This is a genomic window from Bradyrhizobium sp. USDA 4504, from assembly GCF_054063995.1.
This window is the reverse complement of record NZ_JBSSGV010000001.1, coordinates 2,895,855-3,007,121: the sequence shown is the minus strand read 5'-3', so window position 1 is coordinate 3,007,121 and position 111,267 is coordinate 2,895,855. Positions and strand designations below refer to the sequence as shown.

The window sequence follows — 111,267 nt, the reverse complement described above, 5'->3', positions numbered from 1 at the left end:
CGCCCGCTATCCGCAGGCCCGCCGCTCTGGCGGGCCTGGTTGCGCCTTAGCGCTTCTTCTTGCCGCGCTCCTTGCGTGCCGCGTAGCGGGCATCGCGCTTGGCCTTCTGCTCGGCGAGCAGCGCCTCCTCGCGGGCGGCTTCCTCTTCCTTCTCGCGCGCAATGCGGGCGGCCTCGGCGGCGGCGGCCTCTTCCTCGCGGCGCTTCTGCTCGGCCTTTTCGGCCTCGCGGGCTTCCTTGGCCTTGGTGCGGCGTTCGGCAATCGCCGCGCGCTCCTCGGCACGTGCCTTCACAGCGGGATCGTCAGCTCCCGGCTGGGCGCGAAACTTGTTGAGGAGGTTTTGCCGCGCCTGCAGGGCCGCTTTCTGGCGGTCGGCAAAACCCGGTTCCTTGAAGCCACTCATAGAGGAAGCCTTGCTGCTTTCTGTTCGGGTGATGGATGGGGTTGGTTCGGCGTTTCAATAAGTGAGTGGCGACGAAATTGCCAGTGGTGAACGGAGGGCTGTGGAGCAAGGGAGATATGAGCCAGCGTCAAGCGGCCATCGTTCGCCCCGCGGACGCGTGGTGAGTGGCTGGTCACCAAGGGCTGTTGAACAAGGGCTGTTGAAAAGTTCAGCCGCGCTGGAGGTGCTCGCGTCGTCCGTTACCCAGGACTTTGGCGACCGTCTCGGCGGTCATCGCGCTCCGGTCCGAGGCGCGCTGGGCTTCCAGCCTGTCGCGCGCCCTTTCGACGATCAGTAGGCTGATCAGCCGCTGCCTGCTGCTCTCATCGACAGCCTCCGAGAGCAACTGCCTGTAACGCTGATAGTCGTACGTCGTCGCTTCTTGTTCGCTCATCGGCACGCCCCGCACACGCGCTCCACTTCAGCGAGTAGTCTTTCGCGAGTCGCCCCTGGCGCGCAACGGAATTGCGGTGCCGACGGCCGCGGCCGTGCATTTCGTTGTGCGACTGTTGCAGAATTGATCCCACGCAACCATGCAAAGGGTCATGATGCAGACCATGGCAACCGGGAACCGAAGCGGGCATGAGCGAATCCGACGACGGAGGCAGCAGAAGGGGCGCGCTGATCGGACTGCTGGTCGCGGCGGTCATGCTCGCGGTCGGCCTCTGGCTCGCGCATGACCTGACGGCGGCGAGCAAGATGCAGGACTGCCTGATGTCGGGCCGGACCAACTGTAATGTGATCGAGCCGGCGCGCTGACCCCGTCTTGCGGCAGTGCAATATCGATCCCACATCAACCCCAAAGACTCGGGCTGAACTGTTTGATCCCGGTTGTGATTCCGATCGCACGCGGACAGGCGGGCTGCCTCGACTCCTGGAGATCGGCGGGAACCAAGGCCATGATGTCCAAGCTGTGGTCCGGAAAGGGCGCGGCGCTGGCTGCCGCAGGCGCGGCGGGTGCCGTTTTGGTGGCGTATCTATCCCTGACACTGGCGTCGCCCGAGCCGGTGTCCAATGCGGCGCTCGGGCCGGAATGGCAATGCAGCCGGGTTGCTTTCGTGCTGACCACCTGCACCAGGGGGACCGAGGCTGAGGCTGAGGCTGAGGCCAAGCCGCAGGGCGAGGTCAGAGCGATCCCGGTGCGGGCGAAGGACGATTGTCCGCCAGAACTCTAGCGGCCGTATTTCAAGTCATTTCTTGGTGGTACTGCGCGGCTTGATCGACAGGCCGAGGCGCATCGCCATCTTCTTGATCCGCTCCGGCGAGCGGCCGGTCGCCTTGACGACCTCCTCCAGGGACTTCGAGGAGCGTGCCAGTTCCATCAGTCGTCGGTCCTCCTTGAACGACCACCGCGGCTTTCGGGCCATCTTGTTGGTTTCCTTGTGCATTGCTGGGCAACAAAGCCGCCAGGCGGGGTCGCCTGACGGCCTTGCCGGTGTGGGCCCGGACCTTGGGGAAATGTCCGGTGGATAAGCAATACTGCTTCCGAATAAGGCCGCAATTGAAACCGGAATTTAACCTAACCCATCAAGGTTACTTGCAACATTACTCGGATACGGCGTGGCAGGAGGCCTTATGCGCAAGGTCGCCATTTTGAGTGCCGCAGCATTTTTACTGTCCGGTTGCTGGTCCGACCCGGAGGTTACGGGATCGACCAACAGCTGTGCGGCCAATCTTTACAGTCAGTACAATCCCAAGGTCATGGATCAGTGCGTCAACGCCTGCATCAAATGTGATCGCGGCAACGTTACGACCTGCACGACCTCCTGCACGCTGAAGGGCGCGCGGTAATCGATCCGCGCGTCCGATGCCAGCGAGGCCTCGTGGCGTCACGCCACCGAGCCGCCTTGCGTGGCGTGATGATCGCCTTTATCGCGTCTGGCAGCGGCGCCGTCGGCGCGCGGGACACTGAGAGCGTGGAACAGGGCGCGATGAGCGGGCTTTCCTATGTCGCGGTCGACTGGGGCACCAGCAGCTTCCGGCTCTGGCTGACGGGCGCCGGTGGCAAGGTGCTCGGTGAGCGCCGCAGCGATGAAGGCATGACCGCGGCAGCCAGGACCGGCTTTGCGGCCGTGCTGCAATCGCATCTCGATGCGCTGGGTGTGCCGGCCGACCTGCCGGTCGTGATCTGCGGCATGGCGGGCGCGCGGCAGGGCTGGGTCGAGGCCGGCTATATCGCTACGCCGGCGCATCTGTCGGACATCCTCAAGGGCGCTGTCGTGGTCAGCGGGCAGACGCGCGAGATCCGTATCCTGCCTGGAATTGCGCAGCGTGATGCCGCCGCGCCGGACGTCATGCGCGGCGAGGAGACCCAGCTGCTGGGGGCGCTCGGCTTGAATGCGCCGGGCGAGGCGCTCGTCTGCATGCCGGGAACGCATTCCAAATGGGTGAGGGTCCGCGGCGGAACGGTCGAACGCTTTGCGACCTTCATGACCGGAGAGCTGTTCAGCGCGGTCGCGCGCGACACCATCCTGTCGCACGCCGTCGCCGGCGCCGAGGAAGCTGTTGACGGCGATGCGTTCCGCGCGGCGGTCGCGGCGGCATTCGCGGCGCCGGCGCTAGCGGCCAATCTGCTGTTTCGCGTGCGATCGCGGCAGCTGCTGTTCGGCGGCAACGCACAGGCCGCGCGCGAGACGATCTCGGGCACGTTGATCGGCGTCGAACTCGCGGCGGGCCTTGCGGAGCGGGAGCAGGGAGCGCCGGTTACGCTGATTGCCTCGGGCCGGTTGCAGCGGCTCTATCAGATGGCGCTCGAATGCCTTTCGATTCCGCTCAATGTTATGGATGCGGAGGAGGCGGTTCGCCGTGGCCTCGCCGGCGCAGCGGCGGCGATCTGGAAGAAGTGAGGGATCAACGCATGAGTATTCCGTTTCCGCCGATGAAGCGGCCGCTGGTCGCGATCCTGCGCGGCGTCAAGCCGGACGAGGTGCTGGGCATCGTCGGCGCGTTGCTCGACGCCGGCATGACCGCGATCGAGATTCCGCTGAACTCGCCAGAGCCGTTCCGCTCGATCGAGATCGCGGCGAAGCGCGCGCCGGCCGATGTTCTGATCGGCGCGGGCACGGTGCTGACTGCAGCCGACGTCGATCGCCTGCACGACGTCGGCGGCCGCCTCATGGTGTCGCCGAATGTCGATGTCGAGGTGCTGGCGCGTGCAAGGGACCACGCGATGATCACGATGCCCGGCGTGTTCTCGCCGACGGAAGCGCTGCTCGCCGCGCGCGCGGGGGCATCGAGCCTGAAATTCTTTCCGGCCAGCGTGCTCGGCGCCGCCGGCATCACCGCGATCCGCGCCGTGCTGCCGCCGGACGTGATGATCGCCGCGGTCGGCGGCGTCTCGGACCAGAATTTCGCCGAGTATGTGAAGGCAGGCATTCGCGCCTTCGGTCTCGGCAGCAGCCTTTACAAGCCGGGCATGACGGGCGCGGATATTGCGGTCAGGGCAAGGCTGACGATCGAGGCCTATGACAAGGCCGTGCAGGGTACCGGCTAGGCTCGGCGCAAGCGCGCTAATCGTCCCGCCTGCCGCCGTCGATCACCCTGAACAGCGGGGCCGCCTCGCGGGGATTCTCAAGCAGCTCTTCGACCATGGCGATCGCGGCCGCGACGTATTTCCCGGTCGCGGCGTCCAGCGGCCGTTCGGCTTCGTCTGACAGCGCGAGCCTTGCGCCTTCGAGCAGCTTGCGGGTGCGGACGGCGGACTCGTCGCCGGCGGTGAGGGCGGCGCGCGCGATCGATCGCAGCACGAACAATTCGCCCTCCAGCCGCAGCAGGCGGTCGTTCAGCTTGCTCAGGACGGTATTGAGGTTCCGCATGACGCGCTCTCCGGGCATTGGACTCGTCTTCCATACACGGTCATTCCTGACGAAATTCTTGTGGCGACCACGCACCATCTGGTTGGTCGAATGGCATCTCGGATCTCCTCATGTTCCCGGCGGCCCGGGCATTGCCATTTGACGAAGGCGTCGATGGCCCTAATAGAATGGCCGCGGTCCGGCGCCGCCCGGGAGGCGCGTCAGCTTCACCCATCGCTACGAGGGAATAGATATGAGGATTGCCGTCGAAATGACCGTTGCCGCGCCGATCGCGGATGTCTGGCGCGCCTATACGACGCCCGACGACATCAAGCAGTGGAACGCGGCTTCCGACGATTGGCACACGACCGCCGCGACCGTCGACCTGCGCACCGGCGGCGCCTTCTCGTCACGGATGGAAGCCAAGGACGGCAGCATGGGGTTCGATTTCGCCGGCACCTACACCAGGGTCGAGGAGCCCCGGCTGCTCGAATATTCGTTCGGCGATCGCAGCGCGCAGGTCGCATTCACGCCGGAGACCGGCGGCGTCAAGGTGCAGGTCAGCTTCGACAGCGAGGATACTCATTCGGTCGAGCAGCAACGCGGCGGTTGGCAGGCGATCCTGGATAACTTCAAACGTTACGTCGAAGCCAAGCGGCGGTCCTGATCCGGCGATCGGAGGGCGGCGTGACGTTGAAGCGACCGCGCGCGGCGATGCCGGCGAGCATTCGCCGCGAGCTCGATGCGACTGGACCGATGCAGGCGTTCAAGGCGCGCCCGCCGTATCAGCGCAACGACTATCTGCACTTGATCGGCCGCAGCGTGCGAACTGCAACACAGCGCAAGCGGATCGACCAGATGCTGGCGGAATTGAAGGCCGGTGGGGTGTATATGGGAATGGCGCATCGGCCGAGCAAACCAAAGTGAGACTCTCGCGGCGTGACCGAGCGCGCTGTGCGTTCGCATCGCTCGCGTGATGTTTTGGTCGTGCAAATCCTCATCGAACAAAAAGGACGATCTGGGAATCGTCCATCGCGGTCCTGAAAAATATCGACGACCGATGCGCGCACTCACAATCCTCTAGAGAAACATTCTTGGATTAAGAAATTGCGAAGCGCGCTGCCGGAGCTCACGGCAAGTGGAACCTGCAATCGCACGAACGGAAAGCGATCAGTCCCTCAATCGCCGCCGGAACTTTGTTCACGCACGGAGAACTACGGAATCGTTTCGTGCGCTGAATGATAAAGACGCGAGTGATTTCACGGCACACGGCGAACATCGAAAAAGAAAGGCCTCAGCGCGTGGGCCACGCTGAGGCCAAGTAGACACTTTGGTCGTGAGGCACCGTCGCCGGCGCCTCGATGCCTAACCTATCTTTGTTTCTGTGTTTCCAAATGGCCCATTTGGGCCATGCCGCGTGATAGCCAATTTGGGACATGCGCCGCTGGCACAAAGTGTGCAGACTTGGAGCTGTCAGGATTTTGCATCACCTTCCTGGGGCTAGGGCCAGCGCCGTCCGCATCTATTTCAAGCGGACGGCGTTGTGCATTCCGGCGGCCGCGCCGGCCATCGCCTAGCTGCGCTCAGGGTCAGCGGTCCACCGGCCGAATCTCGAGGTTCTCGATTTTCAGGGGCGGCGTTGAGGGGACGTTCCGCTCGTTCAACGGATGCAGCGTGATCGGCGTATTCGTGCCGCCGGCGAGAACGTTGACGCCGGCGCCGTCGGCATGGGCGTAGCCGCCGGCGAGATCGTCGCTTCCAAGCCACGGCACGGGCGCCATCACCTTCCAGGTCATGGCGACTTCTTGATCTCCGATCAAAACGCCGAGGTTGCGGATGGCCGCGACATAACGCCTGTCCGGCGTGCTATCGACGTGCAGCACGCAATTGAGGTTGGTCACCGGACCCACCACGAACCCGGTATCGGGTCCGCCACGACACTCAAGCGTTCCGGCCTGCACCTGCTGCGCATTGGCGGCTGCGAGCGGCGCAGCGAGAACCGCCGCACCACACAGAGCAGAGGCGATCGGACGGCTTGTCACACGCATGGTGCTGGACAACGCGGATCGGCGCGCAATCGGCCCATGACCCCGCGTGCGGCCTTCGCTTGTGGTTAAGAGAGCCTTAGAGATTGGTTTGATTGCTGCCGACGGTCGACGTTCGCGAGCGACCGGCCAGGAGGACGACGATCAACCAGCGGCGATCCTTTTCATCGCCGTGCCGGCTGACACCTCGATGGTGGAGCTATCGACGTCGAACGAGCGTGCTTGATTTCCAGGCAGGAGAGGCCGCGGGCGAAGCAAGGGAATGGTCCCGGCACTGACGCCGGACCGTTCGGATCATGGCGGTGAGCCCGTCCCGAAAAATTACGCCGCCGGGCTCGAAATGCATTGTCCCGGCGGCGCCTGTTCCAATCTGGGCCCGCAATCCCAGTCATGTTTGTGTCTGCAAAACCGGCGCCAAGGTTCGAGCGCCCCCGTAATCATACGGGGACTGGGCGTCCCGCGATGGATTGGTGTTGGCTGCTTGTGCGCTGGCAAAGGTCCGATTGTCTGGGGTGATCCAAGCCGCGGCGCGAGAACGGCTGATCGCCACCGATGCTCCGCCCGGTCAGATATGATGCTCGAGCTTGCGCATCTCCTGCAGGCGAGCCAGGCAGAAATCCCGATACAATTCGTTGATGAAATCCCACATGACCGAAGCCCCTTGGTCCAATCCCAGGGACACTACGCCGGGTTTGTTTCCGGCCGGCTTCGCGGCTTGCGAAAAATGGTTTCATTGAGGGGGAGTAGGGTGGCGATCCCGGCAGGATTCGAACCTGCAACCCGCGGAGTAGAAATCCGCTACTCTATCCAGTTGAGCTACGGGACCGTGGCGGCCTTGTAGCACCGCCAATATGAAAAATCCGCCTTTCCGCCAAGTCCGTCCGAACCGATTTTTGTGGTCGAACGACAAAGGCGAGCAGGGCGCCCGCCCTGCGTTGGCCTGTCCAGCCTGCCGAGCCGCACGACGCTGCCGCCGGGGTGGTCAAAGGAATGTCGGCAATGCGATCTGCGACGTTTTCGTCCGTTCATGTCCGCGCCTTCACTCCGTCACCTTTTCGCGCACTTTTGGCCCCAACGCGGCGTTCGACCGCGGGGCGTTCAGGAGCTCCATCATGATCGGATTGGTTCGTGCCGCCACGATATGCGCCACGCTGCTGCTCGCCCTGGTGGGCGCCCAGGCCGCGGACAAGGCCTTCAAGCGCGACGATCTCGCCGATTCCGCGATCAAGTTGGAAGCCCAGATCAAGAACGAGGCCGGCGCGGTCAACAAGTCGGGCGCGACCCTGCGCACCGACGCCGACGCCGCCTTCAAGCGCAATGATTTCCGCGGCGGGCTGCAGATCCTCGGCCAGATCGCGGCGACCACGCCAGAGGACGGCGCCAACTGGCTGCGCCTCGCCAGGACGATCTTCCAGATCCGGTCGGCGAGCTCAAGCGAACAGACGTTCCTGATGGAGCGCGCTTCCACTGCCGCCTACATCGCCTATCAGCGCGCCGGCAATGCGGGCGAGGAGGCTGACGCGCTGGCCGTGCTCGGCAAAGCGCTTGCCGAACGCAAGCTGTGGCGCCCCGCGCTGGACAGCTTGCGGCTGTCGCTCGACATGCGCGAGGTCGCCGATGTCCGCGGCCAGTACGAGAAGATGCGCGACGAGCACGGTTTCCGGCTGCTCGATTATACCGTCGATTCCGACGCCGCCTCGCCGCGGGCCTGCTTCCAGTTCTCGGAGGAACTCGCCAAGCGCGTCGACTTCGCGCCGTATCTCGCGCTCGCCGGCACCGACAAGCCGGCCTTGTCGGCGGAGGGCCAGCAGCTCTGCGTCGACGGGCTCAAGCATGGCGAGCGCTACAACATCAATCTGCGCGCCGGCCTGCCGTCGACTGTCAAGGAGACCCTGCCGAAATCGGCCGAGTTCAACATCTATGTCCGCGACCGCAAGCCGTTCGTGCGGTTCACCGGGCGGGCCTATGTGCTGCCGCGGACCGGACAGCGCGGTATCCCGGTGGTCAGCGTCAACACGCCGGCGGTCAAGGTCGACGTCTTCCGGATCGGCGACCGCAACCTGATCAACACGGTGATCGACAGCGACTTCCAGAGCACGCTGAGCCGCTATCAGCTCTCCGATCTCGGCGACCAGCGCGGCGTCAAGGTGTGGTCCGGCGAGCTTGCGACAGCGACTACGCTGAACCAGGACGTCGTCACGGCGTTTCCGGTCGACCAGGCGCTCGGCGACCTGCAACCCGGTGTCTATGTCATGACCGCCGCGGCCAAGGGGCCGGGCACCGACGACGACGGCACGCTGGCGACGCAATGGTTCATCGTCTCGGACATGGGCCTGTCGGCCTTTTCCGGCAATGACGGTATCCACGTCTTCGTCAACTCGCTGGCTTCGACCGAACCGGTCGCCAACGCCGACGTGAAGCTGGTCGCCCGCAACAATGAGATCCTGGCCACGCGCAAGACCGATGCCGCAGGCCACGTGCTGTTCGAGCAAGGCCTGGCCCGCGGCGAGGGCGGGTTGTCGCCGGCGCTGCTGACGGTCATGGGCGAGAAGGCCGACTACGCCTTCCTGAGCCTGAAAACCAATGCGTTCGACCTCACCGACCGCGGCGTCGCGGGCCGGGCGATCCCGGCCGGCGCGGACGCCTTCGTCTACGCCGAACGTGGCGTCTACCGCTCCAACGAGACCGTCTATCTGACCGCCCTGCTGCGCGACGGGCAGGGCAACGCCCTGACCGGGACGCCGCTGACCATGGTGATCGAGCGCCCCGACGGCGTCGAATTCCGCCGCGCCGTGCTGCCCGACCAGGGCGCCGGCGGCCGGATGCTGGCGGTGGCGCTCAATTCGGCGGTGTCGACCGGCACCTGGCGCGCCCGTGTCTTTACCGACCCGAAGGGCTCGTCGGTCGGCGAGACCACCTTCATGGTCGAGGATTACATTCCCGAACGGGTCGAATTCGATCTGACCAGCAAGGAGAAGGTGATCAAAGCTGAAGTTCCAGTGGAGCTTCAGGTCTCCGGCCATTTCCTCTACGGCGCGCCGGCCTCGGGCCTGCAGCTCGAGGGCGACATGCTGGTAGCGCCCGCGGCGAACGGCCGGCCCGGTTATGCCGGCTATCAGTTCGGCGTCGACGACGAGCAGACCGCGAGCAACGAGCGGACCCCGATCGAGGACCTGCCGGAGGCCGATGCCAACGGCGCGGCGACCTTTCCGGTGAAGCTCGAGAAGGTGCCGACCTCGACGCGGCCACAGGAGGCCCAGATCTACATCCGCATGGCGGAGACCGGCGGCCGCTCGGTGGAACGCAAGATCGTGCTGCCGGTGGCGCCTAGCGCCTCGCTGATCGGCGTCAAGCCGCTGTTCGGCGACAAGAGCGTTACCGAGGGCGACAAGGCCGAGTTCGACGTCGTGTTCGTCGCGCCCGACGGCAAGCAGCTGCCGCGCAACGGGCTGCGCTACGAGCTGTTGAAGCTGGAGTCGCGTTACCAGTGGTACCGGCAGAATTCGTCCTGGCAGTATGAGCCGGTCAAGTCGACCCGCCGCGTCGCCGATGGCGACGTCAACCTCGCGGCCGACAAGCCGATGCGCCTGGCCTTCCAGCCGCAGCCCGGCCGCTACCGGCTCGACGTGAAATCGACCGACGCCGATGGCCCCGTCACCTCGGTGCAGTTCGACGTCGGCTGGTATTCCGACGGCAGCGCCGACACGCCCGATCTATTGGAAACCTCGATCGACAAGCCGGAATATGCCTCGGGCGACACGATGACCGTGTCAGTCAATGCGCGCACGTCAGGCAAGCTGACGGTCTATGTGCTTGGCGACCGCCTGCTGACCACCCAAAGCGTCGACGTCACGGAGGGCACCCGGCAGGTCAAGCTCCCCGTCGGCAAGGACTGGGGCACCGGCGCGTATGTCATGACGACGTTGCGCCGTCCGCTCGATGCCGCCGCCGGGCGCATGCCCGGCCGCGCGATCGGACTGAAATGGTTCGGCATCGACAAGAAAGCGCGCACGCTTGCCGTCGAACTGTCGCCGCCCGCGTTGGTGCGGCCGGGCTCGACACTGAAGATCCCGGTCAAGCTCGGCGGGCTCAATCCCGGCGAGGATGCCAAGGTGGTGCTCGCCGCGGTCGATGTCGGCATTCTCAATTTGACCAATTACAAGCCGCCGGCGCCGGACGACTACTACCTTGGCCAGCGCCGTCTGACCGCCGAGATCCGCGACCTCTACGGCCAGCTGATCGACGGCATGCAAGGTACCCGCGGCCAGATCCGCAGCGGCGGCGACTCTGCCGGCGCCGAGCTGCAGGGCTCGCCGCCAACGCAGAAGCCGTTCGCGCTCTATTCCGGCATCCTCACGGTCGGGCCTGACGGGACGGCCGAGGTGAGCTTTGATATCCCGGAATTTGCCGGCACCGCGCGGGTGATGGCGGTGGCGTGGAGCGCAACCAAGGTCGGCCGCGCCAATGTCGACGTGATCGTGCGCGATCCCGTGGTGGTGACCGCGACCTTGCCGCGCTTCGTGCTGACCGGTGACAAGGGCACCATCAGCATGGATATCGACAATGTCGAAGGTGCCGCCGGCAACTATGCCATCAGCGTCAAGGCGAGCGGCCCGATTAAAGCTTCCGGCAATTCGACCACGACGGTGAAGCTCGCCGCCAAGCAGCGCTCCTCGCTGTCGCTGGGCCTCGAGGCCGGCGGCGCCGGACGTGCCGAGTTCGACGTCGACATCTCCGGGCCGAACGGGCTGACGCTGGCGCGGCATTATGCGCTCGACGTCAAGCCGGCGACCCAGGTTCTGGCGCGCCGTTCGATCCGCACGCTGGCGAAGGGCGAAAGCCTGACGCTGACCTCGGACATGTTCTCCGATCTTGTGCCGGGTACCGGCAGCGTTTCGGTCTCGGCGAGCCTGTCGACCGCGCTCGATGCCGCGAGCATTCTGAAGGCGCTCGACCGCTACCCGTATGGCTGCTCCGAGCAGATCACGAGCCGCGCGTTGCCGTTGCTCTATGTCAATGATCTCGCCGCCGGTGCCCATCTTGCGATGGACACCGCGGTCGACCAGCGCATCCGCGACGCGATCGAGCGGCTCCTCGCTCGACAGGGGTCCAACGGCTCGTTTGGCCTGTGGTCGGCGGGCGGCGACGACGCCTGGCTCGATGCCTACGTCACAGACTTCCTGACCCGGGCCCGCGAAAAGGGCTTTGCGGTGCCGGACGTGCTGTTCAAGAACGCGCTCGACCGCGTCAGGAACTCGGTGGTCAATGCCAACGAGCCGGAGAAGGACGGCGGCCGCGATCTGGCCTACGGCCTCTATGTGCTCGCGCGCAACGGCGCGGCGCCGATCGGTGATCTGCGCTATCTCGCCGACACCAAGCTGAACAATCTGGCGACCCCGATCTCCAAGGCCCAGCTTGCGGCGGCGCTGGCGCTGGTCGGCGACAAGGCGAGGGCCGAGCGGGTCTATGGTGCCGCGCTCGATGCGCTGAACCCGAAACCCGTGATCGAGTTCGGCCGGGTCGACTACGGCTCGGCGCTGCGCGATGCTGCTGCGCTGGTCTCGCTCGCTGGCGAAGGCAATGCACCGCGCACCACGCTGACCCAAGCCGTGCTGCGGGTCGAGGCGGCGCGGGGACTGTCGCCCTACACCTCGACGCAGGAAAATGCGTGGATGGTGCTGGCGGCGCGGGCGCTCGCCAAGGAGACGCTGGCGCTCGACATCAACGGCCAGCCGGTCAAGACCGCGGTCTATCGCAGCTACAAGGCCGAGGAGATGACCGGCCAGCCGCTCAGGATCACCAATACCGGCGATGCGCCGGTGCAGGCGGTGATCTCGGTGTCGGGCTCGCCGGTCACGCCGGAGCCGGCGGCCTCCAACGGCTTCAAGATCGAGCGCAGCTATTTCACGCTCGACGGCAAGCCGGCCGATGTCACCAAGGCGAAACAGAATGACCGCTTCGCGGTTGTCCTGAAGGTGACGGAAGCCAAACCGGAGTTCGGTCACATCATGGTGGCCGACTATCTGCCGGCCGGGCTCGAGATCGACAACCCGAACTTGGTGTCATCGGGGGATTCCGGCACGCTCGCGTGGATCGAGGACGGCGTCGAGCCGAAGAACACCGAGTTCCGCGATGACCGCTTCACGGCGGCGATCGATCGGGGCGCCAACGACAAAGCGGTGTTTACGGTCGCCTATGTCGTGCGCGCGGTGTCGCCGGGCAAATATGTGCTGCCGCAGGCCTATGTCGAGGACATGTACAATCCCTCGCGCTATGGCCGCAGCGGAACCGGTGCGGTTGAGGTGAAGCCGGCGAAATGAACAAGGACGCGCGGCGCAAACTCTTCTCGTCATGGCCGGGCTTGACCCGGCCATTCATAGGCGCGTCCATGCGAACGAAGGATGTGGATGCCCGGGTCAAGCCCGGGCATGACAAGCGCAGCGGGCGGCTGGCGCTCCGCGTCGCGGCCGCAATGGCCGTCGTCCTTATTGCGATCACCGGCGCCTTCGCCGCCTGGATCGTTTCGCTCGGGCCGTTGCCGCTCGACAAGGCGCAGCAGGTCTCGACCACGGTGATCGATCGCAACGGCAAGCTGCTCCGCGCCTATGCGATGACGGACGGGCGCTGGCGGCTGCCGGTCGATGCGAAGACGTCAGTCGATCCCACCTATCTGAAGCTCTTGTTCGCCTATGAGGACAAGCGCTTCTATGAGCATCACGGCATCGATCCGCTGGCGCTGTCGCGCGCCGCATTCCAGCTTCTCACCAGCGGTCATATCGTCTCGGGCGGTTCGACGATCACGATGCAGCTGGCGCGGCTGATCGAGCCGCGCCACCAGCGCTCGGTCTACGCAAAGCTGCGGCAGATGGTGCGGGCGGTCGAACTGGAGCGGCAGCTCTCGAAGGACCAGATCCTCGATCTCTATCTTGCGCTGGCGCCGTTCGGCGGCAATCTCGAGGGCATCCGTGCCGCCTCGATTGCCTATTTCGGCAAGGAGCCGAAGCGGCTGTCGCTCGCCGAAGCCGCGCTGCTGGTGGCGCTGCCGCAATCGCCGGAGCGGCGGCGGCTCGATCGTTACCCGGACGCCGCCCACGCCGCCCGCGACCGCGTGCTCGAGCGCATGGTCGAGGATGGCGTGGTGTCCAAGGACGATGCCGCGCAGGCCACTGCGACGGCGGTGCCGAAGATGCGCAAGCAGATTCCGATCCTGGCGCCGCATTCGTCCGATCAGGCGATCGCGACGATGAAGGATGCGCCCGTCATCAAGCTGACGCTCGACGCCGCGCTACAACGGAACCTGGAGGCGCTGGCGCGCGACCGCGCCATCGCGCAGGGGCCTGACGTCTCGGTTGCGATCGTCGTGGTCGACAATGAGACGGGCGACGTGCTCGCGCGCGTCGGCTCGGCGGATTATTTCGATGAGCGGCGGGCCGGGCAGGTCGACATGACGCGCGCGGTGCGCTCGCCGGGCTCGACCTTGAAGCCGTTCATCTATGGCCTTGCCTTCGAGGATGGCTTTGTCCATCCCGACAGCCTGATCGAGGACCGGCCGATCCGCTTCGGCACCTACGCGCCGGAAAATTTCGACATGACGTTCCAGGGCACGGTGCCGATCCGCAAGGCGCTGCAATTGTCGCTCAACGTGCCGGCGATCGCGCTGCTCGACCGGGTCGGTGCCAGCCGGCTGTCGTCGCGGCTGAAGCAGGCCGGCACCAGTCTCGTGCTGCCGAAGGACGAGGCGCCGGGCCTTGCGATGGGTCTTGGCGGTGTCGGCATCACGTTGCAGGATCTCGCTCAGCTCTATTCCGGCCTGGCACGGCTCGGCGCGACTAAACCGTTGCGCGAGATCATGCAGGAGAATGACAGCCGCGACACGATGCGGCTGATGGATCAGGCTGCGGCCTGGCAGGTCGGCAACGTCCTGCTCGGCACGCCGCCGCCGGAGAACGGCGTGCACAACCGGATCGCGTTCAAGACCGGCACCAGCTATGGCTATCGCGATGCCTGGTCGGTCGGCTTCGACGGCCGCGTCACGATCGGCGTCTGGGTCGGCCGTCCCGACGGCGCGCCGGTGCCGGGTCTGGTGGGCCGCACCGCCGCGGCGCCGATCCTGTTCGACGCCTTTGCACGCACCGGCAAAATCCCGGCGGCATTGCCGAAGCCGCCACGCGGCGTGCTGGTCGCATCCAACGCGAAACTGCCGCCGCCGCTGCGCCGCTTCCGGCCGCTCGGCGAACTGGTCCGTAGCGGCAACGACCAGGCTCCGCACATCCAGTTTCCGCTGAACGGCTCGCGCATCGATGTCGATCAATCCGAGGGCGGCCGCAATGCCGCGCTGCCGGTCAAGGTTGCCGGCGGGGTGCTGCCGCTGACGGTGCTCGTGAATGGTGTCTCAGCCGGGGACATCGACAGCCGGCGCCAGCGCCTGATCGAGCCGCCCGGGCCGGGCTTTGCGCGGCTCACCGTGATCGACGCCACGGGGGCCGCGGATACCGTTGTGATCCGCGTGCAATGATCGCACGGGAAAGCGGAGCGGCACGGCCGGAAAGCGGAACAGCACGGTTGTTTGCGCTGCGGTTTCATCGTATGCGAAACCCATGGTGGATGGCCTCCAACCCCGGCGCTTCGGAGCAGGGCAACAGTTTGTAAAACCTGCGCATTCGAGCCGCAGGCTGTTCATGGCGTTCGAGTTCGCAACGGCCAGCCAATGGCGTTCGATCCTGTTCCTGACGCTGACCTGCCTCGTGCTGTTCCTGCCGGGCTTCTTCACCATCCCGCCGATCGACCGTGACGAGGTCCGCTTTGCCCAGGCGACCAAGCAGATGGTCGAGAGTGGCGATTTCGTCGACATCCGCTTCCAGGACGACGTCCGTTACAAGAAACCGGTTGGCATCTACTGGATGCAGGCGGCTGCGCTGAAGACCGTCTCCGCGCTCGGGGTGCCGCGCGCCCAGGTCCGCATCTGGGTGTACCGCCTGCCGTCCCTGATCGGCGCCATCGGCGCCGTTTTGCTGACCTATTGGACGGCGCTGGCCTTCGTGACGCGGCAGGGGGCGTTGCTGGCCGCCCTGATGATGGCAAGCTGCGTGCTGCTCGGGGTCGAAGCGCGGCTCGCCAAGACCGACGCGATGCTGCTGCTGACCGTCACCGCGGCGATGGGCGCGATGGCGCGAGTCTATCTGTCGTGGCAGCGCGGCGAGGATCCCGCACACCCTTCATGGGGTCCGCCCGCGGTCTTCTGGACGGCACTGGCGGTCGGCATCCTGCTCAAGGGGCCGCTGATCCTGATGTTCGTCGGCCTTGCGATGGCGGGGCTTGCGATTCTCGATCGATCGGCGGCCTGGTTCTGGCGCATGCGCCCGGTCTGGGGGCTGATGTGGACCCTCGTGCTGGTGCTGCCGTGGTTCGTGCTGATCTTCCTGCGCGCCGGCGAGACCTTCTTTGCCGACTCGGTCGGCGGCGACATGCTGAGCAAGCTCGGTGCGCAGGAATCCCATGGCGCGCCGCCTGGACTCTATCTGCTGCTGTTCTGGATCACGTTCTGGCCCGGTGCGCCGCTCGCCGGCATGGCGGCGCCTGCGGTTTGGCGGGCGCGGCGCGAGCCCGGTGCGCAGTTCCTGCTGGCCTGGCTGATCCCGTCCTGGATCGTGTTCGAGGCCGTGCTGACCAAGCTGCCGCATTACGTGCTGCCGCTCTATCCGGCGATCGCGATCCTGACCGTCGGCGCGCTGGAGCGGCGCGTGCTGTCGCGCTCGCCGTGGCTCTTGCGGGGCGCCGCCTGGTGGTTCGCGATCCCCGCCTTCGGCGCGGTGCTGGTGATCGTCGGCGCCATCAAGGCGATCCATCAACCGGTGTTTCCGGCCTGGCCGTTGTTCGCCGTCGCGATGGTGTTCGGCCTGATCGCGTGGTGGTTGTTCGAGGACAGCCGCGCCGAGCGCTCGCTGCTCAATGCGGTGATTGCCGCGGCGCTGATGGCAGCCGGCACCTATGGTGTGGTGCTGCCGCGGCTTACCACCGTATTTCCGAGCCAGGAGGTCGCACGCGCCTTGCGCAACGTGACCTGCGTCGGCCCGAAGGCGGCAGCCGCCGGCTTCCACGAGCCGAGCCTCGTGTTCATGACCGATACCTCGACGCTGCTCACCGACGGATCGGGCGCCGCGGATTTCCTCGGGCAGGGCTCCTGCCGCTTCGCGCTGGTCGAACAGCGCTCGGAGCGCGCCTTCGTGCAGCGCGCCGAGGCGATTGGCCTGCGCTACAACGCGCCGGTGCGCGTCGAGGGCTACAACATCTCGCAGGGCAAGGCGGTCTCGATCGCGATCTTCCGTTCCGAAGGGACGGAATGACATGCCGGCGCCGCCAGCCATCCCGGATTCTGCCAATTATTTCGGACGATTGCTGACGCTGGTTTGGCTGTCCTTTGCCCAGCTCGTGCGGGCGCCGTCGCATTCGCGCCGCGCCGAGGCGGCGCGCCGCTCCGCGCGCCACGGACTTTTGCTCGTCGTCATCGTCGGCGCCGTGATCATCACGCTGATGTATGCGTTCGATGTCACCGAGATCGGTCTGATGCCGCCACGCGGCACGCCGGGTCTCTGGTGGGTGAAGACGCTCACCGATTTCGGCAAGGACGAGTATGTGCTGTGCGCGCTTGGCCTGCTGCTGATCGCGGTCGCGCTGGCGGCGCCTGCGCTGCGCGGCGTGCCGCGCGCCACCTTGCTTGGCTTCGGGACAAGGCTGCAATACCTGTTTCTGTCGGTCGTGCTCTCGGTCGCTGTCGGCGAATTGATCAAGTGGATCGTCGGCCGCGGGCGGCCCTTTGTCGGCGGCAAGGCCAATGCCTTCAACTTCCAGCATTTCGCCGGTACCGAGGCCTATTCGAGCTTTCCGTCGGGACATTCGATCACGGCGTTCGCGCTTGCCTTTGCGGTGTCCGCGGTGTGGCCGGGCGCGCGGTTCGCGATGCTGGTCTACGCGCTGGTCATCGCCGCGACCCGGCTCGTGCTGCTGGCGCATCATCCGAGCGACGTGGTGGCCGGCGCGCTGGTCGGGGTGATCGGCGCAATGGTCGTGCGCTACTGGTTCGCCGCCCGCCGCCTTGGTTTTGCCATTCATCGCGACGGCACTGTGGTGGCGCTGTCAGGACCGTCGGACGGGCGTCTCAAAAGGGTTGCGAGGAGCGCCTTCGCCCCATAAAAGCGGTCGCCCGACGGCCGGATCGGGCTGGTTCCATCGCCGACAACACCAACCACGAGTGCCGATTTGCCTGCTCCCGACCAGATGCCGGTCGCCGTTTCCATCGTCGTGCCCGTGCGCAACGAGGCGGACAATATCGCGCCGTTGATCGCCGAGATCGCGGCCGCGCTCGACGGACGCTGGGCCTACGAGATCGTCTACGTCAATGACGGCTCGACCGATGCCACCGGCGAGCGGCTGAGCGCGGTCATGGCCGGGCGGCGCAATCTCCGGCAGCTCCGCCACGCAACCTCGTCGGGCCAGTCGGCGGCCGTGCGCAGCGGCGTGCGCGCCGCGCGCGGCGCGATCGTGGCGACGCTCGACGGTGACGGGCAGAACAATCCCGCCTTCCTGCCGGACCTGATCGCGGCGGTCGAAAGCGGCAACGGTCGCGTCGGCCTCGCCGCGGGCCAGCGCGTCGGGCGCAAGGACACCGGCTTCAAGAAGCTGCAATCGCGCATCGCCAACACGGTGCGCGGCATCATCCTGCGCGACGGCACCCGCGACACCGGATGCGGCCTGAAGGCGTTTCCGCGCGAGGTGTTTCTGGCGATGCCTTACTTCGACGGGCTGCATCGTTTTCTTCCGGCACTGGTCCGCCGCGAGGGGCTGGCGATTGCCTATGTCGACGTCGTCGATCGGCCGCGCCATTCCGGCGTGTCGAACTATGGATTTTTCGACCGGCTATGGATCGGGATCATGGATCTCGCCGGCGTGTGGTGGCTGATCCGCCGCAAGAAGCCGACGCCGGTCGTCACTGAAGTGGTCGCTGAAGTGCCCGGTGTCACTGGTGTGCCGGGCGTGACCGAGGTGAAGTGATGCTGATTCAGTACGGTCAGGCGCTGAGCGCCTATCTCTACGACGTGTTCATCGCCAAGTTCGACTTCTGGCTGGCGTTCGGACTGATCGCGCAACTGTTCTTCACCGCGCGCTTCCTCGTGCAGTGGATTTCCAGCGAGCGCGCCGGCCAGAGCGTGGTACCGATGGCGTTCTGGTTCTTTTCGATGGGCGGCGGCCTGATGACGCTGATCTACGGGCTTGCCAAGCGTGAGCCCGTCATCATCATCGGGCAGGGGCTGGCCACGCTGATCTACATCCGCAACATCATGCTGATCGTGAAGAACCGCGGCCGCGGGTCGAAGACGCTCGATAGCTGATTGCCGTCATCGTCGGAGCGGCGAGCGGTAGGCCTTGTTCGGGAATCTCGATAGATTCCAGCATCGGGCTCAGCCCGGCATCAATTGCGACCGAATCTGAACCAAGGTCAAACATTCGCCCCAAGCCGCATGGCATCTACGGCTTGCCGTGGGCGTGGTGGCATCTCGAGACCGTGCCCCAGGGGATGAGGGGCGTTGATGACCAGCCGTGACGAAGCGACGAAAGGGGGTGGTTATCTATCGAGCGTCCGCGATATTCCGTCGCTTGACGAGCCACCGCTGACCGGCGAGCGCAAATTGCCTGACCGGCGCGCCGTCAGCCTCCGCTGGATGGCGGGGACGATTCTGATCGGATCCGCCGCCGTCGCTCTTCTTGCCGGCGCGCTTCGCGGGGCGTTTGGCGATCACGCGCGATTCGCAGCCGCGCCGGTCGTGTCACTTCCGCGCTTCGCAGGGCAGGTAGTTGACGAGGCGCGACGCGGCGATCGTCTCGACCGGAGGCTCGGCCCGCAGGGCAATTCCGCTGCGCTCAAGATTGAGCAGCTGAGCGATGCCGGCGCGGTCCGTCGATTTACCCGCGTGTCAGCGCGGCTCGCGGAGATCGATCTCGAGCCACACCAGGAAGCGCGGGGAGACGAAAAGGACGACGCGCGAGCGGGCTCGCAACACGACCTGCTGTCGGAGCTGCCAGCCATCATACGGACAGGTCCAGCGCGGCGCCCACTGCCGGGCGGCACCAGCGCCTATGCTGACGGTGAAGACGTGCCGCGTCCGCCGGCTCCGATCGGCGAGGCTGTCAACGTCACCAACCTTCCGAAGTCGCCTACGTCGTCGCGTCACCGCCGACATGTCATTATCGCGAGAAGCGGCGACACGCTGGCCGCCATTCTGCGGGCGCTGGCGGCGGCCGCGGAGGACGCGCCGGCGATCCTGGCCGCTTTCCCGTCGCCTGGCGCTCTGGAGACGCTGTCCGGTGGCGAGAAAATCACGGTCATCGAACAAGGCGAAGACGCCGGTTCGCCGCGCGGCCATGTCGCGAAGGTGTCGATCGAACGCGCCGGCTCCGATGTGTCCGCCGTCGGTCGCACCGATGGCGGCCAATACCAGCCGATCGCGCCCGAACAGCCCGACATCGCCGCGCGCAGCGAGAGCCCGCTGCGTGAGTCGATCGATACGCATTCCGTTCCGGGCGAAACACTGCGTGACGGCCTTGACGCGCTTGCGCGCTCCAACCACGTCGACCAGGGGATCGTTGCTGAACTGATGCGGCTCTGTGGCCGCGATTTCGATCTCGACGAGCCGCTCGGCGACGCCGATGTGGCCGAGATCATCTACGCGCCGAACGACATCGGTCAGCCGGAGTTGGTCTTCATCGATTTGACGGCGGGCGGACAGTCCCGCCGGTACTATCGCTTCACGGCGCCGGACGATGGCAGCTCCGATTTCTATGATGAGACCGGCCAGTCCATCACCAAATTCCTGTTGCGCAAGCCGGTCGTGACCGGCCGCCTTGGCGACGGCTTTGGTTGGCGGATTCATCCGATCCTTGGCGACCGCCGTTTCCATGAGGGCGTCGATTATGCGGCGCCCTATGGGTCGCCCATCGCGGCCGCGGGCGCCGGCGTCGTCGAGACCGAAGGGTACGAACGCGGGTACGGGAAATATATCCGCGTGCGGCACGACCGCGGTTATGAGACGACCTATGCCCACGTCGCAAGCTTCCCGCCCGCGCTGAAGATCGGAGACCGCGTTCGTCAGGGCGAGACGATCGCCTTTGTCGGATCGACCGGGCTCTCGACCGGACCGCACCTCTATTACGAGGTACGGATCAACGGCCGCAACGTCGATCCGCTTCGGATGAAGCTGTCGGGCGGCCGGCTGCTGCAAGGCGATCTGCTCGGGGCTTTCGATCGCCAGCGTGACAGCATCGACCAACTCGCTGCCATCTCCGCGCTTCTGCCGCGGCGTTTCGGCTCCGAACATCGGCCGCCGACATAGCGAGCGCAGATCGCATCACGCCATGCCGGCGCGGCGGGCCTTGCCGGGCTCAGGAGCCCGGAGAGCTCGAAGGCACGGGCGCCGCAACGTCGGTCGCTTCCATGGTGGTGCTCTCGCGATCGGCGGCGGTCTCGCCGGCGGCGTCGAGCACGGGATAGGCGACCGAGCAGATGTGCGAATGGATGCGGCGAAGGTCGCGCAGCACGTCGAGATGCAGCGAAGTGGTCTCGATGGTTTCGGGCCGGCCTTCGCGCAGGCGCTCCAGATGGCGCTCGACGGCGGCCAATTCGGCCGCGCGCAGCGCCGCCTTCTCGGTGAGCAGCTTGCGCGCCTCGTTGGCATCGCCCGACATGAACACGCCGAACGCGATCCGCAGCGAGTCGATCGTGCGCTTGTGGAACGCCGACAATTCCTCCGCGCCTTCGGTGGAGAATTGCAGGCGATGCTTGATCTTCTTGGTCGCGAGCTCGCTCAGGTTCTTGTCGATGATGTCGCCGATATGCTCGAGATTGATCGCGAACGCGACGATCTCCATCGCGCGCTGGCCCTCGCGCTCGTCCAGGCTGCCGCGGGTGAGTTTCGTGACGTAAAGCTTGATCGCCTCGTTCAGCCGGTCGACGGTGTTGTCCATCTTCGACACCTGGTCAACCAGGGCGCGATCGTTGGTCAGCATCGCCGCCATCACCTTGCGCAGCATGGCCTCGGTGTGATCGCCCATATGCAGCACCTCGCGCGCCGCATCGGCCAGCGCCAGTGAAGGCGTCTCCAGCGCACTCTCGTCGAGATAGCGCGGCCGTGATGGATCGGTCTCCTGCGCTCGCTTCGGCAGCAGACGCTCGAGCAGCCGCGCCATGTGGTCGAGCACGCCGATGAACAGCAGCGCGGTCGCAACGTTGAAGGCGATGTGGAACAGCGCAGTCGCCTTGGCGAGATCGGGTTGCCAGGCGTAGATGATCTCGGTGATCGGGCGCAGGAACGGCGCCACCAGCAGGATGCCGACGACGCGGTTGACGAGATTGCCGACCGGCAGCCGGTAGCTCGCCGGATTGTCGCGGCGCGCGCCCTCCAGTAGCGGATTGATGGCACTGCCGAGGTTGGCGCCGAGCACCAGCGCAAATGCGGCATAGGGCGAGATGAACTGGGAAAAGGCCAGCGACATCACCAGCAGCACGCTGGCGACACTGGAATGGACCAGCCAGGTGACGACGGCGCCGATCAGGATGCAGAGCACGGGATCGCCGGTGATCGCGCCCAGGAACACGCGCACGCCCGGAGCATTCTCGGCGGGCGCCATCGTATCGAGCAGGATGTGCAGCGCCAGAAGCATCAGGCCGAGGCCGATCGAGACGCGGCCGAGATCCTTGATCCGGGAGCGCGGCCCGCTGCGGAACGCAACGAGGCCGACGATGAACAGGACCGGCGCGATGGCGGCGACGTTGAACGACAGCACCTGCACGATCAGCGTGGTGCCGATATTGGCGCCGAGCATGATCGCGAGCGCCGGCACCAGGCTGACGATCTCTTCGGCGGCGAAGGAACTGGTGATCAGGGCAGTCGCGGTCGAACTCTGGAGCAGGGCGGTCAGGCCGAGGCCGGCGCCAAGGGCGGTAAAGCGATTGCGCAGCGCCCGGGCGAGCAGCAGCCGCAAATCCGGTCCGAAGGCGCGCAGAATCCCGCTATGGACCATGTGCAGGCCCCACAGCAGGAGCGCCACGCCCCCCATCAGATCGAGCAGAACAATGCTTCCCATGCTTCCTGGCATCCCGGCGAATTCGAGTCGAATGAACATAGGTATCGTCTATCGACTGGCGATCAACCCCTTTTTGTTCTCATGCGACCACGGCGGGAGCGACGCACGCTATCGAGTGAGGCGGCCTATCGGGTAGACGTCATTCGACCTGCAGCACATATCATTCAACTATTCAATCTTTGATTGATCAAAGCTCGTGTCTCCCGGCGAGGGCGCCCCCCGGTAAACGAATCCCGAACGCGACCGCTCAATTGCGATGGGTTCCGCTAGGCAGTTTCCAATCTTTCCCCGCTATGACGATAGGCCAGGAAGTTGCCCAGAAAGGCTTGGGGATCAGAATGTTTATGAATCGCCGCAAGAGCGAACGCCGCCCGTGCCGGAGCGTCGCCAAAATTCAGCTGGGCACAGGGTCGCTGCCACGCGACTGCATGATCACCGATATTTCGGCCGGCGGCGTCAAGGTGATCGCCGAATATCTGGAGATCCCGCCGGAATTCACCATCATCCTGTCGAGCGGCAGTCCGCGTCAGTGCCGGCTGGCCTGGCAAATCGGGCACGAGTTCGGCGCTCAGTTCGTCGATTGAATCTGCCATTTGGCTGCTGTCTCGCCAGGCGTCCGGCACCGCATCTGGGCCGGATGACGGCGACATGATGGCATCCTTAACCGGACCTTAGGGTTAAGCTGTGAGCATCCCGGAACCTTCGCCGTTCCGAGTCTCGCTTTATGTTTGAGAAATTCCCCCGACCCTCAGGCCGCGCGCGCTGTCTCGCGGGCACGGTATCTGCCACGATCCTGCTGATCGGGTTGTCTGCCTGTCAAACCTCCGGCCCGTCTGACATCACCGGCTCATTGGGCGACACGGCGGAGGCCACGCCGGCCCCGGCCGATCCGCGGCGCGACATCGCGACCTACCACGAGCGCGTCCGCGCCAACCCGAAAGACACCGACGCCGCGCTGAAATACGCCCGGGCGCTGCGCGCCACCGGCCAGCGGGCCCAGGCGGTCGCCGTCATGGAGCAGGCGGTGCTGGCGCAGCCCAGCAACAAGGCGCTGCTCGCGGGTTACGGACGGGCGCTCGCCGACAACGGCAATTTCCAGCAGGCATTCGACGTGCTCGGGCGCGCGCATACCCCGGAAGATCCGGACTGGCGCATCCTGTCGGCGCAGGGCGCCGTGCTCGACCAACTCGATCGCCACGACGAGGCGCGGCAGTATTATGCGAGTGCGCTGAAGATCGTGCCTGACGATCCGTCAGTGCTCTCCAATATCGGGCTGTCCTATCTGCTGTCGAAGGACCTGCCGAAGGCCGAGGAGACGCTGCGCCGCGCGCGGGAGCGCGCCCCCGGCGACATGCGGGTGCGAACCAATCTCGCCGTCGTTGTTGGCTTGCAGGGCCGCCAGTCCGAGGCGGAAACCATCATGAAGGCCGATTTGCCGGCGGAGCAGGGCTCAGCCAACGTCGCCGCGCTGAAGCGACTGTTGGCGCGCAGGGATGCGAGCCGCGCCGACGCCGAGAAGATCCCGGTCGCAGCCAGTCGCCGCGACTAGAGCGCTAGCGGGACGCTAGCCGGCGGCCCGGCGCCCGTCATTTCGGCGCGACTGCAGCTTCCTGAGGATGGGCGACAGGAACGACTCGCGGGCTTCGGCGAGATCGGGACGGCCGGTGAGGCGTTGCGCAATCTGCAGGAAAGTCCTTGTGGTGCGGTGACGCGCGGAGACTTCCGCGATCATCTGGCCGTTGTTGGCGGCTTCACCGAACAGCCTGCAGTCGAACGGGATCGCCGCGATCGGCTGGCTCTCGATGGTCTTGGCGAAATCCTTGACCTCGATCTCGGGGCGCTTCGACATGCCGACCTGGTTCAGGCAGTAGAGCGGCGGACGGTCGTTCGGACGCGCGGTCCTCAACAGGTTCATCATGTTCTTGGTGTTGCGCATGTTGGCGAGGTCGGGCTCGGCCACGATCAGGATATCGTCGGCACCGACCAGCACGCGTTTGGTCCAGGCGGTCCATTGATGCGGCACGTCGAGCACGATGCAGGACGTCGTCATGCGCATCGTATCGAAGATGGCATCGAACGCCTCGGCGCCGAAATCGTAGACCTGGTCGAGGGTGGCCGGCGCCGCCAGCAGGCTGAGATGATCGCCGCACTTTGCGAGCAGGCGTTCCATGAAGGCAGAGTCCGGACGCTCGGGCGAGAACACGGCGTTGGCGATGCCCTGCACCGGGTCCTGATTGTAGTCCAGGCCGGCCGTACCGAAGGCGAGGTCGAGATCGACGACGACCGAATCCAGCCCGAGGTCGCGTGCGATGGTCCAGGCGACATTGTGGGCAATGGTCGAGGCGCCGACGCCGCCCTTGGCGCCCGCGACCGCGATCAGGCGGCCGACCGAGACCGCTTCGGAGGCCGAGAACAGGCTGCAGATCGAGCGCACGATGTCGAGCACCTTGACCGGCCCGATGACGTAGTCGTTGACGCCGCGCCGGACCAATTCGCGATACGGCGCAGTCTCGCCGGCCGTGCCGAGCACCACGACGCGGGTGCCGGGATCGCAGACCGTGGCGAGCTCGTCGAGACCGGCGAGGAAATCATGATCCGGCTCGGTCTCGAGCATGATGACGTTGGGCGTCGGCGCCTTGTGGTAGGCGTCGATCGCCGCGGCGATGCCGCCCATATGGACCGAGAGATGAGCCTTGGCGAGCCGGCGGTCGTCGGCAGCCGCGCGTGCGTTCGCGGCGGTCGCGACGCTTGCGCAGAACGCCTGCACGGAAATCCGCGGCGCCGGCGCGATGTAATCGTTGGCGTGCTGCGGCTCGTCTTGTTGTTCGGTCATTTCGCGGCGTCGCTCAGCTTGGCTTTCTCGGCTTCGGGGTAGGCGGTCGCGGTCGACTCACCCTTGCGGTATTTATCGAACGCGATCGTACGGCGCGGCGTATAGGCTGCGGTCTCGGTTCGCGGCTGTTCGAGGTCGGACGGATTGGCGACCATCGCGGCAAGGTTACGCTGCGTGGCGCAGCCGAAATTGTCGTACTGCTTGTTCTGGTTGTAGTTCGGATTGTAGATCGAGGGACCGAGGTCGCTCGGCCACACTCCGCAGGGACCGGCGACGGCGGCCATCTTCGGATAGCTCAGCCGAATGGTCGGAAGCGCGCGCGGATCATCGAGATGGTAGGAGCGCTTGGTGATGGCATGGGCGGGTACGCCCATCGACGCCAGCAGGCCGCGGATCTCCTGATACACCGCCTGTGCCGAGCGCGAGTTCGAGCTGTCGGCCGGCACGTCGATCGCAATCGCGCCGGTGCCTTCGCGCCGCCAGGTGCGCGCCAGCCCCATGACGTCGTCGCGCTGCGCTTCGGTGAGGTTGCCGCGGGCGCGGCCGACGAAGACGACGATCGACTGTTCGCCCTCGGTCACCGCGATCGGATGCCGCTGCCGGTAGTCGTCGCCCACGGTGCCGGTGGCAAGATTGTCGCCCGTCAGATTGCAGCCGCCGAGCGCGATCGCGCTGACGACGACGGCGCCCAACAGCGACAGCGTCCTGGCACGACCGGCTTGTGTGTTGCGTGTCATCATAGGATCCCCCAACCCCTTCAGGTCCGCGCCTCAGTCGATGATGAAGCCGAAATTGACCGGCGTGGCGCCGATCGGCTCGCTGCGGGCGGCGACGCCGTAGATGCGATTGACGCGCGCCAGCAGTGCCGACTGCGCGTCGGAAGCAGGGGCAAATCCGTCGTCGGGACGGGACAGCTCCTTCTGCGCAACGGCGCGCACCACGTAGGGCGTCACGATGACCATGAGCTCGGTCTCGTTGTTGACGAAGTCCTGGCTCCGGAAGAGCTGGCCGAGGATCGGGATCTGATCGACGCCGGGCATGCCGTTGATGGCCTGCTTGGTCTGCTCCTGGATCAAACCGGCCATCGCGATCGAGCCGCCGGAGGGCACCTCCAGCGTGGTGTCGGCGCGGCGGGTCTTGATCGAGGGAATGGTCGTGCCGTTCTGGCCGCCGGTCAGGGCGTTCTCCATCGAGACTTCGGAGACCTCGGTCATCACCTTCAGGCTGATCCGTCCCTCGGTCAGCACCACCGGCGTGAAGTTGAGCGAGATGCCGAACTTCTTGAAGCTGACGGTCTGCACGCAATTGCCGATCGTGCCCGACGTCGTCGTCTGGCAGGTGACGCCGGTCGGAATCGGAAACTCGCCGCCCGAGATGAAGGTCGCCGACTCGCCGGAGATCGCGGTGAGGTTGGGCTCGGCCAGCGTCTTGACCACGCCCGCGCTCTCCATCGCGCGCAGCGTCGCCGTGACGGTCGGCACGCCGAGCTTGTTCAGGGCTGCGCCCGTCAGCCCGTTGTTGGGGGCGAGCGCACCGTTATTGGCGGTGAAGGCGTTGGCGTTGTTGAAGACCACCGCGGCGGTGCCGTAGTTCATGTTGGCGCTGAGGTCGACGCCGAGCTGCTTGACGACGTCCCGGCGGACTTCGGCGACGGTGACTTTCAGCATCACCTGGTCGCGGCCGCGGACCACGATGGAATTGACGACCTTGTCGGCGCTGCCGACCAGTTTGGCGGCGATGTCGCCGGCCTGCTGGGCCTCGACCGGGCTTGCCACCGTGCCGGTCAGGACGACGCTGTCGCCGACGCCCTCGATCTGGACGCCGGGCAGCATCTGCTTCAGCGCGGCGCGCATTCCGTTAAGGTCGCGCTTGATCGCGATGTCGTAGGAGGCGACCTGGTTGCCGTCGGCGTCGAAGAACACCACGTTGGTCTGGCCGACTGCCGCGCCGATGATATAGGCGCGCTGCGCCGAGCGGATCACGGCGTTGGCGATCTTGGGATCGGCGACCAGAACGTCCTTGGCCTCGCGCGGCAGATCGACCACGACCGACTTGCCAACGCCGAGCGAGACGGAGCGCGTCTTGGCGGCGATGCTGCTCGTCACCGCGACATCCGCGTTCTTGTCGGGATCGGTCGCGCTGGCAAGGGCAGGGATCAGCATCAGCGCGGTGATCGCCGACAATGACAGCGCGCGGACCAGCTTGGTCGACGTCGCCATTTGTTTCGCACCCGTCGTCATATCGAAGCCCCCATCACTTCTGTGTCGTCAGAGAGCTCGGGATGCCGAAGCGCACCACCTTGATGCTCTCGCCCCGCTTCGGGGCATGGTCTCTGGTCTCGTCGGTCTGCTCGTTGACGTCGGCGATGCTGCGCAGCGCCAGCGCCAGCGTTCCGCTCTGCCGGGCGCGCGCCAGCGTCTCGGCCTGTTCGGGCTTGAGCTCGAGGGTCACGGTCTTGCCGACGAGGGAGTTGTTGCCGTCCTTCTCCTTCGGCGCCTGGTCGATCGCCAGCACGCGGACGTTGGACAGCAGGATTTCAGTGGTGACGATATCGCGGCCGCCTTGCTGATCGGGATTCTTGTCGCGACGCGACAGGATCACATCGACGCGGTCGTTCGGCAGAATGAAGCCGCCGGCGCCCGTCTCCGGCGAGATTTCGGTGGAAATCGCGCGCATGCCGGAGGGCAGGATCGCGGCCATGAAGCCGCTTCCGTTGGCCTTGACCAGCTTTTGCTCGCGGATCGGTTCGCCGACGATGAAGGGCGCGCGTGCGATCGAACCGATGATGTCGTTCATGGCATTGGCGTTGGCGTCGTGACGGATGAACGCGCTGCTTGCAGTTTCGGCCGGCCAGCGCTGCCACTGGATGTCTTCGGCCTTGACCGATTGACCGAGCCCGATGTCGGACTTAGCGACCAGCACTTCGACGGTCGGCAGTTGCGCGACGGGCGGCGCGACCGGCGCCGGTTTGCGATCGCCAACGCTCGCGAGATACATGGCCGCGAGGCCTGCGACGCCGGCGATGCCGAGGACCACGATGCGTGCCGTTTTCATGCGATTGTCTGAATGCCCTTCACACAGGGCAATCGCGTCCTTGCGGCACTGACAGCCCTTCCCGAGGCATCACTACGGCCGCAAAAGTATAAGGGAACTTGATGGAAGGTCCGGACAATTAAGGGATTGGTGGGGATGGTGAACGGCGAGTTATCGGCGCTGTTGCATCTCCGCAGAATCCCGGAGATCGCGCGTGCTTAAGGCGTACGACGTTGGTCGCAACGCGGCGTCAGCGCCGGTGGAGCGTGGTTAATGTCGTCTAACGTGGCAGGGCGCGAGGATCAGAGCGCGGCCTTCAACGCCGCAAATCCACGGTCGAGATCGGCCTTGAGGTCGTCGAGATTCTCGAGCCCGATATGCAGCCGCAGCGTCGGCCCGCCCGGCGACCATTTGGTCGCGGTGCGATAGTCGCTGCAGTCGAACGGGATGGCGAGGCTTTCGAAGCCGCCCCAGGAAAAGCCCATGCCGAACAAAGTGAGCGCGTTCAGCATTGCATCGACCGCGGTCTGTGGCACCGGCTTCAGCACGATGCTGAACAGCCCGGAGGCGCCGGTGAAGTCGCGTTTCCAGATCGCGTGCCCGGGATCGGTGTCGAGGGCAGGGTGCAGCACGCGATCGACCTCGGGCCGCGCGCCGAGCCAGCGCGCGATCTCGAGTCCGGAGCGGTGGTGCTGCGCAAGCCGCACCGATAGCGTGCGAACCCCGCGCAGCGCGAGATAGACGTCGTCGGGGCCGGCGCAGACGCCGAGCAGGCGGATCGCCTCCTGGATCAGCGGCCAGGCTTTCGCATTGGCTGCGATGGTGCCGAACATGATGTCGGAGTGGCCGCCGATATATTTGGTGCCGGCCTGCATGCTGATGTCGACGCCCTGTTCGAGCGAGCGGTGATAGAGCGGCGTCGCCCAGGTGTTGTCGTCGATCATGAGCGCGCCGCGGGCGTGCGCCACGGCCGATATCGCCCGCACGTCCGGCATCTCGAACGTCTGCGAGCCGGGCGCTTCGATCAGCACCGCGCGGGTGTTCGGCTTGAACAGCGTCTCGATGCCGGCGCCGATCAGCGGATCGAAATAGCTGGTCTCGATGCCGTAGCGCTTGAGCATGTTGTCGCAGAAATTGCGGGTCGGCCGATAGGCATTGTCGCACACCAGGAGATGATCGCCGGTTTTGAGTACGGCGAGCAGCGTGGTGCTGATCGCCGCCAGTCCCGACGGGGCAAGGCCGACGCCGGCGCATTGCGGGCCTTCCAGCGCCATCAGCACGTCCTGCAGCGCCCGCGTGGTCGGGCTGCCATGGCGGCCGTAGGTAAATTCGGCGCGATGGGCGTAGAGGTCCTCCGCGGTCGGATAGAGCACGGTCGAGCCGTGAAACACCGGCGGATTGACAAAGCCCTTCTGGGCCTTGGTGTCGCGGCCGGCCGTGACCAGGCGGGTGGCGGCCTGTTGCGGGTGGGAGGGCGTGGAGCCGTCGGAAGAGGTCATGGAGCGCTGCCGTTAGACTTTAGACTTTTTGCCGCAGCCGTACCGCGTCGGGAAGACGGGGCCGGGCCGGGAGGTGTTACTAACAAGAGGTAGAAGACATGCGTCAACCCCTTGACCCGGCTCGTCAGTCGCTATGTGATGCGGCGCAACTACCAGTCGCCGCACGTTGAGGGGCCTGCCGCGACCTACGATCCGTTGCCTGACCGGTTTGCAGGTCAAACTGCCGGTCAAATCGGCATTTTTGCTGCAAGGGATCATTGGGATGGCCCGTGAACGCGAGGCGATCACAATGCAAACGTCCACCGGACGACCCTGAAAGGCCCCGCCCATGAAACGCGTATCCCTGGCTGTCACCCTCGCCGCTGCCGCCGCCCTGTCGGTCCAGGCCGCCTCGGCGCAAACCCTCAAGACGGTCAAGGACCGAGGCCAGCTGTCCTGCGGCGTCAGCGGCGGCCTGCCGGGCTTCTCGTCGCCGGACGACAAGGGGAACTGGACCGGCATCGACGTCGACATCTGCCGTGGCATCGCGGCGGCGATCTTCGACGATCCGTCCAAGGTCAAGTTCGTGCCGCTGTCGGCCAAGGACCGCTTCACCGCGCTGCAGTCGGGCGAGATCGACGTGCTGTCGCGCAACACCACCTGGACGCTGTCGCGCGATACCTCGCTCGGCGCCAACTTCACCGGCGTGACCTATTATGACGGGCAGGGCTTTCTGGTGAAGAAGTCGCTGAAGGTGAACTCGGCGCTGGAGCTGAACAGCGCGTCGGTCTGCGTGCAGACCGGCACCACGACCGAGCAGAACCTCGCCGACTACTTCAAGGGCAACAACATGAAGTACGAGGTGATCGCGTTCGCCGGTGCCGACGAGACCGTGAAGGCCTACGAGACCGGCCGCTGCGACGTGTTCACCTCCGACGTGTCCCAGCTCTATGCGCAGCGACTGAAGCTCGCCAACCCGGCCGATCACGTCGTGCTTCCCGAGATCATCTCCAAGGAGCCGCTCGGCCCGATGGTTCGCCATGGCGACGACCAGTGGTTCGACATCGTGAAGTGGGCGCTGTTCGCCCAGATCAATGCCGAGGAACTCGGTGTCACCCAGAAGAACGTCGACGAGATGGCCAAGTCGGACAAGCCCGACCTCAAGCGCGCCTTCGGCACCGACGGCAATCTCGGTGAGCAGCTCGGCCTGACCAAGGACTGGTTCTCCCGCATCATCAAGGCCGTCGGCAATTACGGCGAGATGTACGATCGCAACGTCGGCGTCGGATCGAAGCTGCAGATCGCACGCGGGCTCAACAATCTCTGGAACAAGGGCGGCATCCAGTACGCGCCTCCGATCCGCTGATCGGCGACGAGGCGGCTGCGGCGATGACGACCGAGCCCCGAAAACCACCGCTGCAGTTCATCTTCCGCCTGAAGCGCGCGCTCGGCGGCCAGTCCGGCTGGACTGGCCTTGCCGTGCAGATCGTGTTCGCGGCGGTGTTGGCCTGGGTCGCCTATGAGATCGTGGCCAATGCCCGCGCCAACCTGGAGACGCAGCGCATTGCCTCCGGGTTCGGGTTTCTCAAAAACAATGCGGGCTTTGATGTCAGCCTGAACCTGATCCCGTATTCGGGGTCGGACACCTATACGCGGGTGTTCTTCGTCGGCCTGCTCAACACGCTGCTGGTTGCGGGCATTGGCATCGTCTTCGCCACCATCATCGGCTTCATCATTGCGCTGTGCCGGCTGTCGCCGAACTGGCTGTTGGCGCGGCTCGGCGAGATCTATGTCGAGATCGTCCGCAATCTGCCGCTGCTGTTCCAGCTGTTATTCTGGTACCTCGCGGTGCTGGCGGCGCTGCCGGGGCCGCGCCAGAGCATCTCGCTGTTCAACGCCTTCTTCCTCTCCAATCGCGGGCTGGTGATCCCGCGGCCGATCGGCGAGCCCGGGCTCGATCCGCTTCTGATCGCGCTCGCGATTGGCGTCGCAGGCGCGCTGGCGCTGCGCGGCTATGCGAGGCGGGCGCTGTTTCAACGCGGGCAGGCGATCCGGATCTGGCCCTATGTACTCGGCCTGCTGGCTGGCTTGCCACTGGTGACGATGCTGGTGTTCGGGCTGCCGGTGACCTTCGAGCTGCCGCAACTCAAGGGCTTCAACTTCGCCGGCGGCGCGCGGGTGATTCCGGAGCTGGTTGCGCTGGCGGTTGCGCTGTCGACCTATACGGCGGCGTTCATCGCCGAGATCGTTCGCGCCGGTATTCTGTCGGTCCATAGGGGACAGATGGAAGCCGGCTCGTCGCTCGGCCTGTCGCGCGGCACAACCTTGCGGCTGATCGTCGTGCCGCAGGCGATGCGCGTCATCGTTCCGCCGCTGACCAACCAGTACCTCAACCTGACCAAGAATTCGTCGCTGGCGGTCGCGATCGGCTATCCCGACCTGGTCTCGGTATTTGCCGGAACGACGCTGAGCCAGACCGGCCAGGCGATCGAGATCATCGCCATCACCATGGGCGTGTACCTGCTGATCTCGCTGGTCACCAGCGCGATCATGAGCGTCTATGGCTGGCGCATCAACCGGAGCCTTGGGGCATGACCGACGCCACCGCGTCATCCTTCGTCCGGCAGGATCTGGTGCCCGAACGCCGGGCGCCGGTGAAGACCACCGGCCTCGTCGGTTTCATCCGCACGAGGCTCTTGAATTCGCCGACCAACATCCTGCTGACGATCCTGGCGCTGGGGCTGCTCTGGTACACGGTCGTTCCCGCGTTCAAGTTCCTGCTGGTCGATGCGGTCTGGAGCGGCAAGGACCGCAATGCATGTCTCGCCGAGACCGCCGGCCGTCAGGTCGGCGCCTGCTGGCCCTACATCCAGGCCAAGCTCACCCAGCTGATCTACGGCTTCTATCCGGAAGCCGAACGCTGGCGCGTCAACCTGACCTTCGTCCTTGCGGCCGTCCTGTTGCTGCCACTCCTTATTCCGCGCCTGCCGGCGAAGGGCCTGAATGCGGGTCTGTTCTTCTTCGCGTTCCCGGCGGTCGCCTTCTTCCTGCTGCGCGGCGGCGGACTAGCCGGCTTCGGCGTCAGTTGGGTCGCGAGCCTGTTGCAGCTGTTCGACGACAGCATCGTCAATGCCGGTCGGGCGCTGGTCAATCTCAGCCGGAGTTCGGCGATCGGGCCGCTGCTGTGGGCCGTCGGCAATATCATCGTGCTCGTCGGCAGCCTGATCGGCTGGCTGATCTTTCCGCTGACCTGGCTGCGCGAGCAGCTCCAGATGTCGATCCAGCCGCTGTGGTTCGACTTCCTGCTGACCACGGCGATCGTCTCGCTGATCCTGTTTTTCCTCGGCGGCGGCATGCGAACCGGACAACGGGCGCTGCTCGGGAGCCTGGCGAGCTTCGCCGGCATCGCGATCGTGATCAAGCTGATGGGGCTCGACCGCGGCGGACTGCCTATCGTCGACACCAGGCTGTGGGGCGGCCTCCTGGTGACGCTGGTGGTGTCGGTCACCGGCATCGTCACCTCGATGCCGATCGGGATCGCGCTGGCGCTGGGCCGCCGCTCGACCATTCCGCTGATCCGGATATTCTCGATCGCCTTCATCGAGTTCTGGCGCGGCGTGCCGCTGATCACCGTGCTGTTCTTCGCAACCTACATGCTGCCGCTGTTCCTGCCGGGCAACTTCAACGTCGACGGGCTGGTCCGCGCGCTGATCGGCATTGCGCTGTTTGCCGGCGCCTATCAGGCCGAGGTGGTGCGCGGCGGCCTTGCCGCAATCCCGCGCGGGCAGGGCGAGGCGGCGAGCGCGCTCGGCCTGTCCTGGTGGAAGACCACGTCGCTGATCGTGATGCCGCAGGCGCTGCGCCACGTCATTCCGGGTCTCGTCAACAGCTTCATCGCCCTGTTCAAGGACACCTCGCTGGTTTCGATCGTCGCACTGTTCGACCTCTTGGGATCGTTGCACGCGACGTTCTCCGATCCGACCTGGTCGACGCCGACCACGGCCTTTACCGGCTTCGCCTTCGCTGGAATGATCTACTTCGTGTTCTGCTTTGGAATGTCGCGCTACTCGCTGTTCGTCGAAAACCGGCTCAACGCTCACCGCCGCCACTGAACAAGGTCATCATGTCCACAACCCCGATCGTCAACATTTCCGCTCTCAACAAATGGTACGGCGACTTCCACGTGCTGCGCGACATCAACCTGGAGGTCGGCAAGGGCGAGCGCATCGTGATCTGCGGCCCATCCGGTTCGGGCAAGTCGACCCTGATCCGCTGCATCAACGCGCTGGAGGAATTCCAGGAGGGCGAGATCGTGGTCGACGGCATCGACCTCGGCCCGAACCTTCGCCGTGTCGACGAAGTCCGCCGCGAGGTCGGCATGGTTTTCCAGAGCTTCAACCTGTTCCCGCATCTCACCGTGCTCGACAATTGCACGCTGGCGCCGATCTGGGTGCGCAACATCCCGAAGAAGGATGCCGAGGCCACCGCGATGAAGTTCCTCGAGCGGGTCAAGATCCCGCATCAGGCCAACAAGTTTCCCGGCCAGATGTCGGGCGGTCAGCAGCAGCGCGTTGCGATCGCCCGCGCGCTGACCATGAACCCGAAGGTGATGCTGTTCGACGAGCCGACCTCGGCGCTCGACCCGGAGATGGTCAAGGAAGTGCTCGACACCATGGTCGATCTTGCCAAGGAGGGCATGACCATGCTGGTCGTGACCCACGAAATGGGCTTTGCCCGCGAGGTCGCCAACCGCGTCGTGTTCATGGACGCGGGCCAGATCATCGAATCGAACACGCCGCAGGAATTCTTCGCCAACCCGCAGCATGCGCGGTCGAAGCTGTTCCTGAGCCAGATTCTGCGGTGATTTCTGCCGTCATTGCGAGCCACCCGGTCGGCGCAAAGCGCCGCCGGATGACAGGCTCCGCGAAGCAATCCAATCCTCCGCATCGGAAGCATGGATTGCTTCGTCGCAATAGCTCCTCGCAATGACGTCTGCGGGGACACATTCGCTCCCTAGATCAGCGGCAGCTCGATCTTGCTGCGCTTTTCCAGCCATTCCGGGACCGGCAGGTTCTTCGAGCGCATGAAGGCCGGGTTGAACAGCTTGGACTGATAGCGGTTGCCGGAGTCGCAGAGGATGGTGACGATGGTCTTGCCGGGGCCGAGCTGCTTGGCGAGCTGGATCGCGCCCGCGATGTTGACGCCGGTCGAGCCGCCGAGGCACAGGCCTTCGTGCTCCAAAAGCTCATAGATGATGGTCACCGCTTCCTCGTCGGAGATCAGGAACGCAGTGTCGACCTTCGCCGTCTCGACCACAGGCGTGACGCGTCCGAGCCCGATGCCTTCCGTGATCGAATCGCCCGGCGTCGATTTGACCTGCCCATTCTTGAATAGTTCGTACATCCCGAAGCCGTGCGGATCGGCGCAGGCGATGACGATGGCCGGGTTCTTTTCCTTCAGGTAGCGGCTGATGCCGGCGAGCGTGCCGCCGGTGCCGACCGAGCAGATGAAGCCGTCGACCTTGCCGTCGGTCTGCTGCCAGATTTCCGGTCCGGTCGAGTCGTAATGCGCCTTGGGATTGTCGAGGTTGTTCCACTGGTCGGCAAACAGCACGCCGTTCGGTTCGGTCTTGCGCAGCTGCTCCGCGAGACGCCTGCCGAGATGCTGATAGTTGTTCGGATTGGCGAAGGGCAGCGCCGGCGCCTCGACCAGTTCGGCACCGCACAGCCGCAGCATGTCCTTCTTTTCCTGGCTCTGCGTCTCCGGAATGACGATCAGGGTGCGGTAGCCGCGCGCACTCGCCACGACAGCAAGCCCGATCCCGGTATTGCCCGCGGTCGACTCGACCACGAGGCCGCCGGGCTTCAGCGTGCCGCGCCTCTCGGCCTCCAGGATCATCCATTTGCCGGCACGATCCTTCACCGACTGGCCCGGGTTCATGAATTCGGCCTTGCCGAGAATGGTGCAGCCGGTCAGTTCGGACGCGCGTTTCAGCTTGATGAGGGGGGTGTTGCCGATCGCTTCGATGACGTCTTTGTTGAATATCATGTCGGGGAATTTCTTTGCCGGTCTGGGTCTTGCTTGGCGAACCTAGTGTGCTGATCGAAAAAGGGAAGGGCTTTTGCACTGCGGCAAAACACGGGTTCAACACGCTTGACCTCGCAAGCGCGGAGGTCACGGGCTTGGGGAGAACTCCGTTTTGTGGCGGTCGGGTCGGCCAGCACAATCATCCTGTGGTCCGCGGTTTCGCGTGAGTTGCGCGCTCTCGGCCAATCAAGACCTGACGGCGCGGTGCGCGGTGGCGCGAGTCTGGCGCCGTGCCGGCACATCTTGCGGATTCAATGTAACAGCAGCCGAGAAATCCCCATGAAATCTTTGTAAGAATCGTGACCTCCCGCACCGGTCCGAAATGCGCGGAAATGCCGTAAAAAATAGGGAAAAGTCGGCATTCAAGGTAGCTACGAATCGCTTGCGATGCGACGCCGCGCAATCGTGACGGGGCTGTCCGCCCCATTGTCCCAAGGGTAGGATGGGACAGGCAGGTTCCATTGGAAGCATACCCCCGTGAACGTCACCCAGACCATCGCTGAACGCGTCATTCGTGCGCCACGGGCGAAGTCTGGCTTCGGCGGAGAACGGGTGTGACCCAGCCGGTGTCCGTGATGGTGCCTGGAGGCCGGTTCGGCCTCGCCGCCCGCGTGCGCCGGCTCGCGGCACGTTCGCTCGTTGCGCTCGGCCTGGTCGTTGGTTCTGCCGGCTGCATTCTGACCCAGGACATCCCTGACCCAGCGCTCGACGTGCCGCAGGGCTACAAGGCCGTGCGTCTCGGCCGGCCGGGCGACGCGCTTCCGACGCTCGATTGGTGGCGGGGCTTCCGCTCCAAGGAGCTGACGCAGCTGATGGAGGAGGCGCAGACCGTCAACCTCGACATCGCCGCTGCGGTTGCGCGCTTCCGCCAGGCCGACGCGCTGGCGCGGCAGGCCGGCGCGGCGCTGCTGCCGACCCTCAATCTCAACGGATCGGAAACCTACTCGCGCACCTCCGGCTCCAGCGCCAGCGGCCTCACCAATGGCGGGCGCGAGGTGGTGAACTACAACGCCTCGCTGAGCGCCAGCTATCAGCTCGACTTCTGGGGCCAGAACCGCGACGCCGCGCAGGCGGCGGAGGAGACCGCCGTTGCCAACCGGTTTGACCGCGAGGTGGTGGCGCTGACCACGCTGGCGAGCGTCGCTAATGCTTATTTCACCGTGCTCGCGACGCAGGACCGGCTGCGCACCGCGCAGCGCAACATCGCCAGCGCCGAGCGCATCCTCAATGCGATCAAGGAGCGCTTCAAGGCCGGCACCGGCTCCGATCTCGACGTCGCGCAGCAGGAGACTGTGCTCGCCAACCAGCGCGCGCTAGTGCCGCCGCTGCGGCAGACGCTCGACCAGAGTATCAACGCGCTCGCGGTGCTGGTGTCGCGGCCGCCGGAAAGCGTGCGCGTCTCCGGCGGCTCGCTCAACGCCGTTGCGATCCCGCGCGTCAGGCCGGGCCTGCCGTCCGAATTGCTGACCCAGCGTCCCGACATCCGCCGGCAGGAGGCGCAGCTTGCATCCGCCACCGCCAATGTCGGCAGCGCGCGGGCGCAGTTCTTCCCGAGCATCCAGCTGACCGGTACGGGCGGCTACCAGAGCCAGGCGCTGGTCTCGCTGTTCCAGCCGCATGCCGCCTTCTTCAACCTGGTCGGCAGCATGACCCAGCCGATCTTCGACGGCGGCCGGATCCTCGGCAATTTCGAATACACCAAGGCCAAGCAGGACGAGTTGCTGCAGACCTACCGCAAGACGGTGGTGCAGTCGTTCACCGACGTCGACAATGCGCTGGTCGCGATCCGCGAGACCACGCGCCGGCTGCAGCTGCAGCGCGACGTGCTGTCCTCGTCGCGGCGGGCCTTCGACCTCGCCGAGCAGCAGCTCAAGGCCGGCACCGCCGATATCGTAACTGTGCTAAACACGCAGCTGACCCTGTTCCAGGCGGAAGATGCCTATTCGCAGGCCCAACTGGCCCGGCTATTGGCGATCGTGAGCCTATATCAAGCATTAGGGGGCGGCTGGGAACCGAAGATGGAAAGACCGGTCGATGCTCTTTAAGCCCGACTCGACGGACGACGAGAAACGCACGGCGCCGCGCAAGCGGAGCCTTCTCTCGCGCGTGCTGGGGCGCATGGTGTCCTTGCTCATCACGCTCGTGATCCTCGGCGGGCTCGGCTATCTCGGCTGGCTCGCCTTCCAGCCCAAGCAAAATGGCGGCGGCGGGCGCGGCGCGGGCGGGCGGCCTGACCTGCCGGTGCCGGTGCTGGCGGCCACGCCGCAGGTGCATGACGTGCCGGTCTATCTCGACGGCGTCGGTTCGGTGAGGGCGCTGAATACCGTGACCGTGCGCTCGCGGGTCGACGGCAAGCTGCTCAAGGTGAATTTCGTCGAGGGCCAGGACGTCAAGAAGGACGACGTTCTGGGCGAGATCGATCCGGCGATCTATCAGGCGCAATACGACCAGGCGGTGGCCACGAAGGCCAAGGACGAAGCGCTGCTCGCCAATCAGAAGATCGATCTTGCCCGCTATGAGCAGCTCGCTGCCACCAACGCGGGCTCGAAGCAGCAGGCCGATACGCAGCGAGCGCTGGTCGCGCAGCAGCAGGCCATCATCAAGGCCGACCAGGCCCAGATCGACAATGCGCGCGCCACGCTCGGCTATACCAAGATCGTCGCGCCGATCGCGGGGCGCGCCGGCCTTCGCCAGGTCGACCAGGGCAACATCATCCACGCCGCCGATACCACGGGGCTCGTCATCCTGACCCAGCTGCAGCCGATCGCAGTATGGTTCAGCCTGCCGCAGCAGCAGATCATGCGGGTCAACGCCGCGGCCGCGAAGGGCCAACTCGCGGTCGACGTGTTCGGCAATGACGGCGTCACCGTGATCGATACCGGCAAGCTGACCGGCATCGACAACCAGGTCGATCCGACCACCGGCACGCTGAAGCTGAAGGCGGAATTCCCCAATGCCAGCTACCAGCTCTGGCCCGGCCAGTTCGTCAATGTCCGCCTCAAGGTCGAGACCCTGCCGCAGGCGATCGTGGTGCCGACCTCCGCGGTGCAGCGCGGTCCCGCCGGCACGTTCAGCTACGTGATCGGTGAGGGCGATATCGTCACCGCCAAGCCGGTCACGGTCACGCAGCAGAACGAGCATGACGCCGTGATCGCCAGCGGCCTGACCACGTCGGACCGCGTCGTGACGACCGGCTTTGCCAATCTCGCCGATGGCGCGAAGGTCGTGGTCGGCAAGGACGACGGGCCGCCGGCCGCCGATCTCGCGCCGCGCAAGCGCAGCCGCAACCCTGACGGCAAGCGCGGGGCGCAAGGCGAAGGTCAAGGCAAGGACGGTAAGAAAGACTGGCAGGGCAAGGACGGCGAGCATCGCGGCCGGCACGAGCATAGCGAAGGCGATCAGAAGGGGCAGACCGGACCGGCGCCCGCGCCGGCAGCAGGGGGCGAACAGTCGGGCGGCGCGCCGAAGGCGCAGCCATGACCGGCATCCTGACTTCGTAATGTCCGATCTAACAGCGAGCACGCAGCCATGAGCGTCTCCGAACCGTTCATCCGCCGGCCGATCGCCACCTCGCTGCTCGGCATCGCCCTGATGATCGGCGGTGCGCTCGGCTATTGGGCGCTGCCGGTCTCGGCGCTGCCGCAGGTCGACTTCCCGACCGTGCAGGTGACGACGCAACTGCCCGGCGCCAGCCCCGACGTGGTGGCCTCGCTGATCACGGCGCCGCTGGAGCGGCAGCTCGGGCAGATCCCGTCGCTGTCGTCGATGAACTCGACGAGCTCGTTCGGCGTCAGCCAGATCTCGTTGCAGTTCGACCTCAACCGCGACATCGACGGCGCCACGCAGGATGTGCAGGCCGCGATCAATGCGGCCGCCGGCATATTGCCGAAGACGCTGCCGTATCCGCCTGTCTACGCCAAGGTGAACCCGGCGGACGCGCCGGTGATGACGCTGGCGCTGACCTCGGAGACGATCTCGCTGCGGGCGATGAGCGATCTCGCCGACACCATCCTGGGTCAACGGCTGAGTCAGATTTCCGGCGTCGGCCGGGTCTCGATCCTCGGTGGATTGAAGCCGGCGGTGCGCGTGCAGGCCGATCTGGCCCGGCTCGCGGCCTACGGCATCGCGATGGAGGATCTCCGCAACGCGATCGCCGGTGCCAACGTGTCGGGGCCGAAGGGATCGCTCGACGGTGCCCAGCAGTCCTACACCATCGCCGCCAACGATCAGATCGCCGCCGCCGACGCCTACCGGCCGATCATCATCGCCTATCGCAACGGCTCGCCGGTCACGATCGGCGACGTCGCCCAGATCGTCGATGGCCTGGAGAACGACCGCACCGGCGGCTGGTACCAGGGCACGCCGGCCGTCATCATCGACATCCAGCGCCAGCCGGGCGCCAATGTCATCGACGTCGTCAAGCAGATCCGCGCCGAAATCCCGCGGCTGCAGCGGGCGGTCCCGGCCGGCGTCAAGCTGACCATCGTCTCCGACCGTACCGTGACGATCCGCGCCTCGGTGCGCGATGTGCAGTTCACGCTGATCCTGAGCGTCGTGCTGGTGACGCTGGTGGTGCTCCTGTTCCTGCGGTCGCTGCGCGCGACCCTGATCGCCGGCGTCGCGCTGCCGCTGTCGCTGATCACGAGCTTCGGCATCATGTATTTCGCGGGCTTCAGCCTCGACAATCTGTCGCTGATGGCGCTGACCATCGGAACCGGATTCGTGGTCGACGACGCCATCGTCATGATCGAGAACATCGTCCGCCACATGGAAGACGGCGAAACGGTGATGGAGGCCTCGCTGAAGGGGGCCAGCGAGATCGGCTTCACCGTGATCTCGCTGACGGTGTCGCTGATCGCGGTGTTCATCCCGCTGCTGTTCATGTCCGGCCTGGTTGGCCGCATGTTCCGCGAATTCGCGCTCACCTTGACGATCGCGGTCGTGACCTCGGCGATCGTCTCGCTGACATTGACGCCGATGATGTGCTCGCGGCTGCTCAAGAACATTCATGAGGAGGTGGCGGTCCCGGGCCTTGCCGCGGTCAGCCGTTTCATCGACCGCATGGTGGAGTTCTACCATCGGACGCTGCTCTGGGTGCTGCGGCGCCAGCGCGCGACACTGCTGGTGACGTTCGCGACCATCGCGCTGACGTTGATCATGTATGTGCTGGCGCCGAAGGGTTTTCTGCCGCTGCAGGACACCTCATCGATCACGGCGGTGACCGAGGCCGGGCCCGACGTCTCGTTCGCCGAGATGCAGCGGCGGCAGAGCGCGGTCTCAAACATCATCAAGGCCGATCCTGATGTGGTTGGCGTTGTCTCGGTGATCGGTTCGGGTTCGGTCAATCCGACCACCAATGTCGGCCGGCTGGTGATGACGCTGAAGCCGCTCGACCAGCGGCGCGAGGGCGTCGTCAAGGTGATCGAGCGGCTGAAGGAGAAGATCGCGACGGTGCCCGGCATGACGGTCTACTTCCAGCCGGTGCAGGACGTGCAGATCTCGACCCAGTCGAGCCGCTCGCAATACCAGTACACGCTGACCGCGACTGACGCCGCCGAGGTCTCGCAATGGGCGCAAAAGCTCGTCGCCGAGATGCGGCGCGACCCGATCTTCCGCGATGTCTCCTCTGAGGCGCAGGAGGGGGGCCTGCGCGCGGCGATCGACGTCAACCGCCAGCGTGCCGGCCAGCTCGGTGTCAGTCTGCAGGGCGTCACCGATACGCTGAACGACGCCTTCGCACAGCGGCAGATCTCGACGATCTACGGCCAGGCCAACCAGTACCGCGTCGTGCTCGAAGCGCTGCCGATGTATCAACGCGACCCGTCGATCCTCGACAAGCTCTATCTGCCCGGAGCCAACGGCGCGCAGGTGCCGCTGTCGGCGGTGGCGACGCTGGTCCGGACAACGGCGCCGCTCGCGATCTCGCACCAGGCGCAATTCCCGTCAGTCTCGCTCAGCTTCAACCTGGCGCCGGGCGAGGCGCTGGGCGACGCGGTCGCGGCCGTGAAGGCGATCGAGAGCAGGATCGGAATGCCCGGCAGCATCGTCGGGATCTATTCCGGCGACGCCGCCGAATTCTCGCGCTCGCTCGCCGGCCAGCCCTGGCTGATCCTGGCGGCGATCATCACGATCTACATCGTGCTCGGCGTGCTCTATGAGAGCTATATCCATCCGATCACCATCCTCTCGACGCTGCCCTCGGCCGGCGTCGGCGCCATCCTCGCCTTGATGCTGTGCGGGCAGGACCTCTCGGTGATCGGCCTGATCGGCATCATCCTGTTGATGGGCATCGTCAAGAAGAACGCGATCATGATGATCGACTTCGCGCTGGAGGCCGAGCGTCACCAGGGCATGTCGCCCTATGACGCCATCGTGCAGGCCTGCCTGCTGCGCTTCCGCCCGATCATGATGACGACGCTGGCGGCGTTGTTCGGCGCGCTGCCGCTCGCGATCGAAAGCGGCACCGGCGCCGAACTGCGCTTCCCGCTCGGCATCTCGATCATCGGCGGCCTGCTGCTGAGCCAGCTGCTGACGCTCTACACCACGCCGGTGATCTATCTGGCGCTCGACCGCCTCAACCGCCGGATCGAGCGGGCCGTGCCGGAGCCGGGTCCCAGCGGCCCGCCGATCGCGGGCGCCACCGAGGGCATGCAGTGATCTCGATCTCCGAGCCCTTCATCCGCAGGCCGGTGGGCACCACACTGCTTGCGATCGGGCTGTTCCTGGTCGGGATCGTCGCCTACCAGTTCCTGCCGGTGTCGTCGGTTCCGAATGTCGATTTCCCGACCATTCGGGTGTCGGCGTCCAGGCCAGGGGCCGATCCCTCCGTAATGGCCGCGACCGTCGCCGCACCGTTGGAGCGCAAGCTCGGCACCATTTCGGGCGTCGACCAGATCACCTCGACGAGCTCACTCGGCACCACCAGCATCCAGGTGCAGTTCTCGATCGGCCGCAATATCGACCGCGCCGCGCGCGACGTGCAGGCCGCGATCAACGCCTCGCTCGCCGATCTGCCGAGCGACCTGCCGTCGCTGCCCAGGTTCCGCAAGGCCAACCCGGCCGCGTCGCCGGTATTCGTGCTGGCGCTGACCTCGAAGACGATCTCGACTAGCGCGATGTACGACGTCGCCGACACGGTGCTGGCGCAGCGCATCTCGCAGGTGCCGGGAGTGGGCGAGGTGACCGTCAGCGGGGCCGACCAGCCAGCGGTGCGCATCGCGCTCAACCCGGTGTCCCTGGCGAACGCCGGGATCGCGACCGACGACGTCCGGCTCGCGATCATCAATGCCAACCCGCTGGGGCCGGTCGGCATCTTCAATGGCGGCCGGCTGAGCGAGACGCTCTCGATCAACAAGCAGATGCGCACCGCCGCCGAATTCCGCGACATTGTCATCAAAAGCTCGAACGGCAATTACGTCCGCCTCGCCGACGTCGCCGAGGTCGAGGATTCCGTGCGCAACTCGCGCTCGATCGCCTGGTTCAACAAGCAGCCGGCGGTGCTGATCCAGATCACCAAGCAGGGCGACGCCAACGTCATCGACACCGTCGACGGCGTTCGCAGGATGCTGCCGGAATTGAGGAAATGGATTCCGGCGGGCGTCGAGATCTCCACCCTGGTCGATCGTACCGGAACGATCCGCGCCAGCGTCGAGGACATGCAGTTCACGCTGCTGGCGACCGCCGTGCTTGTGATGATTGTGGTGTTCGTGTTCCTGCGCCGGGTGGTGCCGACGATCGCCGCCGGCGTGTCGGTGCCGCTGGCGCTGGCGGGCACCTGCGCCGGGATGTGGCTCGCCGGCTTCTCGATCGACAATCTGTCGCTGATGGCGCTGGCGATCTCCGTCGGCTTCGTGGTCGACGACGCCATCGTGATGATCGAGAACATGTACCGCAATCTCGAGCAGGGCATGGCGCCGTATCCGGCCGCGGTCGAAGGCGCCAAGCAGATCGGCTTCACGGTGCTGTCGATCTCGCTGTCGCTGATCGCGGCCTTCACGCCGCTGATCTTCATGGATGGCATCGTCGGGCGCCTGCTGCGCGAATTCTCGCTGACGCTGGTGTTCGCGATCGCGGTTTCGACCGTGGTGTCGCTGACCATCACACCGATGATCTGCGCGCATTACATCAGGGAGGCGACCTCCGATCATGCCACCTGGTACGATCGCGTCATCGAGGGCACGCTGTCCCGTGTCGTGGCGTTCTACGCAGCGACGCTGCGAATCGTGCTCGGCTATCCCTTCCTGACCCTGGTGGTGTTCTTCGCCACCGTCGCGCTGACGGTGACGCTCTACATCAAGACGCCGAAGGGCTATTTTCCGACCGACGACAGCGGCTTCGTGATCGGCTCGACGCGGGCGTCGGCGGATATCTCGTTCCAGGCGATGCTTCAGCTGCAGCAGCGGCTCGCCGACATCGTGATGGCCGACCCCGCTGTCGCCGGCATCGGCTCGTCAGTCGGTTCCGGCGGCGGCCCGGGCGGCGCCACCTCCAACCGCGGCATCATGTACATCAGTCTGAAGCCGCCGGAGGAGCGGGGCGGCCTGTCGACCGCCCAGGTGATCGACCGGCTGCGCCGCAACCTGTACATGGTGCCGGGCATCCGCCTGTTCATGTTCGCCGCCCAGGATATCCGAACCGGCGGCCGGCAGAGCGATTCCGACTACCAATACACGCTCGCCTCGACCGATCTCGAGCTGTTGCAGAAATGGGCGCCGATCATCGCCAAGCGCATGGAAACGGTGGAGGGCATCACGGACGTCTCCTCCGACCGCGATCCCGGCGGGCTACAGCTCAACCTCGTGATCAACCGCAAGACCGCCTCCAGCCTCGGCGTCCGCGTGCAGGACATCGACAACGCGCTCAACAACGCCTTCTCGCAGCGGCAGATCTCGTACATCTACACCCAGCGCAACCAGTACATGGTAGTGCTCGAGATCGATCCGAAATTCCAGAGCGATCCGTCGAACCTCGAGCGCATCTACGTTGCCGGCGCCAACGACGTGCAGGTGCCGCTGTCGGCGCTGGTGCACTACCAGCGTGGATTGTCGGCGCTCGCGGTCTATCACTCCGGCGGCTTCCCCTCGACCACGGTGTCGTTCAACCTGCTGCCGGACGTGCCGCTGGAGGTCGCGACGACGAACATCCAGCAGGCGGTCGACGAGCTGCACATGCCCGAGGGCATTCGCGGCAGCTTCGACGGCAATGCCGGCGACTTCAACAAGACCAGCGGGCGGCAGCCGCTCCTGATCCTCGGCGCGCTGGTCGCGATGTATATCGTGCTCGGCGTGCTCTATGAGAGCCTGGCGCATCCGATCACGATCATCTCGACGCTGCCGTCGGCCGGCCTCGGCGCGTTGCTCGCATTGCAGGTGACGAACACGCCGCTGACGGTGATCGCCTTCGTCGGCATCATCCTGTTGATCGGCATCGTCAAGAAGAACGGCATCATGATGGTCGATTTCGCGCTCGAGGCCGAGCGGCATCAGGGCCTGTCGTCGCGGGACGCGATCTTCGAGGCCTGCCGCGCGCGCTTCCGTCCCATCCTGATGACGACGATGGCCGCGCTGTTCGCCGGCATTCCGCTGGTCATTGCGACCGGCCCGGGCACCGAGCTGCGCCGGCCGCTCGGCATCACCATCATCGGCGGCCTGTTCGTGTCGCAGATCCTGACGCTCTACACGACACCGGTGATCTATCTCTTGATCGACCGGCTGCGCCAGCGCCGCGAGCCGTCAGGCGTGCACGCACCCGCGGAATAGTTTGAATTGCACGATTGCAAGCGTATAGCGGAGCGATGTCCGAACCGACCGAAGCAAAAACCGATATTGTCGCCGAGATCGAGGAGTGCGCGCATTGCGGCAAGCCGTTGCCGCTGTGCATCTGCGACAGCGTCACGCCGATCGAGAGCCGCATCCAGCTCCTGATCCTGATCCATCCGCAGGAGCAGGACAGGGCGCTCGGCACCGCGCGGCTGTTGGCACAGCATTTCGAAAACGCCGTGGTGCGGATCGGGCTGTCCTGGCCGAGCCTGGCCAAGGCGCTCGGCCGGCCGGTACCCGATCCGTCACGCTGGGCGGCGCTCTATCTCGGCTCCGCCAAGGTCGAAGACCTCGAGACCGACGCCGAGATCGTTGCGATCAACCGCAAGGGCGAGCTCGAGCCGCATCAGCGCGCCATCCTCTCCGACATCGAGGGCATCGTGCTGCTCGACGGCACCTGGAGCCAGGCCAAGGCGCTGTGGTGGCGCAATGCCTGGATGCTGAAGTGTCAGCGGGTGATTCTCGGGCCGAAACGGCCCTCGCTCTACGGCAGACTGCGGCGGGAACCGCGCCGCGACGGCCTGTCCACCATTGAGGCGGCCGCGATCCTGCTGGCGGGGCTGGAGAAGCGGCCGGACATTGCCGCAACGTTAACTAATAGTTTCGAGCGGATGCTGGCGAGATTCCGCGAAGTGCAGGCCAAAATGCCGGAATTGGCGCCAAAACCGAAGAAGCGGGACTTTCGCAGACGTCGGCGTTAGCCGTCCGGCTTGGTTGCCTATCTCGGAGAGGGCGTATATGAAGTGCGCCGCAAGGGGCCACGTGGCGGAGTGGTTACGCAACGGTCTGCAAAACCGTGTACACCAGTTCAATTCTGGTCGTGGCCTCCACTCATCTCATCAATGGCTTGCAGCCAGTCAATGAGAAGCCGCATTAGCTCGCGGCGTACCAACCTTCAGGAAACGGAATCAGCGGCCACGGCGCCTGGTTGTCATTGGCCGCGCGCGGTGGCGGCTGAATGCGGGGCGAGGGCTGAGCCACGAAATCCTCCTGAGCAATGGGCGCGATCGCCGTTCGCACGGCGTCCAGCAGCAGATCAAATTCGACTTCGCTCATCACGCTCTCCGAGGTTCGAGAGCGCCATGGTCGCAAAACAGTCTTCGGTCCGGATTGAGCGATTCGTTCGAATTTTATGAAAAGAACGATGGCGCCCGCTTTGGTTAATGAATCGTTGGTGATCCCTTCGGGAACCTAGGTCGGCATGGCCGCACCTCGTGTGAAACAAATCACAACTTTCTAAAAACTCTTCCCGGGATTCCCGGCGGTATTCATAGCCGTCAAATATCGCAGGAATTTTAGGGAGACGTGACAATGGAGGCAAGTATCGCACGGTGGGGACCAGTCGCATGCCGCACGATCCTCGGCTCCTGCTGACGCGAACGGCGTAAGCCGTATGCGCCTGTATCTATCGTTTTTGTACAGGGAATATTCCCAACGCTCGTGCCGGAGCCGTCATGCCAGCCCGGTGAGGTCGTGCGGCAGCATGGTCTTGAACTGCGTCAGCGCTTGCCGCGCCTTCCTCGGTGGCAGCGTGATCGCGTGACGCACGGCGGCTGCGATCAGTGTCATGGTCAGGGCGGAAAAGGTGGCGAGGGCGGCAGTCGGCATGTCGGGCGCAATCCGCCTGACCGCGTCGGACAACAGGCCGGAGAGCACGGCCATGTCGTCCGCATCGAGCTTCTGCAGGGCGCGGTCGGCTTGCGTCGCCTGCCAGATGTCGCGCATGACAGGCTCGCGCATGAACATCTCGTAGTAGCTGTCGACGATCCTGCACAGCGCCGGGTGCAGGTCGCGCGCGGTCGTCACCGCGGCCAGATCGCGCCTGACGCAATCGCGCCCGACCGCGTTATGGCGTTCGGCCAGGGTGCCGATGATCGCGGCCTTGTCCGGGAAATATTGATAGAGCGAGCCGAATGCGACGCCGCTGCGCGCGACGACGTCGCTCATGCGGAAAGCCTCGCTGCCCTTTTCCGCCATGATCTCGGTCGCACATGCGAGGATGCGCTCGAAGCGCTCGCGGCTGCGCTGCTGGGTCGGGGCAAGCCGCGCCAGCCCGGGCAGGGGGACTTCCACGGATGCGGCCTTTCGTCTCGACATCTTTCGCTTCCCTGCGATCGGGGTTGACGGCTCTAATACGAGAGTTTATCGCATTTCACAAATACGAGTATATCTCGCATTTGGAGGCGGAACGATGCGCCAGATCCTAACCTCGGCCTTGCTGTGGTTTTCCGCGCTCGGCTGCGGCCTGCTCGCCGGGCTCTATTTTGCGTTCTCGGCTTTTGTCATGACCGCGCTCGGCCGCATCGATCAGGCCGCCGGCATCTCGGCGATGAACGCGATCAATGTCGATATTGTCCGTTCGCCGTTCATGCCGGTGTTCCTCGGCACCACGCTGTCCTGCGCCGTGCTCGTCTTGCTCGGCGGGCTCAGATGGCAGGAGCCGGGCGCGATTGCGATGATTTGCGGCGGCGGCCTCTACGTGGTCGGCATGTTCGTCGTGACCGTCGTCTTCAATGTGCCGCTGAACGATCAGCTTGCGGCCTCTGGTCCTGCGGGCAGGTCGGCGGCATCGGTCTGGGCGCGCTATCTGACCGACTGGACCTTCTGGAACCACGTGCGGACCATCGCCTCGCTGGCCGCGACCGCGCTGTTCATCGTTGCCATCGCCGGGCGGTAGCCAACCCCGTTTGCGCGAGGAGCTGGGCCGTCGCGCCCCTGACAGAATCACGGGCGCGGTGCGACCGCCGCGCTGGCGGTGTTTCCAGGCGCCCGCGGGAGCGCGGCCGGGCCGGCGGGCTGGGCATGTCGCACACCGGGCGATAGGTAAGCCCTTGTATCGCAGAGGCTTACCGTGCGCGCTAAAGTTTCGCCGGAGGGGCGATTTGGTTCTTTGCAAGGCCGAAAGGCTTTGTTATACGCTGCCCGCTCGCGAACAGCTGTTCGCCTATTCCTCGGTAGCTCAGCGGTAGAGCATTCGACTGTTAATCGAATGGTCGCTGGTTCGAATCCAGCCCGGGGAGCCAGTTTGGTCTGGCCCCATCGATCCCCCAAATCGCCAATCACAAGCCCGTGGTCCGCAGCGGACAGGCCGAAAACGTCGTCAAATCGACTCAATAGCCGTCGACACTTGTTCTCGCCGGGTCTTGAGAGGTGATTTTGATGGCCATTAACCTGATCGACCTGTCGATGCCGCAGCCGACGCTCGTTCCGAGCGATGCCCCCGACATCAGTGACGACGAGTGCGTCCGCCGGCTCGCGAGGGCCGTCGAGGAGCATGATTCCGAGCATCTCGATGAAGTGGCCCGCCTGATCGGCCGGCTCGCCGTCACGATCGAATAGACTGCGCCTTGGAGCGCGTTTTGGGAGCGCGTTTCGCCCGCCAGCGGCGTGTTGCGTTTTGGCGGAGCTTGTTCCAAAAGATGGCCCTGTTCTAGCTTCTCCAGCGGCAATGCCGCGACTTGCAGGGTCTCCGCCAATGACCGGTTTTTCGACCGCGCGCCAGTATATGGTCGATGGTCAGGTGCGTCCGAGCGACGTGACCGATGATCGCATTCTCGATGCCATGCTGACCGTGCCGCGCGAGGTCTTCGTGCCGGCCAGCAAGCAGGCGCTGGCCTATCTCGACCTCGACCTCGATGTCGCCGAGGGCGGTGCGACGAGGCGCTGCCTGATCACGCCGGCGCTGCTCGCCCGGATGCTCCAAGCCGCCGAGATCAAGGCCACCGACCGCGTCCTCGTGGTCGGCTGCGCGACCGGCTACGCCGCCGCCGTCGTGGCGCGCTTTGCCGCAGAGGTCAGCGCGACCGAAAGCGATCCGGCCCTTGCCGCAAAGGCGACCACGGCGTTCGCCGAACTCGGGATCCAGAATATCACGGTCAAAGCGGCCGCGGCCGCCGATGGCGATGCCGCGGGCGCCCCGTTTGACGTCATTATCCTCAATGGTGCGACGGAAATCGTCCCGACCGGGCTGTTCGGCCAACTCAAGGAGGGGGGCCGGCTGGTCGGGGTGTTCGGCCTGTTGCCGCCGCCGCGCGCCACCCTGGTGACGCACTCCCACGGGGATTTCGGCCATCGCGAGCTGTTCGACGCCTCGGCCCCCGTTTTACCCGGATTCGAGCGAGTTCCCGCCTTCGTCTTCTGACCCTCTCCTGCGGCGCACGGGCTGATAAAATCCCGTTCCGAATCAGAAGTGTGGCCCGTTTGCCCCATGTGAAGAGTTTCGACCGTGTTCCGTTGCGGGGTAGTTCCGTTGGCCCTAGCTGCGGACTAAGGTGAGGCGGGACTCACTTCGACTGAAGCGACCGCCGGACTGATTTGCGTGTGGGAGACGGCGACTACAATGATTGGATTTCCGGGGATGCGTGGGGTGAAGGTTGTCACCGCGGCTGCGACTGCCGTCCTTCTGTTGGCGGAGATGGGCCCTGTGCCCGCACTCGCCGATACAATCGAGGCCGCGCTGGTGCGGTCCTACCAAAACAATCCCCAGCTGAACGCGCAACGCGCGCAGGTGCGGTCAACTGACGAGAACGTTCCGCAGGCACTGTCGGGCTACCGCCCGAAAGTCGCACTGACGGCAAGCGCGGGGTACCAATACACCGATACGCTGACGACACAGGGCGGCGACGCGAACAATCTTGTCCGCACCCAAATCCATGGCGCCAACGCGCCGCGCAGCGCAGGCCTCACGGTCAACCAATCGCTGTTCAACGCGCAGACCGCGCCCAGGGTGCGCGCGGCCGAAAGCCAGGTCTCGGCGGCGCGCGAGGGCCTGCGTGTGCTCGAGCAAACCGTGATCCTGAGCGCGGCCACGATCTACATGGACTATCTCCGCGACTCCGCCATCGTCGAAGTTCAGCGCAGCAACACGCGCGTGCTGGAACAGACACTGAAGCAGACCCAGGACCGCTTCAATGTCGGCGAAGTGACGCGGACCGACGTCGCGCAATCCGAAGCGCAGCTCGCGGCAGGTAAAACCCAGCAGCTCACCGCCGAATCGAACCTGACGACGACGCGATCGAATTTCCGCCGCATCATTGGCAACGAGCCGCAGAATCTCGCGCCGGGCTCGCCGGTCGACCGCTTTCTGCCAACGACGCTTGCGGCTGCCGTCGATCTCAGCCTGACCCAGAATCCGAACGTCACCTCGGCGATGTACGGCGTCGACGTCAACTTCCTGCAGGTCAAGGTCAGCGAGGGTGCGCTGTTCCCGTCGGTCAACCTGCAAACGTCGGTGCAGCAGCAATACGAGCAGACCCTGATCAGTCAGCGCACATTCAGCGCGGGAACGGCGGTGCAGCTGTCGGTGCCGCTCTACCAGGGTGGTGCGGAATATTCGCTGATCCGCCAGTCCAAGGAATCGCTGGCGCAGCAGCGCCTTGTGCTCGAACAGACCCGCGATCAGGCGCGCGCCAACGTCGTCACCGCGTGGGGCCAGCTGGTCGCCGGCAAGTCGCAGGTGGCGTCGGCACAGGCGCAGGTGACCGCGTCGGAGATCGCCCTGAACGGCGTGCGCGAAGAGGCCAAGGCCGGTCAGCGCACCACGCTCGACGTGCTCAACGCGCAGCAGGCGCTCGTCAACGCGCGCAACGCGCTGGTCACCGCGCAGCACGACCGCGTCGTCGCGTCCTACAACGTGCTGAGCGCGGTTGGCCGCTTGTCGCCGCAGGTGCTCGGGCTTTCGACCAACGTCTACGATCCGAGCGTGCATTACCAGCAGGTTCGTGACAACTGGGCCGGCGTACGCACGCCCGACGGCCGCTAAACACCTTCGCATCGTCATCGCTTGTCGCGTCACGTTTGTGGTTCTGAGTTAATCAGGACCACAAACAGGCGCGTTTGCTTGCATTCGATAATTGGCCTGACATACCGTTTTGTCGGGCAGCAAGGCGATTCGCGGCGCGCCGGCGTAGCGTGATGACAGGTGCGACGCCCCCTGTGATCACGCTGCATTGGGCGACACGAAGCTTGCACAAAGCCTCGGGCGGGCTTGATCTGGGGACAAGTCGGGCGGGAGCAATGAAAATCTCTGCCCGCATCATCGGAACCGGCGAATCCTCTCGGGCTTGATGTAAATTCGTTTCGATGTGGAGTCGGAGATGACGCAACCTGCGAAGGTCCAAGAGCCCTCGATGGAGGAGATCCTGGCGTCGATCCGTCGCATCATTGCCGACGACGAGGCGAAGCCGGCCGCGGCCGAGAAGCCTGCGGCCGCCGCTGCAGCCCCGGCGCCGAAGGTCGAGCCAGCACCAGCAGCCAAGCCCGCGATGAAGAGCCCGCCGTCCGCAGCGCCACCGGCCGCGAAGGCCGCCGCGCCGGCGCCGAAATCACCGCCGCCTGCGCCGGCACCGGCGGCCAGCAACAGTCAGGACGATATCGACTCGCTGCTCGCCAGCCTCGATGAGGCGACGCCCGCAGCCGAGATCAGGCCGTCGCCGCAGCCCGCGGCCCAGCCCGAAGCCGACGTGTTCGAACTCACCGACGAGATGGCGCTGCCGGACCCGGCCGCCGCGCCGTCGTTCCGCAAGGTCGAGCCGCAGGACGACCTCGAGTTCACGGAAGCGCGGAGCCGGGCGCCGGAACCGGCCCGGGAGCCGCCGGCGATCGAGACCGCGCCCATGCAGCAGATCATCTCGGGAACCACGATGCGGGCCGTCGAGTCGGCCTTCAACTCTTTGGCCAACACCGTGCTGAGCAACAATGCGCGGACGCTCGAGGATCTGGTCAAGGAGATGCTGCGGCCGATGCTGAAGTCCTGGCTGGACGACAATCTGCCCGGGCTGGTCGAGCGGATCGTCAAGGCCGAGATCGAGCGGGTATCCCGCGGGCGCTAGCTGCGCGCGGCGTTAGCAGCGCAGCCGGCGCGAGGCTGGCTCCCGCCGTTGGGCCTGGCGGCCCTCAATCAGCTCCCCAAATGCCCTAAACGTCGATTTGACGTACCGGTCCGGTTGACTTGGTGCGCTCCGGCGGCTTTCTAACGCTTTCCATGGTCCACAGCGCATTGTCATGATCGAGAAAAACTACCAGCCCGCCGATATCGAGCACCGGATGGCCCGGATCTGGGAGGAGAGCGGTGCGTTCAAGGCCGGCCGGCCTGAACGCAAGGACGCCGCGCCTTTCACCATTGTGATCCCGCCGCCGAACGTGACCGGCTCGCTGCACATGGGCCACGCGCTCAACAATACGCTGCAGGACATCCTGTGCCGCTTCGAGCGGATGCGCGGCCGCGACGTGCTGTGGCAGCCCGGCACTGATCACGCCGGCATCGCCACCCAGATGGTGGTCGAGCGTCAGCTGATGGAACGGCAGGAGCCGGGCCGGCGCGACATGGGCCGTGCCAAGTTCCTCGAGCGAGTCTGGCAGTGGAAGGCCGAGAGCGGCGGTACCATCGTCAACCAGCTCAAGCGCCTCGGCGCGTCCTGCGACTGGTCGCGCGAGCGCTTCACCATGGACGAGGGCCTGTCGAGCGCCGTCGTCAAGGTGTTCGTCGAGCTGCACCGCGATGGCCTGATCTACAAGGACAAGCGCCTGGTCAATTGGGACCCGAAGCTGCTCACCGCGATCTCCGATCTCGAAGTGCAGCAGGTCGAGGTCAGGGGCCATCTCTGGTACCTGCGCTACCCGATCGAGGGCCGCAGCTTCAGCCCCGAGGATCCGAAATCGTTCATCGTGGTCGCGACGACGCGCCCCGAGACGATGCTCGGCGATACCGCGGTCGCGGTGCATCCGGACGACGAGCGCTACGCCGATCTGGTCGGCCAGCACGTCATCCTGCCGCTGGTCGGCCGCAGGATTCCGATCGTCGCCGACGACTATTCCGATCCGGAGAAGGGCTCGGGCGCGGTCAAGGTGACGCCTGCGCACGACTTCAACGACTTCGAGATCGGCAAGCGTCACGGCCTGCCGCAGATCAGCGTGCTCGACCAGGAAGGCAGCCTCAGCCTGGTGGGCAACGAGGATTATCTGCGCGGCCTGCCTGTCGGCGCCGACGAGTTCGCCGCCGAGTTTGACAAGATCGAGCGCTTCGCGGCGCGCAAGAAGATCGTCGCAAGGCTGGAGGAGTTCGGCTTCCTCGAGCGGATCGAGCCCAACACCCACATGGTGCCGCATGGCGACCGCTCCGGTGTCGTGATCGAGCCGTATCTGACCGACCAGTGGTATGTCGACGCCAAGACGCTGGCGCAGCCGGCGATCGCGGCGGTGCGCTCCGGCGAAACCACGTTCGTGCCGAAGAACTGGGAAAAGACCTATTTCGAGTGGATGGAGAACATCCAGCCCTGGTGCATCTCGCGCCAGCTCTGGTGGGGCCATCAGATCCCGGCGTGGTACGGACCCGACGGCAAGGTGTTCGTCGCCGAGACCGAGGAAGAGGCGGTCGGCCACGCGCTCGGCTATTACGTCGAGCAGGAAGTCATCACGCCGGAGCAGGGCCACGACATGGCGGTCGACCCCGCCAAGCGCGAGGGCTTCATCACGCGTGACGAGGACGTGCTCGACACCTGGTTCTCGTCGGCCCTGTGGCCGTTCTCGACGCTGGGCTGGCCGGACGACACGCCGGAGGTCGCGCGCTACTACCCGACCAATACGCTGGTTACCGGCTTCGACATCATCTTCTTCTGGGTCGCCCGCATGATGATGATGGGCCTCCATTTCATGAAGGAGGCGCCGTTCTCGACCGTCTACATCCACCGCCTCGTCCGCGACGAGAAGGGCGCCAAGATGTCGAAGTCGAAGGGCAACGTCATCGACCCGCTCGGCGTGATCGACGAATACGGCGCCGACGCGCTGCGCTTCGCGCTGACCCGCGAGGCGGCGCAAGGCCATGACATCCGCCTGTCGCCGCATCTGGTCGAGACCAACCGCAATTTCGCGACCAAGTTCTGGAACGCCTGCCGGTTCGCCGAGATGAACGAGTGCGTCAAGCCGGACGGTTTCGATCCGAAGGGCGCAAAGGAGACGTTGAACCGCTGGATCGCGCACGAAACCTCGCGCGTCACCCGCGAGGTCACCGAGACGATCGAGGATCATCGCTTCAACGATGCCGCGGGCGCGATCTACCGCTTCGTCTGGAACGTGTTCTGCGACTGGTATCTTGAGCTCGCGAAACCCGTGCTGATGGGCGAGGAGGGCGCGGCCAAGGCCGAGACCCGCGCCATGGTCGCCTGGACCCGCGACGAGATCCTCAAGCTGCTGCATCCGTTCATGCCCTTCATCACCGAGGAGCTGTGGGCGGTGACCGCAAAGCGCAACGGCCTGTTGGTGCTGGCGTCCTGGCCGCGCAAGTCGGGCGTGACCGGCGAGCAGCTGGCCGCGATCGCGACCGCCGGTCCGGTGGTCGATCCGATCATTCCGCCGGTGATTGCCGCGCTCGACGCCGACGAGTTCAGCGATCCCGCGGCCGAGGCCGAGATCGGCTGGGTGGTCGATCTCGTCACTGCGATGCGGTCGGTGAAGGCGGAAATGAACATCCCGCCGTCGACACTGACGCCGCTGGTGATCGCGGGCGCCTCCGACGAGACGCGGGACCGCGCGCGGCGCTGGAACGACACCATCAAGCGGCTCGCACGATTGTCGGATATCTCGTTTGCCGATCACCCGCCGGAAGGCGCGGTACAGATCCTTGTCCGCGGCGAGGCGGTCGCGCTGCCGCTGAAGGGCGTGATCGATCTCGCGGCTGAACGCACGCGGCTGGAGAAGGAGCTCGGCAAGGCCGACGCCGACATCAAGCGGGTCGATGCCAAGCTCGCCAACGACAAGTTCGTCGCCAACGCGCCGGAAGAGCTCGTCGAGGAAGAGAAGGAAAAGCGCGCGGCAGCAGCGGAGCGCCGCGCCAAGATTCTCGAGGCGATCGAGCGGTTGAAGAAGGCGTCATAGCTGATAACGCCGTGGCGATCAAAACCGCTTGCTGAGGAATTTTGATCCCTTCAGCCCGTAGCGCCAGGGCAGGTCGACGGCCTTGGTGATGCCGATCCGCACCCCGGTGATGATTTCGGGGGCTTCGGTCCGCGCATGGAGCGCGATCGGGGCGCGGTCGAGTGGCAATTCGCTGTGCGCGATGGTGATGCCGAGCGCCTCGCAGAGCTTGCCGGGCCCCGAGCACAGCGCGCGCTCGTCTTCCAGCCCGCGCCGCCTGCGCATCGCCGCGAGCCCATGGGTCGGCTCGATCGCGCGGATCAGCACGGCGCTGGCCGAGCCCGCTTCCTCGCAGACGAAGTTGACGCACCAATGGATGCCGTAGGAGCGGTAGACGTAGGAGAAGCCCGGCGGGCCGAACATCACCTGGTTGCGCGGGGTCGGCCCGCGGTAGGAATGCGCCGCCGGGTCGGTGTGATGATAGGCCTCGACCTCGGTGATGATGCCGCCGGCGCCGCCGACCAGGAAGGTCGCGCCGATCAGGTCGGGGGCGACCTCGTGGACGCTGCGATCGAAGAAGGAGCGTTTCAGCGCCTTGCCGAGGCGCGGCGCGGTCGCGCTGATGGATCGGGGTTTTTGAGCCATTTTGAGGTAGGAATCGGCATGGAACGGGTCGCAAGACTGCCAATATATGGGCAGGTCTGCTAGGGTCGCGGGGCGGGTTGCGAGCTGCGTCAACACCGATTAGCTAAGCCCTTGGTTCGGAGCATTGATCTGCCTGGATCATGCTCCCGCGACTTGCAGGCATCCATGGTCACCATCGTCGACACCATCTCCACCACTCAGCTCCGCCCGCGGCACCCCGAAAAGGTCAACCGGCCGGATGCCGTGTCGCCGCCGAAGCCGGACTGGATCCGGGTTCGTGCGCCGAATACGCGCGGCTATGCAGATACGCGCCGGATCGTGAAGGAGAATGGCCTCGTCACGGTGTGCGAGGAGGCGGGCTGCCCCAATATCGGTGAGTGCTGGGACAAGAAGCACGCCACCTTCATGATCATGGGCGACACCTGCACGCGCGCCTGCGCGTTCTGCAACGTCAAGACCGGCATGCCCGGCGCGCTCGAGGCGAGCGAGCCGGAATACGTCGCGGAGGCCACCGCCAAGCTCGGGCTCAGTCATGTCGTGGTCACCTCGGTCGACCGCGACGATCTCGCCGACGGCGGTGCCGAGCATTTTGCCGAGACCATCCGCGCCATCCGCGCGCGCTGCCCGAGCACCACGATCGAGATCCTGACACCGGACTTCCTGCGCAAGGACGGCGCGCTGGAGCGCGTGGTCGCGGCCAAGCCCGACGTCTTCAACCACAATCTGGAAACCGTGCCGTCGCGCTATCTGACGGTCCGTCCCGGCGCCCGCTATTTCCATTCGATCCGGCTGCTGCAGCGGGTCAAGGAGATCGATCCGACCATCTTCACTAAATCAGGCATCATGGTCGGCCTCGGCGAGGAGCGGCACGAGGTGCTGCAGGTGATGGACGATCTGCGCTCGGCCGACGTCGATTTCCTGACCATCGGCCAGTATTTGCAGCCGACCCGCAAGCATCACGCCGTGATGCGCTACGTGACGCCGGACGAGTTCGCAGGCTACGAGCGGGTCGCCTATACCAAGGGCTTTTTGATGGTGTCGGCGAGCCCGTTGACGCGCTCGTCGCATCACGCCGGCGAGGATTTCGCCAAACTGCAGGCGGCGCGCACGGCCCGCGGCCGCTAGATTTTTGCAAACGGCGGTAAGCCGGCGCCGTCACGCGCCGTTGCTTGATCGGGCCTTGACCGAACCTTGGCCGAACCTTGGACTGGACCAATGCAGCGCGTTCTGGTGATGGGATCGTCGGGATCCGGCAAGTCGACCTTTGCGCGGCGGCTGTCCGCCATGACAGGGATTCCGACCGTGTCGATCGATGCGCTGTTCTGGAAGCCGGGCTGGGTCGAGTCGGGCAGGGACGAATTCGAGCGCCGCGTGACCGAAGCAGCCCAGGAGCCGCGCTGGATCATGGATGGGAACTACATGAGGCATGGTGCAGGGGAATTGCGCCGGGAGCTCTCCGACACGATCATCTGGTTGGACCTGCCGCGGTCGACCTGTATGCTCGGTATCTTCAGGCGGATAGCCGGGAGCTATGGCGAGGTCCGCCCGGAGATGGCGGAAGGCTGCCCTGAGAAGATCGATCTCGAATTCTTCCGCTACGTCTGGACCTATCGCCGGCAGCAGCGGCCGAAGCTGATCGAGTATTTTGCCGGCTTGCGGCCCGATCAATCGCTGGTCTGTTTCACCGATCGGGCGCAGGCGGATGATTATCTAAAGCGCCTCGCACTCGGGCAAAACCGTGCGAGTGTCCACTGATGCCACGATTCTCAAGCAAGCGGCGGGTCCGGCACACCGCACCTCAAATGTTCGATCTGGTCGCCGACGTCGAGCGCTATCCCGAATTCGTGCCGCTATGCCACTCGCTCAAGATCCGCCAGCGCACGCCCAAGGACGACGGCACCGAGGTCGTGGTGGCGGACATGACGGTGTCCTTCAAGTTGGTGCGGGAAACCTTCACCAGCAAGGTGACGCTCGACCGGCCCAATCTGAATATCCTGGTCGAATATCTGCGCGGCCCGTTCAGCAATCTGGAGAACCGCTGGAGTTTTGAGCCGAAGTCGGAAACCGAATGCGATGTCGGCTTCTTCCTGAACTACGAATTCAAGAGCCGGATGCTGGCGATGCTGATGGGCTCGATGTTCGACGCCGCATTCTCACGCTTTGCCGCGGCGTTCGAGAAGCGCGCGGATCAGGTCTACGGCAAGCCGCAGCTGTCGACGTAGCGAAGCCGTCTCGTCTACATCTCTGGAACGCAAATGCCCGGCACGAGGCCGGGCACGACGGATGATGCGGGAGACCGTTCGCCGACTTACGGGCAGGATCGCCGCACGCCGCCGGAGGCGATGTAGGTGCCCGAAGCGGGGTCGTAGGTACGGAAACGCTGGGAGCAATAGGCGTCGTTGTTGGCCTTGGCCTGGCTCGCCGCGATCGCGCCGCCGATGATCGCGCCGGCCGCCAGCCCGCCGATGATCGCCGCGCCGTTACTGCCGCCATCGCGATAGTAACCACCGCGGTAGCCGTATCCGCCGCGATAGCCGTAACGCGGACCACCGTGCCAGTGACGATACTGCACATGCTCGACGGAGGTAGGCTGATCCTGCAATTGCGCGGGAGCGAGTGGTGCGGCGGACGAAGGCACAACAGTCGACAGCGTCATGGCGCCAGCGCTGATGGCGGCCACGACCAAAGTTCCCAACTTCATCATTTGCTCCTTGTTGTGGGATTTTGCTGTTGGACGAACAATCGAAACAGCAGAGTTGGAACAACATAAAGCGGCGAAGCCGCGTCAAAGTTCCATTTCAGGTAAGCGTCACCGGGCCGCAGTTGACACAAGCCCGTGTAAGGCGGGCCGTGGCGCGACTTGACTTTGCGTTGGGCCTATCCGCGCGGCGGCCGGCGGCGTTTCGCAGCGTGGCTCCGCGGCGACCGGGCCACCCTTGGCCGCAACCGGCTGGCCGCCTCGCGACGCGGCTTGGCGGCCTGCGGCGGGCGCGCAAGCTCCATCAGCATGCGCAAGGCTTCGACCACGGAGCGCTGCCGCACCGTGCTGCGGCCGATCGCGCCAAATCGCTGCTCACGATGAATGATGCGGCCGTCGCGCGCGGCGACGGCGAAATGCACCAGGCCGACCGGCTTGCCCGGTGTCGCGCCGCCAGGGCCCGCGATGCCGGTGATCGAGACCGCAAGGTCGACGCCGGCCTTTTCCAGCGCGCCGATCGCCATCGCAGTCGCGGTTTCCTTGCTCACCGCGCCGAACGTTTCGAGCGTGGCCGCCTTGACGCCGAGCATGACCCGCTTGGCCTCGTTGGAATAGGTCACGAAGCCGCGGTCGATCACGTCGGAAGAGCCGGGGATGTCGGTGAGCGCACCCGCGACCAGGCCGCCGGTGCAGGATTCGGCGGTCGCGATGGTCAGCTTGCGCATCCGGCACAGGTCGAGCAGCGAGCGGGAGAGGGCACGAGCGTCGCTGCCGCCCATGTCAGGCACTCCGGCCTTTATCGTCCCAGCCTTTATCGTCCCAAGGGAGACGGACCGTGGCGCTCGCGGTTGCCGCGATGCCTTCCTCGCGGCCGGTGAAGCCGAGCCGCTCGCTGGTGGTGGCCTTGACCGCCACGCGCGAGACGTGGACGCCGGAGATCTCCGCGATCTTCGCCCGCATGGTGTCGCGCAACGGCCCGATCTTCGGCCGCTCGCAGATCAGCGTCACCTCGAGATTGGCAATCCGTCCGCCACGCGCGGTGACGCGCTCGACCGCGTATTTCAGGAACTGGTCGGAGGAGGCGCCCTTCCACTTGGCCTCGCTCGGCGGGAAATGCGAGCCGATATCGCCGTCGGCCAGCGCGCCGAGGATCGCGTCGACCAGCGCATGCAGCCCGACATCGCCGTCGGAATGGGCCAGGAATCCCTTCGTGTGCGGCACGCGCACGCCGCAGATCATGACATGGTCACCGTCGCCAAAGGCATGCACGTCGTAGCCGGTGCCGGTTCTGATGTCGCCGAGCTGGCTTGCGAGCCGCGCTTCCTCGCGCACGAAGTCCTCGGGTGTGGTGAGTTTCATGTTGGCAGCATCACCTTCAAACGTCGCAACCGTCAATCCCGCCCACTCGGCAAGCGCCGCATCGTCGGTGAAATCGGAGCGGCCATCGCGCGCTGCGCGACGATGCGCCTCCAATATTACGTCGAAACGAAAAGCCTGTGGCGTCTGCGCGATCCGCAGGCGCGCGCGCTCCGGCGTCGCCTCGACGTCGCCGGCATCGCCGGTGAGCTTGATGGTGTCGGTGACGGGAATCACGGGGATCGCAGCGCCGGTCCGGCCGGCTGCGGCGATCGCGCGCGAGATCACGGCTGCAGTGACGAAGGGGCGCGCGGCATCGTGGATCAGCACGATATCCGGCTTTTCGCTTGCGAGCGCCTCGAGCCCGGCATGGACCGAGGCCTGCCGGGTCGCGCCGCCCGGCGTCGGCGGCCGATGGCGAAGGCCTGCGACTGCTTCATCGAACAGCGCGGTGTCGTCAGGATTGACCACAGGCTGCACCGCAAACACGTCCGGATGTCCGGAGAACGCCTCCATGGCGCGGTAGATCACCGTCTGTCCGCCGATCGTCCGGTATTGCTTCGGCCCGCCTGCGCCGGCGCGCAGTCCACGGCCGGCTGCGACAAGGATGGCTGCGGTACGCTCAGGCTTCGGCATTTTGAACCAGTGACAGACGAATCGGGGATGAGGGAGACGGCGAGGATCGCCGCGCACAGCCCTTAGCATGACCGCTGCGCAAAAACAGAGCGTTTGCCGATGACTGTGGGAAAAGCAGATTTTGTTGCAGTGCACCTGCACTGATGATAGGAATGTCTAAACCGTAGGCATGAGCCTTGACTGCACAAGAATTGTGCGCAGAATAGGCGACGTCAGCTGCAATGGCGTGGCTGACAGAACGACGAGACGGCTGTGACCGGCGTGCAAAGTACTCCTCGTAACCCATTGAAGATCGGCGATATTGCTGTCGCCAACCGGGTTCTCCTCGCGCCCATGTCCGGCATCACCGATGCGCCCTTCCGGCGACTCGTTGCCACTTTGGGCGCCGGCCTGGTGGTCTCCGAGATGACCGCCAGCAACGATCTGGTGAACGGCAAGCCGATGTCGAAGCTGCGTTGCGAGGCAGCCGGGGTCGGGCCGCATGTGGTCCAGCTCGCGGGCTGCGAGACCCACTGGATGGCGGAGGGCGCACGGATCGCCGAAGGCGCCGGCGCCGACGTCATCGACATCAACATGGGCTGTCCGGCCCGCCACGTGACCGGGGGCCAGTCCGGCTCGGCCCTGATGCGCGACCTCGACCACGCGATCACGCTGATCGAGGCGACGCTGTCGGCGGTCAAGGTGCCGGTCACGCTGAAGATGCGGCTCGGCTGGGATGACCACTCGCTCAATGCGCCGGAACTGGCGCGCCGCGCCGAGGACGCCGGCGTGCAGATGATCACCGTGCATGGCCGGACCCGCTGCCAGTTCTACAAGGGCGAGGCGAACTGGAACGCGGTGCGCGCGGTCAAGGACGCCGTCACCGTCCCGGTCGTGGTCAACGGCGATATCACCTCGTTCGACAAGGCTGTCAGTGCGCTCGAGATGTCGGGCGCCGACGCCGTCATGATCGGCCGCGGCGCGCAGGGGCAGCCCTGGCTGCCGGGACAGATCGGCCGTCGCCTCGAGACCGGGATCGCCGAGGCCGCGCCGTCGCTCGCCGAGCAGCTCAAGCACGTTCGCGCGCTCTATGACGAGGTTTGCAGCCACTATGGCCTGCGCATCGGGCTCAAGCATGCACGCAAGCATCTGGGCTGGGCGCTGGAGGCTGCTGCGGCCTATAGCTGCGCGCCGGCCGCGACCTTGAAGACCTGGCGGCAGGCGATCCTGACCGCGGAAGAGCCGTCCAGCGTGCATCGCTCGCTCGCCGACGCCTACGACGATTTTGCCTGGAGTGCTGCCGCATGACGTCAGCCATGGAATTCCGCCGGCCGGTGCCGACTGACGGGGAGGCCATCCTCAATGCGCTGCCCAATCCGGTGCTGCTGGTCGCACCCGACGGGCGGATCGTCGACGCCAATATCGCAGCCGAATCATTCTTCGAGATATCGACCCAGTTCCTGCGCCGGCAGTCGCTGAAGGAACTGGTGCCGTTCGGCAGCCCGCTGCTGGCGCTGATCGAGCAGGTGCGGACGAGCGGCTCGCCGGTCAACGAATACAAGGTCGATCTCGGCACGCCGCGGATCGGCGGCGATCGCCAGGTCGATCTGCACGTCGCGCCGCTGACCGAGCGGCCCGGGCATATCGTGGTGATGCTGCAGGAGCGTACCATCGCCGACAAGATGGATCGCCAGCTCACCCATCGCAGCGCGGCGCGCTCGGTGATCGCGCTGGCGGCGATGCTCGCCCACGAGATCAAGAACCCGCTGTCGGGCATCCGCGGCGCGGCGCAGCTTTTGGAGCAGCAGGCGTCCTCCGAGGACCGGCTGCTGACACGACTGATCTGCGACGAGGCGGACCGCATCGTGACGCTGGTCGACCGCATGGAGGTGTTCGGCGACGACCGCCCGGTGGCGCGCGGTCCGGTCAACATCCATTCCGTGCTCGATCATGTGAAGCGCCTGGCGCAGTCCGGCTTTGCCCGCAATGTCCGCTTCATCGAGGACTACGATCCGTCGTTGCCGCCGGTGCTGGCCAACCAGGACCAGCTGATCCAGGTGTTCCTCAACCTCGTGAAGAACGCGGCCGAAGCGGTGGCCGATCTCGGCACCGATGCCGAGATCCAGCTCACCACTGCGTTCCGGCCAGGCGTGCGGCTGTCGGTGCCCGGCAAGAAATCGCGGGTCTCGCTGCCGCTGGAATTCTGCGTCAAGGACAACGGCTCTGGCGTGCCGGAAGACCTGCTGCCGAACCTGTTCGATCCCTTCGTCACCACCAAGCAGACCGGCAGCGGGCTCGGCCTCGCGCTGGTCGCCAAGATCGTCGGCGATCACGGCGGCATCATCGAATGCGAGTCGCAGCCGCGCAAAACCACTTTCCGCGTGCTGATGCCGATGTACAGCGCCGCCAAGCAACTCGACCAAAGCAACCGCGATGACGTTCCGGGTACGTCCTCGCCTGCCTCTCAGGATGCACGATGAGGAACACCAATGCCTGCAGGTAGCATACTTGTCGCTGACGACGACACCGCCATCCGGACCGTCCTGAACCAGGCGCTGTCGCGCGCCGGCTATGAGGTTCGCCTCACCGGCAACGCCGCCACGCTGTGGCGCTGGGTCAGCCAAGGCGAGGGCGATCTTGTCATCACCGACGTGGTGATGCCCGACGAGAACGCATTCGATCTCTTGCCGCGGATCAAGAAGATGCGGCCGAATTTGCCGGTCATCGTGATGAGCGCGCAGAACACCTTCATGACCGCGATCCGGGCCTCCGAGCGCGGCGCCTACGAATATCTGCCGAAGCCGTTCGACCTGAAGGAGCTGATCACCATCGTCGGCCGCGCGCTGGCCGAGCCGAAGGAGCGGGTCTCCAGTCCCGCCGATGACGGCGAGTTCGACTCGATCCCGCTGGTCGGCCGTTCGCCGGCGATGCAGGAAATCTACCGCGTGCTGGCGCGGCTGATGCAGACCGACCTCACCGTGATGATCTCGGGCGAATCAGGCACCGGCAAGGAGCTGGTCGCACGTGCGCTGCACGACTACGGACGGCGCCGCAACGGCCCGTTCGTCGCGGTCAACATGGCGGCGATCCCGCGCGACCTGATCGAATCGGAGCTGTTCGGCCATGAGCGCGGCGCCTTCACCGGCGCCAACACCCGCGCCTCCGGCCGCTTCGAGCAGGCCGAGGGCGGCACGCTGTTCCTCGACGAGATCGGCGACATGCCGATGGAGGCGCAGACCCGGCTGCTCCGCGTGCTGCAGCAGGGCGAATACACCACCGTCGGCGGCCGCACCCCAATCAAGACCGACGTCCGCATCGTCGCCGCCTCCAACAAGGACCTGCGCATCCTGATCCAACAGGGGCTGTTCCGCGAGGATCTGTTCTTCCGCCTCAACGTGGTGCCGCTGCGGCTGCCGCCGCTGCGCGAGCGCATCGAGGATCTGCCCGACCTGATCCGGCACTTCTTCTCGCTCGCCGAGAAGGACGGCCTGCCGCCGAAGAAGCTCGACGCCCAGGCGCTCGAGCGGCTCAAGCAGCACCGCTGGCCGGGCAACGTCCGCGAGCTGGAAAACCTCGCCCGGCGGCTCGCCGCGCTCTATCCGCAGGACGTCATCACGTCTTCCGTCATCGACGGCGAGCTGGCGCCGCCGGCGGTCACCTCGGGCAGCACGGCGACCGTCGGCGTCGACAATCTCGGCGGCGCGGTCGAGGCCTATCTGTCCTCGCACTTCTCCGGCTTCCCGAACGGCGTGCCGCCGCCGGGCCTCTACCACCGTATCCTCAAGGAGATCGAGATCCCGCTGCTGACCGCCGCGCTGGCGGCGACCCGCGGCAACCAGATCCGGGCCGCCGACCTGCTCGGGTTGAACCGCAATACGCTGCGCAAGAAGATCCGCGACCTCGACATCCAAGTCTACCGGAGCGGCGGCTAGGGCTGCCAGGGCGGGGCGCGAGCCTCGCTTCAAGCTCGCTACCGTTATTGAGTAGTCACAAATGGTTTTGGGGACACGGCGCCGCACCAGGGGTTTGCGCCGCGGAAATGTCGCAATTCGGCAACATTGTGATATGATTGCATCAGTTCGCAATTCCCGCGGGCGATCGCTCTCAGCTCAATTGCCGGTATGACCAGCGCAGAGACCACCGCTTCAACATTACGCGCCCCGTCGGCCGAGCCCAATGCAGAGGCGCGGGGCTTCCCGCTGCGGCGCTGGCTGGCGCCGTTTGCCGTGGCCATCGCGCTGCTGTCCGCCTTCCTGACCTTCGTGGTGCTGACCGGGCTGACCCCGATCGAGCCCACGTCCGAGGTGGTCCGCTCCTTCCTGATGATCAATGCCGGCACGATCCTGCTGCTGGTCGGCATCATCGTCCGGGAAGTCTGGCAGATGGTGCAGGCGAGGCGGCGCGGCCGGGCCGCGGCGCGGCTGCATGTGCAGATTGTCGGCCTGTTCTCGGTGATCGCGGTGCTGCCCGCCGTGCTGGTGTCGATCGTCGCCAACGTCACCATCGAGCGCGGCCTCGACCGGCTGTTCTCGGGTCCCACCAAGCAAGTGATCCAGAATTCGCTGACCATCGCCAGTGCCTACATGCAGGAGCACGCCCAGCTCATCAACGGCGACACGCTGGCGATGGCCAATGACCTCGCCCATGCCCGGCCGCTCTACGACCAGGATCGCATGACGTTCCTGCAGCTGATGACGGCCGGCGCCGAGTCGCGCAATCTTCCGGTCGCGGTGCTGATGGACAAGGACGGCAAGATCGTCGCCAGCGCCGAGACCGGCGTTCGCCTGAACTACGAGGCGCCGCCGCCCGACATCCTGAAGGACATCAACGAGACCGAGCCGAAGATCTCGGTCTTTCCGGAAAACTACGTCGCCTCCGTGGTCCGCCTGCGGGCCTATGACGACATGTTCCTGTATGTGGCGCGGCTGCTCGATCCGGCGGTGGTTGCCCAGCTCAAGCAGACCCAGACCAGCGCGGCCGAATATGCCCAGCTCGAGACCCGCAGGCTCGGCATCCAGGTCGCGTTCGCGCTGATGTTCGCGGTGATCGCGCTGACCATCCTGATGGCCTCGGTGCTGATCGGGCTGAACTTCGCCAACGGGCTGGTGTCGCCGATCCGCCAGCTGATGGGTGCGGCGAGCGAGGTCTCGACCGGCAATCTCAATGTCCAGGTGCCGGTCAACAAGTCGGAAAGCGACCTCGCGCTGCTCGGCGAAATCTTCAACAAGATGACCCAGGAGCTGCGCACCCAGCGCAACGAGCTGGTCGACGCCAGCGAGACCATCGACAGCCGCCGCCGTTTCATCGAAGCGGTGCTGTCGTCGGCCTCTGCCGGCATCATCGGGGTCGACGCCTCAGGCACCATCGGCGTCCTCAACCGCTCGGCGGAGAAGCTGATCGGGCACGCCGAATCGGAGACGCTCGGCCATCCGCTCTCGGACGTGCTGCCCGAGCTCGACGAGATGATGAAAACCGCGCGCGAGGGAACGCAGCGCCTGGTGCAGGGGCAGGTCACGATCCTGCGCGACGGCCATGAGCGCAATCTGTCGGTCCGCGTCTCGGCCGAGCAGACCAGCCAGTCGCGCGACAACTACATCATCACACTCGACGACATCACCGAGCTGGTGTCGGCGCAGCGCACCTCGGCCTGGGGCGACGTCGCCCGCCGCATCGCCCACGAGATCAAGAACCCGCTGACCCCGATCCAGCTCTCCGCCGAGCGCATCCGCCGCAAGTTCGGCAAGACCATCACCGAGGAGAAGGACAAGTCGATCTTCGAGCAGTGCACCGATACCATCGTGCGCCAGGTCGACGACATCAGGCGGATGGTCGACGAGTTCTCGCGCTTTGCGCGGATGCCGAAGCCGGTGATGGAAGGGGAGGACGTCGCCGACGTGGTGCGCCAGGCGGTGTTCCTGATGAAGGTCGCGCATCCCGATCTCGACATCGAGGCCGACATCAAGCAGTCGCCGCTGCCCGCGCAGTTCGACCGCCGGCTGATCTCGCAGGCGCTGACCAACATCATCAAGAACGCCACCGAGGCGATCGAGCAGGTGCCGCGCGAGGAACTCGGCAAGGGCCGCATCGACGTCGTGGCGCAGCGCGCGAACGACGACATCCTGATCGACGTGGTCGACAACGGCATCGGCCTGCCCAAGGTCGCCCGCGCGCGCCTGCTCGAGCCCTATGTCACGACCCGGGCGAAGGGCACCGGCCTCGGCCTGGCGATCGTCGGCCGCGTTCTGGAGGACCATGGCGGCCGCATCGAGCTCAAGGATGCCTCCGATTTCCGCGACGGCCAGCGCGGTGCCTGGATGCGGCTGCGCTTTGCCGTCACGGGACACGCGGCCAAGCCGGAGAACAAGCCCGAAAGCAAGGACCAAAAACCGGACGTCAAACCGGACAAGGCCGAACCGGAAAGTGAAAAAAATCCGCCGGAGGAGCCGACCAACGGCCCGGCACAAGCGACCAACAATGAACCAAAAATCCAAGAACCGACCCAAGAACCAATCCAAGAACCTATCCGAGATCCCGCTGATCAGGGGCCAAACAATCAAGAGCCAAATGCGCAAAAGCCAAAATTCAAAGCCGCGACGAGCGACTGACAAGGCAGGTGTAACCCATGGCAAGTGACATTCTGATTGTCGACGACGAAGCTGACATTCGCGACCTCGTTGCGGGTATTCTGGACGATGAGGGCTTTTCCACGCGCACCGCGCGCGACAGCGACTCGGCGCTCGCCGAGATCGCCAACCGCCGGCCCAACCTTGTCTTCCTCGACATCTGGCTGCAGGGCTCCAAGCTCGACGGCCTGCAGTTGCTCGAGCAGATCAAGAAGGACAATGCCGATCTGCCCGTCGTGATGATCTCGGGCCACGGCAACATCGAGACCGCGGTCGCCGCGATCAAGCGCGGTGCCTACGACTTCATCGAGAAGCCGTTCAAGTCGGACCGGCTGATCCTGGTCGCGACCCGGGCGCTGGAGACCTCGCGGCTCAAGCGCGAGGTGAAGGAGCTCAAGCAGCTGGCTCCGGCGGCGAGCGTCCTGACCGGCCGCTCGGCCTGCATGAACCAGCTGCGCCAGACTATCGACCGCGCCGCCAAGGCCAACAGCCGCATCCTGATCGTCGGTCCCTCCGGCGCCGGCAAGGAGCTTGCCGCGCGCACGCTGCACCATGCCTCCGGGCGCGCCGAGGGGCCGTTCGTGGTGATCAATGCGGCCGCGATCACGCCGGAGCGCATGGAGATCGAGCTGTTCGGCATCGAGGGATCGAACGGCGAGCAGCAGCGCAAGGCCGGCGCGCTCGAGGAGGCGCATGGCGGCACGCTGTTCATCGACGAGATCGCGGACATGCCGCGCGAGACCCAGAACAAGATTCTGCGTGTGCTGGTCGATCAGACCTTCCAGCGCCAGGGCGGCACCGGCAAAGTCCATGTCGACGTCCGCATCATCTCCTCGACCGCGCGCAATCTCGAGGAGGAGATCGCCGCAGGCCGCTTCCGCGAGGACCTCTATCATCGCCTCTCGGTGGTGCCGATCCGGGTGCCGCCGCTGTCGGAGCGACGCGAGGACATCCCCGAGCTGATCGACTATTTCATGGACCAGATCTCGGCCGCCACCGGCCTGCCGAAGCGGCAGATCGGGCAGGACGCGATGGCGGTCCTGCAGTCGCACGTCTGGCCGGGCAACGTCCGCCAGCTCCGCAACAATGTCGAGCGCGTGATGATCCTGGCCGGCGGCGGTCCGGAGGCGATCATCACCGCCGACATGCTGCCGCAGGATGTCGGCTCGATGGTGCCGGCGATGCCGACCTCCAACAATGGCGAGCACATCATGGGCCTGCCGTTGCGCGAGGCGCGCGAGGTGTTCGAGCGCGACTATCTGATCGCCCAGATCAGCCGCTTCTCCGGCAATATCTCGCGCACCGCGGAGTTCGTCGGCATGGAGCGCTCGGCGCTGCATCGCAAGCTGAAGGCGCTCGGGGTCGGCTGACCCCGGCGCGGCAGGCCGGCAGTCCGCTGGCGGCTCGAAGCGAAGCCCCGGCGGTCACCCGCCGGGGAGCCGACAGGCGGCTCTCGGGGCGGTTTGGATCGATCGGCGGGGCGAGGGCGGGGCCGGTACAACCGGGGATTTATCCACGCTCCACGAGAATATTCGTCTCTTTCCCCGCACTTTCTTAGAATTGCCACCGTGTTCCTACCGACTGCACCGCGAACTGGCTTGCCTAAAAACCGCGCGTAGCCTCTAATCCTACCGCTATGCCTGCCGGAGGGGGATCTCGTGGCAGGTGGGCAGCCGGAGGAGGCTCCGTCAGAGAGCAACAACCGGTTCAATAAAAAGAAGCACAAGCTTGCGGGACAAAAACAATGGCGGCAGACCGCGCACAAAATCTACAAGACACCTTCCTTAATCACGTTCGTAAAACCAAGACGCCACTGACGATATTTCTGGTCAACGGAGTAAAGCTGCAGGGCATTGTCACATGGTTCGACAATTTCTGCTTGCTGCTGCGGCGCGATGGTCACTCGCAGCTGGTCTACAAGCACGCGATCTCGACCATCATGCCCGGAGCTCCGATTCAGTTGTTCGAAGGTGGTGAGGACGCACCGGCTTGAGAGTGAACTGATTGGAACCCTTCAATCGTGAAGGGGGCGCCGACCGTGCCCGGTCGGCGGGGGACGGCAGCACCGGGCGGGTGATCGTCATCGGCCCGTACCTGCGCACGCGCCGTGGCGACGGCGATGCGCAAACGGATTCCTCTGTCCGCGACTATGAAGCGCGGATCGAGGAAGCCGCCGGCCTCGCCGGTGCGATCGACCTCATGGTGGTGGACTCCGTGATCGCGCCGATCAGCCAGATCCGGCCCGCGACTTACCTCGGCAAGGGCAAGGTCGAGGAGATCAACGGGCTCGTCGCCAGCAACCAGGTCGAGCTCGTGGTGATGGATTGCGCGCTGTCGCCGATCCAGCAGCGCAATCTCGAGAAGGCCTGGAGCACCAAGGTGCTCGACCGCACCGGCCTGATCCTGGAAATCTTCGGCCGCCGCGCCAAGACCAAGGAAGGCGCGCTGCAGGTCGAGCTCGCCCATCTCAACTATCAGCGCAGCCGTCTGGTGCGGTCCTGGACCCATCTCGAGCGCCAGCGTGGCGGCTTCGGCTTCATGGGCGGCCCCGGCGAAACCCAGATCGAGGCCGACCGCCGCCTGATCAGCGAGCGCATCACCAAGCTCGAAGGCGAGTTGAAGAAGGTGCAGGCGACGCGGCGGCTGCATCGGGCCGGCCGCCAGCGCGTGCCGTATCGCGTGGTGGCGCTGGTCGGCTACACCAATGCCGGCAAATCGACGCTGTTCAACCGCCTGACCCGCGCCGATGTGCAGGCCGCGGACATGCTGTTTGCGACGCTCGACCCGACCCTGCGCGCGCTCAACCTGCCGCATGGCGGCAAGGCGATGCTGTCGGACACGGTCGGCTTCATCTCCAATTTGCCGACCCAGCTGGTGGCCGCGTTCCGCGCCACGCTGGAAGAGGTGCTGGAAGCCGACATCATCCTGCATGTCCGCGACATCTCCCATGAGGACGCGGAGGCGCAGGAGCGCGACGTCGAGGCGGTGTTGCGCCAGCTCGGCATCGATCCCGATGCCGACGGTGGCCAGCGCATCATCGAGGTCTGGAACAAGATCGACCGCTTCGATCCCGAGGAGCGGGACAATTTGCGCAATATCGCCGCGCGCCGTCCGCCGGAGCGGCCATGCTTCCTGGTTTCGGCCGCAACAGGCGAGGGGATCGATGCGCTGCTCGCCGCGATCGAGGATCGCCTCGCGGCCAAGCGCTCGACGCTCAATCTTTCGATCGACGCCTCCGACGGCGCCGGCATCAGCTGGCTGCACCGCAATGCCGAGGTTCTGAACAAGGAGCTGCATGGCGAGCGCTTCGACATGACGGTGCGCGTCGACGAGACCAAGCGCGACATCGTGATGAGCCGGTTCGCCGCTGTCCCCTACGAGGCGTAAGCCCTCGAATACGGGCCCTGCAATCTTCCGAAATATGAAGATGCCGTGACGTTGCAGGGCGCCGATGCGCCTGCGACGCGGCGTCGCACTTTCTGTTTGAAATCCGCGCCGCCTTGGTTCATTGCGCTGTAGAACGCGAAGCCGAGGCGGATCGATGCAGGACACCAGCGAAACCATCACGAAAGAGACGCTCGCCGGCCAGAGCGGTGATCTTGCCCAGGAGCGGGCGCCCGAAATCGTCGAGGCGCTCAATGCCCGGGAGCCCGCGGATGCCGCGAAGCTGCTGCGATCGCTGCCGGCCGAGAAGGCGATCGAGGTGCTTGACCTGCCCGGACTCGACAACACCTGCGAGATCCTGGCCGAGCTGCCGAAGGATACCGCGGTCTCGCTGTTGTCGGGCGTCTCCGACGACCGTGCCGCCGATATCTTCAAGGAGCTGGTCGAGCCGCTGCGCACCACGCTGTTGAACGGGCTCAATCCGGAGACCCGCAACGTCATCTCGGGGCTGTTGGCCTATCCCGAGCGCAGCGCCGGCAGCATCATGACGACCGAGTTCGTCAGCGTGCCCTCGAGCTGGACCATCGCCGAGGTCCTGCATCACATCCGGATGGTCGAGCGCACCCGCGAGACCGTCTACTCGATCTTCGTGATCGACCCGGTCAAGAAGACCCTGATCCAGGCCGTGCCGCTGCGCCGCCTGATCTCGGGCGATCCGCACGCCAATGTGCTGACCGCGGCGCCGGCGCGGAAGCCGTTGATGATCTCGCCGGAGGCCGATCGCATGGAGGCGGCGCGGCTGATCTCGCGCTACGACCTGCTCGCCGTCGCCGTCGTCGACGGCCCCGGCCATATCCTCGGCATCGTCACGGTCGACGACGTCATCGACGCCATCGTCGAGGAATCGACCGAGGACGCCCAGAAGTTCGGCGGCATGGAAGCGATCGACGAGCCGTATTTGCGGATCGGTTTCGGCGAGATGATCAAGAAGCGCGCCGGCTGGCTGTGCGCACTGTTCCTGTCGGAAATGCTGACCGCGACCGCAATGCAGTCGTACCAGAGTGAGCTCGAGAAGGCGATCGTCCTGACGCTCTTCATCCCGCTGATCATGAGCTCGGGCGGCAATTCCGGCTCCCAGGCAACCTCGCTGTTGATCCGTTCGCTGGCGCTGCACGAGGTGCGGCTGCGCGACTGGTGGCGTGTCGCCGAATTGCCGACAGGCATCGTGCTCGGCGCCATTCTCGGCCTGATCGGCGTCGTCAGGATCACGCTCTGGCAGACGCTCGGGCCTGTTCGACTACGGCCCGCATTGGGTGCTCGTCGCAGCGACCGTCGGCACCGCACTGATCGGCATCGTCACCTTCGGATCGCTGTGCGGCTCGATGCTGCCCTTCATCCTCAAACGCATCGGCTTCGACCCGGCCAGCGCCTCCGCGCCATTCGTCGCGACACTGGTCGACGTCACCGGCCTCGTGATCTATTTCGGCGTCGCCGCGGTGATCCTGCGCGGGACGCTGTTGTAGGCTGAGCCTGCGCCCTCAACCTCGGTGTCGTCCCTGCGAAAGTGTTCGGTCCCGTGTGATTGGCGAGGGCCTGGATTGGCGCCAGGTAGCCGAGGCATTTGAGGCGGGTCCGATTGTAGTCGTGGACGAACCTGGCGATGAAGGTGTCGCGGTCGGCGTGGTTGACAAAGGTACGGCGCGCGCTGCCCCGTTTGTGTTCGCGGCCGATGGCTTCAGCGATGCGCCGGTCGAAGCGTTCGACGAGGCCGTTGGTTTGCGGGTGGTAGGGCTTGGTCAGGCGATGCTCGATTGCGCGCTGCTTGCAGAGCCGATCAAAGGGGTGGTCGCCGGAAGGCTTCCCGACCGGTTTGTTCTTCTTGTCGACGGCGAAGCGGTCGGTGAACTCGGCTCCGTTGTCGGTCAGGATGGTGTGAACACCGTGCGGAAAGTCGGCCAGGAAGCGTTCGAGGAAGCCGGTCGCGGTCGTTCCGTCTCGCCTGGAATGGATCTCGACGAAGACGTATCGGGTGGCGCGATCGATCGCGACAAAGGCATAACTGGTGCGGCGTTGCAGCGCGGGCAGATACTTCACGTCGATATGAATGAAGCCGATGCTGGCGCTTTCGAAGACGCCGGCCCTGGGCTTGTCAGGCTTGGCAAGCCGGCTGATGCCGTTGCGCTGCAGGCAGCGGTGGATCGCGCTGCGGGACAGCTTGGCATTGATGCACCGCTGCATCACCTCGACGATATCGTCCAGCGGCAATTGGAGCGACGTCCGTAGTTCACAAACGGCCCTTTCTTCAACCGCGGAGAGGCTGGTCGTGAGGTTCTTCGGCCGGTGCGAGCGGTCTTCGACCGTCGTGCGGCTGCGCCAGCGATAAATCGTGGTCTCGCTGACCCCCAGCTCGGCCGCCAATTGGGCGACCGACTTCCTGCTGCGCTGGATGTAGGCACGCGTCTTCGGTGTCGTCGTGGCGTTCGCATGCAGGCTCAGTTCCATGACGCGAAGCGCTCCATGATAAAAGCCACGCCTCGTTCTACACCGATTCCATCCAACCAATCAGCAGGGACCAAACACGAAAGCAGGGACCCATGACCACCGGCCATCGTTGTTGAGTGCAGCGGAAGTTCTGCATCTTGCTCGCCTCGCTGAATCTCTGGCGATGCGTGGGATTGATACCGTCGACTATCCGTTAGATCACGCGGTATGGGTCCCGGCGTTCGCCGGGACGACGGCGGTTTTGGCTTCATTCCACAACGCGTCCATCTCCTCCAGCGATGCCCCCTCCAGCGAACGCCCCTGCGCCGCCAGCGCCTTCTCGATATAGGCAAAGCGCCGCTCGAACTTGGCGTTGGTCGCACGCAGCGCCGCTTCCGGATCGGCGTCGACGTGGCGGGCGAGGTTGACCAGCGCGAACATCAGGTCGCCGGTTTCCTCCGCGATCTCCGCCTTGTCGTTGCGGTCGAGCGCGGCCTCGATCTCGTCGGCCTCCTCGCGGATCTTGGCGAGCACCGCGCGCGGGTCGTTCCAGTCGAAGCCGACGGTGGACGCCTTGCGCTGCAGCTCCATCGCGCGCGTCAGGGCAGGCAGGCCCGCCTTCACGCTCGCCAGCAGCGATTTGTGCGCAGTCTCTTCGGGCGGCCGCCGCGCGGCGCGCTCGGCCTTCTCCTCGGCCTTGATCCGTTCCCAGGCGCTCTTGACGCCGGCCGGCTGGATATTGCCGTCCTTGTCGGCGAAGACGTGCGGATGACGGCGGATCATCTTCCTGGTGATCGCCTCGACCACATCGCCGAACGCGAACGCGTTCTGCTCCTCGGCCATCCTGGCGTGATAGACCACCTGCAACAGCAGGTCGCCGAGCTCCTCGCGCAAATCGTCGAGATCGCCGCGCGTGATCGCATCCGCAACCTCATAGGCCTCCTCGATCGTGTAGGGCGCGATGGTCTCGAAATTCTGCACGAGGTCCCAGGGGCAGCCGGTCACCGGCGTGCGCAGCGCAGCCATGATCTCGATCAGGCGGGAAATGTCGCGGGATGGGGTCATGGGGCACCGGCATCAAAGAGGTATTGGCTTTATGCCAATACACCCCTCCCGATCCCAGTAAAACACGCCGGAATCGCGACGCTGTCCACGGATTGGCCACGGCGCCGTCAGGTGCTAAATCGCGTTCCATGACCGATCAGAATGCTTCCGACACCGCGCTGGTGCTGTTTTCCGGCGGCCAGGATTCCACCACGTGCCTTGCCTGGGCCTTGTCGCGCTTTGCCCGCGTCGAGATGCTCGGCTTCACCTACGGCCAGCGCCACGCGATCGAGCTCGATTGCCGGGACCAGCTGCTGGCCGGGATCAGGCGGGTCCGGCCGGAATGGTCTGCGAAACTCGGCGACAGCCACACGCTTGATATCCCGACGCTGTCCGAGATTTCCGACACCGCGCTGACCCGCGACGTCGCGATCGAAATGGGCGCGGACGGCTTGCCGAACACCTTCGTGCCCGGCCGCAACCTCGTGTTCCTCACCTTCGCTGGGGCGCTCGCCTATCGGCGGGGGATCCGCCACATCATCGGCGGCATGTGCGAGACCGACTATTCCGGCTACCCGGATTGCCGCGACGAGACCATCAAGGCATTGCAGTCCGCGCTCAATCTCGGCATGGCCAGGGATTTCGAGCTGCACACGCCGCTGATGTGGCTCGACAAGGCCGCGACCTGGCGGCTCGCGCACGAGCTCGGCGGAGCAGGGCTGGTCGACCTGATCCGCGAGCACTCGCACACCTGCTATCTCGGCGAACGCGGCGCGCAGCACGATTGGGGCTATGGCTGCGGCGAATGCCCGGCCTGCAGCCTGCGGGCCAAGGGCTGGCGGGAGTACGTCGCGCAGGGTGGCCCGTAACCGTGGACTGATGGCCCCGCAGGGAGCACGGCCAAAATATCGAAAACAACCCCATGCAAAGGAGTCGGCGGCTGCCGGCGTTCGACACGGCAACGTTCGACACGGCAACTTGACACGTCGGGCAACTCAGCGGTATTCTTCTATTATCCAGAAATCGTCCCAGGCCCGGCTCGACCGGGCGATCCGGTATGCTGCGGCTTCTCGGCTCCAGCACTCCCGTCTCTGGAATCCGTGCGCGCGGTTCTCTCCCCGTCGTCGTCCCGGCGAAGGCCGGGACCCATACGCCGCGGCAGGCGTTGTGGGTGGGACTCGTCGTTCCAGCATCGCGTAACAATTTGCATTTGGGGTTATGGGTCCCGGCCTTCGCCGGGACGACGATGAGGATGAGTTCGCGATTCAAGGCGACCCACCACGCGATGACATCACCCGCGCATGCGCATGTAGGTAATCATGGCATTCGAGGCTACTCGAAATCCCCCGCCGTCAGCACGATCGGCTGGCCGTGCGGGGTGCGGTCGGCGGCGTGGTCCCAAGCGTCGCGGTAGCGGTGCAGTGTCTCATGCGTCGTGACGCCCTTGGCGGCGACGAGATGTTCGAGCGTCGCGAGCCAGTGCTGGTAATAGGTCTCGCCGGTGTCGGGATCGCCGGCGGCCTGCGCGCGCTTGATCTGGTCGGCGAGTGCGGCGGCCCATTCGGGCCAGGTGAACACGCCGCGGTCATGCAGCGTCAAGGCCATGGCGAACGCCTGCGCCTCCCACGGTGCGCGGAACACCGGGCCGTCCTGGTCGCGGGGAATGCTGGACACTGCGCTGGTGGCGCGCGCGGCGGCACCTGCATCCATCACACGGCCTCCAGATACGGCTCGAACGCGTCGATCGAGACCTTGATGGTCGGATCGGAGTCCGGTCCCCACAGCTCGCGTCCGTCGAACACGACGGTGTACAGCCATTGCGGATGCTCGCCGGCGTCGTTGGCCACCGTATCGGGAAATACGTGACAGCCATGATCGCGCTCGACCACCCCGACGTGACCGCGCACGTAGCGCGGCAACCGTGTGTGCGTGGCGGGATGGATGTTCTTCGCCCGCACCCGATCGCCGGCCTTGAATTTCGCAGGTCCCGGCGCGGCGCGGCCGAACTTGCCGCGCACCATCACGCGCTCGACATCGGCGACGGAGAACTTGCCGTGCTTGAGCGATTTCGCCGGCGCGACGGAACGTCCGGCGGCGACATCGTCGTTCGAGATGAAGCCCTTGTCGAGCAGCAGGGCCTCCAGCCCGAGCAGCCATTTCCTGTAGTAGGAGCTCGACAGATAGACCTGCGGCGGCAGCGTCTCGCGATAGAAGCGCGAGGCGTCGATGTTGAAGGCGCCGGCCGCGCCCATCGCGCGGACCATGGCGAGCACCCGGGATTCCCATTCCTCATGGAACATCGGCTCGTTCGTCTCGGGCTCGACCTTGCCGAACCCATCCATGCCGCCCATGTCGTGGACGCCGTTCATGACGGCGCTCCCGGCTTGTTGGGAAAGCCGGTGCCGATCATGGAATCGCGCGTCACCAGCTCGGCGAGCTGGTCTTCGCTCCAGCCCTCGGTGCCTTCGGGCCGCATCGGCAGCACCAGGAAGCGCGTCTCCGCGGTCGAATCCCAGACCCGGATTTCCGTCTCCTTCGGCAGGCTGACGCCGAAATCGGCGAGCACGCCGCGCGGATCCTTGACCGCGCGCGAGCGATACGGCGAGGCCTTGTACCAGACCGGCGGCAGCCCGAGCATTTCCCAGGGATAACAGGAGCACAATGTGCAGACGACCATGTTGTGGCGGCCGGGTGTATTCTCGATCGCGACCAGATGGTCGCCGACCCGGCTGACATGGCCGAGGGTGCCGACCGCCTTGCTGGCGTCCTCGAGCAGCGCCTTCTTGAAGGCGGGATCGGTCCAGGCCTTGGCGACGACCCGGGCGCCGTTATGCGGGCCGATCTTGGTCTCATAGGCCTGCACGATGGCGTCGAGCGCGGCAGCCTCGACATAGCCCTTCTCGGTCAGGATCGATTCCAGCGCGCGGACGCGCAGTTCGGTCTCCGACAGTTCGGAATGGTCGTGATCGTGGTGGTGATGATCATGTTCGCTCATGCCCACAGAATAGGCGAAACCGTCGTGCTATGTCGAGGCAGGCAGTACACAAGAATGCGAGCGGGGAGGTATGCGTGGTTGACTATGTGACGATCGAGAAAGGCCTCGGGCCGGAGGGCCGCATCGCCGTGGTGCGGTTCGACCGCGGCGACGGTATCAACGCGCTGTCGCCGGAGGCGCTGCGGCAGCTGACCGACGCGGCGCGCAGTTTCGAGGACGATAGCGAGACCTCGGTGGTGGTGCTGACCGGCGGCGCCAAATCGTTCAGCGCCGGCTTCGACCTCAAGGACGCCGAGGGGCGTTCTCGCCAGACCATGGACATGGGCACGCTGCGCCGGCACCTGAAGCTCGGGCCGCGGCTGACGCGCGCCTGGCAGGACATGGAGCAGGTCACGATCGGCGCGATCGAGGGGTTTTGCGTCGGCGGCGGCGTGGCACTCGCGGTCGCGCTGGATTTCCGCGTCATGGCGCGCGACGCGCATATACGGGTGCCGGAAATCGCGCTCGGCATGAACATGAGCTGGCAGAGCGTGCCGCGCATGCTGCATCTGATGGGACCGGCGCGCACCAAGCAGGCTGTGATCCTGGCCGACGACCGGATCTCGGCCGAGGAGGCCTACGAGTGGGGCCTGGTGGAGCAGGTGACCGATCCTGGAAAGTCATATGACGCCGCGATGGCGCTCGCGGCCAAGGTCGCCGCCCAGCCGCCGATCTCGGTCGCGATGACCAAGCTGACGGTCAACCGGCTCGCGCATGCGCTCGACGATCTCGCCAGCCACATGGACCTCGACCAGTTCGCGCTGGCGAGCCTGACCGAGGATCACAAGGAAGGCGTCGCGGCCTTCCTCGGACGGCGGAAGCCGCGCTTCAAGGGGCGCTGATGCGTGTCGTTCAAGAGCCTTTCCAAGCTTCGGATCCAGGCTTCGGAATGGCGAAGGCCCTGACGCCGGGCCGGTGCGTCAGGGCCTTTGCGGTGCGGAGACGACCCCAGCACCTTTGCGGGCCCTGGGGCCGACGCTGGGGTCATCCGCCTGCACCGTTGTCTAGACCGAGCCGGCAGCGCGCACCATGCGCCCATCACCGGCATCCGCATTTGCCTATGTGAATCGCGATCGTCGTCCTCTCGGACCGCCGGGCTTACTTTCGCCGCCGCGCTCTGGTGCGGGCTGCTTTCTTTGCTGCGGCCGAACGAACGGCCGATCCCTTGGTTTTTGCCGCCTTGCGTGCCGCGGCCGAGCGGGCCGATGCAGAACGCCGCGAGGCCGCGCGCCGCGTTTGTTGCGACAGCGCCGTGTGCGACGCCGCGCTGCGCGATTCCCGTTTCAGGACGTTGGACACCGCTCGCGAGACGCGCGGCCTGCGTCTGGTCTTTCGTTTGCCCTGGCCCGCCTCATAGGCGTACTCCGCGCTCTTGCGGGTGGTCGCCTTGGCCGCGCCTTTCTTGGGTGGACGGAGCGGAACGCCCGCGCGCCTCGCCTTCGACAGGCCGATTGCAATGGCCTGTTTGGAAGATCGCGCTCCGTGCTTGCCGCGGCGAACCTTGCGAATTTCCTCGTGCACGAACTCGCCCGCCTGGGTGGTCGTCGACCTTCCCGCGCGCCGGTCCTGTCTGGCCTTTTGCATCGTCTTTCGTTCCGGCATCATCGTTCTCCCGTTGCCGATTTCGGTTTCCGGGACATCAACGTCCGGCTCAAGCAAACGGTCCTTCAAGCATCGATTTAGCCACGGCCGCAGGAGCGCCTCTCGTCGATCCTAGGTTCCCGGGATCAAGGCTGCGCAGTGGCGAGCGATCATTGCTTCCTCGTTTGTCGCCATGACGAGCACGTCCACCGAACTGTCCGTGCCAGCAATGTGCAGCTCTGCCGCGGCGTTGGCGCATGGATCGAGCTCAACACCCAGCCATCGCAGGCGTTCGCAGACCTGGCTGCGAACCTCGCCCGCGTGCTCGCCGATACCGCCGGTGAACACCAGGCATTCCAGTCCGCCCAGCGTGCCAGCCATCGCGACGACCTGCTGCGCGATGCGGAACGTGAAGAGATCAACCGCTTCCTTCGCGGCTGGCTCCTGGCTGGCGAGCAGGACACGCATGTCGGAGGAGATGCCCGAAACGCCGAGCAGCCCCGATTGGTGATAAAGCAGCTGCTCAAGGTCGTCGACCGACATGCCGTTCTGCTGCTGGAGGTAAAGCAGAACGCCCGGATCGATCGTGCCGCAACGGGTCCCCATGACCAGGCCGTCGAGCGGCGTCAGACCCATCGTGGTGTCGATGCTCCGGCCGTTGCGCATGGCGCAGAGGCTCGCGCCATTGCCGAGATGCGCCACCACGGTGCGCTTTGCGGAAAACTCCGGCGAGATGTCGGCAAGGCGGCCTGCGACATATTCAAAGGAGAGCCCATGAAAGCCGTAGCGCCGAATGCCGGCGCGTTCGAGATGTCTCGGGATCGCAAACCGATTGACGGGCGGCGCGAGGCCATGATGGAACGACGTGTCGAAGCATGCGACCTGCATCAGTTCCGGCCGGATCGCGCTGATTGCCCGGATTGGCGTCAGGCAGCGAGGCTGATGCAACGGCGCCAGCGGGGTGAGGGCGTCGAGGACGGCAAGCACCGTCCGGTTGACTTCGACCGGTCGCGAAAATTCGCGGCCGCCATGTACGACGCGATGCCCGACGGCACGCAGCCGCTGGCCGAGATGATGTTCGATCCGTGCCAGGACGTCGGCGAACAGCCGATCGGGCGACGCATCTGGTTCGGCTTGCTCCAACGCGAACGACGCGCGGCCGGCCGGGTCGGTGAAGACCAATCGCGACGCGCCCTCGTGCTCGTCGACCTGTGCCTTGCAGAGCAGCGCGGGATCGGTATGCGAAGCATCGAAAACGCCGAACTTGATGCTCGACGAGCCGGAGTTGACGACCAGAACCGCATCGGACGTCGGCATGGCTCAACCGCCCGCAGGTGTGGCGCCGCCAGTGCCGTTCGGCCAGACCCAGTCTCGAACCTCCGGCATGTCCTCGCCATGTTCGCGCACATATCGCGCATGCGCGATCAAGGCGTTCCGGTATCCTTGCTTGATCTGTGCGGCCTTGGTGGCGAGCCCCGGCACGCGCTCGATCACCTCGATCGCGAGATGATAGCGGTCTAATCCATTGAGAACGACCATGTCGAAAGGTGTGGTCGTCGTGCCTTCCTCGACAAAGCCGCGCACATGCATGTTGTCGTGATTGGCCCGGCCATAGGTGAGTCGGTGGATGAGATAAGGGTAGCCGTGGTAGGCAAAGATGACGGGGCGATCGCGCGTGAACAGGCTGTCGAAGTCGCGATCGCTGAGGCCATGAGGGTGCTGTTGCCTCGGCTGCAGCGTCATCAGGTCGACGACGTTGACCACGCGGATCTTGAGGTCGGGGAGGGCCTTGTGCAGCAGATCAACGGCGGCGAGCGTCTCCAGCGTCGGAACGTCACCCGCGCAAGCCATCACGACATCGGGCTCGCTTGTGGCATCTCCGGTTCCGGCCCACGTCCAGATGCCAATGCCGGCGTCGCAATGGGTGGCGGCGTCCTGCATCGAAAGCCATTGCGCGGACGGTTGTTTGCCGGCGACAATGACATTGATCCGATCGTAGGTCCGCAGGCAGTGATCGGCGACCCATAGCAGCGTGTTGGCGTCGGGCGGGAAATAGACACGGACGATGTCGGCCTTCTTGTTGGTGACCAGATCGACAAAGCCGGGATCCTGGTGGCTGAAACCGTTGTGATCCTGGCGCCAGACATGCGACGTCAGCAGATAGTTGAGCGAGGCGATCGGACGCCGCCAGGCCAATTGGCGCGAGACCTTCAGCCATTTGGCGTGCTGGTTGAACATCGAATCCACGATGTGGATGAACGCTTCATAGCAGGAGAAGAAGCCATGGCGTCCGGTCAATAGATAGCCCTCCAGCCAGCCCTGGCAGAGGTGCTCGCTGAGGACCTCCATGACACGGCCGTCTTGAGCGAGATGGACATCATACGGCTCGGTCGGCTCCATCCAGACCCGGTCTGTGGCTTCGAATACGGCATCCAACCGGTTCGATGAGGTTTCGTCGGGTCCCATGATGCGGAAATTGCCGGCATCGGCATTCAGCTTGAGGACATCGCGCAGGTATTTTCCAAGTTCGTGGGTCGCTGCGGCGATCGCCTGACCCGGCTGCTTCACGTCGACGGCAAATGCGCGGTAGTCCGGCAGCCGGAGCTCACGTTTCAGAAGGCCGCCATTGGCATGCGGATTAGCGCCCATCCGGCGGTTCGCGGTCGGGGCGAGGGCCTGGAGCTCCGGGATCAGCGCACCGTCCTTGTCGAACAGGTCCTCGGGATGATAGCTGCGCATCCAGTCTTCAAGCAGCCTGAGATGCTCGGGGTTGTCGCGGACTTGCGCGATCGGCACCTGGTGCGCGCGCCAAAAGCCCTCGACTTTGAGCCCGTCGACCTCCTTCGGACCGGTCCAGCCCTTCGGACTGCGCAGCACGATCATCGGCCAGCGTGGCTGCTCCGATCGTTTGCCGCCGCGCGCCTCGGTCTGGATCTTGTGAATGGCTGCAAGCGCCTCATCCAGGGCAGCGGCCATGGCGCGATGCATCGGCATCGGATCGTCGCCCTCGACGAATAGCGGCTCATGTCCGTAGCCGCGAAAGAGGCTGCGGATTTCCTCGTCGCCCATCCGCCCGAGCAGCGTCGGATTGGCGATCTTGTAGCCGTTGAGATGCAGGATCGGCAGCACCGCGCCGTCACGCGCGGGATTCAGGAACTTGTTCGAGTGCCACGATGCAGCGAGCGGACCGGTTTCCGCCTCGCCGTCGCCGACGACGCAGGCCACGATCAGATCGGGATTGTCGAATGCCGCGCCATAGGCGTGGACCAGCGAATAGCCGAGTTCGCCACCCTCATGGATGGAGCCGGGCGTTTCCGGTGCTGCGTGGCTTGGGATACCGCCGGGGAAGGAAAACTGCCGGAACAGTTTGCGCAGACCGTCCATGTCTCGGCCGACATCGGGATAGATCTCGCTATAGGTGCCTTCGAGATATGTGTTCGCCACCATGCCCGGACCGCCGTGTCCCGGACCGCAAATGTAGATGACGCTGAGATCGAGCGCGCGAATGACCCGGTTGAGATGGGCATAGACGAAATTCAGGCCCGGCGTGGTGCCCCAATGGCCGAGCAGGCGGGGCTTGATGTGTTCCTTGCGCAGCGGCTCGCCGAGCAGCGGATTGTCGAGAAGATAGATTTGCCCGACCGAAAGGTAATTGGCGGCGCGCCAGTAGCGGTCGAGCAGGTCGAGATTGCCGGCGGTCGTTCTTTGTTCGATGGTTGCTTTCATGGAGCCAACTCCTCCCCAAAACTATCACAACAGCTACAGGTTGATCCGCCGGTGATGATCGTGCTCGACTGATGGCGGGGCCGGGCGGGACGTCGGGCAGCGATAGCGGCGGCGGTTCTTGGCTGCGGTTCTTGGCTGATGCATTGCGTTCGCCGGCTCCAACCGCAGGCGCCGACCCTCGTTCCTTCGTTTGCCGCCTTGGAGCCGCGCACCCGCACACCCTAGCGGTGACGGCGACTGGTTTGTTCTTCGGCATCGGCAAACGAGCCATCTCCGGGCGGGATCACCGGTCTCTCATATGTAAATGCCGGAACCAGGCAGAGAGATGACAAGCGGCAGCGACTGATGTTTCGACCGCGATTCGATATCCGCCATAGTCAGCCGAAGGTGCAGTTGATGAATCTCATCGACCGCTACTTTTTCGCCGCAACGATCACTGTGACAATTGTACTCTGGCTGTACGTCGGGTTGCTGGTGGCCGGTAGCTGACGGCGCGCGCCTGGAAAATCGGGACCACCCTCCGCCTTGAATTCCCGCTCTTTGAAATGGGCCATGACCGCTGTCCTAACGGTGCGCGGAACGACGCGGCTGGGAAACCCAACCGGCGGGAGAACGTTAACGCCTCGATCATCCGCGAAGATCAACTGGCAGAGGTACTGCTATGCGTACGATCTTGATCGTGGAGGACGAGTATTTCATTGCCGATGACTGTGCCACGCTGGCACGACAGGCCGGCTATCACGTCGTCGGCCCGTTCGCTTCGATCGACGAAGCCCGCCCGCACGCGTCCGGAGCGTCCGGCGCGCTGATCGACATCAACGTCAATGGAACCTCGTCCTACAAGTTGATCGACACCCTGCTTGCGATGGGAACACCGGTCACCCTGTATACCGGCTACGACCCCAGCACGCTGCCCGAGAAGTATGCGCACCTCCCCGTGGTAACCAAGCCGCGCGGGTGTGCGGAGGCTCTCGGGATCTTGTGCAAGCAGATGAGCGTCGCCGAATAGCCGGCGAGCTCAACGCAGATCGGTGCACGCGCCGCGGGCTGGCCGCGTCCGATCCGGCAGGACGCCGTAGGAACTGTTTTGCTGAGTTGCCCGTCGGCGCCTGTCGCTTGGCCGAATGCCATCTCCGGCGCCTCGGGCTTCCGGCACAGCACTTCGTTGGCAACTTTCCTGGTCGAGGTTTGTTGTCTCCTCATCACCGGCCAAGGCTCTGCCCGTAGGCGTCGGTGGCTGAGAGACCGATTGTGCTCCCGCCTGCATAACAGGGAGTACGTCATGCCCATCGAGCGGCAAATCTATCGTCTTTCCAATTACCGTGATCTCGACGATACCGAGCGGATGATCCGGGTCGTCGAGCACGCGCGCAAGCTCCTCGCCGAAAGCCGCGCCAGCACGTTTCTGGGCCGCAAGACGCAGGAACCCTTCCCGCAGGCGGAAAGCCAATATGGAATCCTGAATCCTGACCTGTGTTGAGCTTTCGCACCTTGCGGAGGCGGAACCATGCTGGGTCACCCCCGCCAGGGAGCAGGCCATGAAGCGGCGCATCGACGCTGGCGACGACCGCGTTCGAACAATCTTCGATGTCTCATGAGATACGTTTGTCGCACTGCCTCGGAGCAAACCCGCTTCGGACTTATCACATGACAGGGCGGCGGCAGCGATCGGGTGACATGTTTCGTCGATGATCGATCCCCTGTTCGCCCGCGCTCAGCTTGCCATCGAAGAAAGTCTCACTTTGCGCGCACAGAAGCGATCGCTCGCGGATCAGCGAGACGATCAGCTCGCCGAGTTGCGGCAATCGGTGCGTAATTCCGCGAGCACGCGCATGGAGATCAAAGCCCACCGCGACAACAGTACGTAAGGCTTTCGCTGGCGGGGGCGTGCAATATCCCTATCGGTCGACAGGCCGACTAGCGGGCTTTGATGAAGCGTTCGAGATGCATGGAGAATTCGTAGCTCAGCGCCAATTGTCGCCAGGACCTGGCCAGCAACTCGTAATCCTTGCGCGTCCTTTCGACGCCGGACGTCGCGGCCAGACGGTCGGCCTCGTCGGCCAGTTGCCGGCATTCCGCGATCCGATCCGTTGAATCGTGCAGTGTCGTTGTCCTTCCTGAAAACGATGGAGGATGCATCACGCCGCCGGTTCACCGGAGATCGCGGACCGAGACAATCAGACAATATGAGCGTCACCCGGCCTCAAGGTCCTGAGCTGCGCGACGACGAGGCGCAACTCGTTTGCCAATTGGGCGTTACGGATGCGGGTTTCCGTGACGGTCGAGAGGTCGGCGATCAGCGCGCTCTCTGCGGCCGTCTGCTCCAGCAGCTCGATACGTCTTTCGATCTCGGTCATTACGCACCCCCCGTCCGATATCGTGACCGGGGTATCGTGAGGCCCTCTGCAGACCTCCGCACTAACATTTGCAAATGCTCGAGCGGATTATTCGTGTCCGGCAGCATCATTGCCGCGCAGGATCATGCCGGCGAGCCCGTGCGCCATGGCGCGATGATCGAACGGCTTCTCCCACAATGGAACGTCCGCGAATTCGCTGCTCAGCACGATCTTGTCGTATCCCGAGGTGAACACCATCGGCACGCCGCGCGCCTGCAGCTCGCGCGCGACCGGATAGATCATCTGCTTGCGGATGTTTACATCGAGCACCGCTCCATCGATCACGCCGCCGTCTTGAAGGATACGAAGCGCATCGTCGATGTCACCGGCCGGCCCGACGATATCAGCACCGAGCGCACGCAGCGCGCTGCGCATGTCGTCGGCAAGGAAATATTCGTCTTCGACAATCAGGACGCGCCGTCCGGTCAGGAGAGGGCGTTCGCGCAAAGGTGCAAATTCAGACATGTCGATTCGGGCCGTACCCGGTGTGATGTCGTCGCAAAATTGGAACATAAGCCGAATGCTCGCCTTGTTGTAAACAATATTGGAAAAGGCAGGTTCCATGTCCAATCGGGACATCATCGTCATCGGCGGTTCGGCTGGGGCGACTGCACCGTTGAAGGAGATTCTGGGCCGGCTGCCGGTGGATCTGCCGGCCGCGGTCTTCATCGTATTGCACATACCGTCTCACGGCATCGGCATTCTCTCCACGGTCGCGAGCGCAGCCGGCAAGCTGCCGGTCCGGCAGGCGGAAAGCGGCATGGTCATCGAAAATGGTCACGTCTATCTGGCGGCGCCGGACCACCATCTGCTGATCCAGAACGGCCACCTGATGCTCGGCCGCGGGCCACGCGAAAATCTGGTCCGGCCGGCGATCGACGCGCTGTTTCGCTCGGCCGCACTGCACTATGGACCGCGCGTGATTGGCGTTGTGCTCAGCGGCCTGCTGTCCGACGGCGCGGCGGGCCTGAACGCGATCAAGCGCTGCGGTGGGGTCGCACTGGTTCAGGAGCCCCAGGACGCTATTTCCGATGAAATGCCGCTCAGGGCATTGGAAGCGACCACGGTTGACCTCTGTATCCCGGGTGCACGGCTTGGCGATGTGCTGTCCGATCTGGTCCGGGAGCGGCCCGGCGCGATCCTGCCGATTCCGCCGGAGATCGTGCTGGAGGTGAAAATTGCGGCGGGCGAGCGCGTCGGCAGCGATACGCTGGTCGAGATTGCCGATCCCGCGCCGCTGACCTGTCCGGGGTGCGGCGGCGTCCTTTCCGAGCTCAAGGTCGGGCACCCGCTGCGATTCCGCTGTCAGGTCGGTCACGCCTATACGGCCGACGCGCTTGCCAAGGAGCAGGAGGGCCGGGTTGACGAGGCGCTTCGGGTCGCACTCCGCATCATCGAGGAGCGCGCCGAACTGGTGCACCGGATGGCCGAGGACGGCCGCCAGAGCGGTCGCCCGGCGGTCGCGCAAATGTATGACGCGCGCGCCGCTGAATATCGCGAATACGCCGATATGATCCGGCGAGTCATGCTACAATCGCTCGATCCGAAGCGACCGGTGCGGAAGGAACCGTGATGGCCAGCGCTGAGCATGCGAACTGGGCCGAACAGCTGCGGTCCGAACGTGCGCTGCTGGTCAAGGCGGACGTCGATATCGAGGAGGGCTGGAGGCGGCTGCGCGGCCAGCAGGATCTGCTGGATTGGCTGCAACGGGCCGGTCACGACACTGTGCAAGCCGAGCGGCTGGTCGGCTTGCTCAAGCAGACCTTGATCGAGTGGGAGCGGCATCGAACCCTGATCGTGCAGCGGGTCGCATATCTCGAGGAGCGGGTGACATCGCACTAGCGCCCGGGAGGAGGATCGGGGATGCGCCTCTGCGCCCTGAACTCCGCTCCGAGTTCGAACATGTGGTCAAACTGCTGGAGGACGCGCTGGCGCCAGAGGTCATTCTCGTCGATGAGGCGATGGGCTTCTGCGGTCGCCCGTTCCGCGCGCCTGATCAGGGCTGTGAGCTCTCCGGATCCATCTATCGTCGGGTCGCCTTCCATCACCTAACTATGACCCTTCCGGTTTTGGAGGGCAATCGATCCCGGAGTCGAGGTTCCCGGGAGGTTGGAGAATTCCTACCTATCCCGTTGGGATAGGACTAAACTCTGCTATCAAAAGACGCGGGCGAGACGCCAGCAGGAGAATGAGAGCCGCTGCAATCATGGATGATGTTGGCCAATCCCAGAGCGGAGACGAAGAGCGCCAGTCCAAGGCGCCGCTGATCATAGGTGTGGGCGCGTCCGCTGGCACCCTCGACAGCATCGAGCGGTTCTTCTCGAAGCTGAGGCTCAATCCGGACCAGGCCGTCGTGCTCGTGTTGCAGTACCGGGATGCCATCGAGGACACCCGGTTGCGCGAAGCGTTGCAGCGATCGGAAGGCGCCCGGCTGTCCGAGATCAGCGACGGACAGCTCGTCGAGGGTGGCACGATCCATCTGTGTCCGTCCGACATGATCACCACCGTTCATGGCGACCGTTTCGCGGTCCGGCGCGCCGAGCAGGCGCGCGCCGAGCGGGCCACCATCGACAGTTTCCTGGTGTCGCTGGCGGAGGAGCGCGCCGAGGAATCGATCGGCGTGGTGCTGGCCGGCACCGGTGGCGACGGCACGCTCGGGGTCGCGACCCTGAAGGATCATGGCGGCCTGGCGATCGCCGAGCGCATCGGGGATGGCGAACCCGATCCGCACGCCGAAGGCAATTCGGCCGTCGCGATCGCGGATTTTGTGCTGCCGCCCGAGGCCATTCCCGAGCATATCGACGTCTATGCCCGCCACCTGCGCCGGCTCGAGGAGAAGCAGGGGTTCGACGAGGTGCTGGCCGCGGCGGCAACCTCGCTTGCGCGCATTGCGGATATCCTTCGCAACAAGACCGGCAACGATTTCCACGGCTACAAGCAGAACACCTTCCTGCGCCGCGTCCAGCGCCGCATGCAGGTGGTGCAGATCGACGATATCTCTGCCTATGTCGATTTCCTGAGAAACGACAAGGACGAGGCGCAACATCTGTTCAACGACCTCCTGATCGGCGTCACGGAATTCTTCCGCGACAAGAAGGAGTTCGATGTCCTGGAAACCCAGATCATCCCGAAGATCTTCGAAGGGAAGGGCGTCGGCCAGCAGGTGCGTGTCTGGGTGCTTGGCTGCGCGACCGGCGAAGAGGCCTATTCGATCGGCATCCTGCTGCGCGAGCATATGGCCGGTCTCGACTCGGTGCCGCAGGTGCAGATCTTCGCGACTGACATCGACGGGCGCGCGCTCGCCGCCGCGCGCGTCGGGCGCTATCGCACCAGCATCGAGAACGATATGACGCCGGAACGGCTGGCGCGCTGGTTCGTGCGCGAAGGCGACACCTACTGCGTCGTCAAGGAGCTGCGCGAGATGTGCATTTTCTCGCAGCACAACGTCATCAAGGACGCGCCGTTCTCCAAGCTCGATCTGATCTCGTGCCGCAACCTCCTGATCTATCTCAATGCCGAGCTGCAGAACCGCGTCATTCCGCTGTTCCATTTTGCGCTGCTGCCGGACCGGTACCTGTTTCTCGGCAATTCCGAGAACGTCACGCGGCATCCGAAGCTGTTCGCGCCGGTCGACCGGCGCGCACGCATCTTCAAGAAGCTCGAGACCGGGACGCGGCTGCCGCCGGAATTCCCGATCACGACGGCGGCCGGGCGAGCCGCGATCGACATACCACCGGTCCGCTCCATCGGCCCCGATGTCGGCCTCGAGCGCCGCGCCCAGCGCATCGCCGAGCGCTATGCGCCGGCCTATGTGATCACCGACGACCACTTTCACATCCTGCATTTCTCCGGCCGCACCGGCCGCTATATCGAGCCGACCGCAGGCACGGCGACCCTCGACCTGCTGCAACTCGTGCACCGCGACCTCAGACTTGAGCTGCGCACGGCGCTCAGCCGTGCCGCGGAAACCAACGAGGCCGCGCATGCCGAGCAGGTGCAACTCGGCGTCAACGGGCATCGCGTGCTGGTCGACATCACGGCCGAACCAATTCTCGACGGCCCTGCGGGTCACCGCAATTTCGTCGTGCTGTTCAAGGATGGGCCGATCCGCCCTGTGGATCGCGCCGAAACCAATCCCAACGTTCTGGTCAGGACCGAGCATGTCGAGCGGCTGGAGAGCGAGCTGCGCGCCACCCGCGAGCGGTTGCAGGCCACGATCGAGGAGCTCGAAAGCACCAATGAGGAACTGAAATCCTCCAACGAGGAGTATCAATCGCTCAATGAGGAGCTGCAATCCGCCAACGAGGAACTGGAGACCTCGCGCGAGGAATTGCAGTCGGTCAACGAGGAGCTGACGACCGTCAACGGCGAGCTGGCGCATCGCGTTCAGGAATTGACCCGCGCCACCAGCGACCTGAAGAATTTCCTCGAGAGCACGCAGATCGCGACCGTGTTCCTGGACAACGATCTGAAGGTGATGAACTTCACGCCGGCGATCACGCATTTGCTGCATCTGGTCGAGACCGATGTCGGCCGCCCGATCGCGCATATCAAGGCGCGCATCCCGATCGAGGAGCTCTACGACGATGTGCGGCGCGTGCTGCGGACGCTAGCCAGCGCCGAGCGCGAGCTGACCGCGCCCGACAGCGGCACGCGCTATATCGTGCGCATCCTGCCGTACCGCAGCATCGACAATTTCATCGCCGGCGTCGTGATCACCTTCATCGACGTCACCGCGATCACGCGGGCCGAGGAGCGGCAGCGGCTGCTACTTGCCGAGCTGCAGCATCGCGTGCGCAACACGCTCGGCGTGGTCCGCTCGATCGCGCGCCGCTCGGCCGAGACCAGCGCGAACGTCGAGGACTACGCATCGCATCTCGACGGCCGGCTCAACGCCTTCGCGCGGACCCAGTCGCTGGTGACCCGCGATCCGGAAGGCGGCGTCGACCTCGAATATCTCGTGGTCGAGGAATTGCTTGCGTACAACGCGAAGGAAGGCGAGCAACTGAAGGTCGCAGGTCCCAGGATCCGGCTCCAGCCCAAGGCCGCGGAGACCTTCGCGCTGGCACTCCACGAGCTCGCAACCAATGCCTTGAAGTATGGCGCGCTGAGCGATACGGCCGGGCGCATCGACGTCTCATGGCGCATCGATGATGCGGCCGATCCGCGGCAACTGCTGTTCGACTGGCGCGAGCGCAACGGGCCCGCGGTGGCGCCGCCGCGCCGCAGGGGATTTGGATCCGATCTCCTGGAGCGGACGCTGGCGTTCGAGTTCAAGGGCAAGAGCACGCTCGAGTTCAATCCGTCGGGACTGCACTGCACGATCGCCATACCGATGAACCCGCAAGCCATCCATACGCCGAGCATGGGGAGCTAGATGCATCCCCCGATCCTCGAGGGAAATCTGGCGCAGCCGGTGATCCGGCGGCTCAATGCCCTGCGGCAATTGTCCGAACGCGGGATCGCGTTGCTGCAACAGGCGATCCAGGAAGGGCTGCATCGGGCCCGCCCGGGCGAAGACCTCGCCACCGAGGGCGATCCGGTCGAGAGCGTCAGGATCATCCTGTCGGGCTGGCTCTGCCGCTACAAGACGCTGCCGGACGGCCGCCGCCAGATCGTCAATTTCATCCTGCCGGGCGACAGCTGCGACGCCTGCGTTTATCTGCTGTCGGTGATGGATCATTCGATCGGCGCGCTGACCCCGGTCACCTATGCCGACATCAAGCGGCCGGCGTTCGAGCAACTGCTGGCGAGCGACCGTTCGCTGGAGGAGGCGCTGTTGTGCGAAACCATGGTGAACAGCGCGATCCAGCGGGAATGGACGGTCAATATCGGACGGCGCGTGGCGCTGGAGCGGGTCGCGCATCTGTTGTGCGAACTCCATGAGCGCCTGCTGCCGGTTGGAATGATCGACGGCGATTCCTGCCTGTTCCCGGTCACGCAGATGGATCTCGCCGATGCCACCGGCCTGTCGGTGGTCCACGTCAACAGGACGCTGCAGGAGCTGCGCGGCTCCGGCCTGATCGTGCTGCGCGACCGCATGCTGACGATCAACGACCTGAAGCTGCTCAAGGACACGGCGCTGTTTTCGGCCGACTATCTGCACACCAAGCGGCGCGGCTGAGACGCGGCAAGGCGGCTCTATGCTGCTCCCCCTGAAATCGCGACGGATGCCGGTGCGGCGGGCGCGCGAGGCGCCGCAGGCGTTCGCTGATGCGATCCTTGAAATGTCGCAGCGGGACTGACGCGGAGGCGCGTCATTTTGCAGAGCGCACTGACGATCTGAACATGACAGTGATTTGTCGCGACGAAGACAGCGCGACGGTCGGCCGCGCAAGATTTGGATACGGCTGTTAACATACTTGAACTCCTCTCGCGCGGTGTCGCGCTACGATGCAGTTCGATCCACGAGGGCAGGGAGGCAATCATGCTCGATGGAGAGACGGCCGCAGTGCTTCGCGCGGTGCTCGACGAGGTCTGCGGAGGCGTGCCGCGCTCGGATACGACGAAGCGGACCAACGTCGCCTCTGGATTGCTGCAGGCCATTCGCGAGGGACGCTCGTCAATCGATGAGCTGCGCATCGCAGGCCAGGCCGCGTTGCGCACCGCCCCGAGCATGTGGCGCTAGGCGGTCTGATCGGGCAATCGCAGCGGCACGATTGTGCGTCGCACATTTGCAGACGTTAGTGCCGGAACTGACTTCGACGCGCATGCTCTCGCGAGCTGACGCGCCGACCGGCCGTCAGCGCAACCAGGAGAACCCCGCTACGACCCCAGCTCTCCATCCCTGAGCTGGGGTCACTTGTGTCGAACAGGGAGTGGAGCCACAGCGATCGAGTAGAGCGTCGAGTGCCTCCTCGATCTCATCCTCCGGTCACGTCCAGCCGCCATGATGGTGAAGGAACGTTCAGGAAAGTTCCGATCCTGTTCCTGCAACATGCGCGGACGCCAGTCGTTATCACGGCGTACTAGAAAGGAGGATGCCATGACGAAGCTTACTTACGCTCTTGCCGCGGTTGCGGCACTCTCGATAGCGGCACCGACCGTTGCGAGCGCGCAGGGTGTGGGCATCTATGTCGGCCGCGACCACGGCTACTACAGCGATCGATATTATGGTGGTCCGCGCGTCGACGTATACCGGCATGACCGGGGCTGGCACCACGGCTGGTACAACCATCATCGCGACTACTACCGCGACCGCGGCTTCGTGATCCGTGGTCATGACTGGGACGACGACTAACGGTGTTGGTCGCACGTCGCGATCAGCAGATCGCGACGACCAATGAGGGCCTCGCTTCGGCGGGGCCCTTTTTTTTGGCCTGCCGCATCGCGCCGGTTCGTCCGCGTAGGAACCTTGGCTTCTCCACCAGATTGTCAGGACGGGAAGGACGGAGGAGGTTTTCATGAACCAGTTGATTTATCTGGTCGGACTGATCGTGGTCATTTTGGCGATATTGTCGTTCTTCGGGCTGCGGTAGGCGCGTCATGGATAACGAGCGAGGGCTTGCCGTGTCCGCCGCCAACAGGACCGGGCTTCGGCTGCAATGGAGTCCGGTCATCGCCGGCGCGCTGGCTGCGGCGGCGCTGTCGGTGATCCTGATCGGCTTCGGCGCTGCGGTCGGGTTGGGTGTCAGTTCAAGCTCGCCGTCATGGCGCGACGCATCAGCCGCGCTCGCGTTGCTGTCGGGGCTGTATCTGATCCTGCAGGCATTGGTGAGCTTCGGCGTCGGCGGCTACATCGCCGGCCGGGCCCAGCGCGTGATCGGCGCGACGCCATCCGACGAGATCGACAGCCGCGACGGGCTTCACGGCCTGACCGCCTGGGCGCTCGCCGTCATCCTCGGTGCTACGATCGTCGCGCTGGTTGGCCTGTCAACCGCGCGTCCGGTGGTTCAGAACCGGCCATCTGCGACGGCCGCGGAGCCGCTGCTGAGCGCCGAGCTCGACCGCCTGTACCGGTCAGTGCGGCGTCCGGCCAATCTCGATATCGGCTATGAGCGGGCAGAGGCCGGTCGCATCCTGCTGACGAGCTCCGGCCGCAGTGGCGTCAGCTCCGACGATCGCAGCTATCTGATCCAGCAGGTGGCGGCCGCGACCGGTCTGCCTGCTGCGGAGGCGGAGAAACGCGTCGACAGCGTGATGGGCGATGCCAGGACCGCCATCCAGCGGTCGCGACGCAGCGCAGTGATCTTGGCTTTCTCGGTTGCGGCGGCGTTGCTGTTCGGTGCGGTCGCCGCGTGGGCCGCGGCCGGCGCGGGTGGCCGTCACCGCGACGGCGCCGCGCTGCCGGAGTGGATGGGCGGCAGGCCGACGACGGCCGTGCCGATTGTCTGATGCAGTTGTGAATGTCCTTCAAGGGAGACGATGATGGCAACGATCTTGGTGATGGACCACTCCGGCGACACGAGACAGCAGTTCGACCCCGACAACAGTGAGCAGCTGGCCTGGGCGAATGCTCGCTTCACCCAGCTCACGTCGGACGGCTACACCGCCGCAATCCGGCAAGCGACCGGAGAGGCGAAGTTGGTCCGCGCGCTCGATCCGACCGCCGAGGAAACCCTGTTCTATCCGAGGCTGGTCGGCGGCTGACGCCAATGCTCGCCCGTCTGCGCGAGATGTCCCTGCGGTCCGTGCTCCGGCGCGCCGCCGGCACGCTGGGTGCGACGCTGGCCGCGATCTGGGATCGCTGGCAGGCCTATGAGCGAATTGAGGCGCGCGGACTTGCGCTGCTGTCCGCGTGGCTGTCACCCGAGCAGCGGGCGCAGTTCGAAAAGTATAAGCGCTTCGACGTCATCGGCTCGGACTCCGGCAAGCGATACCGGATTTGCTACGGCACCTCGACCAACGTCTATGAGATGGACGGCGGCGATCGTATCGTGCTCGGCTGGTGCTTCCGGCCCGTCGGCGCGCTGGCGGCGGGCGACGTGATGCTCGCCCAGAAGATCGCGCTCGAAACCGACGAGCGCGGGACGCTCATGGTCGCGAAGCCATTCCCGAGCTCCATGCCACCACGCGCAAATCTCCCTCCGGTCAGTTAGCGCTCGGTTCGCGCTGTCCCGCATGGCGCAAACTGTTGCGCGTTGCCGGGGAGGAACGTCGATCTTCCCGCCGGGTTGTCGGATGCCGACTTGCAATGGACCTCGTCATGCGCGTCAACACGTCGTCTTCGCTGAGCCTGATCTTCCGCTCCTACCTTGCGGACTTGCGACAATGGATGACGCGCCTGGTGACTGGCTACGCATTTGCGTGCAGCTTCATGCTGGCGGGTGCGGTCTCGCTTCTGATCGCGACCGGGATCGGGGTTGGCGCGGCTTTCCACGCCCTTGAAATGCATTACGGCATCTGGATCGCATATGCCGCGATCGGCGGTGCCTTTGTCCTCCTCGGGATCCTGGGGCTCGTCATGGGCCGCGTGCTGCTCGCGCGTCCTGCGCCGGCCGTGCCGCGCCCGGGCCGACAGGCCGACATGCTCAAGCGCGCGATCGCAGAGCCCGTCGCCGCGCGGCTGATCGCCACCACGCGGACGGGAGCAGGGGCGAGCGTAGATCCCACCACCCGCGCACTGGCCGCCGGAGCTGCAATCATGCTTGTCGGCTGGTTTGCTGCATCGCGCGCCCGGCGTCAGCGCGATGCGATCCAGGACTAGCGATGGGTACGCTGCGCAATTGGCCGAACGACCTGATGCTCGCCGGTGCAACGGCTCTGGCGACGTTGGCGATCGCCCGCCAGCTGTCCCGATCGGAGCGGCCGTCCGCTCGGGAGCAGGGCGTCGAACCCGCGCTGGCCGAAACGCAAGATCGTGGACGGCTCGCCGACACGCCGCTCGAGATTCCGACTGCCGGCTGGAAGGACATTCTGCTGCGCACCTATCAGCAGATCGACGAGGACCGTCTGCTGGCAACCGCGGCCGGCGTCGTGTTCTATGGCCTGCTCGCGATCTTCCCGGCGATCACCGCGCTGGTCTCGAGCTACGGCCTGTTCGCCGATCCGTCCACGATCTCATCGAACCTGCAGAGCCTGGCGTTGATGCTGCCGGAAGGCTCGTTTGCGATCGTCCAGGACCAGATCGCGCGCGTGCTCGCGAAGGGGACCTCGACGCTCGGCCTGACCTTTGCCGCCGGCCTGCTGATCGCGATCTGGAGCGCCAATGCCGGCATGAAGGCGATCTTCGATGCGCTCAACGTCGTCTACGACGAGAAGGAAAAGCGCAGCTTCGTCAAACTGAATCTGATGTCCCTCTCGTTCACGATCGCCGGGCTGATTTCCATCATACTGATGGTCGGAGCGGTGGTCGTCGTCCCGCTTCTGCTACAGCAGGTCGGACTGGGCACGACCGCCGAGCTCGTCATCCGGTTCGGACGGTGGCCGATCCTGGTGCTCCTGCTCCTCACCGCGCTCGCGGTGCTGTACCGCTATGGTCCGAGCCGAACCAGGCCGCGCTGGCAGTGGCTCAGCGTCGGCGCCGTCGCAGCGGCCGTGCTGTGGCTGGCCGGTTCGGTGCTGCTCTCCTGGTATCTGGCGAACTTCGGCGATTACAACGCGACCTATGGCTCGCTGGGGGCGGCCATCGGTCTGATGACGTGGATGTGGATGTCCGCCATCATCGTGCTGTGCGGGGCAGAGCTGAATTCAGAGATCGAGCATCAGACCATGCTCGATTCGACCGAGGGCCGCCGCAAGCCGCTCGGAGCGCGTGGCGCAACCATGGCCGACACGGTCGGCAGGGCGTCTTAGCCGGCGCAGACCCCGCAGCAGCGCACCCGGCAATGAGCATAGGAACCAACGGCATGACCCGCGCTTATGCCAAAATGGTTGAGATCAACGTGCTGGAAAAACCGATCGAGCGGATCAAGCAAACCTGCGAGCTGATGGGCATCGCGGACAGGTTCGACCGCGCGCTTCCCGAACTCGAGACCTTCCTCGAAGCCGAGATCGCGCAGGGCGAAGTCCGCGAGTCGAAGCTGACCCTTGATGGACTTTGCTACCTGCGCCAGCTGCTGGCGCAGGCGTGAGGTATCGACATGGCATTCTCTGAGGAAATGAACCGATGCGTCGAGACCTGTCTGTCCTGCTATAGGACCTGCCTCGGCACGGCCATGAACCATTGTCTCGTCACCGGCGGCAAGCATGTCGAGCCGGCGCATTTCCGATTGATGATGGCTTGTGCGGAAATGTGCCGGACGGCGGCCCATTTCATGCTGATCAACACCCCGCACCACAAGCACACCTGCCGGGAATGCGCGGAGATCTGTGGTGAATGCGCCGAGGATTGCGAGCGCGTCGGCGGCATGGACGAATGCGTGGCGATGTGCCGTGCGTGCGCGGAATCCTGCCGCAAGATGGCGGCCTGACGGCGCGAGCTCCCCGTTCGGTCAATCGGAGCTGACGTAATGGGCGCGCCAGAGCAGCGCCGTGACGATCAGGGCGATGACCCCGGCGGCAATCACGATCCACGGTACATAGTCGGCCATTGGCGCTGACGCTCCGCTTCGCGAGCCGGGCCTTTGCGAGCCAGGGCCGCGAAGCGGAGCCGTGTAAGTCTAGAGTTGCGCGTGTTGGGTGGTCGGGCGTGAGATCTGGCTGAGCGCCATGCCCGTACCATCGCTGGCCTGGATCAGGGCGATATCCCCGAGTGCGATGATTCCGACCAGGCGCTTGTCCCGGCTCAGCACCGGCAGGCGCCGAACCTGGATCGCACCCATGTTCTGCGCGATGTCGTCGAGCTCCTGATCCTCGAAACAATACTTCACCTCGGCCGTCATGACGTCGCCGACCCGCGAGTCGGGGCCGCGACCCATTCCGATGCCGCGAAGCGCGATGTCGCGGTCCGTGATCATGCCGACCAGGCGCTCGCTATCGGTAACCGGCAGCAGGCCGACGCCAAGCGCTGCCATCGCTTCTGCGGCATCGCGGAGCGTATCGTCGGGGGTGCACAGCTGGACGTCAGGTGTCATCGCGTCGCAAACCTTCATGATAGCCTCTCCATTTGGCTGGTTGCGTCAACGGCCTAACGATGCCGCCCGGAACGGCGTTCCTAACAAGGCGAGGCGGATGGCAATGTTGGTCCAGGTCGGATGAAGCGGCGTGTCCCGCTCCGTGCCTAGGCTACGCCGGGATAGGTCGCCGACTTCAGCAGGCGTGCAGGATGTGCCGCGTTGGCCGCAAGCATGGTGGTGGTCTGCACAGTCTTGTCGTAGGGCTTTTTGAGGTCCTTGTAGTCGGTCGGGGAGGGATCCTTGCCCCGCTTCAGCGTGTAGTTCAGCGCAATGGCTTTCAACGATCGGATGGCATCGCGTCGGCTCGTCTCTTTGGCAGCCAATGCAGGCTGGAACCGTTCGTTCCTATTGCGAACGCCGCCTGGGAACGGTGGCGCCGAGTAGCGCGCAAAGCCGTTTGGCATCCGCCGGCGCTGCGCTCTTCTGGTCGTTGTCGAAATAGACATAGATGTCGCATCCCTGCCGCTTCCAGCCGCGGATGCGTTTGGCCCAGTCGGAAAGCTCGGCCGGCTTGTAGTGCCCGCGATATCGGCCGCCCGGGCCGTGGCCGCGGACGTAGACGAAATCCGCGGTCCGTTTCCACGGCGCCGGCGCGTCGTGGTGATCGGAAATGCAGAGCGCGATATTGCGATCCGCCAGCAGCTTCAGGATATGCGGCTCGTACCAGCTGGGGTGGCGGAATTCGAACGCATAGCGCCGCCGCCGCTTCAACAGCTTCAGGAACGAGGCTAGCCGATCGGCATCGATCGTGAAGTTCGGCGGCAGCTGAAACAGGACCGGGCCGGCCTTGTTGCGCAGCAACGACAGACGCTCTTCCAGCAATTGGAGACTGTTGACCGAGTTCGCGGAGAGGCGCTTCCAGTGCGTGATGAATTTCGACGCCTTCCAGGCGAAGACGAAATCCGCATCGGTCGCGTCGCGCCAGCCTGTCACCGCCTGTTCGGTCGGCGTGCGGTAGAAGACGCCGTTCAGCTCAGTCGTCGGAAACTGCGTCGCGTAGTAGTCGAGTTGCCGCTTGAGCGGCAAGCCCTTGGGAAAGAACGGACCGCGCCAGGACGAATAGTGCCAGCCGGAGGTGCCAATCAATACGCGCGCCATGCGATGGTCCAAGCGGTGGATCAAGCCTTCGCTTTAAGGCTTGGTGATCCCGTCGCGCTCGGCAAGGTCGGCTTCCCAACCGAACACCGAGCGGCCGTCGAGCGCAGGAGAACGGGCCCGCTCGTTCGCGACAAACGCCTCGAAGGAGGGGCCGGTGGCGGTTCGTTCCAATCTGCGGGCCTGATCGTCGAGCCGCTTCAGCGCCTGCATCTCCTCATCGCGGCCGAGCTTTGCCTGCTGCACGGCCGACTTCAGCACGCGGATGGTCTCGTCATAGACCTTGATCGGCACCGGGAAGGGATGACGGTCCTTGCCGCCATGGGCGAGCGAGAAGCGCGCCGGGTCGCGGAAGCGATAGGGCGTCCCGTGAACGACCTCGGCGACCATCGCGAGCGACTGCACCGTGCGGGCGCCGACGCCGGGCGTCAGCAGCAGCTCGGGAAAATCCAGCGGCCCGCGATCGGCAGCCGCGGCCAGGGTGCCGTGCAGGCGGCGGACGAACACGTCGCTCGAGCGCACGTCGTGATGCGCGGGCATGATCAGGTGGAGGAGATCCGGTTGCGCGGTCGCGCTCTGCGTCAGCTCGGCATATTCGCGCGTGATGCCGTCCGGCCCCAGCGCAGCGAGCAGATCGAGCTGCGCCTGGCGCGAGCCTTCGGCGCGGTGATCGGTGAGATTGACGATCTCGCCCTGCGCCGGGCCGTCGATCGCGCTGTGCGGCTCGTCGACGAAGCTACGCAGGCCTTCGGAGTGCCAGTGATAGCGGCGGGCCTGCCGCTTGTCGCCGTTCATGCCTTGCTGGACGACGGTCCATTTGCCGTCGTCGGTGACGAAGAAACCATGCAGGTAGAGCTCGAATCCGTCCTGCACCGCGGCGCTGTCGACCTTGGCCACCAGCCGGCTCGCGCGGGTTAGGGCGGCACCGTCGAATCCGACGCGGTCGCCGAGGGCGGACAGTTCATCGGGCGTGCGGCGCGAGTGCTTGCCGCGCCCGCCGCAGACATGGATTCCGAGCTCGCCCTGCAGCGGCGCCAGACCTCGCTTCAGCGCACCGATGACGCTGGTGGTGATGCCGGACGAGTGCCAGTCCATGCCCATCACGGCGCCGAACGACTGGAACCAGAACGGATGCGACAGTCGCTGCAAAAAGGCATCGCGGCCGTAATGGTGGACGACGGCCTGCGTGATGATGCCACCCAGCGTCGCCATGCGCGCCGCCAGCCATGGCGGCACGCGGCCGCCATGGAGCGGAAGATCGGCGCTGCCGGTGCGTCGGGCCATCGGGCTCCCAGATGCTGAATCGGCGTCCAATCTACCAGCAAATGCGAGCATGTGTACAAAGCGGACGTCGCTTCATCGCGCGTCTGGTCAGGCGGCTTCGGCGTTGATGCCGCTGACGGCAAGCTTGGTGAGCGCTTCATCCGTCTTCTTTTCCTCGGCCAGGGTCTGGTCGATGAGCTTGACCGCATCCTTCATGCTGAGCCGGTTGGCCCAAGCCTTCAAGGTGCCGTAGCGGGCGATCTCGTAATGTTCGACCGCCTGGGCTGCCGAGAGCAGGCCCGCGTCGAGCGCCGGCGTGTCGGCATACTCCTCCATGATCTCCTTACCCTCGTCGATGATCCCCTCGATGGCGTCGCACTTCTTGCCGCGCGCCGGCTTGCCCATCAGGTCGAAGATCTGCTCGAGCCGCTCGATCTGTCCTTCGGTCTCGTCATGATGCTTCTCGAACGCCGCACGCAGATCGTCGGACTCGGCGGCCTTGGCCATCCGCGGCAACGCCTTCAGTATCTGCTTTTCCGCGTAATAAATGTCCTTGAGGGTATCGAGGAAGAGGGCGCTGAGATGCTTGTCCGGCATTGGTCGCTCCGTGTGTTGGGTGAATAGTCCGGAGTGCCAACACGAGTGCGGAAAGCAAGTTCCTATCCTTGATCGATGCGTGGCAAAGCGCCTCGTCGGCCGTCGCACATTCGAGCGGGTCACGATGGAGCTTGGTCGGATTGCGAAGTCTGGATTGCGAAGTCTTGCCGCAACGTGCCTTCGGAACGAAGCCTCGGCCGGCCCGTTGGTCGGTCTCATCGTTCAAGGGAGAACCGCAATGGATTGGAATCGTGTCGAAGGCAACTGGAAGCAGGTCAAGGGCAAGGTCAAGGAGCAGTGGGGCAAGCTCACCGATGACGATCTCGATGTGATCGACGGCAAGCAGGACCAGCTCGAGGGCCGTCTGCAGCAGCGTTACGGCTATGCCAAGGATCAAGCCGCCAAGGAAGTGAACGACTGGTACGGCCGCCAGAAATGGTGAACGGGACCGCGTTCCGGGCCCCGCTTCGGCGGGGCCTTTCGCGGCCTGGGCGGCTGAGCTTGCGTGTGACGGCATCCGGTCGGCGCGCGCAGGAGTGAGCGATGGGACAGCTTCTGAGCCCGCCAGGTCCGCGCGCGGCGCACCTTTGCATCGATATGCAGCGGCTGTTCGAGCCCGGAGCGCCCTGGGCGACGCCCTGGATGGACCGCGTGCTGCCGCGCATCATCGAGCTGGCACGGCATGCGCCTGAACGTACCGTGTTCACCCGCTTCATTCCGCCGCGCTCGAAGCACGACGCGCGAGGGATTTGGCGGGCTTATTATGAGAAATGGGAATGCGTGACCCGCGAGCGGCTCGATCCGGAGTTGATCGAGCTCGTGCCGGCGCTCGCCGCCTGTGTGCCGCCGGCCGCCATCATCGACCGGCCGATCTACAACGCGTTCGGCAACGGGCGCCTGCAAGCTCATCTGGATGCGCATGGGATCGATACGGTGATCGTGTCGGGCGGCGAGACCGACGTGTGCGTGCTCGCCACCGTGCTGGCCGCGATCGATATCGGCTACCGGGTGATCGTGGCCGAGGACGCCCTGTGCAGCTCTTCCGATCAAAGCCATGACGCGCTGCTGCAGCTCTATGCCGAACGCTTCAGCATCCAGATCGAGGTGGCATCCACGGCCGATATCCTCCGGATGTGGACCCTCGACGGCTGAAGCGACAACGGGCCGAAACGAGGTACCGGTATCAGGGCGGCCGGAGCAGGGGTGGCAATACCTGCTTCCTGGGGCTGAGCTGACGCCGCTGGCGATGCGTAGCTGCGAGGCAGCCGTTCTGGTCCTGTCAGCGATTGACCATGCGAGACGACCGAGATGACCGGACCGCACAAATCGAGCCAGGCGTGCCTGGCTGATACGGCTCGCTCAACCGCTGGAAGGTAGGACTGGGCCGTCAATCTGCTAGACGGTGCCAAGGTTCCTGATTCTCGGCGTCACGGCGAAGGTGAGCGGAGCTATGGGATAGCTGCCGGTGATCGTAGCCACGCCCATATCCATAATTCGCATAAGGTATATTATGGAATATTTATATCTACAATTAGATCAGATATTTAGTGGGAAATCTTCGCACTGGTCCGCAAGTTGGCGCGCGTGATGGTGTGTCCCGAACTGTCGCCTAGCCGGTGCTGGTGCCGCAGCGATGCACGCGCGCGCATCTCGTCTGAAAGCCGATATTGCCGCCGCGTACGGACGCTGCAATAAGCCCCAGCTGTGCAGAGATCGCTGGTGACCCCGCGGCATCAGGTCCGTATAGGATGGCATCTCAGAACAACAACAAGCCTCTTGAGGGAGCAACCAATGAGCTTTTCACGACGCACGCTGCTGAAGGTTTCCGCCGCTTCCGCCGTCCTCGGCGGGATCGGCGCGCCCTATGTCGCGCGCGCCCAGTCGGCCGAATTCTCTTACAAGTTCGCCAACAATCTGCCGGAGTCGCATCCGTTCGTGGCGCGCGCCCGGGAGATGGCCGCGGCGATCAAGACCGAGACCAACGGCCGGTTTGACCTGCAGGTGTTCCCGAACAGCCAGCTCGGTTCCGATACCGACATGCTGAGCCAGGTGCGCTCCGGCGGCGTCGAGTTCTTCACGCTGTCCGGCCTGATCCTGGCAACCCTGGTGCCGGCCGCCTCGATCAACGGCATCGGCTTCGCATTCCCGGACTATCCCACGGTCTGGAAGGCCATGGACGGCGAGCTCGGCGCCTATGTGCGCGGCGAGATCAACAAGGCCGGCCTCGAGGTCATGGAGAAGATCTGGGACAACGGCTTCCGGCAGACCACGTCGTCGACCAAGCCGATCACCGGTCCCGACGACCTCAAGGGCTTCAAGATCCGCGTGCCGGTGTCGCCGCTATGGACCTCGATGTTCAAGGCGTTCGATGCATCGCCCGCCTCGATCAATTTCAGCGAGGTCTATTCGGCGCTGCAGACCAAGATCGTCGAAGGCCAGGAAAACCCGCTGGCGCTGATCTCGGCGGCGAAGCTCTACGAGGTGCAGAAATACTGCTCGATGACCAACCACATGTGGGACGGCTTCTGGTTCCTGATGAACCGCCGGGCCTGGGCGGCGCTGCCGGACGACATTAAGACCATCGTCGCCAAGAACGTCAACGCGGCGGCCGTCAAGGAGCGTGAGGACACCGAGAAGCTGAACGCCACCGTGAAGCAGGAGCTCACGGGCAAGGGGCTCGTGTTCAACCAGCCCGAGGTCGGGCCGTTCCGCGACAAGCTCCGCGCCGCCGGCTTCTACGCCGAGTGGAAGGGCAAGTACGGCGAGAAGGCCTGGGATCTGCTCGAGAAGTCCGTCGGCAAACTGTCCTGATCGATCAAATCAAGCGGGAGGTTTGCCATGGCTCATGTCGAGATGACGCCGGCCGTGGCCGGCGAGGCGGCGTCGCAGCCCCCTCGCCGCCGCTCCGTTCTCGGTTCCATCGACGCGGCGCTCGGAATGCTGGTGGAAATCCCGGCGGCGATCCTTGTCGTCGCCGAGGTCGTGATCCTGTTCGCCGGCGTGGTGTCGCGCTACGTGCTCCATGCGCCGCTGATCTGGTCCGACGAACTGGCGTCGATCCTGTTCCTGTGGCTCGCGATGCTGGGATCGGCGGTTGCGTTCCGCCGCGGCGAGCACATGCGGATGACGGCGCTGGTCGCAAGCGCGGGACCGCGGCTCTGGGCCTATCTCGATGTGATCGCGACCTGCGCCGCGCTGGCGTTCCTGATCCTGATCGTGCGGCCGGCCTATGAATATGCCTACGAGGAAAGCTTCATCACCACGCCGGCGCTGCAGATATCCAACACCTGGCGCGCGGCGGCGCTGCCGGTCGGCACCTGCCTGATGGCGCTGTTCGCGCTGCTGCGGCTGGCGCGGGTCGGCGATTTCAGGACCTTCCTGCTGGCCGCGCTGACCGTAGCTGCGCTGATCGGGCTGTTCTGGCTGGCACAGCCGATGCTGCGGCCGCTCGGCAATCTCAACCTGATCATCTTCTTCGTCGGCGTGGTCGGCTTCTGCGTGTTCGCCGGCGTGCCGATCGGCTTTGCCTTCGGCATGGCGATCTTCGGCTACCTGGCGCTGACCACGCGGACGCCGCTGATGGTGCTGGTCGGCCGGATGGACGAGGGCATGAGCCATCTGATCCTGCTGTCGGTGCCGCTGTTCGTCTTCCTCGGCCTCCTGATCGAGATGACCGGCATGGCGCGGGCCATGGTGGCGTTCCTGGCGAGCCTGCTCGGCCATGTCCGCGGCGGCCTGCATTACGTGCTGGTCGGCGCCATGTATCTGGTCTCCGGCATCTCCGGATCGAAGGCCGCCGACATGGCCGCGGTCGCGCCCGTGCTGTTCCCGGAAATGAAGCAGCGCGGCGCCAAGCCGGGTGATCTGGTCGCCCTGCTCGCCGCCACCGGCGCGCAGACCGAAACCATTCCGCCGAGCCTCGTGCTGATCACGATCGGCTCGGTGACCGGCGTCTCGATCTCGGCGCTGTTCACCGGCGGCCTGCTGCCCGGCGTGGTGCTGGCGATCACGCTGTCGGGGCTGGTGTGGTGGCGCTACCGCGGCGAAGACCGCAGCCACGTCCAGCGCGCCACCGGCAGCGAGATCGGCAAGGCGTTGGTGTTCGCCCTGCCCGCATTGGCCCTGCCCTTCGTGATCCGCTACGCCGTGGTCGAAGGCATCGCCACCGCCACCGAAGTGTCGACCATCGGCATCGTCTACGCCTTCGTCATCGGCCTCTTGATCTACCGCAAGTTCAACTGGCGGCGGCTGTTGCCGATGCTGATCGACACGGCGTGCCTGTCGGGGGCGATCCTGTTCATCATCGGTACCGCGACCGGCATGGCCTGGGGCCTGACCCAGTCCGGCTTCTCGCGGGCGCTGGCGGCGGCGATGACCGGGCTGCCCGGCGGGTCGGCGACCTTCATTGCGGTCTCGATCCTGGCCTTCGTGATCCTCGGCAGCGTGCTCGAGGGCATCCCGGCGATCGTGCTGTTCGGGCCTCTGCTGTTTCCGATCGCGCACCAGGTCGGCGTCCACGAGGTGCACTACGCCATGATCATCATCCTGGCGATGGGCATCGGGCTGTTCGCGCCGCCGTTCGGGGTCGGCTATTATGCCGCCTGCGCCATCGGGCGCGTCGATCCGGCCGAGGGTATCCGGCCGATCTGGGGTTACATGCTGGCGCTGTTGATCGGCCTGATCATCGTCGCCATCTTCCCCTGGATATCGATCGGTTTCCTGTAAAGCACCTTGCGGATGGGATAGAGCCATGAGTGCAGCTCAGAACCAGTACTCGATCGGGTTGGACAAGACGCCGGCCAACTACGTGCCGCTCTCGCCGCTGAGCTTCCTGGCGCGCTCGGCCGCCGTCTATCCCGACCATCTCAGCGCGGTCTATGAGGGCCGCAGCTTCACCTGGAAAGAGACCTACGAGCGCTGCAGGCGCTTTGCGTCCTATCTCGCCGGCCGTGGCATCGGCCATGGCGACACGGTCGCGGCGATGCTGCCGAACATCCCGGCGATGAACGAATTGCACTTCGCGGTGCCGATGACCGGCGCGGTGCTCAACGCGCTCAACATCCGCCTCGACGCGGCATCGATCGCGTTCCAGCTCGAGCATGGCGGCGCAAAGATCATTCTGGTCGATCCCGAATTCTCCGGCGTGATCGCGGAGGCCCTGACCCTGATGAAGGGCGCTAAGCCGTTCGTGATCGACGTCGATGACGCGGCCTTTGGCGGCGGCAAGCGGATCGGCGAGATCGAGTATGAGGCTGCCGTCGCGGCGGGCGATCCCGGCTTCGTGGAACGGCCGCCGGCCGACGAATGGGACGCGATCGCGCTGAGCTATACGTCGGGCACGACGGGCAATCCCAAGGGCGTCGTGACGCATCACCGCGGCGCCTATCTCAACGCCGTCAGCAACATCCTCGCCGGCAATCTCGGTCAGCATCCGGTCTATCTCTGGACGCTGCCGATGTTTCATTGCAACGGCTGGTGCTTCCCCTGGACGATCGCGGCGGCCGCCGGCGTCAATGTCTGCCTGCGCAAGGTCGACCCGGCCAAGATCTTCGAACTGATCCCGAGGCACGGCGTCACCCACATGTGCGGCGCGCCGATCGTCTACAACACGCTGATCAACGCGCCCGATGCGCCAAAGGGTGGCAAGGCAAAGCCCGTCGTCGGCCTGATCGCCGGCGCGGCGCCGCCGGTTGCGGTGCTCGAGGGTGGCGAGCGCATCGGCATCAAGCTGACCCACGTCTACGGGCTGACCGAGGTCTATGGCCCCGCCTCCGTCTGCGCCGAGCAGCCGGGCTGGGACGAGCTGTCGGCTGATGCGCGCGCGCAGCTGAAGCGGCGCCAGGGCGTGTCCTATCCGCTGCAGGAAGGCGTCACGGTGCTCGATCCCGAGACCATGCGCGAGGTGCCGCGCGACGGCGAGACCATCGGCGAGGTCATGTTCCGCGGCAACATCGTGATGAAGGGTTACCTGAAGAACGCGACGGCGACGCAGGAAGCCTTTGCCGGCGGCTGGTTTCACACCGGCGATCTCGGCGTGCTCGACGAGCACGGCTACGTCATCATCAAGGACCGCTCCAAGGACATCATAATCTCCGGCGGCGAGAACGTCTCCTCCGTCGAGGTCGAGGACATCCTCTACAAGCACCCGGCCGTGCTGTTTGCGGCAGTCGTGGCCAAGCCCGACCCGAAATGGGGTGAAGTGCCCTGCGCCTTCATCGAGCTGAAGGACGGCGCCAAGGCGACCGAGGCCGAGATCATCGCCTATTGCCGCGAGCACATGTCGGGGTTCAAGACGCCGAAATCCGTGGTGTTCGGCGTGATCCCGAAGACCTCGACCGGCAAGATCCAGAAATTCCTGCTGCGCAACCAAGTCGGATCGGCCAAGGCGATCTCGGCCTGAGCCTTCAGCCTGCCCGGTCGAGCGTCAGCCGCATGCCGTCATGGGCCGGGATGACGTCGGCCGGCAGGCTCTGCCGCAGCACCTCGTAGTCGAGGTCGGAATGCATGTTGGTGATGACCGCGCGCTTCGGCTTGAAGCGCTCGATCCACGACAGCGCGTCCGCAACGCTGAAATGGCTGGGATGCTGCGCATAGCGCAAGCCGTCGACGATCCAGAGATCGAGACCTTCGAGCGCCGGCCAGCTTTCCTGGGGGATGTCGTGCAGATCGGGCGTGTAGGCGGCGCCGCCGATGCGGTAGCCGAGCGCCGGGATCTTGCCATGATGTACCAGGAAGGCCGCGAGCTTCAGCGGACCGCCCTTCCCCTGGACCGTATGGCTCTCGCCGGCCTCGATCGAATGCCGCGTCAGGATCGGCGGATAGTCGCTGCCTTCCGGCGAGATGAAGCAATAGGAGAACCGCGCCATCATGTCCTTGGCGGTCGACTGGTTGAAGTAGACCGGGATGCGGCGGCGCTGATGCAGCACGACCGAGCGCAAATCGTCGATGCCGTGGGTCTGGTCGGCATGCTCATGCGTCAGGAACACCGCGTCGATGTGCTCGACATTGCTGTCGATCAGCTGCTCGCGCAGATCGGGCGAAGTGTCGATCACGACCCGCGTGGTGCCGTGCTCCATGGTGCGCTCGGCCATGATCGAGCAGCGGCGGCGGCGGTTCTTGGGATTGCTGGGGTCGCAGGCGCCCCAGCCGAGTGCCGGGCGCGGCACGCCGGCGGACGAGCCGCAGCCCAGAATGGTCAGTGTCAGCGTCATGCAGCAACCTTCGGCGCCGGCACCTTGGAGAACAGCCGGAAGAAGTTTTCGGTGGTCTGCCGCGAGATCTCCTCCAGGGAGACGCCGCGGGTTTCCGCGAGCACCCTGGCGACCTCGACGACATAGGACGGCTCGTTGCGCTTGCCGCGGAATTTGCCGGGCGCAAGATACGGCGCGTCGGTCTCGACCATGATGCGGTCGGCCGGCAGCTCGGCTGCCAGCGCGCGCAGCGCGTCGGACTTCTTGAAGGTCAGGATGCCCGTGAAGGAGATCGACAGCCCAAGCGCGATCGCCTTCATCGCGAGTTCGCGCCCGCCGGTGTAGCAATGCAGAACCGCCTTGAACGGGCCGTTCGCGACCTCGTCCTCCAGGATGCGGCCGCAATCCTCATCGGCCTCCCTGGTATGGATGACGAGCGGCAGGCCGGTCTCGCGCGCCGCGGCGATGTGCGCGCGAAAGCCGCGCTCCTGCGCCTCGCGCGACCCGTGCTCGTAGAAATAGTCGAGCCCCGCCTCGCCGAGCGCCACGACCTTCGGATGCTTCGTCAGCTCGATCAGTTCGCTGGCCGGGATGCCGTCCTCTTCATCGGCATGATGCGGATGGGTGCCGACCGAGCAGTAGACGTCGGGAAATCGCTCCGTGATCGCGAGCAGACCGCCGAGCCGTCTCACCCGGGTCGAGATCGTGACCATGCGGCCAATGCCGGCCGCCTCGGCGCGCCCGACGATCCCGTCGAGATCGTCGGCGAAATCAGGGAAATCGAGATGGCAATGACTGTCGACCAGCATGAATTTCGAACCGCTCACTCGGTCTTCGGTTCCACATAGCGCGGGAACACGCCGACAGGCGCCGGCAAAACCGTACCCGGCTTGATCCGTTCGGCGACCGCGGCAAAGCTGCGGGCGTCAGCAGCGATACCGAGGCTGTCGAGCATCTTGCCGCAGGACTCCGGCATCACGGCCTGCGCCATGATCGCGATCTGGCGCACGACTTCGGCGGTGACATACAGCACCGTCTTCTGGCGCGCGGGATCAGTCTTCGCCAGCGCCCACGGCGCCTCGCCGGCAAAATAGCGGTTGGCCTCGGCGACCACGGCCCAGACCGTGTTGAGCCATTGATGGATCTGCTGCGTCGCCATCGCGGTCCGCGACGTCTCCAGCATGGCGTCGGCCTGCGCCAGAATCGCCTTGTCGTTGTCGCTGAATTCGCCGGGCTCCGGCAGCACGCCGCCGAGTTGTTTGGCGATCATCGACAGCGAGCGCTGCGCCAGATTGCCGAAATCATTGGCGAGGTCGGCGTTGATACGCGCGACGATGGCCTCGTGGTTGTAGTTGCCGTCCTGGCCGAACGGCACTTCGCGCAGAAAGAAGTAGCGCATCTGGTCGACGCCGTACTGCTCGGCGAGATTGAAGGGGTCGACCACGTTGCCGACCGACTTCGACATCTTCTCGCCCCTGTTGAACAGGAAGCCGTGTGCATAGACCCGCTTCTGCACGGGAATGCCTGCCGACATCAGGAAGGCCGGCCAGTACACGGCGTGGAAGCGGATGATGTCCTTGCCGATGATGTGCACGTCGGCCGGCCAGTAGCGCCAATGCTTGTCGTTCTCATCGGGATAGCCGACGCCGGTGATGTAGTTGGTCAGCGCGTCGACCCAGACATACATCACGTGCTCGGGATCGTCCGGGACCTTGACGCCCCAGTCGAACGTGGTGCGCGAGATCGAGAGGTCCTTGAGCCCGCCGCGCACGAAACTCATCACCTCGTTGCGGCGCGAATCCGGGCCGATGAAATCGGGCTGGCTCTCATAAAGGTGCAGCAGCTTGTCCTGGTAGGCCGACAGCTTGAAGAAATAGCTCTTCTCCTCGACCCATTCGACCGGCGTGCCCTGCGGGCCGCGGCGGACATTGTCCTCGCCGACGACGGTCTCTTCCTCGGCGTAATAGGCCTCGTCGCGCACCGAGTACCAGCCGGCATAGGTGTCGATATAGATGTCGCCATTGTCCTGCATGCGGCGCCAGATCTCTTGCACCGACTTGTGGTGAGCAGGCTCCGAGGTGCGGATGAAGCGGTCGAACGAGACGTTGAGCCGCTCGTCCATCTCCTTGAACCGCGCGGCGTTGCGGGTCGCGAGATCGAACGGCGTCATGCCCTCGCCGGCCGCGGTCTGGATCATCTTCTGTCCGTGCTCGTCGGTGCCGGTCAGGAAGAATACGTCCTTGCCGTCGAGCCGCTGGAAGCGCGCCAATGCGTCGGTCGCGATCGCCTCATAGGCGTGGCCGATATGCGGCTGCCCGTTCGGATAGGCGATCGCGGTCGTGATGTAGAAGACGTTGCCGCGGTCCGCGGCGGGCACCGGAACGGAAGCGGCCGCAGGAGCCACCGCCGCGGGTTTGGGCTGCTTCGGCGCGCGAACCTTTGCCGGTCTCGGCGCCTTCTCGGTAACGGGAGCCATCGGCAGAGCGGGCTTCTTTGCCGCCGGTGCGGCGGCTGCGGCTGCTTTCTTCGGCGCAGCCTTGGTGGCCTTCGCAGCAGCCTTCTTGGCCGTGCTCTTGGCCGTCTGCTTCGCAGCCTTCTTGACGGCCTTTTTGACGACCTTCTTTGCCGCCGATTTCCTGGCGCCCTTGGCTCCGGTCTTGGATTTGGACTTGGCGGCCTTCTTCGCTTTCTTGGCGACGCGCCCGGCCTTCTTGGCTGCGCGCGCCTTCGCCGTTGCTTTGCTGGTCGCGCGAGCGGGCGATGCCTTCTTCGTCTTCTTGGCTTTTTTCGACGATTTCTTCTTAGCGGTCGCCACCACGGAATCCTTTGCAGATCGAAACGAGATTGTCGGGGGTGTTGTCAGACGGATGTGTTTTCAGCAGATGCGTTTAAGACGCGGTGTCTATCGGGTCGCATCCGCGAGCATCGAAAACACCGAGAAAACCAGCGGCTTGCGCTCCAGATTGTAGGCTTCGGTATCGCGCGCGGCGCGGACGATCTTTTCCCATACCTCCGCCAGCCGTGCAAGGCGCGGCAGATTGGCATTGGCATCGCCCGTGCGCATGCGCTCGCTCATCCAGCGATCGATGCCGTCGATGAAGGCGGCGAGCGCGACGCGGTCGCTGGTGCCGAGCGCTTCGCCCAGCGCATGCAGCTCACGCGGATCGACACTCGGAAGCGTCGCGAGCAGCGCGGCCGTGCGTTGCTGCAGTTTCAGCGCATCGCCGCCGAGCAGCGACAGCGCCCGCCCGACGCTGCCTTCGGATGCTGCGGCGGCTTCCGCCAGCGCGGGATCGTCGGCTTCGATATCGGTTGCAGCCGCGGCCGCGCGCACCACATCGTCCGTCTCCAGCGGCCGCAGCAGCAACTTGCGGCAGCGGGACAGAATGGTCGGCAGCACCCGTGACGGTGCGTGGCTGACCAGGAGGAACAGCGATTGCTGGGGCGGCTCCTCGAGAATCTTCAGCAGCGCGTTCGCGGCGTTGGGATTGAGCTCGTCGACGGTGTCGACGATGCAGACGCGCCAGCCGTCGACCGCAGCGGTCGAGCCGAAGAACGAGATGGTCTCGCGCGTCTCGTCGACCGTGATGACGGTGCGCATCACGCCGCGATCGTTGAGGCCGCGCTCGAGCACAAGGAGCCCGCCATGAGCGCCTGCCGCGACCTGCCGCGCCACGGGGTCGGCCGGATCGACCCGCAGCGTCGGCGCCTGCTGCACCTGGGACGATTTCGGATTGCGAAACGCCAGCACGAACCGCGCCATGCGGTAGGCCAGCGTCGCCTTGCCGATGCCCTGCGCCCCGCCGATCAGCCAGGCGTGCGGAATTCGCCCGCTGCGATAGGCATCGAGCAGCGCGGTCTCCGCCTCGCGATGCCCAAACAAATCCGGCGTTTCGCGCGGATGGCGGGCGGCGCTCTCCTGTTCGACCTTGCGCGCGCTCATGCGATGCTGTCCGCCACAAGCGTTGCGCGCAGATGTTCGCGCAGCGCGGCCCATATCCTGGCCGTGACCGTGTCCGGATCGGCCGTA

The 111,267-nt window shown here is 65.2% G+C and carries 104 protein-coding genes, 3 tRNA genes and 1 pseudogene (1 of these 108 cut by a window edge); 67 read left to right on the top strand and 41 right to left on the bottom strand.

What is annotated here, in order from left to right; all coding sequences use genetic code 11:
• Positions 1-46: 46 nt before the first annotated feature.
• Both ACVMB1_RS13755 and ACVMB1_RS13750 read right to left on the bottom strand, forming a co-directional pair.
• Positions 47-403, bottom strand: coding sequence for a DUF6481 family protein (locus ACVMB1_RS13755; protein ID WP_057016541.1), 357 nt, complete (start codon positions 401-403; stop codon positions 47-49).
• 208 nt (positions 404-611) lie between these two features.
• Positions 612-836: a hypothetical protein gene (locus tag ACVMB1_RS13750; RefSeq protein ID WP_057016542.1), complete on the bottom strand. Its 225-nt coding sequence runs from the start codon at positions 834-836 to the stop codon at positions 612-614.
• A gap of 188 nt (positions 837-1,024) precedes the next feature.
• Between ACVMB1_RS13750 and ACVMB1_RS13745 the strand changes: the two genes are divergently transcribed.
• Entirely contained in the window at positions 1,025-1,201 is a 177-nt protein-coding gene (locus tag ACVMB1_RS13745; RefSeq protein ID WP_162832424.1) for a hypothetical protein, read from the top strand.
• Between the two features lie 140 nt (positions 1,202-1,341).
• Positions 1,342-1,617, top strand: a complete 276-nt coding sequence (locus tag ACVMB1_RS13740) for a hypothetical protein (protein ID WP_141340610.1) — start codon at positions 1,342-1,344, stop codon at positions 1,615-1,617.
• 15 nt (positions 1,618-1,632) lie between these two features.
• On the opposite strand, the gene ACVMB1_RS13735 is transcribed toward ACVMB1_RS13740, so the two are convergent.
• Positions 1,633-1,809: a hypothetical protein gene (locus ACVMB1_RS13735; protein ID WP_166205288.1), complete on the bottom strand. Its 177-nt coding sequence runs from the start codon at positions 1,807-1,809 to the stop codon at positions 1,633-1,635.
• Between the two features lie 208 nt (positions 1,810-2,017).
• Here ACVMB1_RS13735 and ACVMB1_RS13730 point away from each other — a divergent pair, with 208 nt between their 5' ends.
• The 3 genes from ACVMB1_RS13730 to ACVMB1_RS13720 all read left to right on the top strand — a co-directional run bounded on the left by ACVMB1_RS13730 (position 2,018) and on the right by ACVMB1_RS13720 (position 3,935).
• The gene (locus ACVMB1_RS13730; RefSeq protein ID WP_026192800.1) at positions 2,018-2,233 is read left to right on the top strand and encodes a hypothetical protein; all 216 of its coding nucleotides are present in this window, start codon (positions 2,018-2,020) and stop codon (positions 2,231-2,233) included.
• A 140-nt stretch (positions 2,234-2,373) separates the two neighbouring features.
• Positions 2,374-3,288 (top strand): 2-dehydro-3-deoxygalactonokinase, encoded by a 915-nt coding sequence (locus tag ACVMB1_RS13725; RefSeq protein WP_141340619.1) that lies wholly within the window; start codon positions 2,374-2,376, stop codon positions 3,286-3,288.
• A gap of 11 nt (positions 3,289-3,299) precedes the next feature.
• Positions 3,300-3,935 carry a 2-dehydro-3-deoxy-6-phosphogalactonate aldolase gene (locus ACVMB1_RS13720; protein ID WP_141340609.1) on the top strand — a complete coding sequence of 212 codons (636 nt, stop codon included), beginning with the start codon at positions 3,300-3,302 and terminating at the stop codon, positions 3,933-3,935.
• Between the two features lie 16 nt (positions 3,936-3,951).
• Here ACVMB1_RS13720 and ACVMB1_RS13715 read toward each other — a convergent pair whose 3' ends face one another.
• Positions 3,952-4,257 carry a hypothetical protein gene (locus ACVMB1_RS13715; protein ID WP_057016599.1) on the bottom strand — a complete coding sequence of 102 codons (306 nt, stop codon included), beginning with the start codon at positions 4,255-4,257 and terminating at the stop codon, positions 3,952-3,954.
• Positions 4,258-4,489: 232 nt separating this feature from the next.
• On the opposite strand from ACVMB1_RS13715, the gene ACVMB1_RS13710 reads away from it, so the two are divergent.
• Both ACVMB1_RS13710 and ACVMB1_RS13705 read left to right on the top strand, forming a co-directional pair.
• On the top strand, positions 4,490-4,903 hold the full coding sequence (locus tag ACVMB1_RS13710) for an SRPBCC family protein (RefSeq protein ID WP_141340608.1): 414 nt from the start codon (positions 4,490-4,492) through the stop codon (positions 4,901-4,903).
• A 20-nt stretch (positions 4,904-4,923) separates the two neighbouring features.
• A complete protein-coding gene (locus ACVMB1_RS13705) occupies positions 4,924-5,163 on the top strand; it encodes a YdeI/OmpD-associated family protein (RefSeq protein WP_141340607.1) in 240 nt (79 codons plus the stop codon).
• A gap of 662 nt (positions 5,164-5,825) precedes the next feature.
• Here ACVMB1_RS13705 and ACVMB1_RS13700 read toward each other — a convergent pair.
• Together ACVMB1_RS13700 and ACVMB1_RS13695 are read right to left on the bottom strand one after the other, a co-directional pair.
• Complete coding sequence (locus ACVMB1_RS13700; RefSeq protein WP_456827555.1) at positions 5,826-6,296, bottom strand: DUF992 domain-containing protein; 471 nt, start codon at positions 6,294-6,296, stop codon at positions 5,826-5,828.
• Between the two features lie 734 nt (positions 6,297-7,030).
• Positions 7,031-7,107, bottom strand: a tRNA-Arg gene (locus ACVMB1_RS13695).
• A gap of 286 nt (positions 7,108-7,393) precedes the next feature.
• Here ACVMB1_RS13695 and ACVMB1_RS13690 point away from each other — a divergent pair.
• The 7 genes from ACVMB1_RS13690 (at position 7,394) to ACVMB1_RS13660 (ending at position 20,665) form a co-directional block, all read left to right on the top strand.
• On the top strand, positions 7,394-12,601 hold the full coding sequence (locus ACVMB1_RS13690) for an alpha-2-macroglobulin family protein (protein ID WP_141340605.1): 5,208 nt from the start codon (positions 7,394-7,396) through the stop codon (positions 12,599-12,601).
• Positions 12,602-12,669: 68 nt separating this feature from the next.
• Positions 12,670-14,796, top strand: a complete 2,127-nt coding sequence (gene pbpC / locus ACVMB1_RS13685) for a penicillin-binding protein 1C (protein WP_245311369.1) — start codon at positions 12,670-12,672, stop codon at positions 14,794-14,796.
• Positions 14,797-14,878: 82 nt separating this feature from the next.
• On the top strand, positions 14,879-16,624 hold the full coding sequence (locus tag ACVMB1_RS13680) for an ArnT family glycosyltransferase (RefSeq protein ID WP_375162611.1): 1,746 nt from the start codon (positions 14,879-14,881) through the stop codon (positions 16,622-16,624).
• 1 nt (position 16,625) lies between these two features.
• On the top strand, positions 16,626-17,471 hold the full coding sequence (locus ACVMB1_RS13675; protein WP_141340603.1) for a phosphatase PAP2 family protein: 846 nt from the start codon (positions 16,626-16,628) through the stop codon (positions 17,469-17,471).
• Between the two features lie 84 nt (positions 17,472-17,555).
• Positions 17,556-18,329, top strand: a complete 774-nt coding sequence (locus ACVMB1_RS13670) for a glycosyltransferase family 2 protein (protein WP_141340618.1) — start codon at positions 17,556-17,558, stop codon at positions 18,327-18,329.
• Entirely contained in the window at positions 18,329-18,667 is a 339-nt protein-coding gene (locus ACVMB1_RS13665; RefSeq protein WP_016845896.1) for a lipid-A-disaccharide synthase N-terminal domain-containing protein, read from the top strand. The genes ACVMB1_RS13670 and ACVMB1_RS13665 overlap by 1 nt, the downstream gene beginning before the upstream one ends.
• Before the next feature lie 198 nt (positions 18,668-18,865).
• Positions 18,866-20,665, top strand: coding sequence for a M23 family metallopeptidase (locus ACVMB1_RS13660; protein WP_141340602.1), 1,800 nt, complete (start codon positions 18,866-18,868; stop codon positions 20,663-20,665).
• Between the two features lie 49 nt (positions 20,666-20,714).
• On the opposite strand, the gene ACVMB1_RS13655 is transcribed toward ACVMB1_RS13660, so the two are convergent.
• On the bottom strand, positions 20,715-22,415 hold the full coding sequence (locus ACVMB1_RS13655) for a Na/Pi cotransporter family protein (RefSeq protein ID WP_057016602.1): 1,701 nt from the start codon (positions 22,413-22,415) through the stop codon (positions 20,715-20,717).
• Between the two features lie 338 nt (positions 22,416-22,753).
• Between ACVMB1_RS13655 and ACVMB1_RS13650 the strand changes: the two genes are divergently transcribed.
• Together ACVMB1_RS13650 and ACVMB1_RS13645 are read left to right on the top strand one after the other, a co-directional pair.
• Positions 22,754-22,999, top strand: a complete 246-nt coding sequence (locus tag ACVMB1_RS13650) for a PilZ domain-containing protein (protein ID WP_076828746.1) — start codon at positions 22,754-22,756, stop codon at positions 22,997-22,999.
• 140 nt (positions 23,000-23,139) lie between these two features.
• Positions 23,140-23,964: a tetratricopeptide repeat protein gene (locus ACVMB1_RS13645; RefSeq protein ID WP_246786575.1), complete on the top strand. Its 825-nt coding sequence runs from the start codon at positions 23,140-23,142 to the stop codon at positions 23,962-23,964.
• Between the two features lie 15 nt (positions 23,965-23,979).
• On the opposite strand, the gene ACVMB1_RS13640 is transcribed toward ACVMB1_RS13645, so the two are convergent.
• The 5 genes from ACVMB1_RS13640 to metC all read right to left on the bottom strand — a co-directional run bounded on the left by ACVMB1_RS13640 (position 23,980) and on the right by metC (position 29,780).
• Complete coding sequence (locus tag ACVMB1_RS13640; RefSeq protein WP_057016553.1) at positions 23,980-25,248, bottom strand: AAA family ATPase; 1,269 nt, start codon at positions 25,246-25,248, stop codon at positions 23,980-23,982.
• Complete coding sequence (locus ACVMB1_RS13635) at positions 25,245-25,985, bottom strand: CpaD family pilus assembly protein (RefSeq protein ID WP_057016603.1); 741 nt, start codon at positions 25,983-25,985, stop codon at positions 25,245-25,247. The genes ACVMB1_RS13640 and ACVMB1_RS13635 overlap by 4 nt, the downstream gene beginning before the upstream one ends.
• 33 nt (positions 25,986-26,018) lie before the next feature.
• The gene (locus tag ACVMB1_RS13630) at positions 26,019-27,467 is read right to left on the bottom strand and encodes a type II and III secretion system protein family protein (RefSeq protein WP_141340600.1); all 1,449 of its coding nucleotides are present in this window, start codon (positions 27,465-27,467) and stop codon (positions 26,019-26,021) included.
• Between the two features lie 34 nt (positions 27,468-27,501).
• Positions 27,502-28,302 carry a Flp pilus assembly protein CpaB gene (cpaB, locus tag ACVMB1_RS13625; protein WP_057016555.1) on the bottom strand — a complete coding sequence of 267 codons (801 nt, stop codon included), beginning with the start codon at positions 28,300-28,302 and terminating at the stop codon, positions 27,502-27,504.
• A 281-nt stretch (positions 28,303-28,583) separates the two neighbouring features.
• Entirely contained in the window at positions 28,584-29,780 is a 1,197-nt protein-coding gene (metC, locus tag ACVMB1_RS13620) for a cystathionine beta-lyase (RefSeq protein ID WP_456814419.1), read from the bottom strand.
• A 328-nt stretch (positions 29,781-30,108) separates the two neighbouring features.
• Here metC and ACVMB1_RS13615 point away from each other — a divergent pair, with 328 nt between their 5' ends.
• Genes ACVMB1_RS13615 through ACVMB1_RS13600 form a run of 4 tightly spaced genes read left to right on the top strand, consistent with a single transcriptional unit; the run spans position 30,109 to position 34,623 of the window.
• Positions 30,109-31,125: an amino acid ABC transporter substrate-binding protein gene (locus ACVMB1_RS13615; RefSeq protein ID WP_028339759.1), complete on the top strand. Its 1,017-nt coding sequence runs from the start codon at positions 30,109-30,111 to the stop codon at positions 31,123-31,125.
• 23 nt (positions 31,126-31,148) lie between these two features.
• Positions 31,149-32,354 carry an amino acid ABC transporter permease gene (locus ACVMB1_RS13610; RefSeq protein ID WP_141340598.1) on the top strand — a complete coding sequence of 402 codons (1,206 nt, stop codon included), beginning with the start codon at positions 31,149-31,151 and terminating at the stop codon, positions 32,352-32,354.
• The gene (locus tag ACVMB1_RS13605) at positions 32,351-33,871 is read left to right on the top strand and encodes an amino acid ABC transporter permease (protein WP_141340597.1); all 1,521 of its coding nucleotides are present in this window, start codon (positions 32,351-32,353) and stop codon (positions 33,869-33,871) included. The genes ACVMB1_RS13610 and ACVMB1_RS13605 overlap by 4 nt, the downstream gene beginning before the upstream one ends.
• Before the next feature lie 11 nt (positions 33,872-33,882).
• Positions 33,883-34,623 (top strand): amino acid ABC transporter ATP-binding protein, encoded by a 741-nt coding sequence (locus ACVMB1_RS13600; RefSeq protein ID WP_028331915.1) that lies wholly within the window; start codon positions 33,883-33,885, stop codon positions 34,621-34,623.
• Between the two features lie 149 nt (positions 34,624-34,772).
• On the opposite strand, the gene ACVMB1_RS13595 is transcribed toward ACVMB1_RS13600, so the two are convergent.
• A complete protein-coding gene (locus tag ACVMB1_RS13595) occupies positions 34,773-35,807 on the bottom strand; it encodes a cysteine synthase A (RefSeq protein ID WP_141340596.1) in 1,035 nt (344 codons plus the stop codon).
• A 614-nt stretch (positions 35,808-36,421) separates the two neighbouring features.
• Between ACVMB1_RS13595 and ACVMB1_RS13590 the strand changes: the two genes are divergently transcribed.
• From ACVMB1_RS13590 to ACVMB1_RS13565, 6 genes are all read left to right on the top strand, one after another.
• Positions 36,422-37,891, top strand: a complete 1,470-nt coding sequence (locus ACVMB1_RS13590; protein ID WP_141340617.1) for an efflux transporter outer membrane subunit — start codon at positions 36,422-36,424, stop codon at positions 37,889-37,891.
• Positions 37,881-39,326, top strand: coding sequence for an efflux RND transporter periplasmic adaptor subunit (locus ACVMB1_RS13585; protein ID WP_456848671.1), 1,446 nt, complete (start codon positions 37,881-37,883; stop codon positions 39,324-39,326). Before ACVMB1_RS13590 ends, ACVMB1_RS13585 begins: the two co-directional genes overlap by 11 nt.
• A gap of 48 nt (positions 39,327-39,374) precedes the next feature.
• Entirely contained in the window at positions 39,375-42,503 is a 3,129-nt protein-coding gene (locus tag ACVMB1_RS13580) for an efflux RND transporter permease subunit (protein WP_141340594.1), read from the top strand.
• Positions 42,500-45,604 (top strand): efflux RND transporter permease subunit, encoded by a 3,105-nt coding sequence (locus tag ACVMB1_RS13575; RefSeq protein WP_141340593.1) that lies wholly within the window; start codon positions 42,500-42,502, stop codon positions 45,602-45,604. Before ACVMB1_RS13580 ends, ACVMB1_RS13575 begins: the two co-directional genes overlap by 4 nt.
• Before the next feature lie 35 nt (positions 45,605-45,639).
• Complete coding sequence (locus ACVMB1_RS13570; protein ID WP_141340592.1) at positions 45,640-46,365, top strand: tRNA-uridine aminocarboxypropyltransferase; 726 nt, start codon at positions 45,640-45,642, stop codon at positions 46,363-46,365.
• Between the two features lie 55 nt (positions 46,366-46,420).
• Positions 46,421-46,494: transfer RNA gene (locus ACVMB1_RS13565), tRNA-Cys, on the top strand.
• Between the two features lie 43 nt (positions 46,495-46,537).
• Here ACVMB1_RS13565 and ACVMB1_RS13560 read toward each other — a convergent pair.
• Both ACVMB1_RS13560 and ACVMB1_RS13555 read right to left on the bottom strand, forming a co-directional pair.
• Positions 46,538-46,720 (bottom strand): hypothetical protein, encoded by a 183-nt coding sequence (locus tag ACVMB1_RS13560; protein ID WP_024584196.1) that lies wholly within the window; start codon positions 46,718-46,720, stop codon positions 46,538-46,540.
• Positions 46,721-47,116: 396 nt separating this feature from the next.
• Positions 47,117-47,761: a TetR family transcriptional regulator gene (locus tag ACVMB1_RS13555; protein ID WP_141340591.1), complete on the bottom strand. Its 645-nt coding sequence runs from the start codon at positions 47,759-47,761 to the stop codon at positions 47,117-47,119.
• Positions 47,762-47,855: 94 nt separating this feature from the next.
• Between ACVMB1_RS13555 and ACVMB1_RS13550 the strand changes: the two genes are divergently transcribed.
• The 7 genes from ACVMB1_RS13550 (at position 47,856) to ACVMB1_RS13520 (ending at position 55,534) form a co-directional block, all read left to right on the top strand.
• Positions 47,856-48,341, top strand: coding sequence for an anthrone oxygenase family protein (locus ACVMB1_RS13550; protein ID WP_141340590.1), 486 nt, complete (start codon positions 47,856-47,858; stop codon positions 48,339-48,341).
• 271 nt (positions 48,342-48,612) lie between these two features.
• Positions 48,613-48,687, top strand: a tRNA-Asn gene (locus ACVMB1_RS13545).
• Between the two features lie 136 nt (positions 48,688-48,823).
• The gene (locus ACVMB1_RS13540) at positions 48,824-49,003 is read left to right on the top strand and encodes a hypothetical protein (protein ID WP_050404540.1); all 180 of its coding nucleotides are present in this window, start codon (positions 48,824-48,826) and stop codon (positions 49,001-49,003) included.
• Positions 49,004-49,139: 136 nt separating this feature from the next.
• Positions 49,140-49,805 carry a protein-L-isoaspartate O-methyltransferase family protein gene (locus tag ACVMB1_RS13535; protein ID WP_076828767.1) on the top strand — a complete coding sequence of 222 codons (666 nt, stop codon included), beginning with the start codon at positions 49,140-49,142 and terminating at the stop codon, positions 49,803-49,805.
• Positions 49,806-50,021: 216 nt separating this feature from the next.
• Positions 50,022-51,425: a TolC family outer membrane protein gene (locus ACVMB1_RS13530; RefSeq protein WP_057016567.1), complete on the top strand. Its 1,404-nt coding sequence runs from the start codon at positions 50,022-50,024 to the stop codon at positions 51,423-51,425.
• Between the two features lie 334 nt (positions 51,426-51,759).
• The gene (locus tag ACVMB1_RS13525) at positions 51,760-52,494 is read left to right on the top strand and encodes a PopZ family protein (RefSeq protein ID WP_057016568.1); all 735 of its coding nucleotides are present in this window, start codon (positions 51,760-51,762) and stop codon (positions 52,492-52,494) included.
• A gap of 172 nt (positions 52,495-52,666) precedes the next feature.
• Positions 52,667-55,534, top strand: coding sequence for a valine--tRNA ligase (locus ACVMB1_RS13520; RefSeq protein ID WP_310884676.1), 2,868 nt, complete (start codon positions 52,667-52,669; stop codon positions 55,532-55,534).
• An 18-nt stretch (positions 55,535-55,552) separates the two neighbouring features.
• Here ACVMB1_RS13520 and ACVMB1_RS13515 read toward each other — a convergent pair whose 3' ends face one another.
• On the bottom strand, positions 55,553-56,158 hold the full coding sequence (locus ACVMB1_RS13515; RefSeq protein ID WP_229191865.1) for a DNA-3-methyladenine glycosylase: 606 nt from the start codon (positions 56,156-56,158) through the stop codon (positions 55,553-55,555).
• Positions 56,159-56,323: 165 nt separating this feature from the next.
• Here ACVMB1_RS13515 and lipA point away from each other — a divergent pair, with 165 nt between their 5' ends.
• The 3 genes from lipA (at position 56,324) to ACVMB1_RS13500 (ending at position 58,380) form a co-directional block, all read left to right on the top strand.
• Entirely contained in the window at positions 56,324-57,283 is a 960-nt protein-coding gene (gene lipA / locus ACVMB1_RS13510) for a lipoyl synthase (RefSeq protein ID WP_310884678.1), read from the top strand.
• A gap of 177 nt (positions 57,284-57,460) precedes the next feature.
• Positions 57,461-57,913 carry a P-loop NTPase family protein gene (locus ACVMB1_RS13505; RefSeq protein ID WP_310884679.1) on the top strand — a complete coding sequence of 151 codons (453 nt, stop codon included), beginning with the start codon at positions 57,461-57,463 and terminating at the stop codon, positions 57,911-57,913.
• On the top strand, positions 57,913-58,380 hold the full coding sequence (locus ACVMB1_RS13500) for a type II toxin-antitoxin system RatA family toxin (RefSeq protein WP_310884680.1): 468 nt from the start codon (positions 57,913-57,915) through the stop codon (positions 58,378-58,380). Before ACVMB1_RS13505 ends, ACVMB1_RS13500 begins: the two co-directional genes overlap by 1 nt.
• An 86-nt stretch (positions 58,381-58,466) precedes the next feature.
• Here ACVMB1_RS13500 and ACVMB1_RS13495 read toward each other — a convergent pair whose 3' ends face one another.
• From ACVMB1_RS13495 to ACVMB1_RS13485, 3 genes are all read right to left on the bottom strand, one after another.
• Complete coding sequence (locus tag ACVMB1_RS13495; RefSeq protein WP_057016574.1) at positions 58,467-58,862, bottom strand: BA14K family protein; 396 nt, start codon at positions 58,860-58,862, stop codon at positions 58,467-58,469.
• Positions 58,863-59,035: 173 nt separating this feature from the next.
• Positions 59,036-59,635, bottom strand: a complete 600-nt coding sequence (locus tag ACVMB1_RS13490) for a CinA family protein (protein ID WP_038386736.1) — start codon at positions 59,633-59,635, stop codon at positions 59,036-59,038.
• 1 nt (position 59,636) lies between these two features.
• Positions 59,637-60,848: a bifunctional 2-C-methyl-D-erythritol 4-phosphate cytidylyltransferase/2-C-methyl-D-erythritol 2,4-cyclodiphosphate synthase gene (locus ACVMB1_RS13485; protein ID WP_253590211.1), complete on the bottom strand. Its 1,212-nt coding sequence runs from the start codon at positions 60,846-60,848 to the stop codon at positions 59,637-59,639.
• A gap of 333 nt (positions 60,849-61,181) precedes the next feature.
• Between ACVMB1_RS13485 and dusB the strand changes: the two genes are divergently transcribed.
• The 8 genes and pseudogenes from dusB to mgtE all read left to right on the top strand — a co-directional run bounded on the left by dusB (position 61,182) and on the right by mgtE (position 72,357).
• Positions 61,182-62,135, top strand: a complete 954-nt coding sequence (gene dusB, locus ACVMB1_RS13480; RefSeq protein WP_310884681.1) for a tRNA dihydrouridine synthase DusB — start codon at positions 61,182-61,184, stop codon at positions 62,133-62,135.
• Entirely contained in the window at positions 62,132-63,307 is a 1,176-nt protein-coding gene (locus ACVMB1_RS13475) for a two-component system sensor histidine kinase NtrB (RefSeq protein WP_026192783.1), read from the top strand. Before dusB ends, ACVMB1_RS13475 begins: the two co-directional genes overlap by 4 nt.
• 9 nt (positions 63,308-63,316) lie before the next feature.
• Positions 63,317-64,759: a nitrogen regulation protein NR(I) gene (ntrC, locus tag ACVMB1_RS13470; RefSeq protein ID WP_050419700.1), complete on the top strand. Its 1,443-nt coding sequence runs from the start codon at positions 63,317-63,319 to the stop codon at positions 64,757-64,759.
• 189 nt (positions 64,760-64,948) lie between these two features.
• Positions 64,949-67,432 carry a sensor histidine kinase NtrY-like gene (locus ACVMB1_RS13465; RefSeq protein ID WP_310884682.1) on the top strand — a complete coding sequence of 828 codons (2,484 nt, stop codon included), beginning with the start codon at positions 64,949-64,951 and terminating at the stop codon, positions 67,430-67,432.
• A gap of 17 nt (positions 67,433-67,449) precedes the next feature.
• A complete protein-coding gene (gene ntrX, locus ACVMB1_RS13460; protein WP_028331957.1) occupies positions 67,450-68,820 on the top strand; it encodes a nitrogen assimilation response regulator NtrX in 1,371 nt (456 codons plus the stop codon).
• Between the two features lie 374 nt (positions 68,821-69,194).
• The gene (hfq, locus tag ACVMB1_RS13455; RefSeq protein WP_006020546.1) at positions 69,195-69,443 is read left to right on the top strand and encodes an RNA chaperone Hfq; all 249 of its coding nucleotides are present in this window, start codon (positions 69,195-69,197) and stop codon (positions 69,441-69,443) included.
• A gap of 11 nt (positions 69,444-69,454) precedes the next feature.
• Positions 69,455-70,837, top strand: coding sequence for a GTPase HflX (gene hflX, locus ACVMB1_RS13450; RefSeq protein ID WP_310884683.1), 1,383 nt, complete (start codon positions 69,455-69,457; stop codon positions 70,835-70,837).
• A 154-nt stretch (positions 70,838-70,991) separates the two neighbouring features.
• A pseudogene (gene mgtE / locus ACVMB1_RS13445) lies at positions 70,992-72,357 on the top strand (magnesium transporter).
• Here the strand turns inward: mgtE and ACVMB1_RS13440 are convergent.
• Positions 72,296-73,336 carry an IS481 family transposase gene (locus ACVMB1_RS13440; protein WP_456849900.1) on the bottom strand — a complete coding sequence of 347 codons (1,041 nt, stop codon included), beginning with the start codon at positions 73,334-73,336 and terminating at the stop codon, positions 72,296-72,298. The pseudogene mgtE and the gene ACVMB1_RS13440 sit on opposite strands and share 62 nt — an antisense overlap.
• 198 nt (positions 73,337-73,534) lie before the next feature.
• Positions 73,535-74,380, bottom strand: a complete 846-nt coding sequence (gene mazG / locus ACVMB1_RS13435; protein WP_057016581.1) for a nucleoside triphosphate pyrophosphohydrolase — start codon at positions 74,378-74,380, stop codon at positions 73,535-73,537.
• Between the two features lie 128 nt (positions 74,381-74,508).
• Between mazG and queC the strand changes: the two genes are divergently transcribed.
• Positions 74,509-75,228: a 7-cyano-7-deazaguanine synthase QueC gene (gene queC, locus ACVMB1_RS13430; RefSeq protein WP_168856406.1), complete on the top strand. Its 720-nt coding sequence runs from the start codon at positions 74,509-74,511 to the stop codon at positions 75,226-75,228.
• Between the two features lie 463 nt (positions 75,229-75,691).
• On the opposite strand, the gene ACVMB1_RS13425 is transcribed toward queC, so the two are convergent.
• The 3 genes from ACVMB1_RS13425 to nthA are packed head-to-tail and all read right to left on the bottom strand — an operon-like array spanning position 75,692 to position 77,354.
• Complete coding sequence (locus ACVMB1_RS13425; protein ID WP_229192093.1) at positions 75,692-76,069, bottom strand: nitrile hydratase accessory protein; 378 nt, start codon at positions 76,067-76,069, stop codon at positions 75,692-75,694.
• Positions 76,069-76,728 carry a nitrile hydratase subunit beta gene (nthB, locus tag ACVMB1_RS13420; RefSeq protein WP_310884685.1) on the bottom strand — a complete coding sequence of 220 codons (660 nt, stop codon included), beginning with the start codon at positions 76,726-76,728 and terminating at the stop codon, positions 76,069-76,071. Before nthB ends, ACVMB1_RS13425 begins: the two co-directional genes overlap by 1 nt.
• A complete protein-coding gene (gene nthA / locus ACVMB1_RS13415) occupies positions 76,725-77,354 on the bottom strand; it encodes a nitrile hydratase subunit alpha (protein WP_310884686.1) in 630 nt (209 codons plus the stop codon). Before nthA ends, nthB begins: the two co-directional genes overlap by 4 nt.
• Positions 77,355-77,428: 74 nt before the next feature.
• Between nthA and ACVMB1_RS13410 the strand changes: the two genes are divergently transcribed.
• On the top strand, positions 77,429-78,235 hold the full coding sequence (locus ACVMB1_RS13410; protein ID WP_310884687.1) for an enoyl-CoA hydratase/isomerase family protein: 807 nt from the start codon (positions 77,429-77,431) through the stop codon (positions 78,233-78,235).
• A 256-nt stretch (positions 78,236-78,491) separates the two neighbouring features.
• Here ACVMB1_RS13410 and ACVMB1_RS13405 read toward each other — a convergent pair whose 3' ends face one another.
• The 4 genes from ACVMB1_RS13405 to ACVMB1_RS13390 all read right to left on the bottom strand — a co-directional run bounded on the left by ACVMB1_RS13405 (position 78,492) and on the right by ACVMB1_RS13390 (position 83,254).
• Entirely contained in the window at positions 78,492-79,064 is a 573-nt protein-coding gene (locus ACVMB1_RS13405) for a DUF6496 domain-containing protein (RefSeq protein WP_310884688.1), read from the bottom strand.
• A 42-nt stretch (positions 79,065-79,106) separates the two neighbouring features.
• Positions 79,107-80,291: an acetate/propionate family kinase gene (locus ACVMB1_RS13400; protein WP_310884689.1), complete on the bottom strand. Its 1,185-nt coding sequence runs from the start codon at positions 80,289-80,291 to the stop codon at positions 79,107-79,109.
• A 3-nt stretch (positions 80,292-80,294) separates the two neighbouring features.
• Entirely contained in the window at positions 80,295-82,700 is a 2,406-nt protein-coding gene (locus tag ACVMB1_RS13395) for a phosphoketolase family protein (protein WP_310884690.1), read from the bottom strand.
• A 413-nt stretch (positions 82,701-83,113) separates the two neighbouring features.
• Positions 83,114-83,254, bottom strand: a complete 141-nt coding sequence (locus ACVMB1_RS13390) for a hypothetical protein (protein ID WP_253608582.1) — start codon at positions 83,252-83,254, stop codon at positions 83,114-83,116.
• Positions 83,255-83,361: 107 nt separating this feature from the next.
• Here ACVMB1_RS13390 and ACVMB1_RS13385 point away from each other — a divergent pair, with 107 nt between their 5' ends.
• The 3 genes from ACVMB1_RS13385 to ACVMB1_RS13375 all read left to right on the top strand — a co-directional run bounded on the left by ACVMB1_RS13385 (position 83,362) and on the right by ACVMB1_RS13375 (position 84,568).
• Complete coding sequence (locus tag ACVMB1_RS13385) at positions 83,362-83,709, top strand: response regulator (protein ID WP_057018642.1); 348 nt, start codon at positions 83,362-83,364, stop codon at positions 83,707-83,709.
• A 273-nt stretch (positions 83,710-83,982) separates the two neighbouring features.
• Positions 83,983-84,180 carry a hypothetical protein gene (locus ACVMB1_RS13380; RefSeq protein ID WP_057018643.1) on the top strand — a complete coding sequence of 66 codons (198 nt, stop codon included), beginning with the start codon at positions 83,983-83,985 and terminating at the stop codon, positions 84,178-84,180.
• A 208-nt stretch (positions 84,181-84,388) separates the two neighbouring features.
• Entirely contained in the window at positions 84,389-84,568 is a 180-nt protein-coding gene (locus ACVMB1_RS13375; RefSeq protein WP_076828803.1) for a hypothetical protein, read from the top strand.
• Positions 84,569-84,617: 49 nt separating this feature from the next.
• On the opposite strand, the gene ACVMB1_RS13370 is transcribed toward ACVMB1_RS13375, so the two are convergent.
• The 3 genes from ACVMB1_RS13370 to ACVMB1_RS13360 form a co-directional block, all read right to left on the bottom strand.
• Positions 84,618-84,839, bottom strand: a complete 222-nt coding sequence (locus tag ACVMB1_RS13370; protein WP_310884691.1) for a hypothetical protein — start codon at positions 84,837-84,839, stop codon at positions 84,618-84,620.
• A gap of 38 nt (positions 84,840-84,877) precedes the next feature.
• A complete protein-coding gene (locus tag ACVMB1_RS13365) occupies positions 84,878-85,057 on the bottom strand; it encodes a hypothetical protein (RefSeq protein WP_229192086.1) in 180 nt (59 codons plus the stop codon).
• 87 nt (positions 85,058-85,144) lie between these two features.
• On the bottom strand, positions 85,145-85,684 hold the full coding sequence (locus ACVMB1_RS13360) for a response regulator (RefSeq protein WP_456814415.1): 540 nt from the start codon (positions 85,682-85,684) through the stop codon (positions 85,145-85,147).
• Between ACVMB1_RS13360 and ACVMB1_RS13355 the strand changes: the two genes are divergently transcribed.
• From ACVMB1_RS13355 to ACVMB1_RS13295, 13 genes are all read left to right on the top strand, one after another.
• On the top strand, positions 85,659-86,669 hold the full coding sequence (locus tag ACVMB1_RS13355; RefSeq protein ID WP_057018645.1) for a chemotaxis protein CheB: 1,011 nt from the start codon (positions 85,659-85,661) through the stop codon (positions 86,667-86,669). The two genes, ACVMB1_RS13360 and ACVMB1_RS13355, sit on opposite strands and share 26 nt — an antisense overlap.
• Positions 86,669-86,938 (top strand): hypothetical protein, encoded by a 270-nt coding sequence (locus ACVMB1_RS13350; RefSeq protein WP_057018646.1) that lies wholly within the window; start codon positions 86,669-86,671, stop codon positions 86,936-86,938. The genes ACVMB1_RS13355 and ACVMB1_RS13350 overlap by 1 nt, the downstream gene beginning before the upstream one ends.
• A 364-nt stretch (positions 86,939-87,302) precedes the next feature.
• Positions 87,303-90,473 carry a CheR family methyltransferase gene (locus ACVMB1_RS13345; protein WP_076828809.1) on the top strand — a complete coding sequence of 1,057 codons (3,171 nt, stop codon included), beginning with the start codon at positions 87,303-87,305 and terminating at the stop codon, positions 90,471-90,473.
• Complete coding sequence (locus ACVMB1_RS13340; RefSeq protein WP_310884692.1) at positions 90,474-91,220, top strand: Crp/Fnr family transcriptional regulator; 747 nt, start codon at positions 90,474-90,476, stop codon at positions 91,218-91,220.
• A gap of 303 nt (positions 91,221-91,523) precedes the next feature.
• Positions 91,524-91,724, top strand: a complete 201-nt coding sequence (locus ACVMB1_RS13335) for a hypothetical protein (RefSeq protein WP_028331978.1) — start codon at positions 91,524-91,526, stop codon at positions 91,722-91,724.
• A 357-nt stretch (positions 91,725-92,081) separates the two neighbouring features.
• On the top strand, positions 92,082-92,336 hold the full coding sequence (locus tag ACVMB1_RS13330) for a hypothetical protein (protein WP_076828813.1): 255 nt from the start codon (positions 92,082-92,084) through the stop codon (positions 92,334-92,336).
• Between the two features lie 245 nt (positions 92,337-92,581).
• The gene (locus ACVMB1_RS13325; protein ID WP_076828815.1) at positions 92,582-93,430 is read left to right on the top strand and encodes a hypothetical protein; all 849 of its coding nucleotides are present in this window, start codon (positions 92,582-92,584) and stop codon (positions 93,428-93,430) included.
• A gap of 33 nt (positions 93,431-93,463) precedes the next feature.
• Positions 93,464-93,685, top strand: coding sequence for a hypothetical protein (locus ACVMB1_RS13320; protein ID WP_050385371.1), 222 nt, complete (start codon positions 93,464-93,466; stop codon positions 93,683-93,685).
• Between the two features lie 5 nt (positions 93,686-93,690).
• A complete protein-coding gene (locus tag ACVMB1_RS13315; RefSeq protein WP_233475468.1) occupies positions 93,691-94,134 on the top strand; it encodes a hypothetical protein in 444 nt (147 codons plus the stop codon).
• Between the two features lie 107 nt (positions 94,135-94,241).
• Positions 94,242-94,742 (top strand): hypothetical protein, encoded by a 501-nt coding sequence (locus tag ACVMB1_RS13310; RefSeq protein WP_310884693.1) that lies wholly within the window; start codon positions 94,242-94,244, stop codon positions 94,740-94,742.
• Between the two features lie 2 nt (positions 94,743-94,744).
• Positions 94,745-95,830 carry a YihY/virulence factor BrkB family protein gene (locus ACVMB1_RS13305; RefSeq protein ID WP_076828819.1) on the top strand — a complete coding sequence of 362 codons (1,086 nt, stop codon included), beginning with the start codon at positions 94,745-94,747 and terminating at the stop codon, positions 95,828-95,830.
• Between the two features lie 53 nt (positions 95,831-95,883).
• Positions 95,884-96,108: a hypothetical protein gene (locus tag ACVMB1_RS13300; protein WP_028331984.1), complete on the top strand. Its 225-nt coding sequence runs from the start codon at positions 95,884-95,886 to the stop codon at positions 96,106-96,108.
• Positions 96,109-96,117: 9 nt separating this feature from the next.
• Complete coding sequence (locus ACVMB1_RS13295) at positions 96,118-96,447, top strand: four-helix bundle copper-binding protein (protein WP_028331985.1); 330 nt, start codon at positions 96,118-96,120, stop codon at positions 96,445-96,447.
• A 189-nt stretch (positions 96,448-96,636) separates the two neighbouring features.
• Here the strand turns inward: ACVMB1_RS13295 and ACVMB1_RS13290 are convergent, their stop codons facing one another.
• From ACVMB1_RS13290 to ACVMB1_RS13270, 5 genes are all read right to left on the bottom strand, one after another.
• Positions 96,637-97,068 carry a CBS domain-containing protein gene (locus tag ACVMB1_RS13290; protein WP_057018654.1) on the bottom strand — a complete coding sequence of 144 codons (432 nt, stop codon included), beginning with the start codon at positions 97,066-97,068 and terminating at the stop codon, positions 96,637-96,639.
• Between the two features lie 128 nt (positions 97,069-97,196).
• Positions 97,197-97,373 (bottom strand): hypothetical protein, encoded by a 177-nt coding sequence (locus ACVMB1_RS13285; protein ID WP_310884694.1) that lies wholly within the window; start codon positions 97,371-97,373, stop codon positions 97,197-97,199.
• A gap of 64 nt (positions 97,374-97,437) precedes the next feature.
• Positions 97,438-98,190: a DUF72 domain-containing protein gene (locus ACVMB1_RS13280; RefSeq protein WP_076828821.1), complete on the bottom strand. Its 753-nt coding sequence runs from the start codon at positions 98,188-98,190 to the stop codon at positions 97,438-97,440.
• A 33-nt stretch (positions 98,191-98,223) separates the two neighbouring features.
• Entirely contained in the window at positions 98,224-99,471 is a 1,248-nt protein-coding gene (locus tag ACVMB1_RS13275) for a DUF763 domain-containing protein (protein ID WP_076828823.1), read from the bottom strand.
• Positions 99,472-99,558: 87 nt separating this feature from the next.
• Positions 99,559-100,047, bottom strand: a complete 489-nt coding sequence (locus tag ACVMB1_RS13270) for a YciE/YciF ferroxidase family protein (protein ID WP_076828825.1) — start codon at positions 100,045-100,047, stop codon at positions 99,559-99,561.
• 238 nt (positions 100,048-100,285) lie between these two features.
• Here ACVMB1_RS13270 and ACVMB1_RS13265 point away from each other — a divergent pair, with 238 nt between their 5' ends.
• The 5 genes from ACVMB1_RS13265 to ACVMB1_RS13245 all read left to right on the top strand — a co-directional run bounded on the left by ACVMB1_RS13265 (position 100,286) and on the right by ACVMB1_RS13245 (position 106,447).
• A complete protein-coding gene (locus tag ACVMB1_RS13265; protein WP_028331989.1) occupies positions 100,286-100,489 on the top strand; it encodes a CsbD family protein in 204 nt (67 codons plus the stop codon).
• 101 nt (positions 100,490-100,590) lie between these two features.
• Positions 100,591-101,199 (top strand): cysteine hydrolase family protein, encoded by a 609-nt coding sequence (locus ACVMB1_RS13260; RefSeq protein WP_310884695.1) that lies wholly within the window; start codon positions 100,591-100,593, stop codon positions 101,197-101,199.
• A 639-nt stretch (positions 101,200-101,838) separates the two neighbouring features.
• On the top strand, positions 101,839-102,858 hold the full coding sequence (locus ACVMB1_RS13255; RefSeq protein WP_018271684.1) for a TRAP transporter substrate-binding protein: 1,020 nt from the start codon (positions 101,839-101,841) through the stop codon (positions 102,856-102,858).
• A 27-nt stretch (positions 102,859-102,885) separates the two neighbouring features.
• Positions 102,886-104,772, top strand: a complete 1,887-nt coding sequence (locus ACVMB1_RS13250; protein WP_229190727.1) for a TRAP transporter large permease — start codon at positions 102,886-102,888, stop codon at positions 104,770-104,772.
• 25 nt (positions 104,773-104,797) lie between these two features.
• Positions 104,798-106,447 (top strand): acyl-CoA synthetase, encoded by a 1,650-nt coding sequence (locus ACVMB1_RS13245; protein ID WP_310884697.1) that lies wholly within the window; start codon positions 104,798-104,800, stop codon positions 106,445-106,447.
• A gap of 4 nt (positions 106,448-106,451) precedes the next feature.
• On the opposite strand, the gene ACVMB1_RS13240 is transcribed toward ACVMB1_RS13245, so the two are convergent.
• From ACVMB1_RS13240 to tmk, 5 genes are all read right to left on the bottom strand, one after another.
• Positions 106,452-107,258: an MBL fold metallo-hydrolase gene (locus ACVMB1_RS13240; RefSeq protein WP_057018661.1), complete on the bottom strand. Its 807-nt coding sequence runs from the start codon at positions 107,256-107,258 to the stop codon at positions 106,452-106,454.
• The gene (locus ACVMB1_RS13235) at positions 107,255-108,046 is read right to left on the bottom strand and encodes a TatD family hydrolase (RefSeq protein ID WP_456849898.1); all 792 of its coding nucleotides are present in this window, start codon (positions 108,044-108,046) and stop codon (positions 107,255-107,257) included. The genes ACVMB1_RS13240 and ACVMB1_RS13235 overlap by 4 nt, the downstream gene beginning before the upstream one ends.
• A 14-nt stretch (positions 108,047-108,060) precedes the next feature.
• Positions 108,061-110,052, bottom strand: a complete 1,992-nt coding sequence (metG, locus tag ACVMB1_RS13230) for a methionine--tRNA ligase (RefSeq protein ID WP_253623879.1) — start codon at positions 110,050-110,052, stop codon at positions 108,061-108,063.
• Positions 110,053-110,139: 87 nt separating this feature from the next.
• Positions 110,140-111,180, bottom strand: a complete 1,041-nt coding sequence (locus ACVMB1_RS13225; RefSeq protein WP_057018662.1) for a DNA polymerase III subunit delta' — start codon at positions 111,178-111,180, stop codon at positions 110,140-110,142.
• Positions 111,177-111,267 carry the final stretch of a dTMP kinase gene (tmk, locus tag ACVMB1_RS13220; protein ID WP_456848667.1) on the bottom strand. The gene runs 596 nt beyond the window's last position, so only the last 91 of its 687 coding nucleotides appear in the window; the start codon falls outside the window, past its right edge — the gene reads right to left on this strand; its stop codon occupies positions 111,177-111,179. Before tmk ends, ACVMB1_RS13225 begins: the two co-directional genes overlap by 4 nt.

Excerpts from the sequence above, each read along its gene's own strand:
- ACVMB1_RS13755 (WP_057016541.1), bottom strand. The coding sequence starts at position 403 with ATGAGTGGCTTCAAGGAACCGGGTTTTGCCGACCGCCAGAAAGCGGCC.
- ACVMB1_RS13750 (WP_057016542.1), bottom strand. The coding sequence starts at position 836 with ATGAGCGAACAAGAAGCGACGACGTACGACTATCAGCGTTACAGGCAG.
- ACVMB1_RS13745 (WP_162832424.1), top strand. The coding sequence starts at position 1,025 with ATGAGCGAATCCGACGACGGAGGCAGCAGAAGGGGCGCGCTGATCGGA.
- ACVMB1_RS13740 (WP_141340610.1), top strand. The coding sequence starts at position 1,342 with ATGATGTCCAAGCTGTGGTCCGGAAAGGGCGCGGCGCTGGCTGCCGCA.
- ACVMB1_RS13735 (WP_166205288.1), bottom strand. The coding sequence starts at position 1,809 with ATGGCCCGAAAGCCGCGGTGGTCGTTCAAGGAGGACCGACGACTGATG.
- ACVMB1_RS13730 (WP_026192800.1), top strand. The coding sequence starts at position 2,018 with ATGCGCAAGGTCGCCATTTTGAGTGCCGCAGCATTTTTACTGTCCGGT.
- ACVMB1_RS13725 (WP_141340619.1), top strand. The coding sequence starts at position 2,374 with ATGAGCGGGCTTTCCTATGTCGCGGTCGACTGGGGCACCAGCAGCTTC.
- ACVMB1_RS13720 (WP_141340609.1), top strand. The coding sequence starts at position 3,300 with ATGAGTATTCCGTTTCCGCCGATGAAGCGGCCGCTGGTCGCGATCCTG.
- ACVMB1_RS13715 (WP_057016599.1), bottom strand. The coding sequence starts at position 4,257 with ATGCGGAACCTCAATACCGTCCTGAGCAAGCTGAACGACCGCCTGCTG.
- ACVMB1_RS13710 (WP_141340608.1), top strand. The coding sequence starts at position 4,490 with ATGAGGATTGCCGTCGAAATGACCGTTGCCGCGCCGATCGCGGATGTC.
- ACVMB1_RS13690 (WP_141340605.1), top strand. The coding sequence starts at position 7,394 with ATGATCGGATTGGTTCGTGCCGCCACGATATGCGCCACGCTGCTGCTC.
- pbpC (WP_245311369.1), top strand. The coding sequence starts at position 12,670 with ATGCGAACGAAGGATGTGGATGCCCGGGTCAAGCCCGGGCATGACAAG.
- ACVMB1_RS13680 (WP_375162611.1), top strand. The coding sequence starts at position 14,879 with ATGGTGGATGGCCTCCAACCCCGGCGCTTCGGAGCAGGGCAACAGTTT.
- ACVMB1_RS13675 (WP_141340603.1), top strand. The coding sequence starts at position 16,626 with ATGCCGGCGCCGCCAGCCATCCCGGATTCTGCCAATTATTTCGGACGA.
- ACVMB1_RS13670 (WP_141340618.1), top strand. The coding sequence starts at position 17,556 with ATGCCGGTCGCCGTTTCCATCGTCGTGCCCGTGCGCAACGAGGCGGAC.
- ACVMB1_RS13665 (WP_016845896.1), top strand. The coding sequence starts at position 18,329 with ATGCTGATTCAGTACGGTCAGGCGCTGAGCGCCTATCTCTACGACGTG.
- ACVMB1_RS13660 (WP_141340602.1), top strand. The coding sequence starts at position 18,866 with ATGACCAGCCGTGACGAAGCGACGAAAGGGGGTGGTTATCTATCGAGC.
- ACVMB1_RS13655 (WP_057016602.1), bottom strand. The coding sequence starts at position 22,415 with ATGGGAAGCATTGTTCTGCTCGATCTGATGGGGGGCGTGGCGCTCCTG.
- ACVMB1_RS13650 (WP_076828746.1), top strand. The coding sequence starts at position 22,754 with ATGTTTATGAATCGCCGCAAGAGCGAACGCCGCCCGTGCCGGAGCGTC.
- ACVMB1_RS13645 (WP_246786575.1), top strand. The coding sequence starts at position 23,140 with ATGTTTGAGAAATTCCCCCGACCCTCAGGCCGCGCGCGCTGTCTCGCG.
- ACVMB1_RS13640 (WP_057016553.1), bottom strand. The coding sequence starts at position 25,248 with ATGACCGAACAACAAGACGAGCCGCAGCACGCCAACGATTACATCGCG.
- ACVMB1_RS13635 (WP_057016603.1), bottom strand. The coding sequence starts at position 25,985 with ATGACACGCAACACACAAGCCGGTCGTGCCAGGACGCTGTCGCTGTTG.
- ACVMB1_RS13630 (WP_141340600.1), bottom strand. The coding sequence starts at position 27,467 with ATGGCGACGTCGACCAAGCTGGTCCGCGCGCTGTCATTGTCGGCGATC.
- cpaB (WP_057016555.1), bottom strand. The coding sequence starts at position 28,302 with ATGAAAACGGCACGCATCGTGGTCCTCGGCATCGCCGGCGTCGCAGGC.
- metC (WP_456814419.1), bottom strand. The coding sequence starts at position 29,780 with ATGACCTCTTCCGACGGCTCCACGCCCTCCCACCCGCAACAGGCCGCC.
- ACVMB1_RS13615 (WP_028339759.1), top strand. The coding sequence starts at position 30,109 with ATGAAACGCGTATCCCTGGCTGTCACCCTCGCCGCTGCCGCCGCCCTG.
- ACVMB1_RS13610 (WP_141340598.1), top strand. The coding sequence starts at position 31,149 with ATGACGACCGAGCCCCGAAAACCACCGCTGCAGTTCATCTTCCGCCTG.
- ACVMB1_RS13605 (WP_141340597.1), top strand. The coding sequence starts at position 32,351 with ATGACCGACGCCACCGCGTCATCCTTCGTCCGGCAGGATCTGGTGCCC.
- ACVMB1_RS13600 (WP_028331915.1), top strand. The coding sequence starts at position 33,883 with ATGTCCACAACCCCGATCGTCAACATTTCCGCTCTCAACAAATGGTAC.
- ACVMB1_RS13595 (WP_141340596.1), bottom strand. The coding sequence starts at position 35,807 with ATGATATTCAACAAAGACGTCATCGAAGCGATCGGCAACACCCCCCTC.
- ACVMB1_RS13590 (WP_141340617.1), top strand. The coding sequence starts at position 36,422 with ATGGTGCCTGGAGGCCGGTTCGGCCTCGCCGCCCGCGTGCGCCGGCTC.
- ACVMB1_RS13585 (WP_456848671.1), top strand. The coding sequence starts at position 37,881 with ATGCTCTTTAAGCCCGACTCGACGGACGACGAGAAACGCACGGCGCCG.
- ACVMB1_RS13580 (WP_141340594.1), top strand. The coding sequence starts at position 39,375 with ATGAGCGTCTCCGAACCGTTCATCCGCCGGCCGATCGCCACCTCGCTG.
- ACVMB1_RS13570 (WP_141340592.1), top strand. The coding sequence starts at position 45,640 with ATGTCCGAACCGACCGAAGCAAAAACCGATATTGTCGCCGAGATCGAG.
- ACVMB1_RS13560 (WP_024584196.1), bottom strand. The coding sequence starts at position 46,720 with ATGAGCGAAGTCGAATTTGATCTGCTGCTGGACGCCGTGCGAACGGCG.
- ACVMB1_RS13555 (WP_141340591.1), bottom strand. The coding sequence starts at position 47,761 with ATGTCGAGACGAAAGGCCGCATCCGTGGAAGTCCCCCTGCCCGGGCTG.
- ACVMB1_RS13550 (WP_141340590.1), top strand. The coding sequence starts at position 47,856 with ATGCGCCAGATCCTAACCTCGGCCTTGCTGTGGTTTTCCGCGCTCGGC.
- ACVMB1_RS13540 (WP_050404540.1), top strand. The coding sequence starts at position 48,824 with ATGGCCATTAACCTGATCGACCTGTCGATGCCGCAGCCGACGCTCGTT.
- ACVMB1_RS13535 (WP_076828767.1), top strand. The coding sequence starts at position 49,140 with ATGACCGGTTTTTCGACCGCGCGCCAGTATATGGTCGATGGTCAGGTG.
- ACVMB1_RS13530 (WP_057016567.1), top strand. The coding sequence starts at position 50,022 with ATGCGTGGGGTGAAGGTTGTCACCGCGGCTGCGACTGCCGTCCTTCTG.
- ACVMB1_RS13525 (WP_057016568.1), top strand. The coding sequence starts at position 51,760 with ATGACGCAACCTGCGAAGGTCCAAGAGCCCTCGATGGAGGAGATCCTG.
- ACVMB1_RS13520 (WP_310884676.1), top strand. The coding sequence starts at position 52,667 with ATGATCGAGAAAAACTACCAGCCCGCCGATATCGAGCACCGGATGGCC.
- ACVMB1_RS13515 (WP_229191865.1), bottom strand. The coding sequence starts at position 56,158 with ATGGCTCAAAAACCCCGATCCATCAGCGCGACCGCGCCGCGCCTCGGC.
- lipA (WP_310884678.1), top strand. The coding sequence starts at position 56,324 with ATGGTCACCATCGTCGACACCATCTCCACCACTCAGCTCCGCCCGCGG.
- ACVMB1_RS13500 (WP_310884680.1), top strand. The coding sequence starts at position 57,913 with ATGCCACGATTCTCAAGCAAGCGGCGGGTCCGGCACACCGCACCTCAA.
- ACVMB1_RS13495 (WP_057016574.1), bottom strand. The coding sequence starts at position 58,862 with ATGATGAAGTTGGGAACTTTGGTCGTGGCCGCCATCAGCGCTGGCGCC.
- ACVMB1_RS13490 (WP_038386736.1), bottom strand. The coding sequence starts at position 59,635 with ATGGGCGGCAGCGACGCTCGTGCCCTCTCCCGCTCGCTGCTCGACCTG.
- ACVMB1_RS13485 (WP_253590211.1), bottom strand. The coding sequence starts at position 60,848 with ATGCCGAAGCCTGAGCGTACCGCAGCCATCCTTGTCGCAGCCGGCCGT.
- dusB (WP_310884681.1), top strand. The coding sequence starts at position 61,182 with ATGTCCGGCATCACCGATGCGCCCTTCCGGCGACTCGTTGCCACTTTG.
- ACVMB1_RS13475 (WP_026192783.1), top strand. The coding sequence starts at position 62,132 with ATGACGTCAGCCATGGAATTCCGCCGGCCGGTGCCGACTGACGGGGAG.
- ntrC (WP_050419700.1), top strand. The coding sequence starts at position 63,317 with ATGCCTGCAGGTAGCATACTTGTCGCTGACGACGACACCGCCATCCGG.
- ACVMB1_RS13465 (WP_310884682.1), top strand. The coding sequence starts at position 64,949 with ATGACCAGCGCAGAGACCACCGCTTCAACATTACGCGCCCCGTCGGCC.
- ntrX (WP_028331957.1), top strand. The coding sequence starts at position 67,450 with ATGGCAAGTGACATTCTGATTGTCGACGACGAAGCTGACATTCGCGAC.
- hfq (WP_006020546.1), top strand. The coding sequence starts at position 69,195 with ATGGCGGCAGACCGCGCACAAAATCTACAAGACACCTTCCTTAATCAC.
- ACVMB1_RS13440 (WP_456849900.1), bottom strand. The coding sequence starts at position 73,336 with ATGGAACTGAGCCTGCATGCGAACGCCACGACGACACCGAAGACGCGT.
- mazG (WP_057016581.1), bottom strand. The coding sequence starts at position 74,380 with ATGACCCCATCCCGCGACATTTCCCGCCTGATCGAGATCATGGCTGCG.
- queC (WP_168856406.1), top strand. The coding sequence starts at position 74,509 with ATGACCGATCAGAATGCTTCCGACACCGCGCTGGTGCTGTTTTCCGGC.
- ACVMB1_RS13425 (WP_229192093.1), bottom strand. The coding sequence starts at position 76,069 with ATGGATGCAGGTGCCGCCGCGCGCGCCACCAGCGCAGTGTCCAGCATT.
- nthB (WP_310884685.1), bottom strand. The coding sequence starts at position 76,728 with ATGAACGGCGTCCACGACATGGGCGGCATGGATGGGTTCGGCAAGGTC.
- nthA (WP_310884686.1), bottom strand. The coding sequence starts at position 77,354 with ATGAGCGAACATGATCATCACCACCACGATCACGACCATTCCGAACTG.
- ACVMB1_RS13400 (WP_310884689.1), bottom strand. The coding sequence starts at position 80,291 with ATGCCGACGTCCGATGCGGTTCTGGTCGTCAACTCCGGCTCGTCGAGC.
- ACVMB1_RS13395 (WP_310884690.1), bottom strand. The coding sequence starts at position 82,700 with ATGAAAGCAACCATCGAACAAAGAACGACCGCCGGCAATCTCGACCTG.
- ACVMB1_RS13390 (WP_253608582.1), bottom strand. The coding sequence starts at position 83,254 with ATGGCCCATTTCAAAGAGCGGGAATTCAAGGCGGAGGGTGGTCCCGAT.
- ACVMB1_RS13385 (WP_057018642.1), top strand. The coding sequence starts at position 83,362 with ATGCGTACGATCTTGATCGTGGAGGACGAGTATTTCATTGCCGATGAC.
- ACVMB1_RS13380 (WP_057018643.1), top strand. The coding sequence starts at position 83,983 with ATGCCCATCGAGCGGCAAATCTATCGTCTTTCCAATTACCGTGATCTC.
- ACVMB1_RS13375 (WP_076828803.1), top strand. The coding sequence starts at position 84,389 with ATGATCGATCCCCTGTTCGCCCGCGCTCAGCTTGCCATCGAAGAAAGT.
- ACVMB1_RS13370 (WP_310884691.1), bottom strand. The coding sequence starts at position 84,839 with ATGCATCCTCCATCGTTTTCAGGAAGGACAACGACACTGCACGATTCA.
- ACVMB1_RS13365 (WP_229192086.1), bottom strand. The coding sequence starts at position 85,057 with ATGACCGAGATCGAAAGACGTATCGAGCTGCTGGAGCAGACGGCCGCA.
- ACVMB1_RS13355 (WP_057018645.1), top strand. The coding sequence starts at position 85,659 with ATGTCCAATCGGGACATCATCGTCATCGGCGGTTCGGCTGGGGCGACT.
- ACVMB1_RS13360 (WP_456814415.1), bottom strand. The coding sequence starts at position 85,684 with ATGACGATGATGTCCCGATTGGACATGGAACCTGCCTTTTCCAATATT.
- ACVMB1_RS13350 (WP_057018646.1), top strand. The coding sequence starts at position 86,669 with ATGGCCAGCGCTGAGCATGCGAACTGGGCCGAACAGCTGCGGTCCGAA.
- ACVMB1_RS13345 (WP_076828809.1), top strand. The coding sequence starts at position 87,303 with ATGGATGATGTTGGCCAATCCCAGAGCGGAGACGAAGAGCGCCAGTCC.
- ACVMB1_RS13340 (WP_310884692.1), top strand. The coding sequence starts at position 90,474 with ATGCATCCCCCGATCCTCGAGGGAAATCTGGCGCAGCCGGTGATCCGG.
- ACVMB1_RS13335 (WP_028331978.1), top strand. The coding sequence starts at position 91,524 with ATGCTCGATGGAGAGACGGCCGCAGTGCTTCGCGCGGTGCTCGACGAG.
- ACVMB1_RS13330 (WP_076828813.1), top strand. The coding sequence starts at position 92,082 with ATGACGAAGCTTACTTACGCTCTTGCCGCGGTTGCGGCACTCTCGATA.
- ACVMB1_RS13325 (WP_076828815.1), top strand. The coding sequence starts at position 92,582 with ATGGATAACGAGCGAGGGCTTGCCGTGTCCGCCGCCAACAGGACCGGG.
- ACVMB1_RS13320 (WP_050385371.1), top strand. The coding sequence starts at position 93,464 with ATGGCAACGATCTTGGTGATGGACCACTCCGGCGACACGAGACAGCAG.
- ACVMB1_RS13315 (WP_233475468.1), top strand. The coding sequence starts at position 93,691 with ATGCTCGCCCGTCTGCGCGAGATGTCCCTGCGGTCCGTGCTCCGGCGC.
- ACVMB1_RS13310 (WP_310884693.1), top strand. The coding sequence starts at position 94,242 with ATGCGCGTCAACACGTCGTCTTCGCTGAGCCTGATCTTCCGCTCCTAC.
- ACVMB1_RS13305 (WP_076828819.1), top strand. The coding sequence starts at position 94,745 with ATGGGTACGCTGCGCAATTGGCCGAACGACCTGATGCTCGCCGGTGCA.
- ACVMB1_RS13300 (WP_028331984.1), top strand. The coding sequence starts at position 95,884 with ATGACCCGCGCTTATGCCAAAATGGTTGAGATCAACGTGCTGGAAAAA.
- ACVMB1_RS13295 (WP_028331985.1), top strand. The coding sequence starts at position 96,118 with ATGGCATTCTCTGAGGAAATGAACCGATGCGTCGAGACCTGTCTGTCC.
- ACVMB1_RS13290 (WP_057018654.1), bottom strand. The coding sequence starts at position 97,068 with ATGAAGGTTTGCGACGCGATGACACCTGACGTCCAGCTGTGCACCCCC.
- ACVMB1_RS13280 (WP_076828821.1), bottom strand. The coding sequence starts at position 98,190 with ATGGCGCGCGTATTGATTGGCACCTCCGGCTGGCACTATTCGTCCTGG.
- ACVMB1_RS13275 (WP_076828823.1), bottom strand. The coding sequence starts at position 99,471 with ATGGCCCGACGCACCGGCAGCGCCGATCTTCCGCTCCATGGCGGCCGC.
- ACVMB1_RS13270 (WP_076828825.1), bottom strand. The coding sequence starts at position 100,047 with ATGCCGGACAAGCATCTCAGCGCCCTCTTCCTCGATACCCTCAAGGAC.
- ACVMB1_RS13265 (WP_028331989.1), top strand. The coding sequence starts at position 100,286 with ATGGATTGGAATCGTGTCGAAGGCAACTGGAAGCAGGTCAAGGGCAAG.
- ACVMB1_RS13260 (WP_310884695.1), top strand. The coding sequence starts at position 100,591 with ATGGGACAGCTTCTGAGCCCGCCAGGTCCGCGCGCGGCGCACCTTTGC.
- ACVMB1_RS13255 (WP_018271684.1), top strand. The coding sequence starts at position 101,839 with ATGAGCTTTTCACGACGCACGCTGCTGAAGGTTTCCGCCGCTTCCGCC.
- ACVMB1_RS13250 (WP_229190727.1), top strand. The coding sequence starts at position 102,886 with ATGGCTCATGTCGAGATGACGCCGGCCGTGGCCGGCGAGGCGGCGTCG.
- ACVMB1_RS13245 (WP_310884697.1), top strand. The coding sequence starts at position 104,798 with ATGAGTGCAGCTCAGAACCAGTACTCGATCGGGTTGGACAAGACGCCG.
- ACVMB1_RS13240 (WP_057018661.1), bottom strand. The coding sequence starts at position 107,258 with ATGACGCTGACACTGACCATTCTGGGCTGCGGCTCGTCCGCCGGCGTG.
- ACVMB1_RS13235 (WP_456849898.1), bottom strand. The coding sequence starts at position 108,046 with ATGCTGGTCGACAGTCATTGCCATCTCGATTTCCCTGATTTCGCCGAC.
- ACVMB1_RS13225 (WP_057018662.1), bottom strand. The coding sequence starts at position 111,180 with ATGAGCGCGCGCAAGGTCGAACAGGAGAGCGCCGCCCGCCATCCGCGC.